Below are 80753 nucleotides of genomic sequence, written 5' to 3'. Positions count from 1 at the left end.
AAGGCAGCGTGTTACCACCTGCCCTCCAAGACTCGCTACGAGTGAATGGCTAGTTCTTTCTCGACGGGAATCCCACCCGCTATATATTACGACCTATGCTCGGTCGCTCCAGGAGTCTACGCATTCTGCCTCCGCTATGATAGCTGCACTAGATATTTTTGAGGTTGTAGTCTATAAAATCCCGTTTTGGACAGTCGTTCTTCCTTAAATAATATAAATTTCTAGTTTGTATACAAGTAGAGCAGGTACTTAGTGGAGGAAAGACACGTAGACTCCTGTGGGAGGCTCACCAGCCGCCCACGGAAAGCGAAGTGTCTTTCCGGAACGACGTGTTTAGGACAATTCTGAATTAAACATATCCACAGTTTAATCAACTACTCCTTAACTTAAGACCCAACCTTTTTCTCACAAAAAACTCCCTAATTGGATAAACCAACTAGGGAGCTACATGTTATTTACGCAATTTTCTCTCGTTAATTTCTGCTTTGATTAATGCTTCAAAATCACTAAACGCAAATGTTTCTGATTTTTGTTCCCCGTAACGACGAACGTTTACTGCGTTATCTTCAATTTCTTTATCACCTAACACAAGCATAAATGGAACTTTTTGTGTTTGTGCTTCACGGATCTTATAACCAATCTTCTCATCACGCTCATCTAATTCAACTCGCACACCTTGGAATTTTAATTTGTCGACAACTTCTTTCGCATAATCTAGATGTACTTGTGGTGAAACTGGTATTACTTTCAATTGTACAGGCGCAAGCCAAGTTGGGAATGCCCCTTTATATTCTTCAATTAAGAAAGCAACAAAACGCTCCATAGTTGATACGACACCACGATGAATAACAACTGGGCGATGCTCTTTCCCGTCTTCTCCGATATATGTTAAATCAAAACGTTCTGGCAAGAGTACATCTAATTGTACAGTTGATAGCGTTTCGTCTTTACCAAGTGCAGTTTTCACTTGAACATCTAGTTTCGGACCGTAGAATGCCGCTTCCCCTTCTGCTTCCACATATTCTAAATTCAGATCTTCCATTGTTTGTTTCAATGTAGATTGTGTTTTTTCCCACATCTCATCATTATCAATGTATTTCTCTTTATCTTCAGGATCACGATAAGAAAGTCGGAAATAGTAATCCTCGATACCAAAATCTTTGTAAACGTGTTGAATCAATTCAACTACACGTACAAATTCTTCTTTTAATTGATCTGGGCGAGCAAAGATATGGGCATCATTCAGTGTCATCGCACGTACACGCTGCAATCCTGCAAGTGCACCACTCATTTCATAGCGATGCATCGTTCCAAGTTCCGCGATACGAACTGGCATTTGACGATAACTCCATAATTTATTCTTGAATACCATCATATGATGTGGGCAATTCATCGGACGCAATACTAATGTCTCATTATCCATTTCCATTGGTGGGAACATATCATCCTGGTAATGATCCCAGTGTCCACTTGTTTCATATAATTCCTTACTACCAAGAACTGGAGTATACACATGGTCATACCCGAGGCGTTCTTCTAAATCAACAATATAACGTTCAATTGTACGACGAATGGTTGCACCCTTTGGTAGCCATAGTGGTAATCCTTGACCAACTTTCTGAGAAACGGTGAAAATATCTAATTCCTTACCAAGTTTACGATGGTCGCGTTCTTTACGCTCCTCTAAAATTCTCAAATGTTCCTCTAGTTGAGCAGGCTTTTCAAATGCTGTGCCATAAATACGTTGTAACTGTTTATTATTACTATCGCCACGCCAATAAGCACCAGAAATACTTAAAAGTTTGAATGCTTTTACCTTACTTGTTGTTGGAACATGAATTCCACGACATAGGTCAAAGTATTCGCCTTGCTCGTAAATTGTAACTTGCTCACCTTCTGGGATTGCTTCGATTAATTCTAATTTTAAATCATCACCAATTGCTTTGAAGCGCTCGATAGCTTCTTCGCGTGATACTTCCACACGTTTTATTTCCAAATTTTCATCGATGATGCGTTTCATCTCTTTTTCTATCTTTGGAAGGTCCTCTGGAGTAATTTTATGCGCCATATCCATGTCATAGTAAAATCCTTCCTCAATGACAGGACCAACCCCGAATTTAACATCATCGTACAAGCGTTTAATTGCTTGCGCCATTAAATGTGCTGTTGAATGACGCATCACATCAATTGCCTCATCGTTTTTATAGGTTAAGATTTCAACTGCTCCACCATGATGAAGTTCACGTCGAAGGTCATATTGCTCCCCATCCAACTTTATTGCAATTGCTTGTTTTCTTAGTCCTGGAGAGATAGAACCTGCAATATCTTCACCTGTTGTTCCTACTGGAAATCCTTTTTCATTTCCGTCTGGGAATTTAATTACTATTTCTTCTGCCATGTTTATTGCTCCTTTCATATATTAAAAAAATAAAAAAGCGCCCATCCCTCTGCTTCTTTCAGCAAAGGGACGAGCGCTTGGATACGTCGTGGTTCCACCCTAATTTCCGTAAAATACTCTTACGGCTTCATTATATCTTTAACGCAGATTTACGCTACTATTTACTTTTATTTCCATAGTAGGGTTCAAAGGTGGTAATTATTTGTTCGTGACTCGAGGAAGCTTTCAGCCAGATGACTTCCAATCTCTTTTCGACCGAATTCAAACAATCATGTCCTTATCAATACCTTTATATTTTAAAATGATTATAATTTGTATTATAGCCTCGAGAATTCATAAATGCAAGTTTATTTCTGTTCATTTTTCAAATAATATGCAAATGGAAATTGATTCGTTCCTTTAAATTGCACTTTTTCTTGAAATACATTAATAACAGTCAATGTTTTTGGTTCAGCAGGGTCATCACCATATATCTTTATTTTCTCTGGCGCCATTGCAATGAGCGGTGCCAAGTTCATTTCATTCTCATCTAAGCCAACAATGTATAATGGTTCTTCCTGCATAATCGTACGTAATTCCATATTCGAAAATACCTTCCCACTCTCTTTATAAAACGTAAAGGTATCTCCTTGTAAAATATGAATCGTTGGGAAGCTTGGCTCTTTTCGGGAAATGTAATTACGTAACATATCTACAAATTCTTGATGATCTTCTTCCCGTTTAAATTCATCAATTGCAAGTCCAACATAATGAATCAAATGATCCTTAAAAACGCTTAAACTAAATTTGATGATTGAGTCATAGTGAATTGCATGGGTGTCTTTAATATTAGCAATAAATAACGAAAAGAGCAGCCCGCTCGGATCTTCACTTTTTTTCTTTCTAACTTGCAGACTATCCTCATCAACACCTGCGAATATCCAGTTGGTAATATCATGTATTCGTTCGATTTCATCTGTATTCGTAAAATAATAGCATTTCTCAATAATCATCTTAATCATATTACCTAAGCGATGGGTAATAAAAACATTTGTCATCGCCTTTGCTATAATTTCTTTTAACTGCTTACTCGCAATATTTTCTTCTATCTGTATATAATTCCCCCATTCCTCATGAATTTTCCAATGTAACTTAATTTGTTTAGAATGTAGAAATAACTGCTCACAAAAACGAAGTACTTCTTTATCGGATTCAAAATAAGCCACAAGCATAAATAAACATCACCCTCATCCACAACCGAACTGTTACAATTATATGGACAAAGAGTCTAAAAAATGATTAAACCTGATAATCTACTAAAAATAATGGATATTCTAGAAGATTGAGAATGCATTTACTCGTCCCAGACAATAGTTTTTTATTTTTACCATAAAATTACAATAGATATAAACTGCGAGGTAACATCGAACTTAAAAAATACCTTGCTTGTACTCTCAAGATCAATAAAGAATTATGAATGCCAATACTCAACGGAGCTATCAAGAATGAAATAGAGCAAGATTCTCATGAAATGAACTTGATAAGCCTTATCTAGGTTGAAATAGAGCAAAATCCTCTTCAAATGAAATTGATAAGCTCTCTCAAGATTGAAATAGAGCAAAATTCTCTTCAAATGAACTTGATAAGCCTTCTCAAGATTGAAATAGAGCAAAATCCTCTTGAAATGAACTTGATAAGCCTTCTCAAGATTGAACTAGAGCAAAATCCTCTTGAAATGAACTTGATAAGCCTTCTCAAGATTAAAATAGAGCAAAACCCTCTTGAAATGAACTTGATAAGCCTTCTCAAGATTAAAATAGAGCAAAACCCTCTTGAAATGAACTTGATAAGCCTTCTCAAGATTGAAATAGAGCAAAATTCTCTTCAAATGAACTTGATAAGCTCTCTCAAGAAAATTTCCCAAATTATTGTTACCTCACAGTTCATATCAACTGCGGGAATTAAGAAATAATAAAGATAATTAGCAGAGCCAAATAAAAATAAGAAGACTAGTATCTAAATTGATACTAGTCTTCTCTACCTTCTTCTATTTTCTCCAAATAGAGATACTTCTTTACTAACTTGTTTAATACGTTCTAAAATTCTACCTGCCTTTACGGTTTCAATGCCATCTCTTGTTGTGGCTAGTAACCCTTCTAATTGGTCCATACTATAATTGGAAGTAAAAAATACAGGTAGCTGTTCCATCATTCTATATTGTAAAATCGATCCTAGAATTTCATCCCTAAACCACGCAGATTGCATCTCCGCACCAATATCATCAAGCATTAGTACATCAGCTTTTTTGAAGTAATCCACTTTTTCGTTTGTTGTATCATTTTTAAAGGAGCCTTTGATTTCTCGCACGAACTCAGGCATATAAATGATCATTGAAGAAATATTCAACTTCTTTAATTCATTCGCAATTGCACCTAAAAAATACGTTTTCCCGACACCAAATGGTCCATAAAAGTAAATTCCTTTTTTCGGCAATTCATGGTTTGCCTGCTTAATAAATTGAATGATCTCCATGACACCTTCCCGTCTATCATTATCAGCATCAAGATTCTTCAGGGATGCTTGGAGAATTTCTTTTGGCACATGAACACTTTGTACAAGTTTTTGCTGTTTTGCTTCTTTTTCATACATCATTCTACTGTGGCATTTTTCATATGTTAAATGTATTTCTCCACGGTCTACATGCAGTACAGGCGAGTAACCTTTTACCATGTTTTTGCATGAATCCAATGATGAACATTTATCACACTGTTTTGACTGAGATTTATATTCATATAGTTTGATTAAGCTTTTGTTTATTTCTCGCGTACTTAAATCAGGATGGAAGGATAGAAATTCCTTTATTTCGGGATCACTCAATACTTCGTTTCTAACCTTTTCATAGTTTTCTTTGAAGTTTTTATTTTCCTTCATCCATTTTGATAGCGATTCTTGAATTGGTTCCATTTAAATCATCCTTAAAATCGATTATTATGCTGCACTTTTTGGTTAAGGAGTTTTTCTAGTTCTGCTTTCTCTTTTTCTAAATCGATAACAGGTTGAGTGCTTTGTACTGTTTTCGTTTGTTTGACTTTTCTTTCTTTGAACCAATCTGGAACAATTTCTTTTGAGTCTTTCCGCTTATAGGAAGTTCGCTGTTGCTGCTTCTGCGGTGTTTTTTGGAATCTCTCTTTTTCCTTCTTAGCAAATTCCATTGCTTCTTTTGCAGTTTTAATATTTGCCCGTGACCAATGACTAGCAATCTTTTCTAAATATGCTTTCGATAACTTCATATTTGATTGCAGCAATACATAGTGAATAAGCACATTCATTACTGGCGATGGAAGTCCTTGAGAAGTCATTACTTCACGAATAATTTTCATATCTTGTTCAGAAGCTTGATTTCCTCCAGACAAGTCTTCTAGTAATTGCTTTGGTGAGATTGTTTCTAATTCATGTATCAGCATATCTTCTTTTGTTACAGGTTTGGACTTAGGTAACGCTTGGTTCTTCTCAACCTTTTCTGTTAGCTTTATTTTAGAATCATGATGTTTTGATTTAAATAAGTCATGACATGCTGTTTTAAACTCTTCCGTATTCAAATAATTCTCTTCCGTTAAAGCCCATAAGACAGATTTCTCAATTTCATAGCTATCTAAATCATATAATAGCTGCATTTGCGAAATTAATTTTCTATTGTAGGCCGTTAATACTCGCCCAACTGGTATCATCCTTTGCGTTAACATTTGGATCAACCAGGAGAAATCAGCTGTTTGTACAGGTGGACTTTCTTCCTCACTTCGAATAGGTTTCACAACTTCAAGTGTTGGGGTAAATGTCTGAAATACATCATGGAAAGATACCGTGATATCCTCTCCAACATTTTCTGAGTACGTCTTAACAAAATGGTTTTTCAGCATGTTATATTTTTGGTCACCTATTTGATGATAAAGTAATTGAGATAGCATGGCATCTCGAAAGAAGTCACTCGGAGCAAAAGCCCCCTGTAATTCATACGTAAAAATAGTTGTATTCTCTTTTGTTTTTTTAAACGTTTTAAGTAAACCAATTCCTTCCAGTTTCAACCTTGCCTTATAAATCTCATCTAACGGAATGTTCAAATAGTTCATTAACGTATGATGTGTTTGAGGCGAAATTTCTTCTTCGAGCTCTATTTCATGCAGCAATGTTTGATACAACATCACTGCCTGTATACCAATAAGCGGTTGATATAAATGTGTTAATGACTTTGAGTAGTTCTTTGTTAAATGATGTTTTAAAGTAACAAAATATCCATCAACTGGTAATACTTGTCCAATAAATCTCAATATTATTCCACCCTCAATATAACGTAATTCGACACAAATGAAATTCCATGTAATGCAAAATAACGATACAGTGGGATTCCGTATTGTTTAAAGTTTACTATTATCTGTTTTAATGAGATCTTTCAATTCATCTAGAAACACACTAATATCCTTAAACTGTCGATAAACAGAAGCAAAGCGCACATATGCAACTTCATCTACATCCGCTAATAAATCCATAACTTTCTCACCGACATCTTTACTATCCACTTCCGAAAACCCTGAATTTCTTAAGTCTCGTTCTATATCTAATGCAATCGATTCAATTTTTTCAAGTGGTACTGGCCTTTTTTCACATGCTCTAATTAATCCTCTTACCAATTTTTCCCTAGAGAATTCTTGTCTTGTTCCATCTTTTTTCACAACAATTAATGGTGGTTGTTCTATTCGTTCAAACGTTGTGAAGCGGAATCCACACTCTTCACATTCCCTCCGCCTACGAATAGACCTTCCTTCATCTGTTGGACGGGAATCAAAAACCTTTGTATTTTTATCTTGGCAATTGGGACATCTCATTTCATTCAACCCCATTCATCGATTACACCAAATTAGTGATTATTTGAAATTAATGGTAATTCCTTAGACATTTGATTATACAGTTTTTGAATCAATTTTGTGCTAAACCCAAAATCAAATGGAAATGCTGATTCTGCAGTTACTGAAAAATCAATTGCTGTTTGAAATGGTCTAACCATAATCACTGTAATAACAATAAATGCCTTTTTACCACGCTTTGTAATGACGCTCATTTCTCCTCTTTCATTAGAAATAGAAGTAATCTCAAAGTCAGTATTATTTTTAAAGTAATTTTCTAATGCCAAGAGCGCTTTATCCTTTGATGTTTTATAATATTTCGTTTGCAATGTATCGTCTCTATGGTTTTCACTTGTTTCTGCATGATTATTTAAATACTTTAATACCAAATTTTTTATAGACATCTTTTACACCCCGGAGACTATTTAATAAGTTATATTGTAACATGTTTCGATAAAATCCTCTATATGTGGATAACAACAAAAGAACGATTGGCTGTTTAACGGAGCAAATACATTTTATATTAAGCTATATTCTATGGGTTGTTGATTGTACCAAGATGAAGCTGTGACGTAAAATATCATAAGCACAGCGAAAGAACCCTCACAAAAGCATTACTTTTTCTGCAAAATCACATTATCTTTCCCAAAAAAGTTTCTTAATAATTTTATACATTCGTTACTTGGATAAATAGAGTATTCGTTTGCTAGAAGGTAGGTTTGTTTCGAACTTTCTTGATGAACGAAAATCACTGTACTACCTGGGTACGAATCAGCTATTTGTTTAATGTTCTCGATTGCTCCGCTCGTCTTGTCACGTGTAACCTTTATAAACAGACGCTGATTCGATATAGGCTCTAGTTTCCCTTCTTCAAAGGGTTCTATTTCATCTAAAACCCATTGGAGGCGATCATTTCTTAATTCCACTTTACCAGTAATTGTAATGATTTGTTCTTCTTTCATGAACCGATTCGTCTTCCGATATAAATCAGGGAAAATAACAGCATCCATATCACTTGTTTCATCACTAATTGTTAGAAATGCCATCGAATCACCACGTTTTGTCCGTATAACCTTCACCGACTCGATAACAACTACACTTTTTACATTCCGCTTACCAACCTGTCTACGAGCATGCTGTATCGTAATATATCCATTATTACGCAAAGCCTGGCGATGTTCTTTTAGTGGATGGCTAGAAACGTACATACCAAGTAGTTCCTTTTCATCTGCTAGTTTCTTCATTACAGTAAAATCTTCAATCTTAACATATTCTGCCTCTAGTTCAATCTGATCTGTAAAAAGACTAGATTGGTCATTAAACTCTTTAAATAGTTCAGCCTGGTCGATCGCCTGATCTATAGAAGCGAGTAGGCTTGCTCTATTCGTATATGTTTCATCGAACGCCCCTACCATGACCAGGTTTTCAATCGTATTTCTACCCACAAGTTTTCTATCAACACGCATGCAAAAATCAAATAAATTTTTAAAGCGTCGATCCTTTCTAGCATGAATAATTTCAGTAATTGCTTGATTTCCCATACCCTTAATTTGCCTTAGCCCCATGCGAATCTGGTTATTTTCCACCGAATAATTCCCAAAACTTTTATTAATAGAAGGAGCTAATAAGGCGATATTCGTTTCTTTGATTTCTTTTAAATATAGATTTAACTTCTCCTGTTGGTTTCGTGAAGAACTAAGTAATTCTGCGAAAAAGTTTGCAGGAAAATGCGCTTTTAAAAAACTGAGTTGATACGAAATTTTACTGTAGGCAACTGCATGACTACGCGGAAATCCGTAATTAGAAAATTTCACAATCCAACTAAAAATCTCTTCCGCTACAGCCTTCGTATACCCACTAGCAATACACCCATCTATAAATGCTTCCTGTTGAGCTTCCATGATATCTTGTTTTTTCTTACTCACTGCACGCCTTAAGATATCAGCTTGACCGAAAGTAAATCCTGCAATTCGATGAGCAATTTGCATGATCTGTTCCTGATAGACTAGCACCCCATACGTATCTTCTAAAATAGCTTTAATATCTGGATGCAAATACGTAACCTTCTCTTGTTTATGTTTCCTAGCTATATAGGTAGGAATGAAATCCATTGGACCTGGCCTGTATAGTGCGTTTACGGCAACAATGTCTTCAAATGCTGTTGGTTTCAACTGAGTGAGTACGTTTTTCATCCCTTGGGATTCTAACTGGAATACACCATTTGTTAGACCGTTCCTTAACATGTCATACGTTTTCTCATCTTCCTCTGGAATCGTATCAAGACTTACCTGCTTCTTCGTCGTATAATTAATCGAACGGATTATCTTTTCTAATAAGGACAAATTCCGTAGCCCAAGAAAATCCATTTTCAACAATCCCAATGATTCCAAGTCATTCATTGTAAATTGCGTTAAATGCGTATCATTCACGCCGCGTGTAAGCGGAACATGTTCGATTAACGGCTTCTCACTAATAACAACACCTGCTGCATGTGTAGAGATATGCCTCGGGATACCCTCTAGCTTGATAGCAATCGCAAATAACACTTTCAGTTTTTGTGACTGCTTGACGTATTCACTTAAATCCTTTGAATCTTGTAATATATCTGCGAGGCTTTTCTTAGATTGTAATGGGATTTGCTTTAAAATAAAAAATGCATCCTGCTGATCCACATCCATTGTCTTTATTAGTTCCCGTATAAGTGAACGGGCAGCAAATGTACCAAAGGTAATAATCTGTGCTACATGATTATCTCCGTACTTCTCTCTCACATAGTCAATTACTTCATCTCTTCTTATATCCGAAAAGTCAACATCAATATCTGGCATCGTCCTGCGCTCGGGATTTAAGAAACGTTCGAATAGTAAATGATATTTGATCGGATCCACATCGGTTATTCCGAGCACATAAGCTACGAGTGACCCAGCTGACGAACCCCTACCTGGTCCGACTAATATATTTTGCTCTTTCGCATATCGAATAAAATCTGCAACGATTAAGAAGTAATCACTAAACCCCATGGCAGAAATGACCCGAAGCTCATATTCTAGCCGTTCTAATATCGTCGGTGTAAGATTGTCGTACTTTTGATTGATATTTTCTTTACATTGCTTCTCTAAGTAGGTATTAGCATCCATTCCATCTGGCACTGGGAAAGAAGGTAATAAGCGTTTCGTGAAGTCGAAGGTTACATTACACATCGCTTTAATGACTTCCGTTTCCTCGAGTACTTCCGGCCAAAACGCCCGAAAGCTCTGTTCCATTTCAAATGGTGAACGCAAATGTTTATTTCTAACGTCGGGACTTGACAGCTTCATTCCCCACTGCTCACCCTTATGCATTGCTTTTAGAAGATCATATGCGATATCATCCCTTTCATCTAAATAATGAACATCACAAATTGCGACAACAGGCATTTGATATGTTTCATGAAAAGCTTTTAGTGCCTCACTTACGCTTTCTTGTCCATGGTCATCCTGAATACCAATATAAAAGGCATCAGTCTCAAAGCCTTGCTTCCATTCATGAATATAAGACAATACCTCATCATGCTGGGAATTAATTAATAACGCCGCTAAAGTTTCATTTGTTGCAGGTAAGATACAAATGAGATCACTAGCATAATAATGTAACGTTTCAAGATTTATTTTGTCTTGCTGATCCATTTGAATCGCTGTCGTGAGCCTAACTAGGTTTTGATAACCTTTGTTGGTTTTTGCTAACAAAATTACCTCATTCAACACTTCATCTATTTCAACTTGAACAATCATTCCAATGATTGGCTTGATTCCATGCTTGATACAGGCTTTATAAAAAGGCACAGCACCATAGAGAACATGTTCATCCGTCAGTGCAAGGGCACCGTACCCAAGTTCCTTTGCCTTACCTACTAACTTTTCAATTGTGATGGTACTGTCCATCAGGCTATAGCCGCTTCGAACCATTAAGTGTGTATAACCCATATTTCATCCCGCCTTCATTCTTCTATACCTATTATAACAATTAATACAGAACATGCATACGGTTATGTATGTTATCTAATCATAACTTGTCCGTCTCCTTCATAAAATGTAAAGAACCTTCCTTAAGGAGGAGGCATATAATGGAAGAACGTTTTTTTGAGTCATTTATCCAATGTTTCTTTATCGCGTTTGGGGTTATTGTTGGTGGATCCTTTATTGGGAGTATTGGGGCCTTTCTAGTTGGTGATGCACCACTCACATCCATTGCTCGCATTGCAAGAAGCCTGCAAATTTGGGCAATTGTCGCTGCAATTGGTGGTACCTTTGATGCAATTGAAAATATTCAAAGAGGTCTATCTGATGGAACGACGTTGGACATCGTAAAACAAGCATTACTTATATTATCAGCAATGGGTGGCGTAAAAACTGCGATGTTACTAATAGATTGGTTTATACAGGAGGATATTTCTTAATGCATATCCCTCCCTATCATAAAAAACCATCCTGGCAGTTATTTATTGTTGGTGCAGCTTTTGGTGCAATTATTTCTTATTTTGTACTTATTTATATGTATGGGTCTATGTACGAAGCGCTCATGGAGGAAAACTTAGAATTACAATCTGAAAATAATGATTTGAATACCCAAAACGAGGCCCTCTTAGCAGACAATGAAAATTTAAATGAAGAAACGAATAAAGAGCCCACCGTTGAATCCATTGAAGTAGAAATTGTTAACGGCGAGAAGTTGAAATTAGACCGCTTGATCATGCACGAACTGCAAGAAATGATAAAAGAAGAAATAAATCATTTAATTGGTGAAGATATTAGTATTATCGCCAAAAGTGACTTCCTATTAGAACGAGCCATCGAAAATAAAGGGTTTACGATTGAAGATTTCACGTATTACTTTGATATTCGAAAACTGAAACTAATATCAAGTACATTAGAGCTTACATTAGATGCGAAATTAACAAATTAATCGTTTAGAGGAATTACTTTTATAAAATATTCTGTGAACATTTAATGAAAGATACTTATAATGTGTAGAGCCGTGCCAAATGTTGGTATATAATAATCTAAGAAAGAATTTATTTAAAATAAAAAAGGAGTGAGGGGTATGATTATCAATACAATTCGCTTACGTGATGAGAAGATAGCAAATCTTAAACTAGGACGTAACGCTTATGCAGAATCACCAGAGCTCATTCGCTTAATTAAACGAGATATAGAGAGACAACATTTACAAGTTTTTTTTGATCATACAGATACAGGATGCTGGTTCATCCCAGCCGACAACAGAAAAACGAGCTAAAAGAGATGACTTCCTATTTTGGAATCATCTCTTTTTTTGGCATGGCTTCTTACTGGTTCTTGCAATTGTTCTAAACTGCTTCAGTCTTGTCCATCGTACAACCTACACGCTTCTTCCAAATCCGCTGTAACTTGTTCTACTTCCTTCCAAGCATAAATTGTTGCACCCGAAGCAAGTGGGTGCCCTCCACCATTATGTTTTTCCGCAACTTTGTTTATGGCAGGTCCTTTTGAACGAATTCTTACTCGAATCTGATCTTCTTCTTCAATAAAGAAAGCCCATGCCTTTATCCCCTCGATGTCGCTAATCACATTAACTAATTGACTTGACTCCTTTGACGTGATACCATACTTAGCTAAAATCTCTTTCGTAATTTTAATAATACAAACTCCAGTTGAGAAAAGTTTAAATTCCTTTAGAATATAACCCTTCAACCTTGCAATATTGTCTTTTTCACGATACATCGCTGTATGTAAAGCAGATCGGTCAAAATTATATGTAACAATCTCTGAAGCATACTCAAATGTTTTCTTCGTTGTACTTGGATAAAGAAATCTGCCAGTATCACCAATAATTCCTGCATAAAGCAAACGAGCTACTTCTTCATTCATTGTTAAGCCTTCATCTTTCCCATTTAAATATAATTCAAAAATCATCTCACTCACAGAACTTGCAGATGGATCCTCCCAACGCAAATCACCGTATGTATCAACAACTGGATGATGATCAATTTTTACCAACTTCTCCCCAAGATGATAGCGCCCATCATCAATTCTGGGTGCATTCGCTGTATCACAGACGATAACAAGTGCATTGTTATAGACCTTATCATCAATCTGATCCATGGAAGTGAGGAAAGTTAAGCCAGGGTCTTCTTCGCCAACTGCATAAACATTCTTGTTCGGGAATGATGCCTTTATCATCTCCTTCAGTCCACCCTGTGACCCCAATGCATCCGGATCTGGTCTTACATGACGGTGGATGATAATGGTTTCGTATTCTTTAATTAATTGAATAATTTCATTCGTAGGCAACTGCAATTCTCCTCTACAATGATAGTCTAGTAATTATTTCTAGCAATAATATCAAAAAAAAGATACAATTAAAGTGACACTACATAATTAGGAGCGATTACATGGTCATATTTCCAATATTAATTGTTATCTCCATTATTTTATATGTATATTATAAAGTTGCTATCCTGAAGAGTAAAGACGGATTAACACAACACTATTTCAATGCAAGATCACGTATATGTCTTGGAAGCTTCGTCCTTCTTTTTGGAATTAACCAATATTTGTTTTATTTAACAACTATCTCACTTTTCATCGGTATTATTTTCTTATTGCTTGGCGGATATCAAGCATACGATGGATTCAAAGAAGTAAAACATTATCGCAAAGAATGGAGAAGACTACATCCAAACGGGTAAATAAAAAAGCTAGCTGTATTAAGGGAGAAAATACGTATAGATGTATTTAAGGGTGGAAATCACAATACGATTCCCACCCTTTTTTCATTGCGTATTCATGGTGAATGTTTATTTTATCTATTACAATTATTCTGATTTCTACTAAGTTTATCCACTATAAACACTCTCACACGTTCCAGCTGCAGGTTCATAGAAACAATGTAATTTAAATTGACCACTAAAAGGTTGCCCATACCATGTTGGAGGACACGGAGCATATGGATTAAAATACCAAAGAGCAAATTTTGCTGGGTGTTCTCTCCAAAAGTCCAAGTTCTGTCTTGCTAATCTTCTCTCCGATTCTCTTGATCTTTGATAAAAAACATTCCCTTTTTGAACAGCTTCAAATGAGTAATTTCCCCCTTGTATTTGATAAATAACATCATTTATTGTTCGCACTTCTGTAAAATCGGAGCAATCTGCTACAGCTCGGTTAACAATTACATTTCCAACGTACAGCATCCCTTGTACTCCTTCACCTTCCGCTTCCGCTCTCATCAACCTTGCCATTAGGTCAACGTCTGCACTGTTGTAAGCTACTCTTGCCATTTTATACACCCCCAACATATAGTATGAAGGAAAGCCCCGTTTCATGTCGTTCAATAAAAAAATAGCAGTCCAATTACGATGCTAATTGAACTGCAAACCCACTAAACGCGTTATTCAGCTTTCTTATCTGTGAATCAATTGTGCCATGATCAATCCTTTACCAACAATCACTTTATCATGGTATATTTCTACATCAATTTTTGCATAAAGGCGCCCAGCATCTAGTAACTTTGGTTTTATGATAAGTTTACTTTCAATCTGAACAGGTTTATTGAAATATACCGTCAAGTTTTCAATCGTTATATCTGCTTTTTTCTTTTGTTGCATTAATCTAGAACTTGCTTCTGTTATGAGTGCCGTAAATACCCCATTGGATAACGTACCTAATTGATTCGTCATTTGTGGAATAACTTCCGTTTGAAAAACTAACTCACCTTCATTCGATGTTTCTATGTTGCTAGAAACGATATCATCAATTGTTTCTCCGACCTGAGGTTGACGTTGAATTTGTTGTAGAGCTTTCAGAACATCTTGTCTTGAAACAACACCCTGTAGACGATGCGACTCATCTACAACAGGAACCAGTTCAATCCCTTGCCAAACCATCGTATGGGAGACCGATGCAAGCGATGTTTTCGATTGGACAACTTGTGGCTTTTTACTCATTACCTTATCAATGAGTAACTCACTATCTTTTCCAACAATATCTTTCGATGAGACCATACCAATAACCCGCATTTTCTCATCTACTACAGGGAATCTTGTGTGAGATGAATGCTTATTTAATTCATACCATGTGCCAATTGGCTCCTTTGATTTGAGATATGCTGTATTTTCAATTGGCGTCGCAATATCACCAACAAAAACAATCTCTTTTTTAATTAATTGATCATAGATTGCTCGATTAATCATTGCTGCTACTGTAAATGTATCATAGCTTGTCGATATAATTGGTAGTTCCTTTTCATCTGCAAGCTCTTTAATATGATCTTTTGTATCAAAGCCACCTGTAATCAATACAGCAGCACCTTCTTTTAATGCCAACTCATGTGCCTCTGTTCGATTACCCACAATAAGCAGGGAACCCGCTTCAGTGTAGCGCATCATCGCATCAAGCTGCATCGCTCCAATGACAAATTTACTCAATGTTTTATATAAACCGTCTCGTCCACCTAAGACTTGTCCATCAATAATATTGACAACTTCAGCAAATGTCAGCCGTTCGAAGTTTTCTTTTTTCTTTTTTTCAATACGAATCGTACCCACACGTTCTATTGTACTTACTAACCCTTGATTTTCCGCCTCTTTAATCGCTCTATATGCAGTGCCGTCACTAACATTTAGTTCTTTCGCAATTTGACGCACCGAAATTTTATGGCCTACATCAAGTGAAATAATATGTTGGATAATCTGTTCGTGCTTTGTTGCCATTAACTCCACCAGCTTTCAACTGTACTATACCTATATTTATTAAATATTATACAGTTGAAAGTGAATAAACTCAATGTTAATCGTATTGTCTCGTTCTTAACTCTTCCTGTTCCATAACTGGCGGTCGTGAAATTTGCAAAAGTGTTGCAAAATTTGACCCAACAACTAGTAAGAAAAACAATAACCAAGAACCCCAAAACATTAGCTCCAAATTTGATGATGCATTAGGAATCATCGGCCAGGCGATGTATAGGAAAAAAGCTGCTAGTAGTAAGCGTAGGATGGTGTAGTGGCGCATGGGTGGTGCCTCCCTTCTTTTTGTATTAGTTTATGTGGGAGTGGTGGATTTCAGAAGTGATACTTTGGGGAGAATTTGTCCAACTTAAAGTAAAAAATGCCACAATGTGCTCGTTCATTACATTGTGGCACTATTATTAATTATAAAGTCAGTTTTATCTTCACTATCTTCTCTATATCAAGGTCTGTAACTTCAGCAATTAATTCTACAGGTTATCACATCTTCAACATACCATGTACTAGTCTTAATTATTTTTATGTGTTTCAGATCGCTCTATAAGTTTCGGCGGATTAATATGAGTGATCCTCGTTTCCGACTGTTCTAAATCAGAGTATGTTCCAATGATATCTGGATTATATATGACTTGGAGTCGTGAGTTACTTCCAATATTTTTCTCACCATGATAGTTAATATCCAATTCTCTTCTAAATAAACCAAACTCCAAATCTTGTGTAACTCGACCACGAATTCCATTTAAGACAATTCGCCTAGCTGATATTCCCCCTTCAATTTTCATGTTTGACCATATGCCCTCCATTTCAAAAACGCTATCCGAATAAAAATATCCACGAATTGTACTCGGCTCATTCTCAAAAACACTGTTATAAAGTATATTAATTTCCCCATTAGCAAAAATAATTAAAGTTCCTATAGTTCCATCTGAAAATTCCTTGCCATTAATTATCGAATTGTAAACTTCCACGTCACCGCCTACAAAGATTAGCGCATTGAAATCGGCTTCAACACCGGTAATCACAAGATCTCCTTCTACATAGATTGGTCCATCAATTTCAATCGAATCATAGTCTTCAGGGTCATTTGAACTCTCCATATTACCAAGGGTTAAATCCCCGCCTACATACATTCCAGTTTCAATAGTGACGTCTGAGTTATTTATGTTTAAATTTCCATCCGTTGCAAATTCGCCAAACCTGTTATTGCCGACCATATTAAAATTACCTTCCGTCACATTCTCATAACATGGTTGAAACCATAAAAAACCACATCCATAATCGGATACTTTTTTGTTAAAGTATCCAAATGTTTTTCTACCAGCCATTTGGATGTTTTGGAAGGTACGGTTTGAACCCGAATTTATCGCATTTACTCCTGCATCATTTATACGATACTTTGATTGTGTTATCTTACCTGCAATATCTATATTTTCCTGCTTTGTGGACCGATACATCATTTCTTGATTACCGATAAAAGCTTCACTTAAATTGTTATTATCTATCTGTTTATATTGAGCAGATGAAAAATTTCCGCTATTAATATGATTTTCATATGTTGGCTCATGATTAAAGGTATAAATTTTTCCATTTTCATTTAATACCAATCTCGAGGTATTTGAGCCACTGTCTGGTGCTGGAAGGATCATTGGTTTTACAGTAGGTATCCACTCATCGATAAACGCCTCGTCATTCATAAATAAACTTAGTAACCACGATAAGATTTCCCCTAACCAACCTAGATTTCCAAAGATATCTCTTAATAAATCACTAAATACCGACTCATTATCTTCTGACCAACGTGGATAATCAAAATAACCACGATCCGTCGTTATGATGTTTCCATCCACCTTCATATCCCCTTCAATTTGTACACCACCATGCAGAAAAAGATTCCCTTCTCCATTCATGTCGCATTCTCTACCCTGGCATTTCTTATTTGTTGCAATTGCATAATTCAATGCATCTGGAACGGCATTTGCAGTAAATGCATACGTAGAATAGCTTTCATTCACTCTCTCGGTAGTCTTTCCTATACTTTTAAATGTGATGGAAGCACCTAATTCCCCTTCCGTTTTACTTATATCCTCAATACATACTTGAAATTCCTCTTGGTTAGGTATTTGTAAATACTTATTTCTATGACATGCATACCTTTCTTCATATTGACTTAATAGTCCATTCTCGCCTATTATATCCGTCTCAAATTCATTAGTGGTGAGTCCTTCATTTCCTAGTAATTTCTGAATTTCTGATTGAATCCTATTTGTTGCATAAACGAATCCTTTTTCCGATAATTCCGTTGCTTGTATATCATCCGCACGAAAATCGTTTCTCGTAATGCCATTCATTGTAATCGTAAGAAGTGACGTTGCTATGACCATAAATAAAACACTAATAAGTACTGAAAGAAATAAAGTATATCCCTTCTCGTTTTTAGCTAAGTTCTTTAGCATGTAATCCATTCCTTAAAAGATAAATAATTGCTCCTTTATTAGTCATTCCATAAAAGGCGATTAAAATGTATGTTTCAAGAAAGGATTCCAATAAAAAAGGATTAGCAGAAAAGATAGATTCTTGTTTTCTGTTAATCTTTTTTTAAATTGATAGTTTAATCTTTTATTTCACTCAGTTGGACGGTCTATTAATTTTGGTTTTTTAAGATTTTTATTCGAACTATACCAGGCACTGCTCGGTATAGAAACTAGCTTGTATTTATCTAAATGCTTCTTTTCTACATTGCTCCTTACTTTCTATTCATTATTAGTAGGGCGATCAGTTAATCTTACTGGATCAACCTCATAAATCACAGTATCAGATTGAATTAACCTTGTATATGTTTCAACAAGATCATGATTATATCTTATGTTTAAGCGAGATTTCCTATCAATCTGATTTTGACCAAATGAACTTTCGTAATAGTCATAATCAGAGAAAAATTTAATAGGAGATAAGAAAGGAAATAGTCTTTGCAACAAACTTTTACTTTCAACCTTTTGCGCGGTATTAAAATAGTTTTCTTTTGCTCTACCTTTTATTGCATTCAAATAAATATTTCCAGCAGAAATACCTCCATCAATTTTAATATTAGAAGCTACTCCGTACATATTTATAGAGTTATTAGAGTGGAAAAATCCCCTTATGGTATTCGGTTCATCCTCATATACGCTATTGTCCACGAAATTTATTATTCCATCTGAAAAAACGATTAGTGAACCTTCCTTATTGTTTTCTAACTTTAAACCATTAATCTCTGAAAATTGAATATCAACATTTCCCTCTACATATATAACAGCATCTACATTCAATTTAGCGCCAATAATTTTTAAATCTCCTTTAACATAGATAGGTCCAGTTAATTTGATATTGTCATAGTTTTCAGGATCATTTAGTTCAAATATGTCATAGTCGAATGAAGTAATATTTGGGTTACCAATAATTAAATCACTACCAACATACATTCCATTTTCAATTGTTGTTTGAATTTCATTTTTCCGATCCCCAATTCCCAAAATCCAATAAAGAAACCATTCAAACGAACTCATGAAATCACTACCAATTATAAGATTAGAATATGTAGAGAATTGATTAAATTGATTTTTTCCTTTAAATGTTATAGCTTCATACTCGCATTTATTCCAAAAGAAAGGACGATAAACACAAGTATCATTATTTGCGAAAACTTTTAATTTACTACTTTCACCCTCTATAACTGAATTATTCAAAGTCTCATTTGCGCTATTTCTGTTATATTCTTGTTCATCTATCTTTCCTTCAATATCTATTGGATCAAAAATAGGACTTCGTGAGATTAATTCAGGAGAATAAGTAAAGGCATCACTTATTTCATCTTCATTAATTAACGTTGTATCGTTTACAATTTTGTTTCTATAATCATTTAAACGATTGTAAGAATAGATATTACTATTAGGATCAAGTACAAGCTTTGCTTTTTCTTCTCCAGAGTTATTGTATGGTAATATACTAGGTAGAATCGAATCAACCCAGTTATTACCACCTTCAAATGCATCAGCCTGATTAAATGTAATAAGGTCGCCGTCTACTTTTACATCCCCTTCTATATCTACACCACCTAATAAAGCCAGATTACCTCCACTAATTGATGAACATTCAGCTTCCTCTATACATCTATTTGCTGCTACTGCATAATTCAACACTTCTGGAACTGCTTGTGCTCCAAATTCAACTTCAGATTGAATTTCTTTTTGTTTTCCATCCACAATCCCGATACTTGTAATCAAAACATTTCTACCTAATTCATTATTATCGGCAGGGTTAGAATCAACACTTTCAATACATACTTTATATTTTCCTTTATCACCTTTAGGTACGTCAGACACGTTATTTGGAAAAAAATTATTGGAATCACATGAATACCTTTTTTCAAATTCATCTAACTCTTCTTTCAGTTCTCTAGGAAACTCTTTACCTGAGATTCCATTGCCAATTACTGAATTCTGAATTTCCTCATTTAAAATGTTTGTAAAATACTTTATCCCCTTCTCAGAGTAATCAACAGCCTGAATATCATCCTCACGACTATCATTCTTCGCAATCCCATTCATCGTCATCGTCACTAATGATGTAGCCATAATCATAAAAAGCAACCCAATTAACACCGCAAGGAATAATGTGTAGCCTTTTTCATTATTAAATAGACTTTTCATCATTCCTCACTCCCAATATCATTTATTAATCTTATACCACTTTCCGTTTCGAGTTTTTCAGAAATTTCATGTTCCAGAACGAGTGTAATTTCATAGTATTCAAGACCGAACTCTTCAGATGGTAGTATCTTAGTTTCTTCTGAAATACTGATTTTACTATTATTTAGTGAAATTTCCCTATCCCCAATAATTACATTCTGATCATCAAATCCAATTTGTGCACCATTATTCAACATTATGTATTTGTTAGTTGAATCCTCTCTATTGACTTCACTTATTTTTAAAGTATAAAGTTCATTTATCATCGATGCCATAATATAATCAGCTTCATCACGTAGTTCTGCTTCTACTTTTACCCGTTCATATGTATTTAATCCAGCATTTAGTAGGGAATATACAACTATTCCAATGATTGATGCGATTGTAACAGCTGCTAATAATTCTACTAACGTTACACCATGTTCATTCTTCCAGCTGATTCGAATCATAGCTAACATACCCTTCAAGTTGGTGTGTAATGTTTTCATCCTCTAAAACAACGATTACTGTAACATCAATTAAATTATAGTTAAATTCCTCACCAGTCTGACTTACTTCGACTGTTACACTATATATTTTGTCATTAACTTTCACACAAAAGGGATTCTCTGAATCTTCCGCATCACTTTGATCACATTCACCAGTAGCATTAGAAAAGGTTTCTGTGTCATCTATAACGTCAGTAGGTAATGCAAAATAATCCGTTGGCTGAATCTTTACCCTCTCCAACGTCGCCTTCCCCAAATTAATTGCCACAAGCCGGTCATTATTAGAAACTGCTGCTTGATTCGTGAAAATAATTAAGTTGTAAGAACCAACAAGAATAACCGAAATGATTGTTAATGATGCAAGTACTTCAACGAGTGTAAAGCCTTGTTCATTATTAAACCATGCATTATTTCTTCTCATCTCGGTTACTCCCCCTTATATATTTTGTTATTCCTCGTAATAAAATGTCGTAATGCTTACATCCGAATAAATCGACTCATCAGGTTCTTCGGTAAATAATAGTTCACTCTCAGCAGGTTTTTGAAAGTCCAAACTACTTACCATCATCATTCGTTCTTGTTTTTCAACTTCTTGGATGAAGGTTTGGAAATGTTCATAATCTGGTGATGTAACACTCATGTTTAAGGTAATCACATGTAAATCTTCAGGTTTTGCTTCCATATCGATAACAGATTCTGGTGCTTCTTCCGTTGTTTCAATATCCACTTCAAGTTCTTCTACATTATTTTGTTCAGCTGTTTCCTCTGTGTCTGTTGTTTCTTCCTCTTCTATCGTACGCTGGGGAACAGATCCATCATAAGAAAAGCTAATGTTATCAAACCGACTATCACTGATTATCTCAATTTCTTCAAGTGTTAAAATAAGATTTTCAAGCTCTGGATCAAGTGGCATCTTTTTCGCAAGCTTGATATTTTCTATACTTTCTTCTCCAACATCAGGATTCTCATTGTTATCAATTTGTATCTCAAGAATTTTCACTTCGTTTTCTAACTGCATTCGTTCATTCTCATTTGCTTTTAAGTCTTTTGTTACTGGTTGAAAAAACAAAAAATATACAACTAGTAATAGTACAACTAACAACCCTAATAATAGAAAGAAGGCTTTTTTATTCTCTTGAAAAAGATTATTCAACAGTTTCAGCCCCCTCTATTAAATATGCTTGATCCACGATGATCGAATAGCTCACATTGTATCGTGGGATAATGTCATACATTTCTTCTATATCTACTTCTTCTGCTGGTTGCCCATACGATAATTCGAAGGTGCTTATTTGATTCACTTGTACATCTCGAACATATTCAGATTCATTAAGCTCTGCAACATATAAAGCAGCATCACCCATCTGTTCAAATTGCGTTTCGACATTTACGGATTGATAATTAAAGGTATAATTGCTTAAATACCCATTCGTAGGTAGTAACAATAATAGTTCATCAATAAAGTGGGATGTTGGTACAATATGATGTTCTGCATATGTAACGGCATCTTCTAGTGTAGCTGTTTCTTCCACTGTCGTTTCTGTATTTAAACGTACTTCTAAAAGTGTCTTTTCTTGATTTAATTGTTCTACCTGGGTTTCTGTATCCTCCAACGTACCTTTCGTTGTAAAATAAAAATAGACGACTACAGCAAACAAGCTTAAACAAATAAAGGTGCCGATGATAAATAATATGTATAATAATGAACTTTCCCTTTCGTATTTCGGTAGTAGATTAATATCAGGAAGCATCTTTTGCTCCTCCTTTTAGTGCCAAGCCTAATGCAGGAATAAACTCACTTCTAACTTCTTTATCTTTTTCTTTGGTTGTATAACCTCTTAACAGTTTTACAGGAATATCAAGTTGCTGATTAACTTTTTCATAAAATTGTTTTACTAGTGGATGATCGCCTAATATAAGGATTTCATTTACCATTTGATCACCCTTTTTAATGGAAAATCGGTAAAAGTTCATAATTCGCTCAAGCTCCAGCAACTGATCCTCTACAATCCCCATTTGCTGTGTTTCATCTTCAACATATTCCCAATTAATTTCCTCTATTTCATTGTCAACATGCCATCCCTTAAGCTCAACATCAAGTTTTTGATAACGCATGAATTCCAATTGTTCGTCATAAAATATACTTAAGTTTAGTGCTGTTACGTTTAGCTGTACGACCATATAGACCTTTTCTGGACTCAATTCATATAGAAAATCGATAAAGCGATAGATTCCCAATGCTTCAACATCGGCAACAATTGGCTTTAAGCCAGCATCCACTAATACATCAGTATATTTCACCATATCTTCCTCAGGTGCTGCAAAAAGGGTACCAGTTCTTACTTCACTTTGTTTTTCGAAATTATTCTCATCAGAAATTTCAGCAGCTGTTGATAGATAATGCACATCAAATACAGGTTCCTTGAATGGCAGATGAATACTTTTACCTATTTCATATTGAAAATGTTCTTTTATATCTTTCTCTTTCAGATTTGCTGGAAATTCAACTTCACGCATAATAACCAGTGAATTCGGTACGTAAAATCGTACATATCGATTTTTAATTCCCAATTCCTTCACCAAATCTCGCAAAAACTCAAAAAAGCCAATTTCGTCGGTAATTTTACCGTTTTCAATTAAGCCAAGTGGAAGTGCTTTCTCTTTTAATAAACGAATTGCAGAAATTACTTGGCCTGCATTTTCAATGACGCGAATTACGTAATCTTCAATTACCATATTGATAATTCTTTTCGGTTTCCCTAACATTGTGTTGTCACCATCCTGTGTATGTAGGAGTTATGTAGTTAATTCCTTTCACCATTGCACCATAAATTTATGGTGCAATGGTGAAAAAAACAAATAAATTTTACTAACTAAACAATGAAAATATATGAAATTAAGATATTCTCGATGCAACCTAAATGCACCGAGAATATTATTAATATTACCCCTATAATACAGGGAATTGGTTAAGATGCATCAGTACCTGCACCGCATACTGCATCTCTTCCATCATTAATATCACTTTCTAATTCAGTCACTACCTCACAACTAGAATCACCACCAGTTATTGTAACCTTATAACCAGCACTGTCTTTAATAACGGTTCCAACATAACTATCTTCTGAGTCTCCTTCACCATCCCATGGATCAGTAATCCCTTCAATAGTATCTAATATAGCTTGTGTTCCAGAAAGTTCACCTGTAGTTACACCGTCTGAAGGAATATTCCCTTGAGTAGCTTCATACAATTTAGCGGCAGAAATTAGTTGCTGCGCATTAGCAACATGAGCATCTTTTTTAGTATTATCAATCACATTCCCAATCGAAACAAACGCAATCCCACCAATAATACCCAAAACAACAACAACTGCTAGTAATTCAACAAGCGTTAATCCTCGCTCATCTTCTTTTAGTCTTCTTAACCAATTTTTAATCATTTTTTTGCCTCCTGAATTTTTTTATAATGGAAAAACAAATTCATAATAGCAATACCGTAACTTTGTCTTTCCTCACCTCCTTAAAAGTCACTTTTCATTAAAATTGCTCGTACATTGAAAACATCGGTACCATAATCGCCATGACTATTAATCCGACAACTCCAGTTAAAATCACAATCATAAGTGGCTCAATTAGGGATTTTAACGTGTCGACCGAGCGATCGACATCTTCCTCATAGAAATCAGCAACTTTACCAAGCATATAATCAAGTTGCCCGGTTTGTTCACCAATTGCAGTCATTTGTGAAACGAGTGGTGGGAAAATCCAGCTTCTTTCCAGTGGCTCTGACAAGGCTTTCCCCTGTTCCAAGCTATCCCGTGATTGTAAAATAACTTTCCCAATGACTGGATTCCCAACGACTTTGTCCACAATCGTGAGCGACTGTAAGATTGGTACGGAACTAGCAAATAATGATGCTAATGTTCTTGTCATTCTAGCAATTGCCGATTTTTGTAGTAATTTTCCAAACACTGGAACTTTAAATAAAACCATATGTGTATAGTAATTAAATTGCTTATTATTTTTATATAAATACATGAACACGACAACGACAATCGCTACAATAAGAATTCCTAACCACCATGATTCCCGAACAAAATCACTCATCGTCATAACCATGACTGTAATTGCTGGCAATTCTCCACCCATATCGGCAAAGGTGGATGTTATACTCGGAACAATCGATACCATCATAAAGATAACAACCGCAGTTATAACAATTAGTAAAACAACTGGATAAGCCATTGTTGACTGGATTTTCTTCCTAAGATTATTTTGTTTCTCAAAATAGCCAGCTAGCCTGTCCAGTGTTTCATCAATGCTCCCTGACATTTCCCCCGCTCGTACCATGTTGACAAATAGTGGAGGAAATACTTTTGGATGTTTCTCTGTTGCATCAGAGAAGGAATGTCCTTCTTTTACGTCATTTTCTACAAGGTACAGCACTTTTTTTAATCCTTTACTTTCCGTTTGTGCTGCTAAAATGTTTGTAGCTTTAACAATCGAGATTCCTGCACGAATTAAGGTTGCGAACTGCCTACAGTAAATGACAAAATCCTCATTTTTAACTTTATCCCCACCAATAGAAATATCTCTGTTAAAGATAGTTGCTTTCGTTTCTTCAATCTCACGCGGCCTAATTCCTTTTTCCCTGAGTTCAACAATTGCTTGTGAGCGGGAGACACTTTCAATTGTGCCTTTTTTCATATTTCCTCTTCGTGTTCGACCTGTATATTTATATACTGGCATTAAGCATCACCTTCACCAGTTAAAAAGTTTCTTGCATAATCAGCTTTTATCATTCCGCGATTCAACAGTTCTCGCACAGACATTTCCAGCGTATGCATCCCGGAAGCACGACTCGTTTGCAAAATATTGTTGATTTGGTCGACTTTCTCATTGCGAATCAAGTTTGCAACAGACGGAAGATTGATCAGTATTTCTGTTGCAGCAATTCTTCCTGTTCGATCAGCTGTTGGCATGAGACGTTGTGAAATGATTCCTGAAAGTACAGATGCGAGCTGAATACGAATCTGTCCCTGCTGATGCGGTGGAAATACATCAATAATCCGATTAATCGTTTGTGCGGCACTATTTGTATGCAAGGTTGCGAGTACAAGGTGTCCGGTTTCTGCAGCTGTAATCGCTGTTGAAATTGTTTCATGGTCACGCATTTCTCCGACAAGAATAATATCCGGGTCCTGTCTTAACGCAGCTCTAAGCCCATTTGCAAAACTTTTCGTATCTGTTCCTACTTCCCTTTGGTTAACGATTGATTTTCTATGTTTGTGTACATACTCAATTGGGTCTTCCAGGGTAATAATATGTTTTGCATCATGATGATTAATATAATTTATCATTGCAGCAAGTGTCGTTGATTTCCCTGACCCCGTTGGACCAGTAACAAGAATAAGTCCCTGAGGCTTCTTCGCTAAATCCTCTAAAATCATTGGCATTCTTAACTGTTCAATGGTCGGAATTTCCTTTGGAATAACACGTGCTACAATACCGATTTGCTGTTTTTGATGATAGGCATTAACACGGAAACGGGAGATTTTCTCCAAGTAATAGGAAAAGTCATGTTCTCCAACTTCGATGAAACGACCCCAATCATATTTCGGGATTAATTGTTCCGCCATTTCTTCTGTGTCTAGTTTTGTAAGGGCCTCATTTCCCTCAGGCACAAGCCTTCCATTAATACGTAAAATGGGAGGAGAATTTACAGTAAGATGCAAATCAGAGGCACCCATTGTATATGCTTTTCTTAATAGTTGGTCGATGTCATATGCCACCTAATTCCCCTCCTAATCAATTGTAGCAACACGCATCACTTCTTCTGTTGTCGTTAAGCCCTGGGACACTTTTAATAACCCGTCTTGGAGCAGGGATAACATTCCAGATTCACGGGCATAGCGATTAATTTCCCCACGCTTCGTTTCACTCATAATAAACCCACGAATTTCCTGATCAATCGGAAGAACTTCATGAACAGCAATTCGCCCGCGATATCCCGTCATTCCGCAGCTCGGACAACCTCTTCCTCGCTCGATCGCGTCAATTTCAATACCAGCATTTGTAAAAATTCCTTTTTCTCTTTCTGTTGGCTGTACTGTTTCTGCACAGTCACGACAAACTTTTCGCACTAATCGTTGTGCAACAACCCCATTTAATGATGAAGAAATCAGGAACGGTTCAACACCCATATCAAGGAGCCTCGATATAGCAGCAACAGCACTATTCGTATGTAGTGTGCTTAATACAAGATGACCAGTTAATGAAGCTCGCACAGCAATTTGTGCCGTTTCAAAGTCACGAATTTCACCAATCATAATAATGTCTGGATCTTGACGTAAAATCGAACGCAACCCACTTGCAAACGTCATCCCTACTTCTTCTCTTACTTGCACTTGATTAATACCAAATAACTGATACTCGACTGGGTCTTCAACGGTAATGATATTAACCTCTTCGTTATTTAATTGATTTAGTGATGCATATAATGTAGATGATTTCCCAGAACCCGTTGGTCCAGTAATGAGTACAATGCCGTTCGGTTTTTCAATCATCGCTTTGAATTTCATTTGATTATCATTTGTAAATCCAAGCTTTTTTATGTCATTTAATGCATTCCCTAAATCAAGGATGCGCATAACGATCTTTTCACCATGTACTGCAGGCAATGTAGAAAGTCTAATATCAACAGGTTTATGATTAACCTCCATCTTAATCCTTCCGTCTTGTGGAACACGATTTTCGGTAATGTTCAAGTTACCCATAATCTTAATACGAGCAATAAGCACGTTCTGCATATACTTAGGAAGTTCTCGTTCTGTTCTTAAAACACCATCGACCCTGTACCTTACTCTAAGTTCCGCTTCCTGTGGATCAAAATGAATATCACTTGCTCTAAGTGCCACAGCGTTCGTAATAATTTGATTGACTAACCGAACAATTGGGGAATCTTCATCCGTTATTCCTAAATCCTCGATATTCTCATCAGGTGTAAAATCACCCATCACTTCTTCAATCGACTCTTGCAAGTCATAATACTTCGTGATTGTTCGATATAGTGAATCTTTTGTTGCAATACCAGGTACAATTTGGAACCCGGTAGCCATTCGTAGTTCTTCCATTGCGAAATAATCCATTGGATCTGCCATGGCAACGAATAATTTATTATCATCAATACGAATTGGCATTAAATTATAGCGTTTGGCTAAGTCTTTCGGTACGAGCTGTACGATGTCTTGATCGATGGAATACTGAAATAAATTAACATGGGGAATCCCTAGCTGGAACTCCAGTACTTCGATAAGTTGTTGTTCGGTTATATACCCTTCCCTTAACAACGCATCACCTAGCTTTTCCTCTGTTGCTTTCGTAGCAAGCGTTTGGGATAATTGCTCATTCGTAAGTAATCCTGCATCAACAAGCAAATCACCAAGCCGTTTTCTAGCCATTACTTCAGCACCTCTTCCTCTGTATCGACCTCATCTTCATTTAGTTCGCTGGATAACTTCTTCAATAATTCCTCCAGGGAATAACCTGATTTTCCATCTTCTTCGGATTCAGGAGTTGTACCGTCTGCCATATTGCTCAACATATAAAGGAATAGAACGTCACATAAATCAGCGACTTGGTCTTCCTCATTTGTATCCTCCTGGTTTTCATTTGTTTCTTCACTGTTGTTATCTTCTGCATTATTCTTCATGATGCAATGCAATAGGAGTTCAGAAGTATTCATCTTATTTTCTTCAGATGCTTCATCATCTGTTGTTTCCGTGCCATTTAGTAGCCCATTCAAATCAAGACCACTCGTATTTTCAGGGATTTCTAATCCTTCCAGCTCCGAATCAAGCATGTCATTTAACTCAGGTTGCATGCCTTCTTTTGTAGACACAAGTATGATTTCTGGTGTTGGAGGATAAAAATCTCGGCTCACCAATTCTTGTTCGGAACTACCATCCTCATGTGTTGATATACGGTACACTTCAATTTGTAACCCGCTCTCACCACTTTGAATCAATTCTTCTGCCCCCAACGGAAGATCAGGGCTATAACGATAAATTGTTTTTGGTTCAATTTCTACTTCATTTTCTGTCACATAACGATACGTTCTTGGTGTAGGAACAGATTCTATTGTCATTAATAGGTCATTCTCAATCAGTTCAGCAGTAATTGTAAAAGGTTGGTCGTTTGGGTTATAAATAAGGAAGTCTTTGCTTTCCCCTTCATTTATTTCTACTTCGATACCAGCTTCCGTGTAGCCAGGGATATCACCTTGCGAAAATCGTTCAATAATTTCTAAGTTTGTCTGTAAAACTAAAGCATAGAGGGCACTTGCTACAAAACTTCTTTCCGCATTTGAATTGGCCATTCCATCCAAAAGTTTTACCGATTCTAAAAAGGAAAACGAGCTATTTGCTGGCATTACGTAGCCATTTAGCTCTTCAGCAAGATGTCCCGTTACTGCATTTGAAATATCTGGAAGGGGTAAGCGGACCTCTGCCAACTCTTCTTGTTCTACGGTTTGGTTTTCTAAATAAGTGATTTCCACACTTTCTTCTCCAAGATTGCTAGCTATCGTCGAAACACTTGAAAGGGTATTTTCCACATCAATATGCTCAGGCCAATCCAACACATCCATTTCTTTCACATTAACAATAAAAGGAATTTGCACATTTTTCTTTTTCAAGAAAAAGGAAGACCATGACCGCTTCGTTTTTTCATTTAAAGATGCAAGTGAAGCCTCAATATCAAATTCAAAAATAGTTCGTGGTATTTCAAAGATTTCATGTTCACTTTCTGCTATCAATGCTTCGCCAGCTAACCAGTTAGCCACTTGCTCTTGCAGTAACATTTTTGCTTCATCATTGGATAAATCCTCAAGTAAAACACCCCCAATTGATGAACCTTGTGACACTGCGCCAGCAGCTTCCACAACTAAGCCACGAGAAAGTCCAATAATGATTAGGCATATAATAATAAGAATAGAAAATTTCTTGAGTAATCTCATGATGGACCCCACCTTCAACTATCATTATTCCGCAAAAGATATGTATTATTTATTTGGGTCGATATTCAATATATCGAACGCAATTATCTAATCAGCCAAATAAAAAACCTCTCAAAAAATGCATGCATTATGCAATTAATGAAAGGTCGGTTGCATCACTAGCTCCACACGATTCAGATGCCCAGTAAACGAATCGTATTTCATAGCTTCCCTTATAAAAATGTATCGTATTTTCTTACTTTCATAGTTAAATAGTAGCAATTGCAAATTGAAGTGTCAACGCATTTCGATATTTCGTACTAGATTTTTACGCATTTTTTACAAAATTATCATACTTTTTCACTATTTTTGTAGTTTCACCCAAAACACCCATTACAAAAGGTTGAAATACCAATCAATTAAATTTTCTCCATAAAAATAAGTAATCAATGCTGCAAAGATTATATACGGACCAAAAGGAACAGGCTGTTTGCGACCAATCACTTTAAATGCCATTAATAACATCCCAATAATTGCACCTACCAAACAAGATAAGAAAAAGGCAAGTAACACTTTTTCCGTTCCTAAAACAATCCCTAAAACACCAAACAATTTCATGTCCCCAGCACCCATACCACCACGGCTTACGATTATAATTAGCGCAATAATCCCTATTCCTACGACTGCACCTAAGATGGGCGACCACCATGGTTCCAGTGGATTTAATATGCGCATAATAATGAAAAATGGGAGAAAGAACAGTAAGATTTTATTCTGGATAAGCATATATGTAATATCTGAAACGAAAATAATCATTAACATGGAAACAAGTAATAGTGCGGTAATTAACTCAACTTCCATTCCAATTTTCACATAACTAAATGCAAATAAAATACCTGTAAAGACCTCTACCATTGGATAAATGTAAGAAATTTTAGCTTTACAATGTCTACATTTTCCACCTTGAATAACAAAGGACAGAACTGGAATCAACTCATACCATGCTAATTGGTGTTTACAATTCGGGCAGTATGAACGATCATTTACAAATGTTTCATTTTTTGGTGAACGCAGGCCGACTACATTATAAAATGACCCAAAAACAATACCAACAATAAAAAAGAAGATTATAAAAAAGATTTCCATACGTTATACCCCTAATCCGTTCGTCATATGTCTATTAGACTACCATGTCTATTATATCAATGCACACTAAAAAAGCGAGCCACATGAGCTCACTTTTTTAATGCTTATATTTCCAATGCTTCCCCTATTTCTAAGACCTTACCTTCTCCTGTCTTTACCTTGCTTACAAAATCATTCGGATCCTGCTCAATTACAGGAAAGGTATTATAATGAATTGGGACAACTACTTTCGCCTTCACCCAATCTGCTGCAACAAGTGCATCTTCTGGTCCCATTGTAAAGTTATCGCCAATCGGGATGAATGCTAGATCAATATCATGCATTTCCCCGTACATCTTAAGGTCTGAGAATAATGCAGTATCCCCTAAATGATAAATGGTTTTCCCCTCAGCGGTTAATAAAATCCCACCAGGCATCCCACCATAAACAACCGTTCCATCCTCTTCTGTATATGATGAACCATGGAAAGCCTGCGTAAATTTCACTTTCCCAAAATTGAATTCCCGCGAACCTCCAATATGCATTGGATGAACATTTAATCCTTTTGTACCTAAATAGTTTGCAAGTTCATTTGGTGCTACAACAAGCGCATCATTTCGCTTCGCAATTTCTAACGTGTCACCAACGTGATCGTTATGTGCGTGAGTAAGCAATATTACATCCGCTTTAACCTTGGATGCATCCAAATCACATGCACCATTCCCATTTATAAATGGATCAACAAGAATCGTATGGTTAGCTGTCTCTACTTTAACAACCGCATGTCCATGATAAGAAACCTTCATGATATTTCTTCCTTTCTATAAATAGTCTACGTAATCATTTCGACAAAAAGGTCCGAATCCCTTCTAACACTTAATAGTTTTTCCAAGAACTCTCATATATACCAATTAAATGTGGGTCAATTAATGTATTCGGTTTTAACTCTACCAATTTACCATCCTTTTCAATCTCTGCATCTTCATCTTTTCCGAAAGTCGTCAAGCTTTGCAAAACATCATTTGTTAGAAATCTTGTTGAAACGTCGATATCTATTCTGGCCGCATTTATTTCATCACGACTAGCCATGATAAATCCCCAATTTCCAAAGCTTGGTACATCAACATGGAAATTTTCTACATGTAGACCTGTGGATGCTACCGTCTCCGAAATAGTCCAATACACTTCTGTTGCAAAGACAGGACTCGTAGCTTGAATCATTGCAGCACCACCAGGAGATAGATGATTTCTCATTAAGGAATAAAACTCCCATGTATAGAGTTTGTTTAAGCTTTCATTATTCGGGTCTGGTAAATCGACTATGATTACATCGAAGAACACATCAGACTGTTCTAGGAATTGAAAGGCATCCGTATGTATTACCTCTACTTTTTCATTTTTAAGCGAAGCCTCATTTAATCCTAAAATTTCCGCATTCGTGTTCGCAAGCTGTACAACAGCAGGGTCTAAATCAACTAAAGTAATTTGCTTTACGTCATCATATTTCAATATTTCCTTCACTGCAACTCCGTCTCCACCACCTAATACTAATACATTCTCCCGTTCATCGGCATAAGTCATTGCAGGATGTACGAGCACCTCGTGGTAGCGATATTCATCAGTTGAGCTTAGCTGTAACGAACCATTTAAATACAACCTTACATCTTCCTCATAGAAATCTTGAGTTAGAATTATTTTCTGATAGTTACTTTGTTCCATATGCATTATTGGGTCCTGATAGAGCTTTTGCTCAAAGCTAAATGCTGCTTCTTCTCCAAAAAACAATCCAATAATTAACATAATTAAGATAAGAATCCCAAATATAGCATGCACAGTAAAGTTACGTATCTCTTTTCGGAATAACCATAAAACGATTAGAGCGACAATGACATTAATACAACCGATTAAAAAGGCAGATTTCACAAGTCCTAGCTGTGGGCGTAGTAAAAACGCAAATAGGATACCTCCAATTAATCCCCCAGCATAATCCGAGAATAAAACCCTTGCCGTACTTCGATTTAACTCAACACCAATATCATTTGCCTTCCGAATAAGTATTGGCAGTTCAAACCCTGTTAAGGCTCCGATTAAGACAGTGATAAAGTATAAAAAGAATGCATCTGTTCCTGATGGTGCAAAAGCGGTAATACCAAACATCGTAAAACTGGAAAACCCACCAATCAGTCCCACACCAAATTCAATCCAGACAAAAGCAAGGATTAAATTTTTCATTACCTTTTCACTAAGACTCGCTCCAATCCCCATCCCAGTTAAGAATAGTGAAATCGTTAACGTATACTGCTTAACACCATCACCTAATATGTAAGACCCCAATGCACCAAACAAAACTTCAAAAATAATTCCACAAATCGACACAATGCCACTAGACCAATAGATAATGCTTGACTTACGTATTGCCTCGTTATTCATTATTCACACTCCGAAACGATAAAAATAAGGCCAAGCTGCTGCCAGGCCATGTCATTAAAATTTATTTATTCTATGTAATTGATGCACCAACAACTAGACCAAGTCCGATGGAAATACTCATCGAAAATATACCTACTGCAATGTTATTGTTCTTAATCTGTTCTTCCACAGAAAATTTTCTAGTTAATAATTCTACTAACAAATATGCAACCATTTGCAATACGATACCAACTGCACCCCAAATAACACTATCATAAATATGATTGCTATGATAAATTGAAAACGCAAGAATAATACAAATACCTATAACTTTCCCTGCAATTGATAATGCAACGGCTACATTGCCATTCTCAATTTCTTCATAATCCTTATATTTGGTTGTTATTACTTCAAAAATCAATAAACCAATATATACAATGACAACCGATATTACAAAATACGCCACTGTTGCAATAAATGCTTCCACTTCCTTCAACCTCCTTTATTTTCCAAAGCCAAAACCGCCACCTCGAAATGTTGTGTTACCCCTCAACGTGGAACCCGATCCTGAAGAATCACTACTTTTACTCCTACTCCAATTACTTCCAAACATATCGTCTAATAAACGAATCGCAAAATAGGTTTGCAAAAAGCTTGGAGAATAATTATTTCTAACATATGTTTCACTAGCTACTTCAATGAGTAGCACTTTATCATCATCAACACTTGGAGCAAGTGTTAAAAACGCATCAGGATAGATAAAAATTTGCTGGTCATCAATTTCATCACTAACTTCTGTTGGATTTGTTGCTTCCTCTAAAACATTTGCGAGTTCAGAAAGTGTAAATTGTGTTGTCGCATAGATTTCAGCAGATTCATTATTATCAGAGAATGTATCCACTAACGGAAAATTCACTTCAATGATATCATCAATTTCAGTGCTTGGACTAGATGTAATCGAAGAAATAATCGTCTGCTTATCCAATTCACCTGGTACCTCATCTGCCGTAATTGATATCTCTTGTGACATCCCTCTGCTTGAACTGTCTAATGAACACGCACTCAAAAATATAATGCTAAATAAAAGTGCAATTGAAAAAAACATTTTTTTGCGCAAACCAATCCCCCTCTCCTTAACCTTTTAAGGGAAAAACAGTAAGAATGGAGCAGTTTTACCTGCCCCACCATTCATATATACTGTAAACAAGATATCGTTATTCCTAATAGAGGATATTCAAAAAGTCCGGTAAAAATGACACATCGAGAAGAGGAACTTCTATTAAACCCGCCCACGTCCTGTGGGCAACGTAGAAGTCACCACATCCTGTGGAAGCTCGTTAGCTTGCTTTTCCGTTCCTCACGTATTAATTGCATACGTTCCAGTACCGGCAGCTAAACTGCCTCGAACTTCTCGGTCCTTTTTATCCTCCTTTTTGAACACGTACTAATAATGGAATTTATTTATTATTTACCTAATTTTTCTTTCAAAGCAGCTAATTCATCATCCACATCATTTTTGACTAAATCCTCAAATTCATCATCTAATGTACGGCTTGCTTGGGATAAGTCTTCTGAAGTTTCTGCTTCTGCTTCAAAGCGTAGAACCTTTTCTTCCATGCGCTCAAATCCACGTTTTGAATCATCTCCGCCAATGGATGACATGGTACGGTTAATTTTCGTTCTTGTTTTCGCTGATTCAGCACGAGCTTTTAATGAATCTTTCTTTAAGTTCATTTCTTGGTATTCTTTCTTCATTTCGTCTAATTTCGAACGTAGCATATCTGCATCTGCTTTAGCACGTTCCCATGATTCATTTAATGCTGTTGCAGTCGCATCATGGTCTTTCTTATCTTGAAGCGCACGTCGAGCTAAATCATCATTCCCAGCTTCAATTGCTTTTACTGCTTGGTCTTGGCGTTTTTCTACCAATGCAAGTGCATCATTTGCTTTGCGCTTTAACATTTTTTCATTTGCAATTTGCTTAGCAACTGCAGCTTCTACTTCACGAATATCCTCTGCCATATCACGCATATACTGATCAAGTAATTTCACTGGATCTTCCGCCTTGTCAAGCATTGAATTTAATTCTGAACTAACAACTGTTGATACGCGTTTAAAAAATTTAAACATTTAAATTCCTCCTTTAAAATGATCCTGCTATTATTTTTAATTCATAAGGCTCAATCGAATACCCCACACTAACTTCGATTTCTGTTCCCCAAGATTCGAGGCTAAGGTAACTTTCATCATCCTCATCGGCGTAATCACCATAGTGTGTTTCTTTCCCTTGCAAACTCGAACTTCTACCCTGCCCTTGTACCCTTGCTACGCCTTCTTCTTCTAGGAAGTAAGTCTTTCCTTCGAATTCAAGCTTCTTCGGGTATGGAGAAGTTACTGGGAGCTGCACGCTCTTGTAGATGCCTAACTCTAATTCATCATCCATCTCAGCAGCAAGCCAGATTGTATCATGACCCCCATCTTCAAGGAGCTGATAGCTTAACCATTCATACCCACTATCTCTGTATGTGATTTTACCAACAACTTCAAAATCACGAAGGTCATAAGTCACAATGTCACCAATTTCTATGTTCAGGGCATTTCTTTCTTTTGGTACAGGTTTATTTTGTTTTTTCTTTGAAAATAAATTTGAAAACAGCCCCACAACTTCACCTCAGTCCATCTATTTATTCGGTGCGTATAATACTAGTACGTTACATGATTCGTAAAGGTTTCAAAAAGTATTAAAAAATGTTAAGTTATTTTTCTTTTGATATACTAGTTATATTGTTTGTTCAAAAGGAGGATAAAAGGACCGAGAAGTCTCCCTTCTCGATGTGTCAGTTTTACCGGACTTTTTGAACATTCTTCTATATTCTAACATATGAGGTGGTAAACATGGCAACCCGAATGACAGATTTTTTAGCATTGCTTAATAAGGAAGGAATTGATAGTGCACTTGTTACATCAACAGCAAATTTCTATTACTTAAGCAATTATTATACAGACCCACATGAGCGTGTAATCGCGGTGTATGTCGCAGCCAACATTGATCCCGTTTTACTGCTACCAGCAATGGAAGCAAATGATGCGAAAGCTTGTGGTTGGGAATTTGAAATAATCGGATATTATGACCATGAAGATCCATGGCAGCTATTATTACAGTATTTGGAGAAAAACGGAAAGGTTCCACAGTCTGTTGCAATGGAACAAGATCATATTACATTGGAGCGCTATAAAGCGATAAAAGGTATTTTTCCAGATGTGGAAATATTTGATGCAAAGGAAATGCTCGCAAATTTACGTGTCATTAAGACTAAAAAAGAGTATACCTTACTAAAAGAGGCGGCAGCATTAGCAGACTTTGGCGTTAAAACAGGGGTTGAAGCGATTAAAGAGGGCGTTAGTGAGCTTGCATTAGTTGCACAAATTGAATACGAACTAAAGAAACAGGGTGTGCAGCAAATGTCCTTCTCAACGATGGCACTCTCAGGTGCAAAGACCGCTTCTCCACACGGCACACCTTCGTCTAAGGAAATTACTTCAGGTGACCTTGTGCTTTTCGACCTTGGTGTAGTTTATGAAGGATATTGTTCTGACATCACTCGGACCGTAGCTTTCCAGTCAATTACAGAGGAGCAAAGGAAAATATATGATACGGTGCTTGCAGCTGAGCAACATGCGATTAACGCTTCTACATTAGGAACGCCTGTTGGGAAAATTGATAAAGCTGCTAGAGATACCATAGCCAATGCTGGTTTTGGTGAATATTTCACCCATCGAATTGGCCATGGGTTAGGAATTGAAACCCATGAATATCCGTCTATGCATGCAAATAACGAAACAGCTCTTCAACCTGGCATGTGTTATACCATTGAACCAGGAATCTACATACCAAATGTCGGCGGTGTTCGTATCGAGGATATGATTTTCACTACTGATAAGGGTGCGGAAGTTCTAACGAAATTTCCTAAGGAACTTGTCATTGTAGGTTAAAAAAAAAGAAATCGAGTATTCTTCTCGATTTCTTTTTTTATTAATTTATTTAAGCAATTCATGTGCATCATTAAATTCAACATTATGTGCTTCAGCCACTGCCTTAAATGTTACATAACCATCTAATGTGTTAATTCCTTTTAACAATGCTTCATTATCTAGACATGCTTGTTTGTATCCTTTGTTCGCGAGTTGCAGTGCATAAGGAACGGTTACATTAGTCAAGCCAATTGTTGAAGTACGCGGTACAGCACCAGGCATGTTTGCAACGGTATAATGAACAACTCCGTGTTTTACAAAGGTAGGATCATCGTGTGTTGTAATTCGATCACTTGTTTCAAAGTTTCCTCCCTGGTCAATTGCCACATCGACAACAACCGATCCATCTTTCATTTCTTTAATCATTTCTTCTGTTACTAATACAGGAGCTTTTGCACCCGGAATTAAAACAGATCCTATAACCAAATCAGAATCAACGACTGCATCATGAATATTAAGTGAGTTAGAGATTAATGTGTTTACTGACGAACCAAAAAGATCATCTAATTGACGTAATCTTTCTGGACTTAAATCAATGATCGTTGTGTCAGCACCAAGTCCTACTGCTATTTTAGCAGCATTGGTTCCTACACCTCCACCACCAATAATCGTAACTTTCCCTCGTTTTACTCCTGGAATCCCTGAAAGAAGAATACCTTTTCCACCTTTTGGTTGCTCTAAAAATTGAGCACCAATTTGAGTCGCCATTCGACCAGCAACCTCACTCATCGGCGTTAATAAAGGCAACGAACGGTTAGGGAGTTGAACCGTTTCATAGGCAATACCAATAACTTTCTTCTCAACCAAGGCTTTCGTTAATTCTCTCTCATTTGCTAAATGCAAATATGTAAATAATATAAGACCTTCATAGAAATATCCATATTCTTCTGGTAGAGGTTCTTTGACCTTCATAACCATTTCTTGATTCCATGCTTCTTTTGCAGAGGATACTATGTTTGCTCCAGCAGCCGTATATTGCTCATCCGTAAAACTAGAACCCAGCCCTGCTCCTGTTTCTACAGATACTTTATGTCCAGCATGAACTAATGTTAGTACACCAGACGGCGCAATCGCCACTCGGTTTTCACCATTCTTAATTTCCTTTGGTACCCCTATTCTCATTACATAAATCCCCCAATCAACTTTTATATATTGGTATTTCTTACGACCATTGTAACAAATAATATGTAAAAGTCATAACAATTTTTAATCATCTCAATCTTATATGAAAGGGTCCACTTTTTATAAATGCTATTTTCGTATTGAATGTGCTGCTGATATAAATTGTTGACATATTTAATTCAGAAACAAATCCCGCATCACTTCAAGATGCGGGACAAATCAATTAGTTCTTTCGGTTATTAAAATGGTGAACCCCTATATTATTGTTCAATTCATCTTCTACTACACCACTTTGATAGCTTTCAAACAATTGGTTTTGTACTGCCTGAACACCATCTTTATCTTCATACAGCTGTAATCTGCTTTTTGGTATCTTATCTTTAATGCTATTCTTTTTAGCCAAGGATTTCACCTCCATATAAGTAGTATGTCCAAAAAATCGTAACAATGTTGTAACTATTATTTCCAGTTAACGCATTGTAGCGCTTTCATGATTGGTATATAATGGAACTTGAAAGGGGAGGATACCATGGAATATAAAAAAATTATTGTAGCAGTTGACGGATCTCAAGCTGCAGAAAAGGCATTTAATAAATCCCTCGATATTGTTAAACGAAATAACGCTAAATTAATCTTGGCACATGTTGTAGATTCCAGAACATTTGCAACAGCAGAAGCATATGATCGTACGTTGTCAGAACGTGCAGAAGCGTATGCAAGGGAATTGCTAGACAGCTATGTGGATAGTGCTAAGGAAGCTGGCGTAACTGATATCGTTCGTTGTATTGAATATGGATCCCCGAAGGTAAAAATAGCAAAAACAGTTGCAGAAAACTTTGATGCAGACTTAATCATTTGTGGTGCAACAGGAATGGGTGCAGTTGAACGATTCTTAATTGGTAGTGTTTCTGAAAATATAACTAGACATGCCTCATGTGATGTCCTTGTCGTTCGCTAAATATATAATTTAAAAAGGAGAGCTGCACAAGCTCCCCTTTTTTTGTATTCATATAAGTCTTTTGTTTTGTATTGTTTATTGCAATTGATATAAGATGCATCGAATTTTATTCTTTTGCGTCAAAACCTATATCTAAGAAAAACATAATGCTTTAGAAAGGCATTTATTATAGACTAGATAAACGTACGGTATCTCTTGCAATCATTACTTCTTCGTTTGTAGGGATAACAATTACTTTAACTGGTGAGTGTGGATAGTTTATGAACTGCTCTTTTCCACGCACATTATTGCGTTTAGGATCCCAATATACGCCCATAAATTCTAATCCTTTTAAGATTCTCTCTCTCATCGTAATGCTGTTTTCACCAACACCAGCTGTAAAGATGATTGCATCCACGCCAGACATTTTCGCTGCATACGAACCAATATATTTATGAATTCTTCCTGCAAAAACGTCCAACGCAAGTTGTGCTCTTTCATTTGTGTCTGCTTGTTCTTCAATGTCACGCAAGTCACTTGAAAAACCAGATAAAGCAAGCATTCCACTCTTTTTATTTAACACATTTATTACATCATCAGCCGTTTGACCAGTCTTCTCCATAATGTAAGGAATCAATGCAGGGTCAATATTACCAGAACGTGTTCCCATTGTTACACCAGCAAGTGGGGTGAATCCCATTGATGTATCGATTGATTTTCCACCTTCAATTGCGGTAATACTAGCGCCATTACCAATATGACATGAAAGCAAACGTAAATTCTCAATTGGTACACCAATTAATTCAGCTGCACGTTCGGATACATATTTATGTGATGTCCCGTGGAAACCATACTTACGGATTCCATACTCTTCATAGTATTCATAAGGTAAGCTGTATAAATAAGAAGATTTAGGCATTGTTTGATGGAATGCTGTATCAAACACAGCTACCATTGGAACAGACGGAAGCGTTTCTTTGAAAGCCTGTATTCCTGTTAGATTAGCTGGGTTGTGTAATGGTGCAAGTTCTGATGTTTCTTCAATCTTCCTGATAACATCATCATCAATAACAACGGAATCATTAAAGTGTTCTCCACCATGTACCACACGATGTCCAACTGCATCTATTTCATCAAATGATTTTACTACTCCAGTAGAGATTAGTGAATCCAATAACATTTTAACTGCCACAGCATGGTCTGGAATATCTGTTGTAGTCTTGTCCTTTTTTCCATCTACTTCTATAGAGAAGATCGAATCACTTAAACCAATACGTTCTACTAAACCAATTGCTTCAACGTTTTCTTCTGGCATTTTAATTAATTGAAATTTTAAGGATGAGCTACCTGCATTAACTGCTAATATATTGTTACTCATTGATGTCAACTCCTAAATTCTTTTCTATTGTTTATTATGGTTCTTTTTAAACCAAAGATTCATTTGTCCTAATATATCTGCCATTTGGTTTGCATTTTTAAAGGAAGGCATCTGTACAAGTAGTGGTTGTTTAACCCCTGAAGTTTCCTTCCCTTTCTTTTGCAGTATTAGGATACTTTTTGCATTGTTGTTCGATTTAAATGCACTTTCTGGTAAACGAATCAAACCAATTATATGTGCATGATCATGTAGAAATCGATTTAACTGTTTCGATTGCTCACTGTCAAACAGGAATTCGGGGATAATATAGATGTTGTAGCCAGCTTCTTTCGTATATTTCAGACCCTGCTCAATAAATAAATGATGTGCATAGGAATGTCCTTCATCTGCTTTTAATTTATATCCACTAGCCTGTACATCATCTGGATAGTAGCCAATTGGTAAATCTGCAACCACTAAATCTACTGGATCTAATAAAAACGGTCGTAAACTATCCTGATGGAAAAATTCAATTTGCTTTTTCTGTAAATTTGCATTTAGTACTGCTAGTTGAATTAATGTTGGATCAACTTCACTAGCAAAAGCTTTCACATCTTGGTTCAGTTTTTCTAGAACGGTTGTAAGTAGATTACCTGTTCCACCAGCAGGATCAAAGACGCTTACTTCTTTTTTCCCTTCCATTAATTTATCAGCAAGATATCCGACAATTAATCCGACCGTTTCTGGAGTCATCAGATGCTGCTGTTGTGTAGAATCCTTCATCCCTTTCAATATCGCTAATTGAATAGCTTTACGAATCTCATCCGTTTTATGTGTAGATAAATCTATTTTTTCTAGTGATTTCTCTATTTTCTTGGCGAGGGTATCATCTAAATCTTCTGGTGGACTTTGATAGAATAAACTTTCCATCACAATTGCCAAACTATCTATGTAAAGTTCATCTGAATGTTGAACAATCATTTCACTTGTATTATTAAACCATTCAAATAAGGTTTCAACATTTGATTTATCCATTAGTTAATCCTCCAATCGTTCCTTCTATTACGTGTGAACATCCTCTTCTACAACTTTCTTATTGTACCAAAAGAAACCGTATTATGTAACTGATATACTTGAAGGAAAAACTCGAACCAACATTAAATCAGTTGAATCCCGATGGAATTCAACTGATTATATCATTTATTTCTTATTTGGCTTCTTTTGCTGCTTGAAGTGCCGCTTCATAATTTGGATGTGTTGTTACTTCTGGAACATATTCGACATATGTAACCTGATCGTTCGAATCTACAACAAACACTGAACGTGCCAATAACCGATTTTCTTGCATTAAGACACCATAACTTTCACCAAATGATGCATCACGATGATCTGATAGGGTATCTAGATTTTTAACACCTTCAGCTGCACACCAGCGTGTTTGAGCAAAAGGTAGATCCATACTAATCGTTAATACTTGGACATTTTCAAGTTTATCTGCTTCTTCATTAAAACGTTTGGCTTCCTGAGAGCAAACACCAGTATCCACGGATGGAACTGCTGCAATTAATTTAACCTTTCCTTTATAATTATCTAATGAAACTTCTTTAAGATCATTTGATAATACGGTAAAATCAGGCGCCTTATCCCCAACTTTAATTTCATTACCTACTAATGTGACAGGCTCATTATGAAATGTAACATTTGCCATTCAATTTCATCCCTCTCTATAATAATTTCTACAATTTTATTATGAAGAAAGTAAAACGCCCTGTCCAATAATCAGGCTTAAATATCATAACTAGAGGATTCTCGCTCTTCTTTCTTCTCTTCATTACCATTACCTGAATCTTCTTTTTTACCTTTGTCGTTCTTTTTATCTTCTTTGTTCTTGCCTATTCCTGATTCTTTAAGCATTGCCTGAATCTTTTCCATAAGCTGTGGCGTGTTATTTAATAATTTCTCATATAAATGTGTATGTTGGTCTAAGTGAACCATCTTAATACCGTTCTTACCAATAATTAGGAAAGCAATCGGCGTGATAGAAACGCCTCCACCACTACCACCACCGAAAGGTAGTTCTCCTTCTGAATCACCTTGTCCAAATTCACTACCACCTGCAGCAAATCCAAATCCTAGCTTCGATACTGGTATAATTATACTTCCATCAGGTGACTCTACGGGATCACCGATGATGGTATTCGCGTCAATCATATCTTTTAAATTTTCCATTGCTGTAGTCATTAGACCTTGAATTGGATGCTCACTCATTTGCTTTTCCTCCCTATTTTAATAACCGAATTACTTTAAGAATTCCGTGTATAGCTTGTCCCAATCTGATAGAAAACATACAATCTATATTCGTTTGAAAACACGCTTGTTGAAAAAATGGATTCACCCTGACTGCTGGTTGACAACCTAGTCTAATCTTTTCAATAATATATCCAAGAATCGACCCTTTTATTGCCCAAATGACACCACTGATTATTCCAGTCGAGCTTGCTTCCCCAGTACCTATATTCGTTGACCAATCCAGTTGATGTAGTTTCGTTCGATTTAGCAGAGTAGTTATCGCTTTATTTCCCTTTTTGAAGTTGGTATGGAAATTGTCTAGTTTAGTTGTAATCGAAGAAACGTCGAACTTCTGTGTGAATGGGATTTCTTCCTCCCTATCAGATAAGTCAATGGACCTTGATAGTTGAATATGAAGAATTTTTATAGAAACATTTAGTTCCTGCTCTTGATTTGTAAATGAATAATGTATAGAAATATATATTTTTAGAAAAAGTGACAGTAAGAAGAAGCATAATACAATTATGATAAGAATCAGCATGACCCAAAACACCTACTTTACAGTGAACAACATTAGAAAAGCGCAAGCGCCCGTTTAGCGACGTACGGACTGGACTGAGCCGTAGGAGATAAAGGAAACATGCCCCTTTATGGGGTATGCCGACGTTGGCGAATGCCTGTTCTTAGTCGGCCTTCCTTAAAACCTGAGTCGATGTTGACTTATCGTACGGAGGTGAGGGAAGTCTCGCTAGTCGCTGGGCGCTGGAGCTAGACAGCAATGCACAAAATTTTATACTTTCATAAAAAGAGTCTATTTCCATTTTTAGTCATAAATTCGTTTTTTAAACATTAGGAGAACAGATCATATGGTGTTAAGATGAAAGAAAAGACAAATTGTTAGGCGGAGGTTATACATATGTCAGAAAGAAACAATATTTACTTCTATTATCAAAAAGATGAAGATACAGAGAAAAAATTAGAACCTGTATTTAAATTAGCAAATAAAAATGGCTTTCAAGTGGTAGATGATGATAAGGAAGCAACAATTATCATTGGCGTTGGTGGAGATGGTATGTTCTTGCAAGCTATTCGGGAAACTGGTTACAGGCAAGATGCTATATACGCGGGAATTACCCCTGAGAATGTATCTAGTTTATATTGTGACTTCACTTTAGAGAATTTCAATGAATTATTACCAGCAGTATTACATGAGGAACTAGAAGTAAGACGATTTCCTGTTATCAAAGCGAAAGTTAATAACGGTAACAGTTTTTACTGCCTAAATGAAGTGACGATTCGTTCGACAATTGTAAAAACGATTGTAATCGATGTTTACATTGATAACCAGCACTTTGAAACATTCCGCGGCGATGGAATGGTTGTTGCCACACCAACTGGTAGCACTGCCTACAATAAATCGAATAACGGTGCTGTTATCGATCCACTGCTTCCTTGTTTTCAAGTGTCTGAAATAGCATCCATGAACAATAATAACTTTCGTACACTTGGATCTTCCTTCGTCTTAAGTAAGGGGCGTGTATTAACACTAAAAGAAGTGGAAGATGGGAATGATCACCCGATTGTGAGTTTTGACAATGAAGCACTTCCAATCCGAAAAATTAATGAAGTTGAAGTAACAATGGATGACATCGTAGTTAAAACTGTTAAATTAAAAAACAATTCCTATTGGGACCGAGTGAAGCGGATGTTTTTGTAAGGGTATTTGTAGAAGATTGTGTTTTTTAAAGTTTAACAATAGTTGATCCTAACTGCAACGTAACCGTAATAGATATAAACTGCGAAGTAACAATAATTTGGAAAATTTTCTTGAGAGAGCTTATCAAGTTCATTTGAAGAGAATTTTGCTCTATTTCAATCTTGAGAAGGCTTATCAAGTTCATTTCATGAGGGTTTTGCTCTATTTCAATCTTGAGAAGGCTTATCAAGTTCATTTCATGAGGGTTTTGCTCTATTTCAATCTTGAGAAGGCTTATCAAGTTCATTTGAAGAGAATTTTGCTCTATTTTAAGCTTGAGAAGGCTTATCAAGTTCATTTCATGAGGGTTTTGCTCTATTTCAATCTTGAGAAGGCTTATCAAGTTCATTTGAAGAGAATTTTGCTCTATTTTAAGCTTGAGAAGGCTTATCAAGTTCATTTCATGAGGGTTTTGCTCTATTTTAATCTTGAGAAGGCTTATCAAGTTCATTTCAAGAGAATTTAGCTCTATTTTAATCTTGAGAAGGCTTATCAAGTTCATTTCAAGAGAATTTTGCTCTATTTCATTCTTGAGAAGGCTTATCAAGTTCATTTGAAGAGAATTTTGCTCTATTTCATTCTTGAGAAGGCTTATCAAGTTCAACTACAAGGTTTTTATTAAAAAAAGTAAATGGGCTATTCCTATGAAGGAATAGCCCGAGCCATTTTTTATTAAGTTTTAATTAATGTTGTTGACCGCCAAATTGTTGCTCAGCCATAGATACAAGACGTTTAGTGATCTCTCCACCAACAGAACCGTTAGCACGAGAAGTAGTTTCGCCACCAAGTTGAACACCAAATTCTTGAGCAATTTCATACTTCATTTGTTCTAGTGCTTGTTCAGCACCAGGAACTACTAATTGATTTGAGTTATTACTGTTTGCCATGTTTGTTCACCTCCTTGGTACTTATAGAATGTGCACCAAGGGGAAAAACAATACACTTTACTTCCTGGAAGTTGCTGTCAGTTTGTCAAAATTCTTCCATGGGGTTGATTTATGAGCGCTAATTCAGGTTTATGGGCGCTCATCGCTTATCTATCTAATAAGGCGCCCCCATGATTTATAAGCGTACACAAACCAGTCCCAAGACATCGCTCTAAAAAAGATCACCGAACGATTCTTCAATTTCTTTTTTATCTGTAATTTTAATTGTTTCAATACCTTCAATTGCTTCATTAATTGACGCGGTAAAATCATGGGTTGATTCATAATAATTTACTTTTTCACGCTTTGGTTTTGTTTTTGGTGATTTTGGTACAAAAATCGTACAACAGTCTTCAAAAGGTAATATTGAAGTTTCATATGTGCCGATTTTCTCAGCAATATTAATTACTTCTAATTTATCCATCGTAACGAGCGGGCGGATAATTGGATAATTTGTAACCTCATTGATGGTATGCATGCTATCCATCGTCTGACTAGCTACTTGCCCGAGATTTTCCCCTGTCGTAAGAGAAAGAATATTTTCATTCCTACACACACTTTCTGCGATACGAAACATCATTCGGCGCATAATTGTCATTGCGTATTCATCTGGCATTTCACGAAATATTTCCTGCTGCAATTTCGTAAATGGAACGATGTGAACGTTAATAGACTTCCCATATTTCGTTAATTGTTTTGCTAAATCAAGCACTTTTTGCTTCGCACGCTCACTTGTAAATGGCGGGGAATGAAAATGAATCGCCTCAATTGCTACACCACGCTTCATTGCTAAGTATCCAGCCACAGGAGAATCAATACCACCTGATAATAATAATAGCGATTTACCAGAGGTTCCTACTGGAAGCCCACCCAAGCCAGGTACGATACTTGATGTGATATATGTCGCTTCTTTACGAATCTCTACTTTTACTTCAACGTCTGGATGATGAACATCCACGGTAAAGCCTTCCGTGTTGGACAGTAGATGACCGCCCAACATCTGGTTTAATGCTTGGGACCTTACATCAAAATCCTTGTTGATGCGTTTGACAGACACTTTAAATGTTTTCACGTCTTCTGCATTTCTTAAGGCATAAAGTGCAGCATCTTTTATTTTTTCAACATCATTCTCTACCTTAATAGCGAGACTTAAGCTTTGAATTCCAAATACTTTTTTACACTTTTCCATGACAGCTTTTGGATCATTTCCATTTAATAAAACAAACATTCTTCCCTGTGTTCGTTTTACCTTTGCATCTGGAAATTCTTTAATTTTCTGCCCGACATTATGTTGAAGCTTGTTAATAAATTGTTTAATGTTCTTTCCTTTTAATGCCATTTCTCCATAACGAATTAATATATGATCAAATTCCACTTGCATCTACTCCATTGCTTCTTTAAATTGTTTGATTGCTTTCTTTATAGCTTCCAGAAAAACTTTTATTTCATCCATCGTATTATCATACGATAAACTAATACGAAGTGCACTTGTCGATCTCTCTAATGAAAATCCGCATTCCGCTAAAACTTTGCTTTCATCTTTTAATTTGGATGAACATGCTGATTTCGTTGAGATAAATATATTCTGCTCACCAAGCATATGAATCATAACCTCTGGTTTGATACCTGGCACTGAAATATTTACAATATGTGGTGCAGCGTTCTTAGACGTATTAATGAAAACACCGTCTACTTCTTTGAGCTCCTTTACGAGATAAGCTTGCAGTTCATAAAGCCTGCCTACTTCTTTTTTCTCCCGCTCTACAATTAAACGAAGTGCTTTTACCATTGCAACAATACCAGCTAAATTTTCGGTACCAGACCTGATCGCATGCTCTTGATTACCACCATGAAATAATGGGAATAAGGTTGTATGTTTGTTAACATATAGCATACCTGTACCCTTTAAACCGTGAATTTTATGTGCTGAGAAAGAACATAAATCAATACCACTTCCGTCAAGCTTTAAAGGCACTTTACCTAGACCCTGCACATCATCTACATGGAAGAATAATTTCGGGTGTTGTTTAGCAATTTCGCCAATTTCCTGTATTGGTTGAATGGAACCCAGCTCATTGTTCACATGCATAATACTAATTAAAATCGTATCTTCACGAATAGCATTCCTTAAATCTTCTATTGAAATGACACCTTGCTGATTGACAGGTAAATAAGTAACTTCAAAACCTAATTTTTCTAATCCCTTACATGTTTCATATACAGATGGATGTTCAATTTCAGTTGTAATTATATGCTTCCCTCTACTTTGATGCTCAAGCGCAATCCCTTTAATTGCAATATTATTTCCTTCTGTTCCTCCAGATGTAAACACTATCTCACGGGGGGCAACTTGTAAAATATCAGCAGCTTGTATTTTTGCTGTTTTTAAAAGTTTCTCTGCTGTTCCTCCGAACTGGTGGATGGATGAGGGGTTTGCATAAAACTGTTCCGATACTTGCTGAAAGCTTTCAAGTACAGAAGGATCTGGTTGTGTTGTTGCACTATTATCTAGGTATATCATTATAAAACTCCTTACTGATCGTTTGTACCAATACAAAATGGAGGGCTGAACATTAAGAAGGAATCATCTAATCCATTTCTTAACGACAGCCCTATCCTCAATTATATATTAATTCCCCAGTTTCCTCGATATGCTTTAATGCTCCAGGTTCCACTTCTTCTATCGCTTTAGCTGCTGTTTCAAGCGCCAATTCATATTCGTATGAACGAAAGAGGCGTTCCGATTCTAACAATTTTGCGGCAAGGATCGGATGATTGCTTCGATATCTGTTCGCATATTGAATAACTCGCTCCGTTAAAAATGCTTGATCAAGCATGACATTGGTTTGTTCCATTGTTTGATCTAAAGCAAATTTTGCTTCCGTTAAAGCTTGTTGAACAAAATTCATATCCAGTGGTTTCTTACCTAAGGCATCGATTACCTTGCTGTTTTTATTTGTTGTATCTTCTATACTGTTCCAAATAAAAGATGGCACACCAGGTATATTGCTCTTCTTTAGCTTTCTGTTTAGATTATATAATTGTTTTCTCATATCATCAAGCCTATCACGTGCTTCTAATTCATCTTTACGAAGGGTGCGGACCCCTTCTTTAAATTCTTCAAGTGCCACTTCTAGATGCTCAATTTTTTCAAGTCCGCTATCCAATCGGTCACGTAATTCGGTGTGACCAATTTCCGTATCATTCATACCTGCACTTGTTTCTTCCAATTGTTCCCGTAAAGCATTAATTCCCTTCCCAAGTGATAGATACTTCTCCATATCACTGTCTTCAAGAAAATATGCCTTTTTCAATTCTTCTACTTCACTCTTTGTAACATCGAATTTATCACTTAGGTAATAAACCGTTTCTTGAAAGCCTGGCATTTTTGTTTCCAAATAGCTCTTCGCAATGGCCTCTTTTTCTAATAATTGATACATCTCTGAGATCCGTTCCTCAATTTCATTTAACATTCTTTCCGGTTCTTCTAAATCACCCTTCTCAAGAGATTGCATGAGATTGCTTAATTTAGCCTGGTAGGCTTGGATTTCTTTCTCAAATGCAAGGTGATTAACGCGATAGCCTTCTTCTTTCATTTCTTTAATACCTACAGAAAGATTATCTAATTGTGCAGGCAATTCATGTTTACAGTTTTTATAAATTGCTGGAAATTTTTCGATTTGCTCTTCTAATTCTTCTTCCCTCGTTCTGATCTCAATTACTAAGTCTTTTGCTTCTAAATAATTACCCGAATCTACAAGTTCGTGGTATTTACCAAACGCCTCTTCCAAACTGTCTATCTCCACTTCGAAGTGTAATTCCGCTTTTCCATATTGATAACGATTTTGCGATAGCGTCTTACGTAGTAACTTAATGGTCGGTTCTAGTTCTTCAACCTCTTTCCGACTTGTTTCTTCCGATTCTAACAGCTCTTCTAGACCATTCAATAGCTGCTCAATATCTTGTTCAATGGATTGTAAGATATTCTCAGCATCTTTTAAAATTTGTTTTGCTTTCTTTATACGAAATCTGTCTGCAGATTCCTCAGCATCAAATAAATGTTCCTCTATGTCTGGTAACTCTTTTGTAATGATTGATTCCCAGCGTTCTTTCCACGCCTCAAAACGTTCCTGTGTTTCTCCGGAAAGATTTAAACCTTTAATCCGGCTTAATTGGGATGCAATATCTCTTCCCATAATATCCAATTTCCAGTTTTCGTGTTTGTCCACAATGTCATAAATTCGTTTTCTTAAAATTAAACCAATAACTAATAATACGATAACAAGTAGAATGATTCCTATGATGTACTCCATAAAAAGCCTCCCAACCAAATTCCAAAAAAGAGGGTGTGTCATTATATTTTCACTTAATTTTTAGCAAGTTTTTTTCAAAAGATATTTTGTGCTACGATGTCTTTCTCTAGCACGGAAGCTTAACGAGACTTCCCTCACCTCATGATACGTTAAGGTGAGCATCGACTCCCTAAGATTTCATACGACTAAAGGCCTGGAAGTATATCGCTAAAGACACATGCACTTTTCTTATATATGTATTTTTTAAAATTATACATATATGATACCACGGATTCCCCACTTATGGCTAAAATTATACAAATAAATTCATAATTCGTCATCAAGATGTTAATAAGCAACTTTATTTTCTGTTCCAATGCCATTTTGATTAATTAATTGAATCCAATCTTGAATGATTTTTGTATAATTCTTTACGAAAAGTCGATGGGAATAATCCCCAATCACTTGATCCTTCCATTCCTTATGTAAAATATATGGTGTTATAAGCATTCCTTTTAATTGCATCAGTAAATAATGCTTTGTATCACTTCGAACACGCCCTTCAAGTGCATCAAAAAAGAACTTCTTAAGATAGAAGTTTTCCTTCGCCAGGTAGGTAACAGTAATTTCACGCACAAAGACTGAATCTAATGAAAGTTCACGTTGGATAAAACAAGACAATTGATAATTTGATTGTTTATAATGTATAATTGCTAAAATTAATGCATGTAATTTTTCAAGTGGAGTTAACGTTTCGGATTGTTTGATTGTATCTTCAATGGATGATAAATAATTTTCATAATAATTCGTAACAGCATATTCCAATAGTCCCTGTTTACTATTAAAATAGTAATTAATAGCCGAAATATTTACCGATGCCTTATTTGCAATATCACGTACCGAGGTCCCATTAAAGCCTTTTTGAAAAAATAATGAAGAAGCGGCCTTTATCACTTTTTCCTTTGATGGGTTATTTTTCACCATAATCAACTCCTTATTTCATAAATACGACATCGAAATGATTTATCCTGCCTTTTTCGCTCGACAAATAACGTATGCCTTGTCGAAACGTGAATCGTTCGAGCGAGGCATAAAAGCAAATTTAATACAGAAGGGAAAACAATCAATGTTTGAAACTAAATTATATTCTGGTGATAAGACAAAAGATTACGAGTTGTTGATTAAACAGCTTGTAGCACTAAGTGAGGATGAAAAAGATGCCATCGCAATATTGTCTAACGCATCTGCTTTACTCAATCAATTTCTAGATGATGTGAATTGGGTTGGGTTCTATCTATGGAAGGAAGACGAATTATTACTTGGACCATTTCAAGGGTTACCAGCATGCGTACATATCCAATACGGAAAAGGTGTATGCGGTACAGCTATAAAAGAAAGAAAGACACAAAGGGTTAGTGATGTTAATGCTTTCCCTGGCCATATTGCCTGTGATAGTGCCAGTAAATCGGAAATCGTCGTACCTATTATTATCAACAATCAAGTCTACGGTGTACTCGATATTGACAGTCCGAGCAAGAACCGTTTTGATGAAATAGATCAGAAATATCTTGAGGAATTTGTGCGTTCATTAGAGAATTTCCTGTAATAACCAGGATAAAAAAAACTAGCAGTATATCATACTGCTAGTTTTTTATTATTTGATTTTTCCCAGATTGTTTTGCCTTATAGAGTGCTTTATCGGAACGTAGAAAAAGGTTAACAATGGAGTCATTCTCCTTTTTATCCCAAGAAGATACCCCACAAGACACCGTTACGTGAGGGTCAGTTACCTCGCCAACCTGCTTTCTTACAAATTCAGCTATTTTCATACCATCTTGTATAGAAATGGCTGGTAAGTATATTGCCAATTCCTCCCCTCCCCATCTAGCAGGAATATCTTTTTCCCGGCTGAAGGAGCGCATGACATTTGCAACTTGTTTTATTACTTGATCCCCAGTGTGGTGACCATACTTATCATTTACCTTTTTAAAGTTATCAATATCAAATAATAATAACACTCCCTTTTCTCCCTGCTCCATGTCTTTATTAATTACTTCTTCAAAATAATTTCTCGAATAAAGACCTGTCAAATAATCCGTAATAACGGTTTTATGTAATTTTGCCTTCAAGTGCGCATTCATCATTGCAAGTGTCGCATGTTGGATAAAAGCTTCCATTAATTTAAATAGTTCAAATGTAAAATAATACATATCCTTATGTAGAATTACAGTAAGACCATGCCTATAACCAGAATAGTTCATTGGTATAGCCATAATCGATTGATAAGATGACTGTATACTCTTGTCAAACTTCCCGCTAAAAATAGATTCAGATTCAATCAAGGTCTTTTCAAAAAGTTGCTGAACAAATTTCTTTCCTTCTAATGTTTTAAAATACGCTGTACTTTCTGATTGGATTTCCAATTCGGCAAGCTTATACTCATCGAAATAGACAAAGCCTATTTCTGTTGGCTGACAGATGTCCATAATTTCCTTCTTTAAAAGCTTGGTAATCTCTGGTAATTCGAGTTTTGCATTTAATTGTCTTGAGAACTCGTTTATCAATGATAACGAGGATACTTGATGCTTCGAATTTTCATACAGGCTTGCTCTTTCAATAGCAATGCCAGCCAATCTTGAAAACTGCTTAATAAATTCGATTTGTTGCAATGAATTAGAATTATTTAATGGTATAATCATTTGCAGAACACCATATATTCCTTGTTTGCCACTTAAAGGTGCATATAAATACGTATTATTCTCCTCTAGACAGTCCTCCATCTGAAATTCACCGGTCATAAATGCCTTCGTGGACATACTTTTGGTGATATCATCATTAATTTCAAAGGATTTTATCGGTAAAGTAGTGTTTATCATTTCGTTGTCCTGTGCCAACAATAAATAATAGGAGGCGTTCGGATAAAGCATTTCAAGTGCATCAACGATTTGAATAAAAACTTTCTCCTTTTCGTTTTCAGAAAATAGCCTTGTACTTAAATGATATAAAGTCCGATGATTGTGTTCACTGTTCTTCAATTTATCCACTTTGTCAATTAGTGTAAGTAATTTGTCTGTTTCTTCTATAATAATATGTATTTCATTGTTGAAATCGTCATTATTACTAATAATTAATAATGTTTCCCCAAAATAAAGGCTATTCAAACCGGGCGATAAATAGTTTGAGAGAATTTCCTCTGTACGATGTATTGCATTATATGGTATTGTTTTTTCAGTTGACTGGCTAGGAAGAACGGAAGCTTCCGCCAATAAGTGATAGTTTTGGTTTTCTAAATTAAGTCGATAAAGTGCAACATAAGAGATGTCCAGAATGATATGTATTTGATCAACTAATTTCGCTAGCAAATCTTCTCTTTTCAGTGAATCACTTAAAAATTCAGAAAACAAATTGAAGTAAATCGTTTGTAGATTAACCGTGAGTTTTTCCATATATGATCACCCTATTTACTACATTTCATGTTATTTTTTTACTATCTATTAATTATACTGCAAATGATTCCATTTTCCTATAACAAGATTTTTTATTGACAACTTACATGATAAATTATATACTAGTCTTTGTGTAAAATAATTGGTAGCCTAAGTGAAACTGCGTTTGTTTTCATTTTGTTCCTTTGATGTGACGAAAATGTTCGTCACCGAGGTGTATCGTGTAACTCTCTGCTGCCAGAGCGATGGTACATGAAAACAAAATGAGCATGCGACTGAATCACGCTCGTTTTATTTTATGCAAATAAAACACAAAGGAGGAAATGTCCTATGTCACGTTATACTGGATCAGTATGGAAGAAATCACGTCGTCTTGGCATTTCATTAACTGGAACTGGTAAGGAATTAGATAAACGCCCTTACGCTCCTGGTCAACATGGACCGAACCAACGCAAAAAAATGTCTGAATATGGCATGCAAATGCAAGAGAAGCAAAAATTACGCTTCATGTATGGATTGAATGAACGTCAATTCCGCAACCTATTCAATAAAGCAGGTAAAATGAAAGGTATTCATGGTGAAAACTTCATGGTTTTACTTGATTCTCGCCTTGATAACATCGTTTACCGTTTAGGACTTGCTCGTACTCGTAGACAAGCTCGCCAATTGGTAAACCATGGTCATATTACTGTTGACGGAAGTCGCGTTGATATTCCATCATATTCTGTTAGCCCAGGTCAAGTAGTTAGCGTTCGTGAAAAATCAAGAAATCTTGATATCATTAAAGAAGCTATCGAAGTTAACAATTTCGTACCTGAATATTTAACTTTTGATGCTGACAAATTGGAAGGTACTTTCTCTCGTTTACCTGAGCGTTCAGAACTTCCAGCTGAAATTAATGAATCACTTATCGTAGAGTTCTACTCTCGTTAATAACATTTCAGTCTAGAATGCAACGACTAAAGAGTCCCAAACCCTTGAGATATATTAAGGTTTTGGGACTCTTTTTATTGTTTATGCTTTGTGGAATTATATAAAGAAACACATTGTATTGAGACAAGCGGGCAACTTTTTTTAATACCTCGCCAACTGTTGTAGCCTTTTTAATTACTCAACATCAATTTGTGCACGTTGTAGTTTTCCACTGTAATCAATATAAACTGCCTTCCACTCTGTGAACACATCTAAAGCTTGCACTCCAGAATCACGGTGTCCATTCCCTGTTCCCTTTGTTCCACCGAAAGGCAAATGAATTTCTGCACCTGTCGTTCCTGCATTGACATATACAATTCCTGTATCTAAATCACGTTGCGCTTTGAATACGCGGTTTGCATCATTAGTGAAGATAGAGCTAGAAAGTCCAAACTCTACTCCATTATTCACCTTAATCGCTTCTTCAAAACTCTTAACTGGAATTAACGAAACAACAGGACCAAAAATTTCTTCCTGAGCAATCCGCATATCTGCAGTTGCATCTGTAAATAATGTGGGTGCAAAATAGTTTCCTTGTTTTTGTTCACCATCTACTAATTCATACCCACCGGCAAGCAATTTTGCTCCTTCATTTTTCCCAATTTCAATATAGTCTTTTATTTTTTCTAGTCCAGATTGATTGATAATCGGTCCGACTTTATTGGATTCGTCAAGTCCATTTCCAATTGATAATTTTTCCATCGCTTCTAGCATTTTCTCTTCTAATTTACCTTTCACCGCTTCATGTACAATCACACGTGAGCACGCCGTACATCGTTGTCCACTTGTGCCAAATGCACTCCATAAAATCCCCTCAACAGCTAAATCAATATCTGCATCATCCATTACGATAACAGCATTCTTTCCGCCCATTTCTAAAGATACTTTCTTTAATTGCTTTCCACATTCTGTTGCGATATTTCTTCCTGTTTCATTTGAACCAGTAAATGAAATCACGCTGATATCTTTATGGTGAACCATCGCATTTCCTACTGCCGAACCTGATCCAAATACAACATTGACAACGCCTTTAGGTAGACCTGCTTCTTCAAATATTTTTGCCAGCTCAAACGCCATGATTGGTGTTTCAGTAGCTGGTTTCCAGACGACGGCATTCCCAGCAACGATTGCAGGAAATGACTTCCATGTTGCAATCGCAATAGGGAAATTCCATGGCGTGATTAATCCTACCACACCAACAGGAACACGCTGACTCATCGCAAATTTGTCCTTTAATTCAGCTGGAGTCGTTTGGCCAAAAAGACGACGGCCTTCTCCGGCCATATAGAAGGCCATATCGATGCCTTCTTGTACTTCTCCACGAGCTTCCTCAAGTACTTTCCCATTTTCCATCGTTAATAATTTCGATAACCTCTCTTTGTTTTCTTTTAGTAGGTAACCAACCTGATAGAGTACTTCTGCTCGTTGAGGGGCTGGTACTAACGCCCACTCCTTCTGCGCATCCTTCGCCGCAGCAACTGCCGCGTCTACACTACTTGAATCTGATAAAGGAACTTGAACGATTTCCTCACCAGTTGCTGGATTAATCACCTCAGTAGATTTATTCACTTCTACCCACTCGCCGTTAATAAAGTTTGCTAGTTTTCTCACATCTAATAAAGCAGTCATCCGAACTTCCTCCTCCAAATCTAGCATATTCTTATTTTATTTCTTCATAGTTTATATCAATCCCATATCAATAAAACAAACATGCTGACCCTAACAATTATTTCGAATGCTTTTCGCGAATTGAAGTAATAGTTGATGAGACAGAGATTTGTTCCTTCCCTGTTATCACTTCAATTACAGTTACCTTATTCTTCTTTAACGCTTCGTCAAATACATTTTCAAATAATTCCGCCGAATCAACTTGATATGCTACAGCACCCATCCCAAGCGCTAAATTTTTATAAGATACTTGGCCTAACTCTGTTGCAATTACCTTTTCTGGATAATGCATTTCTTGATGCATCCGAATCGTACCATACATATTATTGTTAAAAACAATGCTGATGATTGGAATATTATAGCGTACAGCAGTCTCAATTTCCTGTGCCGTCATCATAAATCCCCCATCACCTGATAAAGAAACAACATGTCTTTCTGGATAAGCAAGCTTTGCTCCTAATGCTGCAGGCATACCATATCCCATTGCACCAGATGTTGGTCCTATATATGTATGCTTCTCACGGAACGGATAGAAGGCATGTAGCCATCCAGCAAAATTCCCTGCATCATTCGTCAATATTGCATCACTTGGTAATTCCCTCTCCAATATTGCAATAATTTGTTTGTTAATACTATCATTCTCTGAAATACTTAAACTAGCAACTTTTTCATATCGTTTCCGTCTTTCCGCTCTCCAAGTATGCCAATCGACATCTACTGTCATACTATTAAGTAAAGCAAGTGCCTCCTTGACATCAGCAACAATACCAACATGTGGTGCAAAGACTTTTCCAATGGTATCAAAGTCGATATCGATATGAATCAGCCTTTTATCAGGTGTTATAATCGAGTAGTCTTGTGTTGTCACTTCAGAGAGCCTTGTTCCTAAGGCTAAAATAAGATCCGATTCCTTCACCGTTTGTAATACTTCTTTTTCTGTACCAAGCCCAAGATGCCCAACATATAATGGATGATCATTCGGGAAAACATCATGGCGACGAAATGCAGCAATGACTGGTAGTTGGAACTTCTCCGCAAACGTAACCAATCGATCCTCCGCTTGTGCACTTTTCACTCCTCCACCAGCAATAATGAGTGGCTTTTTTGCATGTGAAAGATTTGCTTCAACATTTTTCACTTCGAATTGAGACGGGGATGGTCTTGGTATAATTATTGGAGGCCCAAACTGCATTTCTGCTTCATCGGCCAAAATATCTTCTGGTAGTGAGATGACAACTGGTCCAGGTCTCCCCGTCCTGGCAACTCGAAACGCACGTCCGACAATTTCAGGAATACGTTTTGAGTCTCTTATCTCGACGGTCCATTTAGCAATATGTTGAAAGTATCTGTCTAAATCTGCTTCCTGAAATCCTTCCCTACCCCTGAATTCCTGACTTACTTGGCCTAGTAAAACAACCATTGGTGTTGAGTCCTGAAATGCTGTATGAACACCAATAGCTAAATTACTCCCCCCCACTGCTCTTGTCGCTAAGACCACTCCAGGCTTTAATGAAGCTTTTGCATATCCTTCTGCCATAAAAGAAGCTCCACCTTCATGCCTAGCAGAAATTACATCAATATCATCTTCATCATATAAAGCATCCAATACTGGTAAAAAACTTTCCCCTGGAACACAAAATACTTTTTTAATATTTTCTCTTCTGATGCATTCTACAATTCCCTGAGCAGCAGTCAAATTGCGCTCTCGACCAACAATATTTTCTTCAATATTCATTAAGAAATCACCTCACTATATTCAAGAGAGTAAGTCTATGAATGACCTCATCCAATCGCTCTTCTGTTACAGACAAGGAAATACGAAAATATCCTTCACCTCGAGAACCAAATGCTGTTCCAGGGGTCACAATAATTCCAGCTTCATCCAATAACTTGTTAGCGAAGGAAAGAGAGGTATACCCCTTTGGAACCCTCGCCCATAAAAAAATCGTTCCTCTTGGTTTTTCAGAATAAATCCCTAACTTATTTAGCGCTTGATGTAGTTTCTCCATTCTCGATTTAAAAATCGAATTATTCTCCTCTACGCTGGAAAAGTCGCTTCGAAGAGCAGTTGCTGCAGCTTTCTGTATCGGAAGAAATTGACTAGTATCAAGATTACTTTTTAACGTTGCTAAAGCTTTTATTACTTGCTCATTTCCAGCAATATAACCAATCCGCCAACCCGTCATATTAAAACTTTTGGAAAGTGAACCAAATTCAACGGTACATTCTTTTGCATTTGGCACTTGTAAAGCACTTGGAGATTTATACTTATCAAATGTTACGAGATTGTAGGCAGAGTCATGTGCAAAAATTATATTATTTTCCCCTGCAAACGATACTGCTTCCATAAAGGTATCTATTTCAACTGTCGCTGTGGTCGGATTACTAGGATAATTTAGAAACATTAACTTGGCATTATCCTTATCCTCTTCTGAAAGCATATCAAATCGTGGAACAAAATCATTGTCATCCAATGGTAGATTTACACTCTCACCGCCAGCCAAATGGACTCCCATCTTGTATGTTGGATACCCAGGATTCGGGATAAGCACCTTATCTCCTTCATTTATGACGGCCTGAATTAAGTGTACAATCCCTTCTTTGGAACCAATTAATGTTAAAATTTCTTTTTCCGGATCCAAATCTACATTGAAATGATTTTTATAAAATTCCGCTACTGCTTGTCGAAATTCATCACTCCCATTGTAATTTGAATAGCGGTGATTTTGGGGATCCTTTGCTTCTTCAACCAACGAATTGTAGATAAAGCTAGGTGTTGGTAAGTCCGGTGCACCAATCCCTAAATCAATTACATCAACCCCTTTTTCTTGTAGTTCCTTTTTCTTTTTCTGAAATGCAGAAAACACATATTCTGGCATGTTCTTCACTTTATTCGAAGCATACATTGGTATTACTCACCCTTTTGTAAAAAGTATTTTCATAACAGGCTAAACAATAGCCTCTTCAACAATTAAATTATTCGTAGAAAAACGCTCAAAGTTTAATGGTGTTAAATCCAATGTTTCATAACGACCTTTTCCTATTAGCTCAGATATTCCTTTACCAACTGCAGGGGCTTGTTGCATTCCGTGACCACTGAAACCAACCGCTAAATAGTACCCTGTTAATTCTGGGTGCTTTCCAATAATTGCATTTTGATCTTTCGTGTTAAAACTATATATTCCAGCCCAACCACTAACAATTTTTGCTTCTTGAAAATTTTGAATCCGATTACTTAATATAGGCCACATTTGTTCAGTGAAAAAGTCTCTCGTCCATTTAAAATCTATCCCAGGGTTTACTTTTTCAGAAAATCCAACAATAAGCGATTTTCCTTCATGACGAAAATATACCCCTGTAGGATCAACGGTTAATGGTAATTCTTTTACTAATGGTTTGGCTATATCGAATTGAATAATTTGCCGTTTCAATGGAACAACAGGAATTGGGAATCCCGATTTTTCACTAAGTATTGGAGCCCAAGGACCTGCACTATTGATAACAATCTTTGCTTTATAAATTTCACCATTTCTTAGTTGGACACCGGTGACACTTCCCCGTTCATTAAGAATTTGCTCTACTTCTTCATAAATATAATTAGTCCCTAATTGTTTAGCTTTACGTACATATCCCTGCATAACTGAGTATGGATCAAGGTAGCCATCTTCCCCGCAATAAAGACCCCCTTGGAGATCATGAGTATTCAATTCGGGAATAATGTGTAACAATTCTTCTGTAGATAATAATTCTGAAGCAGCCCCGCATTTGACTTGAACTTTATGTTGATTCTTTAATTGTTCTAATTTTCCTCTCTTTGCAAGGAAAAGGTAACCCCGTTGTTTAAAGTCAATTTCAGCTTTCTCCGTACCAACTGCCATATCCTCTGGAAATGTTAAATATTTTTGTAAGCTATACCTGCTTATTTGCACGTTAATTGCCGTTGTAAATAACTGTCTAATCCCACCTGCACTTCTTGGTGTTGAGGCAAATTCATAGGTTCTATCCTTTTCAAAGATGGTAATTTCTCCTTCATAACCATCCTGCATTAGATTATATGCAATACTAGAACCGATTACACCACCACCAACAATAATTATATCTGTATTTTTCAACAAAAAAACACACCCTCTCCAAACATACATTTTAATCATTACCAAGGGTAGTTTACCTTATCTTTAGTTATAACGTGGACATCATTCAAATGCTATGGACAATATAACTAAATATATTGTATTGTTATAATAATCAGATTTATAATTGAGTAGGAATTATATCATATTGCCTGCAATTATTAGGAGGGAATAAGAATGAATGATTTAGTGCAATTTGCACAAAAGGTGGTCGATGCCGTATCTAATATCGTACCATTTCCAATTAGTTTAAGTGACGAGGATGGTTACATAATTGGATCAACAATCCCTAACCGAATAGGAACATTACACACTCCTTCTAAAGAAGTATTAGATCAAAATGCATTTATCTATTTTGATGAAATCAAAATCATAAACATGGAGAATGTTTTACCAGGCGTTGCTGCCCCATTGGTATTCAATAACAAGCCTATCGGCGTCCTTGGTATCATTGGTCCTCCAGATCAAGTAAAACCATATGCTTACCTAATAAAAAAACATGTTGAAATGACGTGGCAAGAAATAATCAGTTGGCAAACAGAAGATTTACGATTGAAAACACTTGAGGCATTTGCACAATACATTTTATTAAATGATACCCTTAATAGAGAAAAAATAGAACGCCAATCCAAAATGTTTGAGATTCAATATGAGGCAAAGCGTTTCTGTATCGTAATTGATATTGAGGAAGCTTTATTAAATACTGACAACAGCATTCAAATTGATTCAGTTAAACAACAACTAGTACAATGTGTAAGTACTGCATTCGATTGTAAAGCCGATTTTCTTTGTACCTTTTTAAACTCAGAAAAAATCATACTATTAAAGTCGGTAAAGGATGAAGAAGAATATGAATTGGCACTTAAACAGTTTAGAAAACAAAGCAATGAACTACTAAAAATGTTTCGTTCCTACCATATTTTAAAAGCTTCTATTGCAATAGGTAATTTGCAACCAACAATTGAAAAAATTAATCAGTCTTTTCAAGAAGCCGTGGGTTTAATTGAATGCGGTAAGAAAGCAAATATCTCACCTAAAATATATAGTTTCCATGATTCAAATATATTATTGGAATTACTGCCTGCACAAATCAATTCAGCATTTCTCAACAAACTTACATTCTTTCTAAAGGCCTTCATCGAAAATGAAAATTTTACTGAATTAGCTAAAACATTTATTGGCTATTGTGAGGCAGATTTGAATATAAGTAAAGCCGCGAAAGAATTATTCATCCATCGCAATACGCTTATCTATCGTTTACAAAAAATAGAGGATATTACATCGCTAAATACAAAACACTTCAAACACTGCACAATGCTATATCTAATTCTAAAGCATAACGGAATACATCAATAAAAATTTACCCATTAACTTACTTAGGTTCATTTAATACCGCTTTAGGAAGCGCTTACAAATTTATTTGTGCATTTTGAATATATATTTAATCAGGCTCTTTCCTCTGTTTAATCATATCTGCCTTTATTAATATTAAAATGAATGATTGAATATAGAAAATACCACTAGCGTTGCATAAATATTGTTGCAATTTTCAGTTTTAATATTTTTTCTAAGAGAGCCAAAAAACTAAATACCCAACTAAAGGTGGCTCCATCCATTTTTAAAAATATACAATTAAACTGAAGTGCCAGCGACGTTTTCTTTATTAAGAAGCACCTTTTCCTTCAATTTTTAGAAGCCAGATATAAGCTGGTTTCCACAAGGATGCCCTTAAAAAACGGCTAATTTGTAAGATAGTTCTTTTGCTTTTTGTATTGATTTGAGCGAGCACATTTAAGCAGAAAACAATAAGTGCGATAAACACTTGATTGTGAATCGCAGATTCACTTTGACCGTAGAACTTTTTAATGTTCAGGTGTTGTTTGATCCACTTGAAAAATAATTCAATGGCCCAGCGTGATTTGTACATCTCTGAGATTTCCTCCGCGCTCAAATCAAAGCGATTTGTAATTAATTGGAGTACATTCCCTTTTGAATCTACAACTTTAATTAGGCGGAAATAATTCTCAGCACGGTTTTGGGTCGTGCCAATCAATACCATTTGATCCGATAACACAGCTGAATCCACTGGTAGTTTAAAGTCGTCAACTACCCGAATGACGGCATTCTTTCGAAGCCTCGTAAGGAAAAAGTAACCATCGTCTGTCATGCGATCGAAGCGCTCATAATCCAAGTAGCCTCGGTCAAAAACATACATGCATTCTTTGTCATCAACCATGACTTCTAGTTGATTGCGATCATGTTCTTTCGCATTCGTTAAAACGCCTTTTTCAGGATACGATATTCCTTTTTCCATAAATACAAGTCGAAGATGTAGCTTTACACCAGCTTTTGTTTTCCGGAACTCAGCCCACCTATGGTTGGTTAAGTTAAGTGGCAGCGTGCTTGAATCAATGATTTTCAATGGCATCACAAGTTTGGAATAATGTGTTTTCTCATGAATTTGCGTCACTAAATCAAGGAATATCCTTTGAAATATATCTGGATTGATGCCATTTAACCGGCGTGAAAGCTGAGAAATACTGATAGAATCAAGGTCAATTTCCTTCTGAAGCTGGTCATCAAAAAGGCAATCGCTTAGCGCATGTAAACTTTCAACTTCTTGTAGCTGCGCAAAAAGTAGTAATTCTAGGAATGACTCTGTCGTTAATTTTTTCGTATAGTAATCTAATTTCATCATTTTCACATTTTCTTCAACTAATTGAAGGTTAATTGGTGAAAACCATTGTCTGAATGAATTTTTTCGTGTAATCTTGTCCATGAGTTTGGTCCTTTATTAGTGGATTTGGACGGGTTACCACCCAACTATATCCATTATAAAGGACTTTTTCTTTGCATAACAGCAAATTATTGAATTTTTTGGGTATTTTCAATATTGAGTTTTAATTAATGCAACGCTAGTGAGAAAATACCTATAACTTTTTTGGTCAATTTGACTATAGACTTTAAGATTTATGTACGCTATTAATATAATTGATATTAGAATTATCTGAATATATTATCCGCATTAAATCACAGCCTTTGGAGGAGATTTTTATGTTGTATTTAAATGAGTACGATATTAGAAGAGCGATAACTATGGAAGATACAATCGATGCTATTGACGCAGCATATAAAATATATGACGCTAAACAGTTTCAAATGCCAACAAGGATGCAAATTGCTAACAATGAAAATACATTGATTGTCATGCCATGTATGACAACGAGTGCTATAGCGACAAAGCTAGTAACATCCTTTCCAAATAATAAAAAGCATCCAACACTTCATGGTTCAGTAATCCTTAATAGTAGCAAGACTGGAGAAATATTGGCAATTCTAGATGGTTCTTTTATAACAGGAATACGAACGGGCGCAATCGGCGGATCAGCCATCCGCCATCTAGCAAAATCGAACATTAGGAAAATAGCTATTATTGGCACAGGTGTACAAGGCTTATATCAAGCAATTGCAGCTTGTACAGTCCACCCGATTACAGATATCTTTTTGTACAATCGTACCTATGAAAAGATAGATACATTAATTGATTCATTTAAAGAGTGGATTGATTACCCTGTTGCACTTCATAAAACAGAATCAGTTGTGGAGGCAATTCAAGATGCGGAAATTATTATCACTACTACGACTTCCCACACACCAGTCTTACCAAATGACGCTTCCTTACTACAAGGTAAATTGATCATCGGCATTGGTTCGTTTCAACCAAATATGAGAGAATTTCCTAGAGAACTATACGATACAACAGATCACATATTTATCGATTCCCATGATGCAATCAACGAATCTGGTGATTTAAAAACCCCATTGGATCATAACTGGATAAGTAAAAATAACATTCATGAAATATCAACTCACATTGTACATTCTTCCACAATCACTCATAAACCGGACAAGAGCATCGTTTTCAAATCAACAGGCATGGCACTATTCGATACGGTAGTTGCGAATGTTATTTATCAAAAGGCAATTGAAAAAGGAGTTGGTATACAATTGATCTAATCTTCAATTCTAAAATAAATCAAAATGGAGGTTGTTGATGAATATTATCCTTATTGAGTTTATTTTGTATTGCGTAATCGTAATTGGAGTTGGATATTACTTTGGAAGGCGGAGTAAAACCCAGTCTGATTTTTTATTAGGTGGCAAAAAGGTACCTGGCTGGGTATTGGCTTTCTCAGAAAGAGCAACAGGTGAATCTGCTTGGTTACTACTAGGTTATACAGGGTTCGTTTTCATGACTGGTTTATCTGGTATTTGGGTAGCTGCTGGAATTGCTTCAGGTATTATCTTTTCCTGGTTATTTCTAGCAAAAAGATTCATGAGAGAGACAGATAAATATAAAGTATTAACTCTACCAGAATACTTAGCAGTTCTATTTGGACAGAAGGCAAATATCATACGCTGGTTAACCAGTTTTTTAATAGCTGGGTTCCTAATGTTTTATGTTGGTGCCCAAATGGCTGGTGCTGGTAAGTTATTATTAACAACCTTTGAAATGCCAGTAATATCTGGTGTTATTTTAGCTACAATTATAATCATTCTTACTTCATTTACAGGTGGATTCATTTCGGTTGCATGGACAGATATGATTCAAAGTGTAATGATGCTCATTACTTTAGTTGGCCTACCAATCGTTGCTTTAATTTATATCAATACAAATGATTTATCCATTACACAGTCACTTCTAACCGCAGGAGATTCATTTGACTCTTGGTTTGGTGGTTTAACAGGATTTGCTTTAGGTGTGCTATTCTTTAATAATTTTTCGTGGTTTTTTGGCTTTTTGGGTGGGCAGCCACAGCTTAGTTCTCGTTTTATGGCCCTAAAAAATGAAAAAGAAGCCAATCATGGTAGTACTGTTGCGATCATTTGGACTTTCTTAGCGAATGGTGGTGCATTTACAATCGGACTTGCCGCAATTGCCATGTATAGTCAGGGTTCCTTTACTGATGTAGAAACAATTTTACCAACAATGATTCTTGAGCTAATGCCACCATGGATTGCTGGAATACTATTAGCTGGTGTATTAGCCGCAATCATTACAACAGCGAATTCTCAGTTACTCGTTGTTACAAGCTCAGTTACGGAGGATATTATTCATAAAGCATTGGGTATTAATCTAACCGATAAACAACTTGTTTTATTATCTCGGATATCCATCATCTTATTCGGAATTGTTGGCATGGTTATCGCTCTTGTTTCAGAGTCATTGGTTTATCTTATAGTAGGATGGGCATGGGCTGGTGTTGGTTGTACTCTTTCTCCTGCTATATTGATGACATTTTTCTGGAAACGATACTCTAGCGCAGGTGTCATTGCTACTATATTATCAGGGTTAATTTCTACTATTCTATGGATTAGTACCCCTTTGGAAGAAATGATGACATCTCGTTTTACAACATTTTTTATTGCTGCATTTTTTGGAATCGCTTTCAGCCTTTTAATTCCTGATAAAAAGCCTAGAGAGGAGAATAATACCGTCAAAAATACAATATAACAAGGACCTTCGTGGATAGTAAAAAACATCAAGTGAAGTCTTTATAACTTCACTTGATGTTTTTTATTCTTATAGCATGGAGTTTTTCCAATACCGCTCATACAAGTTGTTCATGTGATTGGTCATTAGTTCAACTGCCTTTGTTTCATCATGATCTACAATGGCTTCGATAAGGAGTTTATGCTCCTTGAAATTAATTTCTCGATAGTCAGGCCTGGTAACTGTCCGATCTCTTAAAAATTTCCACATTTCTTGTTGTTTCATCGCATTGCTTATCGCTAACATAATACTAATAAACAGATCGTTATGGGTGGACTGTGCAATTCGATTATGAAGTTCCTCATCTGTTTCAGGAACATACACACCAGCTTTTGTTTCTTCTTCCATCTTTTTTATAATACGTTGCAATGACTCAACATCATCTTTCGTTGCTCTTTCGGCTGCATATTGTACAATAAGTGGTTCAATACGCATTCGAGCCTCAACAATATCTTCTGGTGCTACAGAATCTAATAAAATTGCAGCTTCATTATTCTCTACTTGCAATTTATTATTTTGAACATATACACCTTCACCTTGTCTTGAAAAAATATACCCATTCAACTCAAGCGCACTTAACGCTTGTCTGACAGGAGCCCTACTCACTCCGAATTGCTCACATAGTTCTCTTTCCGTTGGTAGCTTATCCCCAATCTTAAACGACCCACGTTCAATCTCATCAAGTATTTGCGTATAAATCTGTATATATAATTTCTTATTGGAAACTGGATTAAACTTTATTGTAACCACATCTCTTCTATCAGGTTATTATAATTAAATTATATATTTTACTTTACGTTTGAGCAACTAGATATATTATTTTAAAAATACAGGCATACGTTATCGTATGCCTGTATTTATCTTACACCTTATTAATCCATGTGTGAACCACCATTAATATCAATATCTTCGCCTGTAATATATGAAGCTTCTTCAGACACTAAGAAAGCAATTGTTGAAGCAATTTCATCTGTTTCACCAGGTCTACCAACTGGGATACCATCAATTACTTTCTTCGCGTCATCTTCAGGAAGGGATTTCCAAATTTCTGTATTGACAAGTCCTGGTGCAACACAGTTTACTGTAATTCCATCAGTTGCAACTTCACGAGCTAAGTTTTTAGAGAATCCTAATACGGCTGCCTTAGAAGCAGAGTAATGTGCACCACCGAAAACTCCTCCACCTCTCTTAGCTGATACAGAAGAAAGGCTAACGATTCTACCAAATTTTTGCTCTTTCATCGGCTTTAATACTGCTTGTGTACAAAGGAATAAACCAAACATATTTACATTAAATACTTTTGTAATATCCTCTAGTGTCATATCTTCAACAGTCACTTTTTGAGAGATTCCAGCATTATTTATTAGAATATCAATTCTACCAAATTCAGCTAATACTGTCTCTATCATTGCATCAACAGATTCTTTGTTAGTAACGTTTAATTCTACTCCTAACGCTTTTCCACCAGCTTCTTCAATCGCTTGTACCGTATCTTTAATACCTTCTACATTCATATCAGCAACAACAATTGCTGCACCTTGTTTTGCTAATGTTAGTGCGATATTACGGCCAATTCCTTTTGGTGATCCACTTCCTGTTACAATTGCAACTCTATTATCTAATTTAAACATTACATATTCCCCCTAAGTTAATCGTTATTAAAGTACGTGAACATCCTATTAAAGTAATTCTTTAGCTGTATTCACGATATTTTCTACTGTAATACCATTTAGTTCTAATAATTTTTCATATGGTGCGGATTGTCCAAACTGATCCTGAACACCAATACGTCTTACTTTCCCTTTTCCTTGTTCAGCAACTACTTCACTTACTGCACTGCCTAAACCATTGATAATGTTATGGTCTTCAACGGTTACAATTTTTCCAATTTCAACACATTCTAAAACGGCTTCCCGATCAAGTGGTTTGATTGTATGCATATCCAATAGTTTGACAGAAACACCTTCACTTTCTAAAATTTCTGCTGCTTTTATCGCTAAATGAACGGTATCACCATTCGCAATTAAAGCAACATCATTTCCATCTTTTAGATGTTTTGCTTTTCCAATTTCAAACTCTTCATTCTCATCATAAATCATTGGAATTGTATCCCTTGTGAAGCGAAGAAATACCGGTCCGTAAATTTCAGCTGCTTGTTTTACTAGTTTACGAGTAGAATGATAATCCGCACCCATAATTACCGTCATATTCGGAAATGTTCGGAGCACACCCATATCCTCTATTGCTTGGTGACTTCCTCCGTCATTAGCTGGTGTTAATCCACCATGGGAGCATGCAATTTTTACATTTAGATTTGGATAACAAATTTCCTGACGAATTTGCTCAGCCATTCTTAGTGAACCAAACACTGCATACGTACTTACAAATGGAATCTTTCCTGTCGTTGCTAATCCAGCTGCTAGTCCTGCACCATTTTGCTCTGCAATTCCAACGTTAATATGTTGTTTTGGAAACTCATTCATAAATTTAGTTGTTTTACAAGAACCACCAATATCAATATCAACAACTAATATATCTTTATTATTTCTACCTAATTCTACTATTTCATCACCAAAAGCTTCACGTGTTGCTTTCTTTTCGACTGTTTTACTCTTTAGATCAATCATTAGTTTAGCCCTCCTGCAAGTTCTGTCATCGCTTGGTTATACTGTTCTTCGTTCGGTGCTTTACCGTGCCAACCAACAACATTTTCCATATAGGAAACGCCTTTTCCTTTTATCGTGTTACAAATAATTGCTTTTGGTTTAACATTATTTGCACCACGGACTTCATCTAATGTTGCTACGATTTCTTCCATGGAGTGTCCATCGATTCGTTTCGTTTCAAATCCGAATGCTTTGAATTTCACTTCTAAATCTTGGTTCGGCATCACTTCTTCTGTCGGGCCGTCAATTTGTAATCCATTATCATCGACAAATACGACTAAATTATCTAATTTATATTTTACTGCAGATTGAGTTGCTTCCCAGATCTGACCTTCTTGACATTCGCCATCTCCTACAACTGCGAACACACGATAATCTTTTTCATCTAATTTCCCTGCTAATGCCATCCCAACAGCTGTTGAAAGGCCTTGACCAAGCGATCCTGTAGAGATATCAATTCCAGGACATTTCTTCATATCAGGATGCCCTTGGAAAGGAGAACCATATTCTCTTAATGTATGAATCGTGTCATATGGTACAAATCCTTGTAATGCTAATGCAGAATATTGAATTGGAGCTACATGACCTTTTGATAAAACGAAGCGATCACGATCCGCCCATTTTGGATTTTTTGGATTAATATTCATTTCTCTAAAATATAGAGCGGTTACAAAGTCTGCAGCAGATAATGATCCACCTGGGTGACCAGACTGTGCTTCATATACCATTGTTACCGCTGTTTTCCTCATCTCAATTGCAAGTTCTTTTAATTCTTCAATACTAATATCTTTCATTCCATTCACCTCATTAGATTGATAGGTTTTTGTTAACTTATATTCTTGTGCACTTGTCTACTAAGTAACTCGTAAATTCACTATACAATTTATTTTCTTGTATGTCTACACTTTCTTTTAAAAAATTCGCCAGCTTCTAACCTATTTATATATTTAATAAAAAGCTGGCGGGAAAATAACACATCTATAAGAATAAAAGTGTCAGTTCAGGTATGACAGCTATTAAAAATAGACCTATTAACAGTACAATGAAGAACGGAATAACCGCCTTAACTAATGCAGGCATACCTACACCAGAAATTCCTGAACCTACAAATAGATTTACACCTAATGGTGGTGTTATAAAACCAATTGCTAGTGTAACAATCATAACGACACCAAAGTGAACTGGATCCATTCCGATTTGTAATGCAACAGGAAATAGAATTGGTGTAAAGATAATAACCGCTGCAGATGTATCAATAAAGCAACCAATTACTAACAATAATAAGATAATCATTAATAAAATAACTGTTGAGTTTTCAGATACAGATAAAAATGCATCAGCAATTACTTGTGGTATTCTTTCCATTGATAAGATCGTACCAAAAGCATTCGCTGTACCGATAATGATTAATATTGCTACAGAACTTAAAGCAGAATTCTTAAATATCCCATAAAAGTCTTTAAACTTCACTTCTTTATGCAAGAACGCACTTACGATTAAAGCGTATACAACCGCAACTACTGCAGCCTCAGTAGGTGTGAATATACCACCATAAATTCCTCCAAGAATGATGATGGGTACAAGTAAAGACCATTTCGCACGATTAACCGCCCCAAACATCTTCTTAAAAGTAAATTTTTCATCTACTCCCTTATATCCCATTTTCTTAGAATAAAAATATGACCAAATCATCATTAAAATTCCGATAAAGATACCAGGAACGATACCACCTATGAATAAATCACCAATCGATTCATTAGCAGAGATTCCAAATAGAACCATTGGAATACTTGGTGGAATAATAATTCCTAATGAACCAGAAGCAACGATTACAGCTGTTGCAAATTTCTTGTCATACCCTTGAGCAACCATTGCGGGGATCATAATTCCCCCTACTGCTGCTACAGTTGCTGGACCAGAACCCGAAATCGCCGCAAAGAACATGGATGTAATTACTGCAGCCATTGCAAATCCACCAGTAAATCTACCCACGAATACGTTTGCTAAATCAAATAGTCTTGTTGAAATACCACCTTTACCCATAATTTCCCCGGCTAGGATAAAGAATGGAATTGCCATTAAAGCAAAATTATCTGTTGATGTAACTAACCCTTGAGATAGGAAGGTAATAGATATATTGGATGAATACATTGCAGTTACAAGTCCAGCTATACCTAACGCAATTCCGATTGGTACAGTCAATGCCATAAATAGAAAGAAGGTACCAAATAATACAAATGCTGTCATATCACATCCTCCCTCCCTTTACCGAATGAATGGTCCTTTTTTTCTGCTGCACCTTTGTTTAACGCTTTCAATTCAGCGACTTCAACGACTAAACTCTGAATAAGACGAATTGCAGCAAGAGCCATCCCTACCACTGGGGCTGCATATACCCATGTCAATGGTATTTGCAATGCAGCAGATTCTCTAGTCACTCTTAATACGATATCGATACCGTAATACGTCATGACAACTGCAAATATAAGGAAGGAAATATTTGCTATCATACTAATAATGATTTTCCCCTTATCCTTAAACAACATACTTAAGGCGTCAACACCTAGGTGTTTCTTCTTCTTAACACCATAGCTTACTCCAATATAAATCATCCAAATAAATGCATATCTTGCAATTTCTTCAGACCATGTAAGTGAACTACCGAACACGTAGCGCATGACAACTTGCAAGAAAATAATAAATACAGTGAATGCGCTTAAAAATACTAGTATATATTCTTCAAAATACTTATCAAGCCATTTCAATATTTTCACCCGAATCCCCTCCAATTCCGATTACTCTACTGCTCCGAGTACCTTATCAAGTAAATCATCACCATAGTTTTCTCTAAATGAATCATACACACCATCTACTTTCGCTTTAAAAGGTTCTGTATCTGGATAAATAATTCCCATTCCTGCAGCTTCTAGTTCACTAATCATCGTTTCCTCGTTTTCCCTTAATAGATCACGGTGAAATTGAGCCGTTTCTAAAGCGCTTTCTTCGATAATCTGTTGCTCCTCAGCTGTTAGCGATTGCCAGAAATCTTCACTAATCGATACTGGAAGTGGCATATACTGATGATTGGACATAATTAAATAATCTTGTACTTCATTAAACTTACTCGCATACGTATTTGCAACTGGATTTTCCTGCGCATCAACCGTTCCTTGTTGTAATCCCATATATAATTCTCCAAAAGCCATTGGTGTTGGATTCGCACCTAAAGCCGAAAACATACTAATTGATATCGGAAACTCAGGAGTACGTATTTTCAACCCGCTTAAATCATTAGGTGTTTCGATTGCTTTATTTGCTGTAATTTGTCGGAATCCGTTTTCAAAATATGCAATGATTCTTAAATTATCTTCTAAATATATATCTGAAACTTCTTTTCCAATTTCTCCATCAAGTACGCTCCATGCCTGCTCATATGAATCAAAAAGATATGGCAATTCAAATACACTAATCCTTTGATCATACTGGCTATATGCACTTGCTGCAACCATTTGTAAATCGTTTAATGTTACACTTTCTACCATTTCCGATTCTGAACCAAGTTGTTCATTCGGGTAAACAAGAACTTCAATCTGCCCATCAGACTTCTCTTCCACTAAATCCTTAAAATGCATGACTGCTATATGCCTTTCATTTGTTTCAGCAGAGCCATGTCCAAAGCGAATTGTTGTCACATCATCTGAAAAAGCATTATTTGTTGTAAAGAAAACAACAACAATACTTATTGAAAGCGCTGCTATAAGAAAAATCATTGTATTACGTAGCTTCGTCATCAAATCCCCACTCTCTTTGCATCTTTCTATGTATTTTTACTAGAAATGTCAATTAAGAAGTTTATCTATCTTTCATTTCATTAATTGTTACATGCCCCCTCATTGACCACCTCTTGGTTAAACGTTTAACACATTATATAATGTAAACGATTACTAGGTCAACAATTTTCGACAAATTATTTTAAAGATACTAAATAATGATAGTAAATCCCATTATATATTACCAACTAACCCTAAGGTAAATCATTTTACCATTAAACAATAGTTACATATAGTTTAAATACAAGTATTCACTTCATTACTAGTTAGCAGAATTACAATCTTCACAAACCCCATATTGCGTAACAATTTGTTCACCATTAAAGGCTTCAATTTCCTTCTCACAGCTATTACAAATAATCGTACCTAATATACTGTTCATTTTGTCTTCAACTGTATTCATATTTTTCCTCCTATTAGTAAATCGTTTAACTAATCTATACGGAATTATATAGTGTAAGCGAATACATGTCAATAATACTTTTTTAAATCTATTATAGGCTGCTATTATTTGAATCAATTAATATTTTCATGTATTATGTAATAAAAAGTAAACGTAATCATTGGTAATGGTTAATTGTTTAACTTATAGGAGATAACATGAAAAAAGAAATTACAATGAAAGACATTGCAAAGGAAGCAAACGTTTCTGTTGCTACTGTGTCACATGTCATTAATAACACGAAGCATATATCAGATGAAACTCGTAATACCGTCCTTTCAGTAATAAAAAAATATAATTATGTACCTAATTCAGCAGCAAAAAGTTTAAGGCAACAGGCAACAAAGACTGCTGGTGTCGTTGTTTCCAGTTTTCCAGATTCATTTGTAACGGAAATGATCTTTGCTATTGAGGAACGGGCAAAAGAGATGGGGTATAACTTATTACTTGTGAATACGAATGAGGATAGTGCATATGAAGAAAAGACAATTAACCTACTTCATTCAAAAATGGTAGATGGAATCATCCTTTCTCCTACCTCTGGTGATATTCAATACTTACAGAAGTATACCAAAGACGATTTTCCAATTGTAATGGTTAATCGATATGATTCACAAATTGAGCATATCCCAAGGGTTACTGGTGATAATTATCAATTAGGCTATGAAGCAACCATGCATCTCCTTAAGCATGGGCATAAAAAAATTGGATTTATCTATTCCTATCCAAACGTATCAACTACCAATGATCGAATAAGGGGATATAAAGATGCACTAGCACAATACCAATTGCCATTTACCGAAGATTATTTGATACAAGGATATGCTACTGCAAACGGTGGTTCAGCAGCAGTTCAACAATTAATAGACAAAGAGACTGAGATCACTGCATTGTTTGTGCAAAATGACTCCATGACTATTGGTGCGATAAGTAAAATAAAAGAACTTAACCTTGTAATTCCCGATGATATTGCTGTTATCGGGTTTGGGGATTTCGCTTCCTCACATATCATTGAACCACCTGTGACAAACATTGTTTTACCAGCAGAAACAATTGGTAGAACTGCATTCGATGTCTTATTAAATAAAATTAATAATCCATATTATATGAGTCACATCGAACTTCCACCATCCATGTTAATAAGAAAATCATGTGGTTGTTTCTAAAGTGGCCCTCGAAGTACAATTTGTGTTCATTATTCTAATATATTCACTCTATTAGAATATGAAATAGATAGATTTATAAAATAAGAGGAGGAGTTTTTTTATGGCAAATATTACATTTAATCAAGAAGCAGTTACATTATTGGGCACAGAAGTAAAAGTTGGTGACAATGCACCAGATTTTCAAGTATTATCTAATGACTTAGAGACTGTTAATTTGGATAGTTATGCTGGAAAAGTTAAGTTAATCACTACTGTTCCATCCGTTGATACTGGAGTATGTTCAGAGGAAACTATTCGCTTCAATAAAGAAGCTGACACCTTACCAAACGTTCAAGTATTAACAATCAGTATGGATTTACCATTTGCACAATCCCGCTGGTGTGCTGCAAATGGTGTAAAGAATTTAGATACATTATCAGATCATAGAAATGCTGACCTTGGGAAAAATTATGGCGTTCTAATAGAGGAACTACGCTTACTAGCAAGAGCAATTTTTGTTGTAGATTCTAACAATAAAGTTACCTATGTTGAATATGTAAGTGAAGCAACAAACCATCCAAATTATGAAGCTGCATTGAGAGCCGCTAAAGAAGCGGAATAATAGAAAAAATAAATCAAGGAATATATTCTAATGAGTTCGGTTTTACTATAATAATAAAACCATTTAGCAGTCCAATTAACTATTAAATTGGACTGCCTTTCTTTATGTAAAGTTCATGAGAGGTCCTTCTTGTAGAATTATTGCTGCTTCGGGCGATGAGAGTACTTGTCATCGACCTTTCTACTCAATTTTCAGTTGCTTCGGGTGTTAAGAATGCTTGTCATCGACGCTTCTCGCAGAATTATTGCGACTTCGGGCGATGAGAGTACTTGTCATCGACCTTTCTACTCAATTTTCAGTTGCTTCGGGTGTTAAGAATGCTTGTCATCGACGCTTCTTGTAGAATTATTGCTGCTTCGGGCGATGAGAGTACTTGTCATCGACCTTTCTACTCAATTTTCAGTTGCTTCGGGTGTTAAGAATGCTTGTCATCGACCTTTCTACTCAATTTGAAGCTATTCCGGGTTTTGACAAGCAGTTTATAAAATACCACAACAAAAAAATGCTTAGAACAATAAGTTCCAAGCATTTTTTATATTAAAAACTCATTTCCAAACCGTTTCTCAGCTAAAATCAATTAAGAAATACTTCTTCTTCCCGCGGCGAATGATTGTAAAAGTATCTTCCATTCGGTCGGCTGCTGTTACGACATAGCTCACTTCTTGCTGTCTTTCACCATTAATGTACACTGCACCATTTTGTATATCTTCTCTTGCTTGTCTTTTTGATGATGAGATATTCGCATTTACTAACAGATCAACAAGCGTGACCTCTTCTTTATTTGTATTAAAAGTCGGAACATCTTTAAATCCTTGTTTGATGTCACTAGCTGATAATCGTTTCAAATCTCCACTAAATAAAGCATCTGATATTTTCTCTGCTTGCACTAAAGCTTCTTCACTGTGAACCAATTTTGTCATTTCTTCTGCTAGTCTTTTTTGTGCAGCACGATTTTCTGGATGACTTTCTACTTCTTTTTCTAATTCTGCTAATTCTTCTGGACTTAAGAATGTAAAGTAATTTAAGAATTTAATAACATCACGGTCGTCGGTATTGATCCAGAATTGGTAAAATTCATATGGAGTTGTTTTTTCTGAGTCTAACCAAATGGCACCTCCTGCAGATTTACCAAATTTCGTACCATCTGCCTTCGTAATTAGAGGAACAGTTAACCCATATACTTTTATTTCTTCTTCCTGATTTTCTCTTGAACGACGAATCAATTCCATCCCAGCAGTAATATTTCCCCACTGGTCACTACCACCGATTTGCAAGGTACAATGCTCTTGTTCGTATAATTTTAAGAAGTCTAGCGATTGTAATAACATATAACTAAATTCAGTAAAAGAGATACCATTTTCGATACGAGCAGAAACCGATTCTTTTGCTAACATATAATTAATACTAAAGTGTTTTCCAGTATCACGTAGGAAATCAATAAAGGACATGCTCCCTAACCATTCATTATTATTTCTAACAACGACTGAAGTCCCCTCATTATTGTTTTCTGCATCTACTATTTTGCTGATTTGCCTTCTTAATGCTTCACTATAACCTGCTACTACCTCACTCGTATTTAAGGACCTTTCTGTAGAGCGTCCACTCGGGTCCCCTATCATTCCTGTTCCCCCACCAACAAGGGCTATTGGTTTATGACCAGCTTCCTGAAATCGTTTCAGCATCATTAACGGCACTAAATGACCAATATGCAAACTATCTGCAGTTGGGTCGAAACCACAATATAATGTAACTTGATTATTCGCTAAATGCGCTTGTAATGCCTCTCTATCTGTTGTTGCTTGGATAAGTCCTCTCGTTTCCAAATCTTGTAAAATATTCACTTTTTTCACTCTCCATTATTAAAATTTGGCTATTTCCGCATTGCTCGTTGATTTGGTATAAACTGTGAAGTAAGTTAATGAGAATTGTACTAGATACTTCGTTCCGGAAACACACTTCACGCACCTTAGGGTGGCTGGTGAACCTTCTCCTAATTAAAATCATACTAAGAAAAAACGACAATCTTTTAGAAAACAGCCTAAAATACAAAAAAGCCCGCCCCTAAAAAATAAGGGACGAGCTTAACACGCGCGGTACCACCCTTGTTGCAAATTGCCACTTGGGATTGTTAACGATGTCGAACACCGTTTCTTTTTTAAAAGAAAAAGCTCCAGATTGTAATTCATATGCAAATATATACTAGCTTCCACCGAACCGCTAGCTCTCTATGACATGGATTTGCAATACTACTAAGTTCCTTCATAGCTTATACTATTCAGATATATTATTCATACCATATTCATTCAGCAAATGCAAACGAATATTAAAATACCTTCCAACTAAAAAGATACTTATGCTATAATGATAAAAGAATTTTAGGAGGTTTGCAAATGAATATGAAACAGATAATTGAACGATTTGGTGAAAAGACTAAATCTATCTGGAATTCTATTATTAATTATACATTTATTCGAAAAATCAGATCACTTTGGGGTACTGGAAAGATACAAAAAACCTCAAGAGTAACATATGATGTCATTTGGAATGTTATTTTATTCTTTTTAATTATCGGTTTTGTAGTTGCATTCTTTGTCGGTGGTTTGGGTGCTGGTTATTTTGCGTCCCTTGTGAAAGATGAGCCAATTCGAAGTCAAGAAGACATGGAAAGTGACATCTATAATTATTCTGAGACCTCTAAATTGTACTTTTCAAATGACATTTATATTGGAGATATTCGCTCAGAGCTTAAACGAGAAGAAACAACGCTCGATAAAATCTCCCCTACCCTCGTACAGGCTGTGACAGCCACAGAAGATGAATACTTCCTTGAGCATGAAGGAGTTGTCCCGAAAGCGATATTTCGTGCATTGTTTCAAGAAGTAACAAATGCAAGTGTCCAGTCAGGTGGGAGTACATTAACACAGCAACTAATCAAAAATCAAATTCTAACCAATGAAGTATCCTTTGAGAGAAAAGCAAAGGAAATTTTATTAGCACTAAGGTTAGAAAATTTCTTTGAGAAGGATGAAATATTAGAAGCATATTTGAATATTGTTCCATATGGAAGAAACGCAAATGGGGATAACATTGCAGGGATCCAAACTGCCGCACAAGGCATATTTGGATTAGATGCAGACGAAGTAAACATCGCCCAAGCTGCGTATTTAGCAGGACTCCCTCAAAGTCCATCATACTATACGCCTTTTCAAAATAGTGGAGGATTAAAAGAAGACGCAGGAATTAAGCCTGGATTAGACCGAATGAAGACAGTTCTTAATCGGATGCTTGAAATGGGACATATTACCAAAGAGGAATATCAAGAAGCATTAAATTATGATCTGGTAGCTGACTTTATTAAACCAGAAGCATCTCCCATTGAGGAGTACCCATACTTAGTAAGGGAATTACAAATTCGTGCAGAGGAAATTATTAAAGAAAAGCTTGCCGAAGAAGATGGGTATGAAATAGAAGAATTAGAAACAAATGAAGAGCTTGCCGACCTTAATGAGGAATATGAATTAATAGCTGAAAAAGCACTTCAAAACAATGGTTACCGCATTCACTCTACTATTGATAAGGAAATCTACGATGCTTTCCAAGAAGTAGCAGAGAACTTCAAGCATTATGGGCCGAACAAAAACACGAAATTAACCGATGAAAACGGGGATGATTATTATATAGAGCAATATGTACAAGCAGCAGCTTTCTTAGTTGAAAACAAAACTGGTAGAATTATTAGTTTTCTCGGTGGCCGCGAATATAGTGAGGATGACCAAACAAATTATGTCACTTCCAAACGTTCAAATGGTAGTACAATGAAACCATTCGTTTATGCTTCGGCAATGGACAAAGGCGTTGTACAACCAGGAACGCCAATCGCTGATGTATACACTGTATTTCCGCCTAATAATTATGCTCCAAATAACTTTGACTTAAGGTATCATGGATTGTTATCAGCTCGGGACCACTTAAAAGATTCTTATAATATCCCAGCAATTAAAACGTACATGAAAATTTTAAATGACAACCCTGTCGAGCAATATATTGAGAAGATGGGAATTACCACTTTAAGAGACAACGAATACGCTAACCCATCATTAGCAATCGGAGCTACAACAGACGGTATAACACTAGAAGAAAACACGAATGCTTATAACACCTTTGCCAACAATGGTAAATTTGTTGATGCAGTTATGATTGACAAAATAACAACCGTTGATGGTGATGTTATCTACGAACACGAAACAGAACCTGTGGAAGTATTCTCACCACAAACAGCTTATTTAACCATTGACATGATGCGTGATGTCATTTCTAATGGCTCCGCAACATACTTAAATTCCCAGTTAAAATATACTGGAGTTGACTGGGCAGGTAAAACAGGAACATCACAAAATGTTGAAAACGTCCATTTTGTTGGAGTAAATCCAAATGTAACATTCGGAACGTGGCTTGGATATGAGTACCCTGATTCCTTGAGATGTGATTCCTGCTCCCTTTACCATAGTAACCGTAACTTAGAACTTTGGTCGGAGCTTGTAAATGTTGCAACAGATATTAATCCTGAACTATTGGCACCGTCAGAAAGATTTGCTCAACCTGAAGGTATTGTTTCTAGAAGCTATTGTGCAATTTCAGGCATGCTTCCATCTGAACTTTGTGCCCAAGCAGGATTAGTGAAGACAGATTTATTTAATGCAAAGTTCGTACCAACTCAAACAGATAATAGTCTTGTTAGAGGAGCACGAGTGATGGTTAATGGTAAAGCAGTTCTTGCTGGCTCTAACACACCAGACGGATTTGTCGAAGGTAACGGATTGATGTTCAACCCTGAATGGTTCCAAAGCATGGGCTACAATAAACTTTCAGACCCAACTCAGCTTTATCCAAGTAAAGAAAGAGAAAAGTGGGAAAAAATCGCTCTACCTGGTTCGAATTCACATAGTTCCATTAGTGATGATGGAAAAGCACCAGGACAGCCAACATCTATAAATACATCTGAAGGTAACCTGGTATGGTCGAAGTCAGATAGTAATGATGTTGTTGGCTACCGAATATTCCGTTCCTCCAGTCCTGATGGGAACTTCGAATTAATTGGTAGCACAACCCAGGCAGAATTCCAAGTTGGAAATGATTATGCTTTTTATCACGTGAAAGCTGTTGATTATTTCGGATCAGAATCAACACCATCCTCTGTAATTACAGTTGGCGAAGCACCTGAACCAGAAACGGAAGAAGAGGAACCTTCTGGTGAAGAAAGTCCGGATGAAAGTAGTAGTCAAAACAACGAAGCTAACGGAGATAACAGCAGTACGGATTCTAACAATGAAGATAATTAAATAATAACTCATACATGAAAGGGAGCTGCACGCTCCCTTTTTTTATTTATCTGTTTTCTAAATGATTGTTGTTTTTTTAGCTATTGTAAATTTAATTCATAGTTGATATAAATTGTGGAATTACTTAATTCAGGATAGTCTTAAACACCCCGTTCCGGAAAGACACTTCGCTTTCCACGGGCGGCTGGTGAGCCTCCTCCGCGCTGTCGCACTACGCAGTCTCACCTAGGCCTATCCTCCCGTAGGAGTCTTCGTGTCTTTCCTCCACTAAGTTCCTGCTCTACTTGATTTCCACTAAAAAAATGCTGCTTTTGCGAGGAAAGACTGCCCAGATATAAATGTCAACGATAAAATGTACACTTTTGATTGTTTAAGAATGTACACTTTTGTTTTTTAGTACCCCTGCAAGATTTATTCGCAGGGGCACTTAGTGAATCAATCAAATGGACTAATG

Annotated in this window: 74 protein-coding genes, 1 riboswitch and 2 other annotated features; of the genes, 16 read left to right on the top strand and 58 right to left on the bottom strand. The window is 36.1% G+C overall.

The window, feature by feature from the left end; genetic code table 11:
• Positions 1-451 precede the first annotated feature (451 nt).
• The gene (gene thrS / locus D8M05_RS12610; RefSeq protein WP_121132327.1) at positions 452-2398 is read right to left on the bottom strand and encodes a threonine--tRNA ligase; all 1947 of its coding nucleotides are present in this window, start codon (positions 2396-2398) and stop codon (positions 452-454) included.
• A 62-nt stretch (positions 2399-2460) separates the two neighbouring features.
• Positions 2461-2691: a binding site (T-box leader), on the bottom strand.
• Positions 2692-2745: 54 nt separating this feature from the next.
• Positions 2746-3609 (bottom strand): sporulation protein YtxC, encoded by an 864-nt coding sequence (ytxC, locus tag D8M05_RS12605; RefSeq protein WP_121132325.1) that lies wholly within the window; start codon positions 3607-3609, stop codon positions 2746-2748.
• Between the two features lie 350 nt (positions 3610-3959).
• Here ytxC and D8M05_RS12600 point away from each other — a divergent pair, with 350 nt between their 5' ends.
• On the top strand, positions 3960-4349 hold the full coding sequence (locus D8M05_RS12600; protein WP_121132323.1) for a hypothetical protein: 390 nt from the start codon (positions 3960-3962) through the stop codon (positions 4347-4349).
• Between the two features lie 65 nt (positions 4350-4414).
• On the opposite strand, the gene dnaI is transcribed toward D8M05_RS12600, so the two are convergent.
• From dnaI to dnaE, 5 genes are all read right to left on the bottom strand, one after another.
• On the bottom strand, positions 4415-5341 hold the full coding sequence (dnaI, locus tag D8M05_RS12595) for a primosomal protein DnaI (RefSeq protein ID WP_121132321.1): 927 nt from the start codon (positions 5339-5341) through the stop codon (positions 4415-4417).
• An 11-nt stretch (positions 5342-5352) separates the two neighbouring features.
• Positions 5353-6702 carry a replication initiation and membrane attachment family protein gene (locus tag D8M05_RS12590; protein ID WP_121132319.1) on the bottom strand — a complete coding sequence of 450 codons (1350 nt, stop codon included), beginning with the start codon at positions 6700-6702 and terminating at the stop codon, positions 5353-5355.
• A gap of 87 nt (positions 6703-6789) precedes the next feature.
• Entirely contained in the window at positions 6790-7257 is a 468-nt protein-coding gene (gene nrdR / locus D8M05_RS12585) for a transcriptional regulator NrdR (RefSeq protein ID WP_121132337.1), read from the bottom strand.
• A 32-nt stretch (positions 7258-7289) separates the two neighbouring features.
• Complete coding sequence (locus D8M05_RS12580) at positions 7290-7679, bottom strand: cytosolic protein (RefSeq protein ID WP_183072792.1); 390 nt, start codon at positions 7677-7679, stop codon at positions 7290-7292.
• 210 nt (positions 7680-7889) lie between these two features.
• A complete protein-coding gene (dnaE, locus tag D8M05_RS12575) occupies positions 7890-11237 on the bottom strand; it encodes a DNA polymerase III subunit alpha (RefSeq protein ID WP_121132317.1) in 3348 nt (1115 codons plus the stop codon).
• A 140-nt stretch (positions 11238-11377) separates the two neighbouring features.
• Here dnaE and ytrH point away from each other — a divergent pair, with 140 nt between their 5' ends.
• The 3 genes from ytrH to D8M05_RS12560 all read left to right on the top strand — a co-directional run bounded on the left by ytrH (position 11378) and on the right by D8M05_RS12560 (position 12549).
• Complete coding sequence (gene ytrH / locus D8M05_RS12570; RefSeq protein WP_121132315.1) at positions 11378-11710, top strand: sporulation membrane protein YtrH; 333 nt, start codon at positions 11378-11380, stop codon at positions 11708-11710.
• On the top strand, positions 11710-12216 hold the full coding sequence (gene ytrI, locus D8M05_RS12565) for a sporulation membrane protein YtrI (protein ID WP_121132312.1): 507 nt from the start codon (positions 11710-11712) through the stop codon (positions 12214-12216). The genes ytrH and ytrI overlap by 1 nt, the downstream gene beginning before the upstream one ends.
• A 138-nt stretch (positions 12217-12354) precedes the next feature.
• On the top strand, positions 12355-12549 hold the full coding sequence (locus D8M05_RS12560; protein ID WP_121132310.1) for a YtzJ family protein: 195 nt from the start codon (positions 12355-12357) through the stop codon (positions 12547-12549).
• 80 nt (positions 12550-12629) lie between these two features.
• Here the strand turns inward: D8M05_RS12560 and D8M05_RS12555 are convergent, their stop codons facing one another.
• A complete protein-coding gene (locus D8M05_RS12555) occupies positions 12630-13583 on the bottom strand; it encodes a DHH family phosphoesterase (RefSeq protein ID WP_121132308.1) in 954 nt (317 codons plus the stop codon).
• Between the two features lie 101 nt (positions 13584-13684).
• On the opposite strand from D8M05_RS12555, the gene D8M05_RS12550 reads away from it, so the two are divergent.
• Entirely contained in the window at positions 13685-13981 is a 297-nt protein-coding gene (locus tag D8M05_RS12550; RefSeq protein WP_121132306.1) for a YtpI family protein, read from the top strand.
• Between the two features lie 147 nt (positions 13982-14128).
• On the opposite strand, the gene D8M05_RS12545 is transcribed toward D8M05_RS12550, so the two are convergent.
• The 22 genes from D8M05_RS12545 to D8M05_RS12440 all read right to left on the bottom strand — a co-directional run bounded on the left by D8M05_RS12545 (position 14129) and on the right by D8M05_RS12440 (position 36436).
• On the bottom strand, positions 14129-14569 hold the full coding sequence (locus D8M05_RS12545; RefSeq protein WP_121132304.1) for a cell wall hydrolase: 441 nt from the start codon (positions 14567-14569) through the stop codon (positions 14129-14131).
• Between the two features lie 123 nt (positions 14570-14692).
• On the bottom strand, positions 14693-16000 hold the full coding sequence (locus tag D8M05_RS12540) for a DRTGG domain-containing protein (protein ID WP_121132302.1): 1308 nt from the start codon (positions 15998-16000) through the stop codon (positions 14693-14695).
• Positions 16001-16076: 76 nt separating this feature from the next.
• Positions 16077-16298 carry a hypothetical protein gene (locus tag D8M05_RS12535; protein ID WP_121132300.1) on the bottom strand — a complete coding sequence of 74 codons (222 nt, stop codon included), beginning with the start codon at positions 16296-16298 and terminating at the stop codon, positions 16077-16079.
• A 244-nt stretch (positions 16299-16542) separates the two neighbouring features.
• On the bottom strand, positions 16543-18486 hold the full coding sequence (locus D8M05_RS12530; RefSeq protein ID WP_121132298.1) for a hypothetical protein: 1944 nt from the start codon (positions 18484-18486) through the stop codon (positions 16543-16545).
• Positions 18487-18783: 297 nt separating this feature from the next.
• Positions 18784-20721, bottom strand: coding sequence for a hypothetical protein (locus D8M05_RS12525; protein ID WP_183072791.1), 1938 nt, complete (start codon positions 20719-20721; stop codon positions 18784-18786).
• Positions 20718-21206 (bottom strand): PulJ/GspJ family protein, encoded by a 489-nt coding sequence (locus D8M05_RS12520; protein ID WP_183072790.1) that lies wholly within the window; start codon positions 21204-21206, stop codon positions 20718-20720. Before D8M05_RS12520 ends, D8M05_RS12525 begins: the two co-directional genes overlap by 4 nt.
• Entirely contained in the window at positions 21181-21666 is a 486-nt protein-coding gene (locus tag D8M05_RS12515; RefSeq protein WP_121132293.1) for a type IV pilus modification PilV family protein, read from the bottom strand. Before D8M05_RS12515 ends, D8M05_RS12520 begins: the two co-directional genes overlap by 26 nt.
• 27 nt (positions 21667-21693) lie before the next feature.
• Complete coding sequence (locus D8M05_RS12510; protein WP_121132291.1) at positions 21694-22398, bottom strand: hypothetical protein; 705 nt, start codon at positions 22396-22398, stop codon at positions 21694-21696.
• Positions 22391-22996, bottom strand: a complete 606-nt coding sequence (locus D8M05_RS12505) for a hypothetical protein (RefSeq protein WP_121132289.1) — start codon at positions 22994-22996, stop codon at positions 22391-22393. The genes D8M05_RS12510 and D8M05_RS12505 overlap by 8 nt, the downstream gene beginning before the upstream one ends.
• Positions 22986-24011 (bottom strand): type IV pilus biogenesis protein PilM, encoded by a 1026-nt coding sequence (pilM, locus tag D8M05_RS12500; RefSeq protein WP_121132287.1) that lies wholly within the window; start codon positions 24009-24011, stop codon positions 22986-22988. Before pilM ends, D8M05_RS12505 begins: the two co-directional genes overlap by 11 nt.
• A 203-nt stretch (positions 24012-24214) precedes the next feature.
• Positions 24215-24685, bottom strand: coding sequence for a type II secretion system protein (locus D8M05_RS12495; RefSeq protein ID WP_121132285.1), 471 nt, complete (start codon positions 24683-24685; stop codon positions 24215-24217).
• 97 nt (positions 24686-24782) lie between these two features.
• Positions 24783-25994 carry a type II secretion system F family protein gene (locus D8M05_RS12490; RefSeq protein WP_121132283.1) on the bottom strand — a complete coding sequence of 404 codons (1212 nt, stop codon included), beginning with the start codon at positions 25992-25994 and terminating at the stop codon, positions 24783-24785.
• Positions 25994-27037 (bottom strand): type IV pilus twitching motility protein PilT, encoded by a 1044-nt coding sequence (locus tag D8M05_RS12485; protein WP_121132281.1) that lies wholly within the window; start codon positions 27035-27037, stop codon positions 25994-25996. The genes D8M05_RS12490 and D8M05_RS12485 overlap by 1 nt, the downstream gene beginning before the upstream one ends.
• Before the next feature lie 12 nt (positions 27038-27049).
• Complete coding sequence (locus tag D8M05_RS12480) at positions 27050-28705, bottom strand: GspE/PulE family protein (RefSeq protein ID WP_121132279.1); 1656 nt, start codon at positions 28703-28705, stop codon at positions 27050-27052.
• Positions 28705-30261, bottom strand: coding sequence for a G5 domain-containing protein (locus D8M05_RS12475; protein ID WP_121132278.1), 1557 nt, complete (start codon positions 30259-30261; stop codon positions 28705-28707). The genes D8M05_RS12480 and D8M05_RS12475 overlap by 1 nt, the downstream gene beginning before the upstream one ends.
• 135 nt (positions 30262-30396) lie before the next feature.
• Positions 30397-30481, bottom strand: a riboswitch (cyclic di-GMP riboswitch).
• Positions 30482-30633: 152 nt separating this feature from the next.
• Positions 30634-31386 (bottom strand): prepilin peptidase, encoded by a 753-nt coding sequence (locus D8M05_RS12470; protein ID WP_121132276.1) that lies wholly within the window; start codon positions 31384-31386, stop codon positions 30634-30636.
• Between the two features lie 104 nt (positions 31387-31490).
• Positions 31491-32171: a metal-dependent hydrolase gene (locus tag D8M05_RS12465; RefSeq protein ID WP_121132274.1), complete on the bottom strand. Its 681-nt coding sequence runs from the start codon at positions 32169-32171 to the stop codon at positions 31491-31493.
• Positions 32172-32241: 70 nt separating this feature from the next.
• Positions 32242-33798: a polyamine aminopropyltransferase gene (locus tag D8M05_RS12460; protein WP_121132272.1), complete on the bottom strand. Its 1557-nt coding sequence runs from the start codon at positions 33796-33798 to the stop codon at positions 32242-32244.
• A gap of 67 nt (positions 33799-33865) precedes the next feature.
• Positions 33866-34261 (bottom strand): DUF350 domain-containing protein, encoded by a 396-nt coding sequence (locus tag D8M05_RS12455; RefSeq protein WP_121132270.1) that lies wholly within the window; start codon positions 34259-34261, stop codon positions 33866-33868.
• A 15-nt stretch (positions 34262-34276) separates the two neighbouring features.
• Positions 34277-34804, bottom strand: coding sequence for a DUF4247 domain-containing protein (locus D8M05_RS12450; protein ID WP_245985345.1), 528 nt, complete (start codon positions 34802-34804; stop codon positions 34277-34279).
• Between the two features lie 434 nt (positions 34805-35238).
• Positions 35239-35904: a PspA/IM30 family protein gene (locus tag D8M05_RS12445; RefSeq protein WP_121132268.1), complete on the bottom strand. Its 666-nt coding sequence runs from the start codon at positions 35902-35904 to the stop codon at positions 35239-35241.
• Between the two features lie 13 nt (positions 35905-35917).
• Positions 35918-36436, bottom strand: coding sequence for a DUF4178 domain-containing protein (locus D8M05_RS12440; protein ID WP_121132266.1), 519 nt, complete (start codon positions 36434-36436; stop codon positions 35918-35920).
• 233 nt (positions 36437-36669) lie between these two features.
• On the opposite strand from D8M05_RS12440, the gene D8M05_RS12435 reads away from it, so the two are divergent.
• On the top strand, positions 36670-37767 hold the full coding sequence (locus D8M05_RS12435; RefSeq protein WP_121132264.1) for a M24 family metallopeptidase: 1098 nt from the start codon (positions 36670-36672) through the stop codon (positions 37765-37767).
• A 45-nt stretch (positions 37768-37812) separates the two neighbouring features.
• Here the strand turns inward: D8M05_RS12435 and ald are convergent, their stop codons facing one another.
• Together ald and D8M05_RS12425 are read right to left on the bottom strand one after the other, a co-directional pair.
• The gene (gene ald / locus D8M05_RS12430) at positions 37813-38928 is read right to left on the bottom strand and encodes an alanine dehydrogenase (protein ID WP_121132262.1); all 1116 of its coding nucleotides are present in this window, start codon (positions 38926-38928) and stop codon (positions 37813-37815) included.
• A 223-nt stretch (positions 38929-39151) separates the two neighbouring features.
• Entirely contained in the window at positions 39152-39331 is a 180-nt protein-coding gene (locus D8M05_RS12425; protein WP_121132260.1) for a hypothetical protein, read from the bottom strand.
• Positions 39332-39457: 126 nt separating this feature from the next.
• Between D8M05_RS12425 and D8M05_RS12420 the strand changes: the two genes are divergently transcribed.
• Complete coding sequence (locus tag D8M05_RS12420) at positions 39458-39886, top strand: universal stress protein (RefSeq protein WP_121132258.1); 429 nt, start codon at positions 39458-39460, stop codon at positions 39884-39886.
• 166 nt (positions 39887-40052) lie between these two features.
• On the opposite strand, the gene D8M05_RS12415 is transcribed toward D8M05_RS12420, so the two are convergent.
• The 5 genes from D8M05_RS12415 to D8M05_RS12395 all read right to left on the bottom strand — a co-directional run bounded on the left by D8M05_RS12415 (position 40053) and on the right by D8M05_RS12395 (position 44052).
• Positions 40053-41243, bottom strand: a complete 1191-nt coding sequence (locus tag D8M05_RS12415) for an acetate kinase (protein ID WP_121132256.1) — start codon at positions 41241-41243, stop codon at positions 40053-40055.
• A gap of 24 nt (positions 41244-41267) precedes the next feature.
• The gene (locus tag D8M05_RS12410) at positions 41268-42257 is read right to left on the bottom strand and encodes a class I SAM-dependent methyltransferase (RefSeq protein ID WP_121132254.1); all 990 of its coding nucleotides are present in this window, start codon (positions 42255-42257) and stop codon (positions 41268-41270) included.
• A 172-nt stretch (positions 42258-42429) separates the two neighbouring features.
• A complete protein-coding gene (tpx, locus tag D8M05_RS12405; protein ID WP_121132252.1) occupies positions 42430-42930 on the bottom strand; it encodes a thiol peroxidase in 501 nt (166 codons plus the stop codon).
• Between the two features lie 77 nt (positions 42931-43007).
• Positions 43008-43490 carry a GerW family sporulation protein gene (gene ytfJ, locus D8M05_RS12400; RefSeq protein WP_121132250.1) on the bottom strand — a complete coding sequence of 161 codons (483 nt, stop codon included), beginning with the start codon at positions 43488-43490 and terminating at the stop codon, positions 43008-43010.
• Positions 43491-43503: 13 nt separating this feature from the next.
• Positions 43504-44052: a DUF2953 domain-containing protein gene (locus tag D8M05_RS12395; protein WP_121132248.1), complete on the bottom strand. Its 549-nt coding sequence runs from the start codon at positions 44050-44052 to the stop codon at positions 43504-43506.
• Positions 44053-44427: 375 nt separating this feature from the next.
• On the opposite strand from D8M05_RS12395, the gene D8M05_RS12390 reads away from it, so the two are divergent.
• Positions 44428-45228 carry an NAD kinase gene (locus D8M05_RS12390; RefSeq protein WP_121132246.1) on the top strand — a complete coding sequence of 267 codons (801 nt, stop codon included), beginning with the start codon at positions 44428-44430 and terminating at the stop codon, positions 45226-45228.
• Between the two features lie 25 nt (positions 45229-45253).
• Here D8M05_RS12390 and D8M05_RS12385 read toward each other — a convergent pair whose 3' ends face one another.
• From D8M05_RS12385 to refZ, 6 genes are all read right to left on the bottom strand, one after another.
• Positions 45254-45871 (bottom strand): hypothetical protein, encoded by a 618-nt coding sequence (locus D8M05_RS12385; protein WP_121132244.1) that lies wholly within the window; start codon positions 45869-45871, stop codon positions 45254-45256.
• 79 nt (positions 45872-45950) lie between these two features.
• Positions 45951-46154: an alpha/beta-type small acid-soluble spore protein gene (locus tag D8M05_RS12380; protein ID WP_121132242.1), complete on the bottom strand. Its 204-nt coding sequence runs from the start codon at positions 46152-46154 to the stop codon at positions 45951-45953.
• Positions 46155-46365: 211 nt separating this feature from the next.
• The gene (thiI, locus tag D8M05_RS12375) at positions 46366-47568 is read right to left on the bottom strand and encodes a tRNA uracil 4-sulfurtransferase ThiI (RefSeq protein WP_121132240.1); all 1203 of its coding nucleotides are present in this window, start codon (positions 47566-47568) and stop codon (positions 46366-46368) included.
• 6 nt (positions 47569-47574) lie between these two features.
• Entirely contained in the window at positions 47575-48714 is a 1140-nt protein-coding gene (locus D8M05_RS12370; protein ID WP_121132238.1) for a cysteine desulfurase family protein, read from the bottom strand.
• A gap of 97 nt (positions 48715-48811) precedes the next feature.
• Entirely contained in the window at positions 48812-50506 is a 1695-nt protein-coding gene (gene ezrA, locus D8M05_RS12365; protein ID WP_121132236.1) for a septation ring formation regulator EzrA, read from the bottom strand.
• 327 nt (positions 50507-50833) lie between these two features.
• Complete coding sequence (gene refZ, locus D8M05_RS12360) at positions 50834-51469, bottom strand: forespore capture DNA-binding protein RefZ (protein WP_121132234.1); 636 nt, start codon at positions 51467-51469, stop codon at positions 50834-50836.
• 142 nt (positions 51470-51611) lie between these two features.
• On the opposite strand from refZ, the gene D8M05_RS12355 reads away from it, so the two are divergent.
• A complete protein-coding gene (locus D8M05_RS12355; protein ID WP_121132232.1) occupies positions 51612-52091 on the top strand; it encodes a GAF domain-containing protein in 480 nt (159 codons plus the stop codon).
• 37 nt (positions 52092-52128) lie between these two features.
• Here the strand turns inward: D8M05_RS12355 and D8M05_RS12350 are convergent, their stop codons facing one another.
• Entirely contained in the window at positions 52129-53931 is a 1803-nt protein-coding gene (locus D8M05_RS12350; RefSeq protein ID WP_121132230.1) for a sensor domain-containing diguanylate cyclase, read from the bottom strand.
• A 330-nt stretch (positions 53932-54261) separates the two neighbouring features.
• On the opposite strand from D8M05_RS12350, the gene rpsD reads away from it, so the two are divergent.
• Complete coding sequence (gene rpsD, locus D8M05_RS12345; protein ID WP_121132228.1) at positions 54262-54864, top strand: 30S ribosomal protein S4; 603 nt, start codon at positions 54262-54264, stop codon at positions 54862-54864.
• 174 nt (positions 54865-55038) lie between these two features.
• Here rpsD and D8M05_RS12340 read toward each other — a convergent pair whose 3' ends face one another.
• The 4 genes from D8M05_RS12340 to D8M05_RS12325 form a co-directional block, all read right to left on the bottom strand.
• On the bottom strand, positions 55039-56532 hold the full coding sequence (locus tag D8M05_RS12340) for an aldehyde dehydrogenase family protein (protein ID WP_121132226.1): 1494 nt from the start codon (positions 56530-56532) through the stop codon (positions 55039-55041).
• A gap of 97 nt (positions 56533-56629) precedes the next feature.
• On the bottom strand, positions 56630-58306 hold the full coding sequence (locus tag D8M05_RS12335; protein ID WP_121132224.1) for a thiamine pyrophosphate-dependent enzyme: 1677 nt from the start codon (positions 58304-58306) through the stop codon (positions 56630-56632).
• A 7-nt stretch (positions 58307-58313) separates the two neighbouring features.
• Positions 58314-59477 carry an aminotransferase class I/II-fold pyridoxal phosphate-dependent enzyme gene (locus tag D8M05_RS12330; protein ID WP_121132222.1) on the bottom strand — a complete coding sequence of 388 codons (1164 nt, stop codon included), beginning with the start codon at positions 59475-59477 and terminating at the stop codon, positions 58314-58316.
• Between the two features lie 42 nt (positions 59478-59519).
• Positions 59520-60683, bottom strand: coding sequence for an NAD(P)/FAD-dependent oxidoreductase (locus tag D8M05_RS12325; protein ID WP_121132331.1), 1164 nt, complete (start codon positions 60681-60683; stop codon positions 59520-59522).
• 195 nt (positions 60684-60878) lie between these two features.
• On the opposite strand from D8M05_RS12325, the gene D8M05_RS12320 reads away from it, so the two are divergent.
• Entirely contained in the window at positions 60879-62057 is a 1179-nt protein-coding gene (locus D8M05_RS12320; protein WP_121132220.1) for a CdaR family transcriptional regulator, read from the top strand.
• Between the two features lie 307 nt (positions 62058-62364).
• Here D8M05_RS12320 and D8M05_RS12315 read toward each other — a convergent pair whose 3' ends face one another.
• Positions 62365-63480, bottom strand: coding sequence for an IS4 family transposase (locus D8M05_RS12315; RefSeq protein WP_121132218.1), 1116 nt, complete (start codon positions 63478-63480; stop codon positions 62365-62367).
• 275 nt (positions 63481-63755) lie between these two features.
• Here D8M05_RS12315 and D8M05_RS12310 point away from each other — a divergent pair, with 275 nt between their 5' ends.
• Together D8M05_RS12310 and D8M05_RS12305 are read left to right on the top strand one after the other, a co-directional pair.
• Positions 63756-64718 (top strand): ornithine cyclodeaminase family protein, encoded by a 963-nt coding sequence (locus D8M05_RS12310; protein ID WP_121132216.1) that lies wholly within the window; start codon positions 63756-63758, stop codon positions 64716-64718.
• A gap of 37 nt (positions 64719-64755) precedes the next feature.
• The gene (locus D8M05_RS12305; protein ID WP_379542988.1) at positions 64756-66216 is read left to right on the top strand and encodes a sodium/proline symporter; all 1461 of its coding nucleotides are present in this window, start codon (positions 64756-64758) and stop codon (positions 66214-66216) included.
• 69 nt (positions 66217-66285) lie between these two features.
• On the opposite strand, the gene D8M05_RS12300 is transcribed toward D8M05_RS12305, so the two are convergent.
• The 8 genes from D8M05_RS12300 to D8M05_RS12265 form a co-directional block, all read right to left on the bottom strand.
• Positions 66286-67005, bottom strand: coding sequence for a FadR/GntR family transcriptional regulator (locus D8M05_RS12300; RefSeq protein WP_121132212.1), 720 nt, complete (start codon positions 67003-67005; stop codon positions 66286-66288).
• Between the two features lie 122 nt (positions 67006-67127).
• Positions 67128-67886 (bottom strand): SDR family NAD(P)-dependent oxidoreductase, encoded by a 759-nt coding sequence (locus D8M05_RS12295; protein ID WP_121132211.1) that lies wholly within the window; start codon positions 67884-67886, stop codon positions 67128-67130.
• Positions 67887-67934: 48 nt separating this feature from the next.
• A complete protein-coding gene (locus D8M05_RS12290; protein WP_121132209.1) occupies positions 67935-68882 on the bottom strand; it encodes a transketolase family protein in 948 nt (315 codons plus the stop codon).
• Positions 68882-69724, bottom strand: a complete 843-nt coding sequence (locus D8M05_RS12285) for a transketolase (RefSeq protein ID WP_281271915.1) — start codon at positions 69722-69724, stop codon at positions 68882-68884. Before D8M05_RS12285 ends, D8M05_RS12290 begins: the two co-directional genes overlap by 1 nt.
• A 175-nt stretch (positions 69725-69899) precedes the next feature.
• Positions 69900-71168 (bottom strand): TRAP transporter large permease, encoded by a 1269-nt coding sequence (locus D8M05_RS12280; protein WP_121132205.1) that lies wholly within the window; start codon positions 71166-71168, stop codon positions 69900-69902.
• Positions 71165-71695, bottom strand: coding sequence for a TRAP transporter small permease (locus tag D8M05_RS12275; RefSeq protein WP_121132204.1), 531 nt, complete (start codon positions 71693-71695; stop codon positions 71165-71167). Before D8M05_RS12275 ends, D8M05_RS12280 begins: the two co-directional genes overlap by 4 nt.
• A gap of 21 nt (positions 71696-71716) precedes the next feature.
• Complete coding sequence (locus D8M05_RS12270) at positions 71717-72712, bottom strand: TRAP transporter substrate-binding protein (RefSeq protein ID WP_121132202.1); 996 nt, start codon at positions 72710-72712, stop codon at positions 71717-71719.
• 301 nt (positions 72713-73013) lie between these two features.
• Positions 73014-73154 (bottom strand): GapA-binding peptide SR1P, encoded by a 141-nt coding sequence (locus D8M05_RS12265; protein ID WP_245985342.1) that lies wholly within the window; start codon positions 73152-73154, stop codon positions 73014-73016.
• Positions 73155-73351: 197 nt separating this feature from the next.
• Here D8M05_RS12265 and D8M05_RS12260 point away from each other — a divergent pair, with 197 nt between their 5' ends.
• Both D8M05_RS12260 and tpx (D8M05_RS12255) read left to right on the top strand, forming a co-directional pair.
• Positions 73352-74359: a LacI family DNA-binding transcriptional regulator gene (locus D8M05_RS12260; RefSeq protein ID WP_121132200.1), complete on the top strand. Its 1008-nt coding sequence runs from the start codon at positions 73352-73354 to the stop codon at positions 74357-74359.
• 100 nt (positions 74360-74459) lie between these two features.
• Positions 74460-74960 carry a thiol peroxidase gene (tpx, locus tag D8M05_RS12255; protein WP_121132198.1) on the top strand — a complete coding sequence of 167 codons (501 nt, stop codon included), beginning with the start codon at positions 74460-74462 and terminating at the stop codon, positions 74958-74960.
• A gap of 563 nt (positions 74961-75523) precedes the next feature.
• Here tpx (D8M05_RS12255) and tyrS read toward each other — a convergent pair.
• A complete protein-coding gene (gene tyrS / locus D8M05_RS12250; RefSeq protein ID WP_121132196.1) occupies positions 75524-76801 on the bottom strand; it encodes a tyrosine--tRNA ligase in 1278 nt (425 codons plus the stop codon).
• Positions 76802-77028: 227 nt separating this feature from the next.
• Positions 77029-77232: a binding site (T-box leader), on the bottom strand.
• A gap of 118 nt (positions 77233-77350) precedes the next feature.
• On the opposite strand from tyrS, the gene D8M05_RS12245 reads away from it, so the two are divergent.
• Positions 77351-80299, top strand: a complete 2949-nt coding sequence (locus D8M05_RS12245; protein ID WP_121132194.1) for a transglycosylase domain-containing protein — start codon at positions 77351-77353, stop codon at positions 80297-80299.
• The last annotated feature ends 454 nt before the right edge of the window (positions 80300-80753 follow it).

The sequence above is a fragment of the Oceanobacillus bengalensis genome (genome assembly GCF_003628445.1).
GTDB classification, from domain to species: domain Bacteria; phylum Bacillota; class Bacilli; order Bacillales; family Amphibacillaceae; genus Oceanobacillus; species Oceanobacillus bengalensis.
The sequence above is the reverse complement of the archived record's forward strand: the minus strand, read 5'-3'. Positions and strand labels throughout refer to the sequence as shown.

Excerpts from the sequence above, each read along its gene's own strand:
- D8M05_RS12270 (WP_121132202.1), bottom strand. The coding sequence starts at position 72,712 with ATGACGAAGCTACGTAATACAATGATTTTTCTTATAGCAGCGCTTTCA.
- D8M05_RS12550 (WP_121132306.1), top strand. The coding sequence starts at position 13,685 with ATGGTCATATTTCCAATATTAATTGTTATCTCCATTATTTTATATGTA.
- ytfJ (WP_121132250.1), bottom strand. The coding sequence starts at position 43,490 with ATGAGTGAGCATCCAATTCAAGGTCTAATGACTACAGCAATGGAAAAT.
- pilM (WP_121132287.1), bottom strand. The coding sequence starts at position 24,011 with ATGTTAGGGAAACCGAAAAGAATTATCAATATGGTAATTGAAGATTAC.
- refZ (WP_121132234.1), bottom strand. The coding sequence starts at position 51,469 with ATGGTGAAAAATAACCCATCAAAGGAAAAAGTGATAAAGGCCGCTTCT.
- tpx (WP_121132198.1), top strand. The coding sequence starts at position 74,460 with ATGGCAAATATTACATTTAATCAAGAAGCAGTTACATTATTGGGCACA.
- D8M05_RS12280 (WP_121132205.1), bottom strand. The coding sequence starts at position 71,168 with ATGACAGCATTTGTATTATTTGGTACCTTCTTTCTATTTATGGCATTG.
- D8M05_RS12495 (WP_121132285.1), bottom strand. The coding sequence starts at position 24,685 with ATGATTAAAAATTGGTTAAGAAGACTAAAAGAAGATGAGCGAGGATTA.
- D8M05_RS12370 (WP_121132238.1), bottom strand. The coding sequence starts at position 48,714 with ATGATATACCTAGATAATAGTGCAACAACACAACCAGATCCTTCTGTA.
- ytrI (WP_121132312.1), top strand. The coding sequence starts at position 11,710 with ATGCATATCCCTCCCTATCATAAAAAACCATCCTGGCAGTTATTTATT.
- D8M05_RS12415 (WP_121132256.1), bottom strand. The coding sequence starts at position 41,243 with ATGAGTAACAATATATTAGCAGTTAATGCAGGTAGCTCATCCTTAAAA.
- D8M05_RS12395 (WP_121132248.1), bottom strand. The coding sequence starts at position 44,052 with ATGCTGATTCTTATCATAATTGTATTATGCTTCTTCTTACTGTCACTT.
- D8M05_RS12525 (WP_183072791.1), bottom strand. The coding sequence starts at position 20,721 with ATGATGAAAAGTCTATTTAATAATGAAAAAGGCTACACATTATTCCTT.
- D8M05_RS12540 (WP_121132302.1), bottom strand. The coding sequence starts at position 16,000 with ATGGCAACAAAGCACGAACAGATTATCCAACATATTATTTCACTTGAT.
- D8M05_RS12515 (WP_121132293.1), bottom strand. The coding sequence starts at position 21,666 with ATGAGAAGAAATAATGCATGGTTTAATAATGAACAAGGCTTTACACTC.
- dnaE (WP_121132317.1), bottom strand. The coding sequence starts at position 11,237 with ATGGGTTATACACACTTAATGGTTCGAAGCGGCTATAGCCTGATGGAC.
- D8M05_RS12470 (WP_121132276.1), bottom strand. The coding sequence starts at position 31,386 with ATGGAAATCTTTTTTATAATCTTCTTTTTTATTGTTGGTATTGTTTTT.
- D8M05_RS12265 (WP_245985342.1), bottom strand. The coding sequence starts at position 73,154 with ATGAATACAGTTGAAGACAAAATGAACAGTATATTAGGTACGATTATT.
- D8M05_RS12435 (WP_121132264.1), top strand. The coding sequence starts at position 36,670 with ATGGCAACCCGAATGACAGATTTTTTAGCATTGCTTAATAAGGAAGGA.
- D8M05_RS12350 (WP_121132230.1), bottom strand. The coding sequence starts at position 53,931 with ATGGAAAAACTCACGGTTAATCTACAAACGATTTACTTCAATTTGTTT.
- ezrA (WP_121132236.1), bottom strand. The coding sequence starts at position 50,506 with ATGGAGTACATCATAGGAATCATTCTACTTGTTATCGTATTATTAGTT.
- D8M05_RS12530 (WP_121132298.1), bottom strand. The coding sequence starts at position 18,486 with ATGCTAAAGAACTTAGCTAAAAACGAGAAGGGATATACTTTATTTCTT.
- D8M05_RS12580 (WP_183072792.1), bottom strand. The coding sequence starts at position 7,679 with ATGTCTATAAAAAATTTGGTATTAAAGTATTTAAATAATCATGCAGAA.
- D8M05_RS12320 (WP_121132220.1), top strand. The coding sequence starts at position 60,879 with ATGAATGATTTAGTGCAATTTGCACAAAAGGTGGTCGATGCCGTATCT.
- D8M05_RS12520 (WP_183072790.1), bottom strand. The coding sequence starts at position 21,206 with ATGATTCGAATCAGCTGGAAGAATGAACATGGTGTAACGTTAGTAGAA.
- rpsD (WP_121132228.1), top strand. The coding sequence starts at position 54,262 with ATGTCACGTTATACTGGATCAGTATGGAAGAAATCACGTCGTCTTGGC.
- D8M05_RS12330 (WP_121132222.1), bottom strand. The coding sequence starts at position 59,477 with ATGTATGCTTCGAATAAAGTGAAGAACATGCCAGAATATGTGTTTTCT.
- D8M05_RS12490 (WP_121132283.1), bottom strand. The coding sequence starts at position 25,994 with ATGCCAGTATATAAATATACAGGTCGAACACGAAGAGGAAATATGAAA.
- tpx (WP_121132252.1), bottom strand. The coding sequence starts at position 42,930 with ATGGCAAATGTTACATTTCATAATGAGCCTGTCACATTAGTAGGTAAT.
- D8M05_RS12295 (WP_121132211.1), bottom strand. The coding sequence starts at position 67,886 with ATGTTTAAATTAGATAATAGAGTTGCAATTGTAACAGGAAGTGGATCA.
- D8M05_RS12335 (WP_121132224.1), bottom strand. The coding sequence starts at position 58,306 with ATGAATATTGAAGAAAATATTGTTGGTCGAGAGCGCAATTTGACTGCT.
- D8M05_RS12315 (WP_121132218.1), bottom strand. The coding sequence starts at position 63,480 with ATGGACAAGATTACACGAAAAAATTCATTCAGACAATGGTTTTCACCA.
- dnaI (WP_121132321.1), bottom strand. The coding sequence starts at position 5,341 with ATGGAACCAATTCAAGAATCGCTATCAAAATGGATGAAGGAAAATAAA.
- ytrH (WP_121132315.1), top strand. The coding sequence starts at position 11,378 with ATGGAAGAACGTTTTTTTGAGTCATTTATCCAATGTTTCTTTATCGCG.
- D8M05_RS12290 (WP_121132209.1), bottom strand. The coding sequence starts at position 68,882 with ATGATTGATCTAAAGAGTAAAACAGTCGAAAAGAAAGCAACACGTGAA.
- D8M05_RS12475 (WP_121132278.1), bottom strand. The coding sequence starts at position 30,261 with ATGAGATTACTCAAGAAATTTTCTATTCTTATTATTATATGCCTAATC.
- D8M05_RS12560 (WP_121132310.1), top strand. The coding sequence starts at position 12,355 with ATGATTATCAATACAATTCGCTTACGTGATGAGAAGATAGCAAATCTT.
- D8M05_RS12260 (WP_121132200.1), top strand. The coding sequence starts at position 73,352 with ATGAAAAAAGAAATTACAATGAAAGACATTGCAAAGGAAGCAAACGTT.
- D8M05_RS12465 (WP_121132274.1), bottom strand. The coding sequence starts at position 32,171 with ATGAAGGTTTCTTATCATGGACATGCGGTTGTTAAAGTAGAGACAGCT.
- ald (WP_121132262.1), bottom strand. The coding sequence starts at position 38,928 with ATGAGAATAGGGGTACCAAAGGAAATTAAGAATGGTGAAAACCGAGTG.
- D8M05_RS12390 (WP_121132246.1), top strand. The coding sequence starts at position 44,428 with ATGTCAGAAAGAAACAATATTTACTTCTATTATCAAAAAGATGAAGAT.
- D8M05_RS12245 (WP_121132194.1), top strand. The coding sequence starts at position 77,351 with ATGAATATGAAACAGATAATTGAACGATTTGGTGAAAAGACTAAATCT.
- ytxC (WP_121132325.1), bottom strand. The coding sequence starts at position 3,609 with ATGCTTGTGGCTTATTTTGAATCCGATAAAGAAGTACTTCGTTTTTGT.
- D8M05_RS12310 (WP_121132216.1), top strand. The coding sequence starts at position 63,756 with ATGTTGTATTTAAATGAGTACGATATTAGAAGAGCGATAACTATGGAA.
- D8M05_RS12535 (WP_121132300.1), bottom strand. The coding sequence starts at position 16,298 with ATGCGCCACTACACCATCCTACGCTTACTACTAGCAGCTTTTTTCCTA.
- D8M05_RS12355 (WP_121132232.1), top strand. The coding sequence starts at position 51,612 with ATGTTTGAAACTAAATTATATTCTGGTGATAAGACAAAAGATTACGAG.
- D8M05_RS12305 (WP_379542988.1), top strand. The coding sequence starts at position 64,756 with ATGAATATTATCCTTATTGAGTTTATTTTGTATTGCGTAATCGTAATT.
- D8M05_RS12480 (WP_121132279.1), bottom strand. The coding sequence starts at position 28,705 with ATGGCTAGAAAACGGCTTGGTGATTTGCTTGTTGATGCAGGATTACTT.
- D8M05_RS12450 (WP_245985345.1), bottom strand. The coding sequence starts at position 34,804 with ATGTCACAAGAGATATCAATTACGGCAGATGAGGTACCAGGTGAATTG.
- D8M05_RS12340 (WP_121132226.1), bottom strand. The coding sequence starts at position 56,532 with ATGACTGCTTTATTAGATGTGAGAAAACTAGCAAACTTTATTAACGGC.
- D8M05_RS12545 (WP_121132304.1), bottom strand. The coding sequence starts at position 14,569 with ATGGCAAGAGTAGCTTACAACAGTGCAGACGTTGACCTAATGGCAAGG.
- D8M05_RS12420 (WP_121132258.1), top strand. The coding sequence starts at position 39,458 with ATGGAATATAAAAAAATTATTGTAGCAGTTGACGGATCTCAAGCTGCA.
- D8M05_RS12600 (WP_121132323.1), top strand. The coding sequence starts at position 3,960 with ATGAAATTGATAAGCTCTCTCAAGATTGAAATAGAGCAAAATTCTCTT.
- nrdR (WP_121132337.1), bottom strand. The coding sequence starts at position 7,257 with ATGAGATGTCCCAATTGCCAAGATAAAAATACAAAGGTTTTTGATTCC.
- D8M05_RS12505 (WP_121132289.1), bottom strand. The coding sequence starts at position 22,996 with ATGCTTCCTGATATTAATCTACTACCGAAATACGAAAGGGAAAGTTCA.
- D8M05_RS12410 (WP_121132254.1), bottom strand. The coding sequence starts at position 42,257 with ATGGATAAATCAAATGTTGAAACCTTATTTGAATGGTTTAATAATACA.
- thrS (WP_121132327.1), bottom strand. The coding sequence starts at position 2,398 with ATGGCAGAAGAAATAGTAATTAAATTCCCAGACGGAAATGAAAAAGGA.
- D8M05_RS12445 (WP_121132268.1), bottom strand. The coding sequence starts at position 35,904 with ATGTTTAAATTTTTTAAACGCGTATCAACAGTTGTTAGTTCAGAATTA.
- D8M05_RS12380 (WP_121132242.1), bottom strand. The coding sequence starts at position 46,154 with ATGGCAAACAGTAATAACTCAAATCAATTAGTAGTTCCTGGTGCTGAA.